Annotated in this window: 91 protein-coding genes, 1 tRNA gene and 1 pseudogene (1 of these 93 running past the window's edge); 46 read left to right on the top strand and 47 right to left on the bottom strand. The window is 58.5% G+C overall.

Annotated elements, in window-relative coordinates:
• Positions 1-111: 111 nt before the first annotated feature.
• Positions 112-1,116: a tyrosine-protein phosphatase gene (locus HMPREF2787_RS10860; protein ID WP_083326661.1), complete on the bottom strand. Its 1,005-nt coding sequence runs from the start codon at positions 1,114-1,116 to the stop codon at positions 112-114.
• Between the two features lie 347 nt (positions 1,117-1,463).
• Here HMPREF2787_RS10860 and HMPREF2787_RS04760 point away from each other — a divergent pair, with 347 nt between their 5' ends.
• The 14 genes from HMPREF2787_RS04760 (at position 1,464) to HMPREF2787_RS04825 (ending at position 15,484) form a co-directional block, all read left to right on the top strand.
• Complete coding sequence (locus HMPREF2787_RS04760) at positions 1,464-2,471, top strand: siderophore ABC transporter substrate-binding protein (RefSeq protein WP_069359483.1); 1,008 nt, start codon at positions 1,464-1,466, stop codon at positions 2,469-2,471.
• Between the two features lie 39 nt (positions 2,472-2,510).
• Positions 2,511-3,458 (top strand): ABC transporter permease, encoded by a 948-nt coding sequence (locus tag HMPREF2787_RS04765; protein ID WP_069359484.1) that lies wholly within the window; start codon positions 2,511-2,513, stop codon positions 3,456-3,458.
• On the top strand, positions 3,451-4,494 hold the full coding sequence (locus HMPREF2787_RS04770; protein ID WP_069359485.1) for an iron chelate uptake ABC transporter family permease subunit: 1,044 nt from the start codon (positions 3,451-3,453) through the stop codon (positions 4,492-4,494). The genes HMPREF2787_RS04765 and HMPREF2787_RS04770 overlap by 8 nt, the downstream gene beginning before the upstream one ends.
• Positions 4,491-5,249 carry an iron ABC transporter ATP-binding protein gene (locus tag HMPREF2787_RS04775; RefSeq protein WP_049171651.1) on the top strand — a complete coding sequence of 253 codons (759 nt, stop codon included), beginning with the start codon at positions 4,491-4,493 and terminating at the stop codon, positions 5,247-5,249. Before HMPREF2787_RS04770 ends, HMPREF2787_RS04775 begins: the two co-directional genes overlap by 4 nt.
• 44 nt (positions 5,250-5,293) lie before the next feature.
• A complete protein-coding gene (locus HMPREF2787_RS04780) occupies positions 5,294-6,190 on the top strand; it encodes an RNase H family protein (RefSeq protein ID WP_069359486.1) in 897 nt (298 codons plus the stop codon).
• A gap of 112 nt (positions 6,191-6,302) precedes the next feature.
• On the top strand, positions 6,303-7,508 hold the full coding sequence (locus HMPREF2787_RS04785) for a hypothetical protein (protein ID WP_070858532.1): 1,206 nt from the start codon (positions 6,303-6,305) through the stop codon (positions 7,506-7,508).
• Between the two features lie 120 nt (positions 7,509-7,628).
• Positions 7,629-8,669: an HAD-IIA family hydrolase gene (locus HMPREF2787_RS04790; RefSeq protein WP_049193446.1), complete on the top strand. Its 1,041-nt coding sequence runs from the start codon at positions 7,629-7,631 to the stop codon at positions 8,667-8,669.
• 6 nt (positions 8,670-8,675) lie between these two features.
• Entirely contained in the window at positions 8,676-8,951 is a 276-nt protein-coding gene (locus tag HMPREF2787_RS04795) for a hypothetical protein (RefSeq protein ID WP_049189958.1), read from the top strand.
• Between the two features lie 5 nt (positions 8,952-8,956).
• Positions 8,957-9,796, top strand: a complete 840-nt coding sequence (locus HMPREF2787_RS04800; RefSeq protein ID WP_049171668.1) for a TlyA family RNA methyltransferase — start codon at positions 8,957-8,959, stop codon at positions 9,794-9,796.
• Entirely contained in the window at positions 9,789-10,751 is a 963-nt protein-coding gene (locus HMPREF2787_RS04805; RefSeq protein ID WP_070858533.1) for an NAD kinase, read from the top strand. The genes HMPREF2787_RS04800 and HMPREF2787_RS04805 overlap by 8 nt, the downstream gene beginning before the upstream one ends.
• Before the next feature lie 58 nt (positions 10,752-10,809).
• Positions 10,810-12,549, top strand: coding sequence for a DNA repair protein RecN (gene recN, locus HMPREF2787_RS04810; protein ID WP_070858534.1), 1,740 nt, complete (start codon positions 10,810-10,812; stop codon positions 12,547-12,549).
• A gap of 25 nt (positions 12,550-12,574) precedes the next feature.
• Complete coding sequence (gene steA, locus HMPREF2787_RS04815) at positions 12,575-13,759, top strand: putative cytokinetic ring protein SteA (RefSeq protein ID WP_070858535.1); 1,185 nt, start codon at positions 12,575-12,577, stop codon at positions 13,757-13,759.
• Between the two features lie 89 nt (positions 13,760-13,848).
• Positions 13,849-14,757: a copper transporter gene (locus HMPREF2787_RS04820; RefSeq protein WP_070858536.1), complete on the top strand. Its 909-nt coding sequence runs from the start codon at positions 13,849-13,851 to the stop codon at positions 14,755-14,757.
• A 370-nt stretch (positions 14,758-15,127) separates the two neighbouring features.
• Positions 15,128-15,484, top strand: coding sequence for a hypothetical protein (locus HMPREF2787_RS04825; protein ID WP_070858537.1), 357 nt, complete (start codon positions 15,128-15,130; stop codon positions 15,482-15,484).
• A gap of 1,225 nt (positions 15,485-16,709) precedes the next feature.
• Here HMPREF2787_RS04825 and HMPREF2787_RS11245 read toward each other — a convergent pair.
• From HMPREF2787_RS11245 to HMPREF2787_RS04855, 7 genes and pseudogenes are all read right to left on the bottom strand, one after another.
• Complete coding sequence (locus tag HMPREF2787_RS11245) at positions 16,710-16,862, bottom strand: IS110 family transposase (RefSeq protein ID WP_246824203.1); 153 nt, start codon at positions 16,860-16,862, stop codon at positions 16,710-16,712.
• Positions 16,859-17,164, bottom strand: coding sequence for an IS110 family transposase (locus HMPREF2787_RS11250; RefSeq protein ID WP_070858538.1), 306 nt, complete (start codon positions 17,162-17,164; stop codon positions 16,859-16,861). Before HMPREF2787_RS11250 ends, HMPREF2787_RS11245 begins: the two co-directional genes overlap by 4 nt.
• 662 nt (positions 17,165-17,826) lie before the next feature.
• Complete coding sequence (locus HMPREF2787_RS04835) at positions 17,827-18,363, bottom strand: hypothetical protein (RefSeq protein ID WP_070858539.1); 537 nt, start codon at positions 18,361-18,363, stop codon at positions 17,827-17,829.
• A gap of 25 nt (positions 18,364-18,388) precedes the next feature.
• Positions 18,389-20,734: a 3'-5' exonuclease gene (locus tag HMPREF2787_RS04840; protein ID WP_070858540.1), complete on the bottom strand. Its 2,346-nt coding sequence runs from the start codon at positions 20,732-20,734 to the stop codon at positions 18,389-18,391.
• 23 nt (positions 20,735-20,757) lie between these two features.
• Positions 20,758-27,111 (bottom strand): DEAD/DEAH box helicase, encoded by a 6,354-nt coding sequence (locus HMPREF2787_RS04845; RefSeq protein ID WP_070858541.1) that lies wholly within the window; start codon positions 27,109-27,111, stop codon positions 20,758-20,760.
• 6 nt (positions 27,112-27,117) lie between these two features.
• A pseudogene (locus HMPREF2787_RS04850) lies at positions 27,118-31,679 on the bottom strand (DNA methyltransferase).
• Between the two features lie 9 nt (positions 31,680-31,688).
• Positions 31,689-34,703 (bottom strand): DEAD/DEAH box helicase, encoded by a 3,015-nt coding sequence (locus HMPREF2787_RS04855; protein WP_070858542.1) that lies wholly within the window; start codon positions 34,701-34,703, stop codon positions 31,689-31,691.
• A 51-nt stretch (positions 34,704-34,754) separates the two neighbouring features.
• Here HMPREF2787_RS04855 and HMPREF2787_RS04860 point away from each other — a divergent pair, with 51 nt between their 5' ends.
• The 3 genes from HMPREF2787_RS04860 (at position 34,755) to HMPREF2787_RS10870 (ending at position 37,238) form a co-directional block, all read left to right on the top strand.
• Entirely contained in the window at positions 34,755-35,774 is a 1,020-nt protein-coding gene (locus HMPREF2787_RS04860; protein ID WP_210401193.1) for a restriction endonuclease, read from the top strand.
• Between the two features lie 100 nt (positions 35,775-35,874).
• On the top strand, positions 35,875-36,930 hold the full coding sequence (locus tag HMPREF2787_RS04865) for a ParA family protein (RefSeq protein WP_070858543.1): 1,056 nt from the start codon (positions 35,875-35,877) through the stop codon (positions 36,928-36,930).
• A 20-nt stretch (positions 36,931-36,950) separates the two neighbouring features.
• Complete coding sequence (locus HMPREF2787_RS10870; RefSeq protein ID WP_256380829.1) at positions 36,951-37,238, top strand: UTRA domain-containing protein; 288 nt, start codon at positions 36,951-36,953, stop codon at positions 37,236-37,238.
• On the opposite strand, the gene HMPREF2787_RS04875 is transcribed toward HMPREF2787_RS10870, so the two are convergent.
• Positions 37,231-38,394: a hypothetical protein gene (locus tag HMPREF2787_RS04875; protein ID WP_070858545.1), complete on the bottom strand. Its 1,164-nt coding sequence runs from the start codon at positions 38,392-38,394 to the stop codon at positions 37,231-37,233. The two genes, HMPREF2787_RS10870 and HMPREF2787_RS04875, sit on opposite strands and share 8 nt — an antisense overlap.
• 619 nt (positions 38,395-39,013) lie before the next feature.
• Here HMPREF2787_RS04875 and HMPREF2787_RS04880 point away from each other — a divergent pair.
• Entirely contained in the window at positions 39,014-40,129 is a 1,116-nt protein-coding gene (locus tag HMPREF2787_RS04880; protein WP_070858546.1) for an esterase/lipase family protein, read from the top strand.
• A gap of 73 nt (positions 40,130-40,202) precedes the next feature.
• Here HMPREF2787_RS04880 and HMPREF2787_RS04885 read toward each other — a convergent pair whose 3' ends face one another.
• Entirely contained in the window at positions 40,203-40,946 is a 744-nt protein-coding gene (locus HMPREF2787_RS04885; protein WP_070602689.1) for an LURP-one-related/scramblase family protein, read from the bottom strand.
• Positions 40,947-40,989: 43 nt separating this feature from the next.
• Positions 40,990-41,508 carry a type 1 glutamine amidotransferase domain-containing protein gene (locus HMPREF2787_RS04890; protein WP_070858657.1) on the bottom strand — a complete coding sequence of 173 codons (519 nt, stop codon included), beginning with the start codon at positions 41,506-41,508 and terminating at the stop codon, positions 40,990-40,992.
• An 18-nt stretch (positions 41,509-41,526) separates the two neighbouring features.
• On the opposite strand from HMPREF2787_RS04890, the gene HMPREF2787_RS04895 reads away from it, so the two are divergent.
• The 14 genes from HMPREF2787_RS04895 to HMPREF2787_RS04960 all read left to right on the top strand — a co-directional run bounded on the left by HMPREF2787_RS04895 (position 41,527) and on the right by HMPREF2787_RS04960 (position 56,484).
• Positions 41,527-41,811 (top strand): DUF4177 domain-containing protein, encoded by a 285-nt coding sequence (locus HMPREF2787_RS04895; protein WP_239392972.1) that lies wholly within the window; start codon positions 41,527-41,529, stop codon positions 41,809-41,811.
• 73 nt (positions 41,812-41,884) lie between these two features.
• Positions 41,885-43,516, top strand: coding sequence for a CTP synthase (locus tag HMPREF2787_RS04900; protein WP_070858547.1), 1,632 nt, complete (start codon positions 41,885-41,887; stop codon positions 43,514-43,516).
• 48 nt (positions 43,517-43,564) lie between these two features.
• Entirely contained in the window at positions 43,565-44,218 is a 654-nt protein-coding gene (locus tag HMPREF2787_RS04905) for an NUDIX domain-containing protein (RefSeq protein ID WP_070858548.1), read from the top strand.
• Positions 44,215-45,153 carry a site-specific tyrosine recombinase XerD gene (locus HMPREF2787_RS04910; RefSeq protein WP_070858549.1) on the top strand — a complete coding sequence of 313 codons (939 nt, stop codon included), beginning with the start codon at positions 44,215-44,217 and terminating at the stop codon, positions 45,151-45,153. Before HMPREF2787_RS04905 ends, HMPREF2787_RS04910 begins: the two co-directional genes overlap by 4 nt.
• Positions 45,154-45,246: 93 nt before the next feature.
• The gene (locus HMPREF2787_RS04915) at positions 45,247-46,122 is read left to right on the top strand and encodes a ParA family protein (protein WP_070858550.1); all 876 of its coding nucleotides are present in this window, start codon (positions 45,247-45,249) and stop codon (positions 46,120-46,122) included.
• A gap of 3 nt (positions 46,123-46,125) precedes the next feature.
• Entirely contained in the window at positions 46,126-46,968 is an 843-nt protein-coding gene (locus tag HMPREF2787_RS04920) for a segregation and condensation protein A (RefSeq protein ID WP_172954612.1), read from the top strand.
• A gap of 185 nt (positions 46,969-47,153) precedes the next feature.
• A complete protein-coding gene (gene scpB, locus HMPREF2787_RS04925) occupies positions 47,154-47,768 on the top strand; it encodes an SMC-Scp complex subunit ScpB (protein ID WP_049189939.1) in 615 nt (204 codons plus the stop codon).
• Between the two features lie 434 nt (positions 47,769-48,202).
• Entirely contained in the window at positions 48,203-49,363 is a 1,161-nt protein-coding gene (locus HMPREF2787_RS04930) for a PDDEXK family nuclease (RefSeq protein ID WP_141763270.1), read from the top strand.
• Positions 49,364-49,576: 213 nt separating this feature from the next.
• Positions 49,577-50,935 carry an adenosylmethionine--8-amino-7-oxononanoate transaminase gene (locus HMPREF2787_RS04935; protein ID WP_246824205.1) on the top strand — a complete coding sequence of 453 codons (1,359 nt, stop codon included), beginning with the start codon at positions 49,577-49,579 and terminating at the stop codon, positions 50,933-50,935.
• 26 nt (positions 50,936-50,961) lie between these two features.
• Entirely contained in the window at positions 50,962-51,651 is a 690-nt protein-coding gene (bioD, locus tag HMPREF2787_RS04940; RefSeq protein WP_070858552.1) for a dethiobiotin synthase, read from the top strand.
• Positions 51,652-51,992: 341 nt separating this feature from the next.
• Complete coding sequence (locus HMPREF2787_RS04945) at positions 51,993-52,844, top strand: pseudouridine synthase (RefSeq protein WP_042389329.1); 852 nt, start codon at positions 51,993-51,995, stop codon at positions 52,842-52,844.
• 51 nt (positions 52,845-52,895) lie between these two features.
• The gene (gene der, locus HMPREF2787_RS04950; protein ID WP_070858663.1) at positions 52,896-55,208 is read left to right on the top strand and encodes a bifunctional cytidylate kinase/GTPase Der; all 2,313 of its coding nucleotides are present in this window, start codon (positions 52,896-52,898) and stop codon (positions 55,206-55,208) included.
• Between the two features lie 123 nt (positions 55,209-55,331).
• Complete coding sequence (locus HMPREF2787_RS04955; RefSeq protein WP_070858554.1) at positions 55,332-56,324, top strand: PASTA domain-containing protein; 993 nt, start codon at positions 55,332-55,334, stop codon at positions 56,322-56,324.
• 86 nt (positions 56,325-56,410) lie between these two features.
• Positions 56,411-56,484: transfer RNA gene (locus tag HMPREF2787_RS04960), tRNA-Pro, on the top strand.
• Between the two features lie 99 nt (positions 56,485-56,583).
• Here HMPREF2787_RS04960 and rraA read toward each other — a convergent pair.
• The gene (gene rraA / locus HMPREF2787_RS04965; RefSeq protein ID WP_016422839.1) at positions 56,584-57,057 is read right to left on the bottom strand and encodes a ribonuclease E activity regulator RraA; all 474 of its coding nucleotides are present in this window, start codon (positions 57,055-57,057) and stop codon (positions 56,584-56,586) included.
• Positions 57,058-57,247: 190 nt separating this feature from the next.
• Here rraA and secA2 point away from each other — a divergent pair, with 190 nt between their 5' ends.
• The 5 genes from secA2 to HMPREF2787_RS04990 all read left to right on the top strand — a co-directional run bounded on the left by secA2 (position 57,248) and on the right by HMPREF2787_RS04990 (position 62,557).
• The gene (gene secA2 / locus HMPREF2787_RS04970) at positions 57,248-59,527 is read left to right on the top strand and encodes an accessory Sec system translocase SecA2 (RefSeq protein ID WP_070858555.1); all 2,280 of its coding nucleotides are present in this window, start codon (positions 57,248-57,250) and stop codon (positions 59,525-59,527) included.
• 238 nt (positions 59,528-59,765) lie between these two features.
• The gene (gene odhI / locus HMPREF2787_RS04975) at positions 59,766-60,191 is read left to right on the top strand and encodes an oxoglutarate dehydrogenase inhibitor Odhl (protein ID WP_016422837.1); all 426 of its coding nucleotides are present in this window, start codon (positions 59,766-59,768) and stop codon (positions 60,189-60,191) included.
• Positions 60,192-60,261: 70 nt separating this feature from the next.
• Positions 60,262-61,020, top strand: coding sequence for a transcriptional regulator FtsR (locus tag HMPREF2787_RS04980; protein WP_016422836.1), 759 nt, complete (start codon positions 60,262-60,264; stop codon positions 61,018-61,020).
• Positions 61,021-61,065: 45 nt separating this feature from the next.
• Positions 61,066-61,665 (top strand): bifunctional nuclease family protein, encoded by a 600-nt coding sequence (locus HMPREF2787_RS04985; RefSeq protein WP_070858556.1) that lies wholly within the window; start codon positions 61,066-61,068, stop codon positions 61,663-61,665.
• Positions 61,666-62,053: 388 nt separating this feature from the next.
• On the top strand, positions 62,054-62,557 hold the full coding sequence (locus tag HMPREF2787_RS04990) for a MerR family transcriptional regulator (RefSeq protein ID WP_172620271.1): 504 nt from the start codon (positions 62,054-62,056) through the stop codon (positions 62,555-62,557).
• Between the two features lie 164 nt (positions 62,558-62,721).
• Here HMPREF2787_RS04990 and HMPREF2787_RS04995 read toward each other — a convergent pair whose 3' ends face one another.
• The 7 genes from HMPREF2787_RS04995 to gndA form a co-directional block, all read right to left on the bottom strand.
• Positions 62,722-64,320 (bottom strand): vWA domain-containing protein, encoded by a 1,599-nt coding sequence (locus HMPREF2787_RS04995; RefSeq protein WP_070858557.1) that lies wholly within the window; start codon positions 64,318-64,320, stop codon positions 62,722-62,724.
• A gap of 97 nt (positions 64,321-64,417) precedes the next feature.
• Positions 64,418-65,335 (bottom strand): 3-methyladenine DNA glycosylase, encoded by a 918-nt coding sequence (locus HMPREF2787_RS05000; protein ID WP_070858558.1) that lies wholly within the window; start codon positions 65,333-65,335, stop codon positions 64,418-64,420.
• The gene (locus tag HMPREF2787_RS05005) at positions 65,332-66,546 is read right to left on the bottom strand and encodes a hemolysin family protein (RefSeq protein ID WP_070858559.1); all 1,215 of its coding nucleotides are present in this window, start codon (positions 66,544-66,546) and stop codon (positions 65,332-65,334) included. Before HMPREF2787_RS05005 ends, HMPREF2787_RS05000 begins: the two co-directional genes overlap by 4 nt.
• A complete protein-coding gene (locus HMPREF2787_RS05010; protein ID WP_016422831.1) occupies positions 66,543-67,928 on the bottom strand; it encodes a hemolysin family protein in 1,386 nt (461 codons plus the stop codon). Before HMPREF2787_RS05010 ends, HMPREF2787_RS05005 begins: the two co-directional genes overlap by 4 nt.
• Positions 67,929-67,931: 3 nt before the next feature.
• Positions 67,932-69,266: a DEAD/DEAH box helicase gene (locus HMPREF2787_RS05015; RefSeq protein WP_246824207.1), complete on the bottom strand. Its 1,335-nt coding sequence runs from the start codon at positions 69,264-69,266 to the stop codon at positions 67,932-67,934.
• 80 nt (positions 69,267-69,346) lie between these two features.
• Positions 69,347-70,960, bottom strand: a complete 1,614-nt coding sequence (locus HMPREF2787_RS05020; RefSeq protein WP_070858561.1) for a bifunctional hydroxymethylpyrimidine kinase/phosphomethylpyrimidine kinase — start codon at positions 70,958-70,960, stop codon at positions 69,347-69,349.
• Between the two features lie 47 nt (positions 70,961-71,007).
• On the bottom strand, positions 71,008-72,459 hold the full coding sequence (gene gndA, locus HMPREF2787_RS05025) for an NADP-dependent phosphogluconate dehydrogenase (protein WP_016422828.1): 1,452 nt from the start codon (positions 72,457-72,459) through the stop codon (positions 71,008-71,010).
• 105 nt (positions 72,460-72,564) lie between these two features.
• Between gndA and HMPREF2787_RS05030 the strand changes: the two genes are divergently transcribed.
• Positions 72,565-73,128, top strand: a complete 564-nt coding sequence (locus HMPREF2787_RS05030; RefSeq protein WP_246824209.1) for a PaaI family thioesterase — start codon at positions 72,565-72,567, stop codon at positions 73,126-73,128.
• Positions 73,129-73,220: 92 nt separating this feature from the next.
• Here HMPREF2787_RS05030 and HMPREF2787_RS05035 read toward each other — a convergent pair whose 3' ends face one another.
• Positions 73,221-74,642, bottom strand: a complete 1,422-nt coding sequence (locus tag HMPREF2787_RS05035) for an NAD(P)/FAD-dependent oxidoreductase (RefSeq protein WP_048734034.1) — start codon at positions 74,640-74,642, stop codon at positions 73,221-73,223.
• Positions 74,643-74,829: 187 nt separating this feature from the next.
• On the opposite strand from HMPREF2787_RS05035, the gene HMPREF2787_RS05040 reads away from it, so the two are divergent.
• Entirely contained in the window at positions 74,830-76,284 is a 1,455-nt protein-coding gene (locus tag HMPREF2787_RS05040) for a class I SAM-dependent methyltransferase (RefSeq protein ID WP_070858562.1), read from the top strand.
• Between the two features lie 117 nt (positions 76,285-76,401).
• A complete protein-coding gene (locus HMPREF2787_RS05045) occupies positions 76,402-78,111 on the top strand; it encodes an FAD-binding dehydrogenase (protein WP_070858563.1) in 1,710 nt (569 codons plus the stop codon).
• Between the two features lie 38 nt (positions 78,112-78,149).
• Here the strand turns inward: HMPREF2787_RS05045 and HMPREF2787_RS05050 are convergent, their stop codons facing one another.
• Entirely contained in the window at positions 78,150-78,434 is a 285-nt protein-coding gene (locus tag HMPREF2787_RS05050) for an Lrp/AsnC family transcriptional regulator (RefSeq protein WP_016422823.1), read from the bottom strand.
• Between the two features lie 174 nt (positions 78,435-78,608).
• On the opposite strand from HMPREF2787_RS05050, the gene tpx reads away from it, so the two are divergent.
• Positions 78,609-79,106, top strand: a complete 498-nt coding sequence (gene tpx / locus HMPREF2787_RS05055) for a thiol peroxidase (RefSeq protein ID WP_016422822.1) — start codon at positions 78,609-78,611, stop codon at positions 79,104-79,106.
• 64 nt (positions 79,107-79,170) lie between these two features.
• Here tpx and HMPREF2787_RS05060 read toward each other — a convergent pair whose 3' ends face one another.
• The 5 genes from HMPREF2787_RS05060 to HMPREF2787_RS05080 form a co-directional block, all read right to left on the bottom strand.
• A complete protein-coding gene (locus tag HMPREF2787_RS05060; protein ID WP_070858564.1) occupies positions 79,171-80,208 on the bottom strand; it encodes a hemolysin family protein in 1,038 nt (345 codons plus the stop codon).
• A 3-nt stretch (positions 80,209-80,211) separates the two neighbouring features.
• The gene (locus tag HMPREF2787_RS05065; protein ID WP_070858565.1) at positions 80,212-81,648 is read right to left on the bottom strand and encodes a hemolysin family protein; all 1,437 of its coding nucleotides are present in this window, start codon (positions 81,646-81,648) and stop codon (positions 80,212-80,214) included.
• Positions 81,649-82,069: 421 nt separating this feature from the next.
• Positions 82,070-82,288 carry a hypothetical protein gene (locus HMPREF2787_RS05070; protein ID WP_070858566.1) on the bottom strand — a complete coding sequence of 73 codons (219 nt, stop codon included), beginning with the start codon at positions 82,286-82,288 and terminating at the stop codon, positions 82,070-82,072.
• Positions 82,289-82,478: 190 nt separating this feature from the next.
• A complete protein-coding gene (locus tag HMPREF2787_RS05075; protein WP_070653051.1) occupies positions 82,479-83,189 on the bottom strand; it encodes a YceI family protein in 711 nt (236 codons plus the stop codon).
• A gap of 17 nt (positions 83,190-83,206) precedes the next feature.
• Positions 83,207-83,599: a hypothetical protein gene (locus tag HMPREF2787_RS05080; protein WP_224783748.1), complete on the bottom strand. Its 393-nt coding sequence runs from the start codon at positions 83,597-83,599 to the stop codon at positions 83,207-83,209.
• 81 nt (positions 83,600-83,680) lie between these two features.
• On the opposite strand from HMPREF2787_RS05080, the gene HMPREF2787_RS05085 reads away from it, so the two are divergent.
• On the top strand, positions 83,681-84,070 hold the full coding sequence (locus HMPREF2787_RS05085) for an RNA polymerase-binding protein RbpA (RefSeq protein ID WP_005511311.1): 390 nt from the start codon (positions 83,681-83,683) through the stop codon (positions 84,068-84,070).
• Positions 84,071-84,373: 303 nt separating this feature from the next.
• Here HMPREF2787_RS05085 and HMPREF2787_RS05090 read toward each other — a convergent pair whose 3' ends face one another.
• The 5 genes from HMPREF2787_RS05090 to HMPREF2787_RS05110 form a co-directional block, all read right to left on the bottom strand.
• Positions 84,374-85,189, bottom strand: coding sequence for a polyprenol monophosphomannose synthase (locus HMPREF2787_RS05090; RefSeq protein ID WP_069359522.1), 816 nt, complete (start codon positions 85,187-85,189; stop codon positions 84,374-84,376).
• 12 nt (positions 85,190-85,201) lie between these two features.
• Positions 85,202-86,890, bottom strand: a complete 1,689-nt coding sequence (gene lnt, locus HMPREF2787_RS05095) for an apolipoprotein N-acyltransferase (RefSeq protein ID WP_070858567.1) — start codon at positions 86,888-86,890, stop codon at positions 85,202-85,204.
• A 38-nt stretch (positions 86,891-86,928) separates the two neighbouring features.
• Positions 86,929-87,549, bottom strand: coding sequence for an FxsA family protein (locus tag HMPREF2787_RS05100; RefSeq protein ID WP_069359524.1), 621 nt, complete (start codon positions 87,547-87,549; stop codon positions 86,929-86,931).
• Between the two features lie 87 nt (positions 87,550-87,636).
• Positions 87,637-91,287 (bottom strand): cobaltochelatase subunit CobN, encoded by a 3,651-nt coding sequence (cobN, locus tag HMPREF2787_RS05105; RefSeq protein ID WP_070858568.1) that lies wholly within the window; start codon positions 91,285-91,287, stop codon positions 87,637-87,639.
• Between the two features lie 173 nt (positions 91,288-91,460).
• Positions 91,461-93,023: a lipase family protein gene (locus tag HMPREF2787_RS05110; protein WP_070858569.1), complete on the bottom strand. Its 1,563-nt coding sequence runs from the start codon at positions 93,021-93,023 to the stop codon at positions 91,461-91,463.
• Between the two features lie 251 nt (positions 93,024-93,274).
• Between HMPREF2787_RS05110 and cobG the strand changes: the two genes are divergently transcribed.
• Genes cobG through cobJ form a run of 3 tightly spaced genes read left to right on the top strand, consistent with a single transcriptional unit; the run spans position 93,275 to position 96,726 of the window.
• A complete protein-coding gene (gene cobG, locus HMPREF2787_RS05115) occupies positions 93,275-94,450 on the top strand; it encodes a precorrin-3B synthase (RefSeq protein ID WP_070858570.1) in 1,176 nt (391 codons plus the stop codon).
• Positions 94,451-94,461: 11 nt separating this feature from the next.
• A complete protein-coding gene (locus tag HMPREF2787_RS05120) occupies positions 94,462-95,112 on the top strand; it encodes a precorrin-8X methylmutase (RefSeq protein WP_070858571.1) in 651 nt (216 codons plus the stop codon).
• Between the two features lie 3 nt (positions 95,113-95,115).
• The gene (cobJ, locus tag HMPREF2787_RS05125) at positions 95,116-96,726 is read left to right on the top strand and encodes a precorrin-3B C(17)-methyltransferase (RefSeq protein ID WP_070858572.1); all 1,611 of its coding nucleotides are present in this window, start codon (positions 95,116-95,118) and stop codon (positions 96,724-96,726) included.
• A 3-nt stretch (positions 96,727-96,729) separates the two neighbouring features.
• Here the strand turns inward: cobJ and HMPREF2787_RS05130 are convergent, their stop codons facing one another.
• The 15 genes from HMPREF2787_RS05130 to HMPREF2787_RS05200 form a co-directional block, all read right to left on the bottom strand.
• A complete protein-coding gene (locus HMPREF2787_RS05130; RefSeq protein ID WP_016422808.1) occupies positions 96,730-97,470 on the bottom strand; it encodes a cobalt-precorrin-6A reductase in 741 nt (246 codons plus the stop codon).
• Positions 97,458-98,231 carry a precorrin-4 C(11)-methyltransferase gene (gene cobM / locus HMPREF2787_RS05135; RefSeq protein ID WP_070858573.1) on the bottom strand — a complete coding sequence of 258 codons (774 nt, stop codon included), beginning with the start codon at positions 98,229-98,231 and terminating at the stop codon, positions 97,458-97,460. The genes HMPREF2787_RS05130 and cobM overlap by 13 nt, the downstream gene beginning before the upstream one ends.
• A gap of 46 nt (positions 98,232-98,277) precedes the next feature.
• Positions 98,278-99,504, bottom strand: a complete 1,227-nt coding sequence (locus tag HMPREF2787_RS05140) for a bifunctional cobalt-precorrin-7 (C(5))-methyltransferase/cobalt-precorrin-6B (C(15))-methyltransferase (RefSeq protein WP_070858574.1) — start codon at positions 99,502-99,504, stop codon at positions 98,278-98,280.
• On the bottom strand, positions 99,501-100,265 hold the full coding sequence (locus HMPREF2787_RS05145) for an SDR family NAD(P)-dependent oxidoreductase (protein WP_016422805.1): 765 nt from the start codon (positions 100,263-100,265) through the stop codon (positions 99,501-99,503). Before HMPREF2787_RS05145 ends, HMPREF2787_RS05140 begins: the two co-directional genes overlap by 4 nt.
• 32 nt (positions 100,266-100,297) lie before the next feature.
• A complete protein-coding gene (locus HMPREF2787_RS05150; protein WP_070858575.1) occupies positions 100,298-101,413 on the bottom strand; it encodes a M24 family metallopeptidase in 1,116 nt (371 codons plus the stop codon).
• 89 nt (positions 101,414-101,502) lie between these two features.
• On the bottom strand, positions 101,503-104,289 hold the full coding sequence (locus HMPREF2787_RS05155) for a DEAD/DEAH box helicase (protein ID WP_070858576.1): 2,787 nt from the start codon (positions 104,287-104,289) through the stop codon (positions 101,503-101,505).
• Between the two features lie 24 nt (positions 104,290-104,313).
• Positions 104,314-105,540, bottom strand: coding sequence for a twin-arginine translocase subunit TatC (tatC, locus tag HMPREF2787_RS05160; RefSeq protein WP_070858577.1), 1,227 nt, complete (start codon positions 105,538-105,540; stop codon positions 104,314-104,316).
• Between the two features lie 18 nt (positions 105,541-105,558).
• Complete coding sequence (gene tatA, locus HMPREF2787_RS05165; protein ID WP_070858578.1) at positions 105,559-105,870, bottom strand: Sec-independent protein translocase subunit TatA; 312 nt, start codon at positions 105,868-105,870, stop codon at positions 105,559-105,561.
• 74 nt (positions 105,871-105,944) lie between these two features.
• Complete coding sequence (locus tag HMPREF2787_RS05170) at positions 105,945-106,976, bottom strand: helix-turn-helix transcriptional regulator (protein ID WP_070858579.1); 1,032 nt, start codon at positions 106,974-106,976, stop codon at positions 105,945-105,947.
• On the bottom strand, positions 106,976-108,004 hold the full coding sequence (locus tag HMPREF2787_RS05175; RefSeq protein WP_070858580.1) for a helix-turn-helix transcriptional regulator: 1,029 nt from the start codon (positions 108,002-108,004) through the stop codon (positions 106,976-106,978). The genes HMPREF2787_RS05170 and HMPREF2787_RS05175 overlap by 1 nt, the downstream gene beginning before the upstream one ends.
• A gap of 46 nt (positions 108,005-108,050) precedes the next feature.
• Positions 108,051-109,511 carry a Pup--protein ligase gene (pafA, locus tag HMPREF2787_RS05180; RefSeq protein ID WP_070858669.1) on the bottom strand — a complete coding sequence of 487 codons (1,461 nt, stop codon included), beginning with the start codon at positions 109,509-109,511 and terminating at the stop codon, positions 108,051-108,053.
• 69 nt (positions 109,512-109,580) lie between these two features.
• Entirely contained in the window at positions 109,581-109,775 is a 195-nt protein-coding gene (locus HMPREF2787_RS05185) for a ubiquitin-like protein Pup (protein ID WP_005510795.1), read from the bottom strand.
• Positions 109,776-109,835: 60 nt separating this feature from the next.
• Entirely contained in the window at positions 109,836-111,413 is a 1,578-nt protein-coding gene (gene dop / locus HMPREF2787_RS05190) for a depupylase/deamidase Dop (RefSeq protein ID WP_070858581.1), read from the bottom strand.
• Positions 111,406-112,983 (bottom strand): proteasome ATPase, encoded by a 1,578-nt coding sequence (arc, locus tag HMPREF2787_RS05195; protein WP_246824211.1) that lies wholly within the window; start codon positions 112,981-112,983, stop codon positions 111,406-111,408. The genes dop and arc overlap by 8 nt, the downstream gene beginning before the upstream one ends.
• 107 nt (positions 112,984-113,090) lie before the next feature.
• Positions 113,091-113,933 carry a tRNA (adenine-N1)-methyltransferase gene (locus HMPREF2787_RS05200; RefSeq protein WP_049170556.1) on the bottom strand — a complete coding sequence of 281 codons (843 nt, stop codon included), beginning with the start codon at positions 113,931-113,933 and terminating at the stop codon, positions 113,091-113,093.
• Between the two features lie 125 nt (positions 113,934-114,058).
• Here HMPREF2787_RS05200 and HMPREF2787_RS05205 point away from each other — a divergent pair, with 125 nt between their 5' ends.
• Entirely contained in the window at positions 114,059-114,946 is an 888-nt protein-coding gene (locus HMPREF2787_RS05205) for a RecB family exonuclease (RefSeq protein WP_049170646.1), read from the top strand.
• Between the two features lie 181 nt (positions 114,947-115,127).
• Here the strand turns inward: HMPREF2787_RS05205 and HMPREF2787_RS05210 are convergent, their stop codons facing one another.
• A protein-coding gene (locus HMPREF2787_RS05210) for an anaerobic C4-dicarboxylate transporter (protein ID WP_070858583.1) crosses the window boundary here: on the bottom strand, positions 115,128-115,343 show its end. Its footprint extends 1,098 nt past the window's final position; the window shows 216 of its 1,314 coding nt (coding positions 1,099-1,314); its start codon lies beyond the right edge, outside the window — the gene reads right to left on this strand; it ends in the stop codon at positions 115,128-115,130.

The raw sequence follows: 115,343 nt of genomic DNA on the forward strand, positions 1-115,343 counted from the left end.
TTTGTGGGTCGTGGTAGCCAGTTCCCGTGTGGGGTTGGGTGCTGCGGCCCACTTTTTTTATACCCAACAGTAAACAACATTCAACGAAGGTTGTTGTGGTAAGGCGTGGCGCTATACCAGATACTTCTGGCGCAATTGGTTGATGTCAGCGTCGGAAAGCCCGATGCCTTGTCGGACGAAGTTGTCGAAAGTACCGTAGTTCTCTTCGATAGCGTCCCACGACATCTTGAGCCACTTTTTGTCTACCGCGTCTTCACGATTGAGGTAAGCGTTGCTGGCAAGGAAGTCCTGCTCGATTGCTTCGTAACTAACTCCCAAGATGGCCAAGAGGAACGCGACACCGAGGCCGGTTCGGTCTTTGCCAGCACTGCAGTGGAAAACGACGGCGCCGTCTTCATATGCGAGTGCTTGGAGAAGATCCTTCCAAGCGGTTCGCGGTGCTTCTCCGGTAATCATCAATTCATAGCCGAGCAGTTGGCCGAAGTATTTCACTTCATCGTCGAAAATCTCTGCATCACGCGCTTTGATGCTGTCTCCCGCCGCTTCGTAGAACTCGGGCGCGTGGCCGTAGAGCTGCTCGCCAGTAGTTACGACAGGATTCTTCACAAAGCCCAAGCCATTGCGAACACCGATGATGTCCGCTACTTGGTAAGTCACGCCGTCGGGCAAGACGTCTGGGGATTCGTTGCGCTCTTTAATGTTTCGCAAATCCACGACGTGTGTCACACCTGCCTCAATCATGCGGGCAAGATCTTCGTCGCTTGGCTCTCGTAAAGCATTTGACCTGTATGCGAGGCCTTGGCGGATACGGCGACCGTCCTCGGTCATGATTGGGTTGGCGCTACTTCCCGCTACATCGCGGAAGTTGCTGAGTGAGGAGAGTGAGCCGGACTCGATAGGGGTTTGAGATCTGGTAGGCGCCGTGGTGGTAGCAGACTGTCCGGCGGCCTGTGTCTCGGTCGCACTAATCCCTGTTGTGACTGCATTAAACAGCGAGGTGTCAGGGCTGGCCGATGCGGGCGCTGGGGTCATAGTGCCGAGTGGTAGAAGTAGGACCGCGGTTAGGCCAGCGGCTTGAGCGCGATGGTTCGCGCGGCCCAGGTTAGTTGTATTCACGGGTAATGAGGTTAGTGTGCTTCAGGTTTTCGGCAACTTATAAGAAAAGCTCTTTCTCGCATAGCCCCGCCGGCGCAATAAGGTCCTTTGGAACGCGGTAAGAACGTAACGGGGTGCCTGGCTACACTGCTCAGAAAAGCGGCTTCTACCAGCACAAATTAGCCAACGCTAAGCCAAGTTCGAAATATGCCCTAAATATTGCGCAATTTCATAACGTATTTACTTGTTAAATAGGGCACCCTAAGCTAAGGTTGCGCAGGTAATGATTACCTAAGTAGGTGATTGGGTAACGGCGTCTAAGTGACGTTTGCCTAACAATCCTACTGTGACCGAAGGGATGCCTTTAAGTGGCGCGTTCTAACTCCGGCCGTATTCGCAATATTGTAGTTGCATCTGTTGCGAGCCTTGGACTTGTTCTTGGTGCATGTTCTACTGATGCCGGTAACGAGGATAAGTCTGCAGCTGCAGGCAACGAGTCTACTATTACCGTTACTGATAATCATGGTGAGCAGACCGTTCCTGCCGAGATTGACTCTGTTGTGGCCACGGATAACCGTTCCTTCGAGATGCTCGATCAGTGGGGTATTAAGCTGGCTGCCGCTCCTAAGCCGATTATCCCGTTCACGGTTTCCGACTACAAGGACAATCCTGACGTTCAGGACATCGGCAATCACCGCGAGCCGAATCTCGAAATTGTTGCTGCTGCTGACCCGGACCTGATTGTGAACGGTCAGCGTTTCGGCAAGTACTACGATGACCTGAAGAAGCTCGCTCCGAACTCTGCGATTGTGGACTTCGAGCCGCGCGAGGGCAAGCCGCTGGACGAGGAGCTCAAGCGCCACGCTAAGGGCCTGGGCACCATCTTCGGTAAGGAGAAGGAAGCCGATCAGCTCATCGCAGACTTTGACAAGGCTCTGGAGCGCGCTCGCAAGGCTTACAACCCGGACGTGAAGGTCATGGCGCTGAACTCGTCGGGCGGCACCCTCGGTTACATTGCTCCGACTGTTGGTCGTACCTTCGGCCCGCTGTTCGACCTGATTGGCATGAAGCCGGCGCTGGAGGTCGACAAGGCCAGCGATGACCACCAGGGTGATGAGATTTCCGCCGAGTCCATCGCTGAGGCAAACCCGGACTTCATCATGGTGCTTGACCGCGATGCTGGCACCTCTGTCCGCGGTACCGATGAGTACCGTTCGGCACAGTCTGTGGTCGAGGAAGCCGCTCCGCTGAAGAACGTGAAGGCAGTCAAGGAGGGCAAGATCTACTACGCCCCAGAGGACACTTACACCAACGAGTCCATCATCACGTACACGGAGATTCTGAACGGGCTTGCCGACGCCTTCGAGCAGGCCTAATAGTTCTCTGACCAGTCACAGGAGTACCTCACCAACTCTATGCAGAAGTTACTGGATTCCCGACTAGCCATCGGGATTGCCTTTGTGGCAGTCCTGGTGGCTATGTCGCTGTTTGTAGGCCAATACGACATCCTGGGCGCCGACGACGGCTGGGAGATGTTCGCCACTACGCGTATACCGCGCACCATTGCACTAGTGCTCTCGGGTGCCGCGATGGCGATGTGTGGCTTGGTCATGCAGCTACTTACGCGCAACAAGTTTGTCGAACCCACCACCACGGGAACCACGGAGTGGGCTGGTCTCGGCCTGATTTTCGTGATGTATTTCTTTCCTTCGGCCTCGATGCTTGGCCGGATGGGCGGGGCAATCATCTTCGCTTTCATCGGCACGGCAGTGTTCTTCCTGTTCTTGCGCCGTGTCGCTTTGAAGTCAAGTCTGGTTGTGCCCATCGTGGGCATCATGTTGGGTGCGGTAGTCAGTTCGATTTCGACTTTCTTTGCGTTGCAGACGGACATGCTGCAGTCGCTAGGCGTGTGGTTCGCAGGCTCTTTTACTGCCATTTATAAAGGGCAGTACGAATTCCTGTGGCTGGTCGTCTTCGTGGTTGCAATCGTCTTCGTATTCAGCGATCGGTTAACGGTTGCGGGGCTTGGTGAGGACATTGCCACCAACGTCGGTCTGAACTACAAGCGAATCGTGTTCCTGGGAACGGGGCTGATTGCAATCGCAACAGGTTTGGTCACCGTCGTGGTGGGCAACCTCCCATTCCTGGGGCTCATCGTCCCGAATATCGTCTCCATGTTCCGTGGCGATGATCTGCGCTCCAATCTGCCCTGGGTATGCCTGGTGGGCATTGCCATTGTGACGGTCGCGGACCTGATTGGCCGCGTCATTATCGCCCCGTTCGAGATTCCAGTATCGGTGATTCTCGGCATCCTGGGTGCTGCCATTTTCGTCTATCTGATTGTGGAGCGGCGTCGTGCTTAATCTCAGTTCAACTCATACGGTGGCCGACCCGGCTGGGGCGCAAACGACGTCGTTTAGCACGGGTGCAGCGGCGCGCAGGTACTGGATTATCATTGCTGTGCTGGCGGGCTTGGCGACGTTGTTTACCGCGGGTCTGCTTGCATGGGACAATCCGTTGCCGTTTGGTACGGACGGCTTTTGGCTGATCGCGCGTCGGCGCCTTGATGCGGTCATTGCGATGATCGTGGTTGCCTGCTGCCATGCCGTCGCGACGGTGGCGTTCCAGTCGATTGCGAATAACCGAATTATTACGCCGTCGATTATGGGTTTTGAGGCGCTGTACGTGGCTATCAGTACCGCTGCAGTGTACTTCTTCGGTGCGACCGGCCTGATGAAAGCTGGCTCGGTTGGCGCGTTTGTGCTGCAGCTCGCGCTGATGGTGGGGCTGTCGCTGGTGCTGTATGCGTGGCTGCTGACCGGGCAGGGCGCGGATATGCACAGCATGCTGCTGGTGGGCATTGTCATCGGTGGCGGACTGGCTTCGCTGTCGACGTTCATGCAGCGCATGCTCACGCCTTCGGATTTTGACCTGCTGACGGCGCGGCTGTTCGGCTCTGTCAACAACGCTGACCCGGAGTTTTTCCCGGTGGCGATTCCGCTCGTGATAGGGGCGATCGTGGTGATCGCGTTGCATTCGCGGGCCCTCAACGTCATGTCGCTCGGCCGCGAAGTCGCGACGAATCTGGGTGTGAACTACCAGGTTCGGTCCATCACTGTGCTGGTCGCGGTGTCGGTGCTGATGGCAGTATCGACGGCTATGGTCGGCCCGATGACATTCCTCGGTTTCCTGGTCGCGACCATTGCGTACCAGGCTGCGGATACCTATGACCACCGCTTTGTGCTGCCGATGGCGGCGCTGATTGGCTACGTCACGCTGGCCAGTGCGTATTTCATCCTCAATCACGTTTTCTATGCCCAGGGCGTGGTGTCCATCATTATCGAGCTGGTTGGCGGTTCGATCTTCCTCTACGTCGTTTTGAAGAAGGGACGGCTATGATTCTCCTCGACAGTGTAAGCAAGAGCTATACCAGCGAGGTGTCAATTGGCCCCGTTGACCTGGAAATTCCAACCAACGCAATCACGGCTCTAATCGGTCCGAACGGCGCGGGCAAGTCCACGCTTTTGACTATGATTGGCCGCCTCCTTGCCGTCGATTCCGGTGACATCAACGTCGGTCCATACAACGTGGGCAAGACCAAGTCGAAGGACCTGGCGAAGGTGCTGTCGATTCTGCGCCAGGATAACCACTTCGTCACCCGCCTCACTGTGCGCCAGCTAGTCAGCTTCGGCCGCTTCCCGTACAGCCAGGGGCGCCTGACCGCCGAGGATGAGCGCATCATTTCCCAGTACATCGAGTTCCTCAATCTCGAGGCGCTCCAGGGCCGCTACCTCGACGAGCTCTCCGGCGGTCAGCGCCAGCGCGCGTATGTCGCAATGGTGCTCTGCCAGGAGACGGATTACGTGCTTCTCGACGAGCCGTTGAACAACCTGGATATTTCTCATTCGGTCGACATCATGTCGTACCTGCGCACTGCAGTGCGCGATTTGGGTCGCACCATGGTGGTGGTGTTGCATGACATCAATTTCGCGGCTCGCTACGCCGATTACATCTGTGCGGTCAAGGATGGCCAGATTGTAGAGCACGGCCCAACCGCAGAGCTGATGCGTTCGGAGGTTCTGAGCCCAATCTTCAATACCCAGATTGACATCGTCGAGGGTCCGCACGGCCCGGTCGCCTGCTACGGCTCTTAAGGCAATTCCTGGCCGGCCCCACGCAGCCGATACAATCTAGCCTCATGACTATTACTGCTGCCGTTGACGGTTCCGCCCTGCACAACCCCGGACCTGCCGGGTGGTGCTGGTATATCGACGACAGCTGCTGGGCCGCCGGCGGATGGAAAGAGGGAACCAATAACCGCGGCGAGCTCACCGCGCTTGCCGAGTTGCTCCGCGCCACCGCGCACATCCCCGACGAGCCGCTTTTCGTACTGTGTGATTCGCAGTATGTGATTAACTCCGTCACTAAGTGGATGCCGGGATGGAAGCGCAAGGGCTGGAAGAAGCGCGACGGTAAACCTGTCCTCAACGTCGACATTTTGCAGGACATCGACCGGCTGCTCGTTGGCCGCAATATTCACCTCGAGTGGGTTAAGGGACACTCGGGCCACGACATGAACGAGGCCGCTGATCAGCGCGCCCGCGCCGCCGCCACTGCGTATCAGAAGGGCACCGCCGTACCCGAGGGGCCAGGGTTCGCTGGCGCGGGTAGTCGCGCGCAGACGAAGACTGCGCCGACAAAAACCGCGCCCGCCGCGCCTAGTTCCGAGCCCAAGACGCCCAAGGCCGCAACCTTCGAGCAAGAAGGCCTCTTTGACCTCGCCGTCGACACCACCGTGACACCCGAGGATGCCGCCAAGGAAGCGCTCACCATTTTCCGCCGCGCCGCACATCGCGCTGAACAGGGCAATGCCCGCGCACTCAAGGCATTGCTTAACGACGCGCTGGGCGCCAACCTCGACGTGCCAGACGGACTTTCGGATGCCGAGCATGAGCTCCGCGTCGAGGGAACCACCGCCACCGCGCAGTTCACCACCGACGACTGGGTGGGCCTGGCTGTCTGGGATTTGTCCCAGGCAGTGGGGAAGGCCACAGGTTCCGCACGTTTGCTGGGCTGGAATGTGGGCAGGTCTTAGCGGTAGTATGAAAGTTTGGTCTTTTAGGTAGACCACCAGGCAATCCGGGGTTACTGGTAGCCTGAAAACACATAAATTCTTTTACTCATTACTTATAAGGAGCTCCGACTTCATGGCTGAGCACGAAGGTCCTCGTTCCGGCGAAGGCCGAGGAAATCGCGGAAACCGCGGGTCTAACCGTTCCCATGGTCGTGGCGAGGGCGGCTTTAACGGGCGCAACCGCAACGATCGTCGTGGACAGGGTGGTGGCCCAGGTGGTCGTGGCCGTGGTGGTCACGGTGGTCATGGCGGTAACCGCGATTCCCGTGGTTCGCGGGGCTTCCGTCGTGATGATCGCGATGATCGTGACTTTAACCGTGGCGACCGCAATGAACGCGGTGGCCGTGGCGGTCGTGGTTACAACCGCAACAATCGAGATGATCGTAATGAGCGCAACGATCGTGGCGAGCGCAGCTTTGACCGGAACGACCGCGGCGACCGCAATGATCGTCGCGGCCCGGGCGGGCGCGGTGGCCAGGGAGGTCGCAACTTCGACCGTCGTGGTGGCAAGCCACGTCGCTCCAATCGTGGTGGCCGCTTCCAGGATGAGAAGCGTACGCACCGCACCGGCCCGCAGCGCCCAGGCTTCCGCGAGGAGCGCATTGAGGCCCGCAAGAACGAGCCGAAGCTCCCAGATGACATTCGTGCAGATGAGCTCGACCCGAGCGTGCGCCAGGATTTGAAGAGCCTGGCTAAGGACAACGCCGACAAGGTTGCTCGTCACATGATTATGTCCGCAATCCTGATGGCTGAAGACCCGAAGCGTGCTCTGGAGCACGCCCGCGCAGCGAAGGACCGCGCAGGTCGCGTCGGTGTCGTTCGTGAGACCGCTGGTGTTGCCGCTTACCACGCAGGTGAGTGGAAGGAAGCCCTGGCGGAGCTGCGTGCTGCTCGCCGCATCTCCGGTGGCCCGGGCATGCTTGCGGTCATGGCGGACTGTGAGCGCGGCCTCGGCCGCCCAGAGAAGGCCATCGAGCTGGCTCGCTCCGAGGAAGCCAAGCAGCTGGACAACGAGTCCAAGACTGAGCTGGCTATCGTCGCCGCAGGTGCCCGCCGCGATATGGGCCAGATCGATGAGGCTCTGGTCGAGCTGGAGACCCAGGATCTGAACCCGGACCGCGAGGATTTCGAAGCAGCTCGTCTGTTCTACGCCTACGCTGATGCGCTGGTGGAGGCCGGTCGTAAAGATGATGCCAAGGTGTGGTTTACCCGCTGCGCCAAGATCGATGTGGACCAGATGCTCGATGCTCGCGAGCGCATCGAAGAGCTGAGCAAGTAATCAGCCCAGCTGCCGGCTCGCGACATCAGCCACCGCTAACGCACCGCTGGCGCGATCCGGCTGCGCATCTACAATTCGTCGTAAAGCGTTCCTATTTCGTAAAAGGAGAAATGAACCCACATGGCTTCTGTCGCTTCTTCCTATGATGCCGCTCTGCTGGATCTGGATGGCACGATTTACGAGGGCGGCGCGGCGATTCCGAACGCGCTGGAGGGGCTGACTGAGGCGGCGCTGCCGATGGTGTTTATTACCAACAATGCCTCGCGCGCGCCGCAGACGGTGGCGGATCAGCTCAATGGGCTGGGCTATGACGTTCATGCGGACGATGTGATGACGTCGGCGCAGGCGGCCATTGAGATGGCGGCGGAGGTCATTGAGCCGGGCTCGAACGTTTTTGTGTTGGGTGCGGAGTCGTTTAAGCAGTTGGCTCGTGAGGCGGGGTACAACCTCGTGGATTCCGCTGATGACAACCCTGCGGCGGTGTTCCAGGGGCTCAACCGTGAGATGACGTGGAAGCAGATGTCGGAGGCGGCGCTGGCGGTGTCGCGAGGTGCGCGCTTCCTGGTGTCGAATTTGGATACGACGCTGCCGTCGGAGCGCGGTTTCCTGGTTGGTAATGGTTCGGTCGCTGCGGCGATTTCTACGACCACGGGCGTGGCGCCGCTGTCGGCGGGTAAGCCGAAGCCGCCGATGTTTATTAAGGCGGCGGAGCGTGTGGGCGCGAAGAATCCGCTGGCGATTGGGGATCGCCTCGACACCGACATCGCGGGCGGAAATGCGGCAAAGATGGACACGTTTATGGTGGTCACAGGCGTTTCCACGCATATGGATGTCGTTGCGGCGCCGCCTGAGCACCGCCCGACGCTCATCGGTGCTGACATGACTGCGCTGAATCGTGAGCTGGATCAGGCACGTCCGGCTCCGCAGGCTGGTTTCACCGCGCGTTACGACGACGCGGAGGCCGGTGTCATCGTTCTTTCTGGCGGTGACATGGAAGATCTTCGGTTGGTGAACCCGGCGGAGGCCGCGGTGGCGGCTCTGCTGACGGTCGTAGATGTGGTGTGGAACTCTGAGGCTGGTCGTGCTGGCGCAGTCGAGGTCGCGCAGGTCCGCGCGGAGGGCCCGGCTGCTGAGGCGGCGCTGGCTGCCTGGCGGAAGTGATAGCCGATGAGTGAGGTTGCACCGAAGCCGGGGCAGGGGCTGGGGCAGGGCGCTGGTCCTGTGCCGGGGCCGAAACCCGGCCCTGCATCTGTACCGAGCCCTGCGCCTAGCCCGGCGGCGATGCCCGGCGCGCGTGAGGTAACTCCGGAGGACGTCCGCGAGCAGGTGGCGGCCGCACTGTCAGCACCTGCCCCGACGCCGCAGGAGAGAGTCGCGCAGTTTGAGCGGGCGCATGAGATTTTGTATGAGGCCCTGGGCTCGTCACGCAGGGAAGGAAAGTGAACGCGGTGGCAAAGAAAGCTCCTAAGCGCAGGCTCGATGCGGAGCTGGTGCGAAGGAAGATTGCTCGCTCCCGTGAGGCGGCAGTGGACATGATTAAAGCCGGCCGAGTTGAGGTCGGTGGTTTTGTCGCCTCTAAGCCCGCGACTGCGGTGACGGGGGACGTGTCCATTCGCGTCAGTGGTCTGGAAGAAGACGAGAACTGGGCGTCGCGCGGGGCTCACAAGCTGCTCGGCGCACTGGAGGCTTTCGAGCCGCAGGGCCTGGACTTGAAGGGCCGGAAGGTGTTGGATGCCGGTGCCTCCACGGGCGGCTTCACCGATGTGTGCCTGCGCCGCGATGTCGAGACCGTCTACGCCGTCGATGTCGGTTACGGTCAGTTGATTTGGCGCTTGCAGGATGACCCGCGGGTGGTTGTGCTCGACCGTACTAACGTCCGCACGTTGACGCCGGAGATTCTCGGTGGCACGGCCGATGTCATGGTTGGCGACCTGTCGTTTATTTCTTTGAAGCTGGTCCTGCCAGCGATTGTTTCCTGCCTCGACGAGGGCGCTGACCTGCTGCCAATGGTCAAGCCGCAGTTCGAGGTGGGCAAGGAGCGCCTTGGCTCCGGTGGTGTCGTGCGCAGCGATGCACTGCGTCAGGAAGTTGTCCAGGAAGTCGCCGAATACGCCCGCACTCTGGGGCTGTCCTTCCGCGCAGCCGTGGCCAGCCCGCTGCCGGGTCCGAGCGGCAACGTGGAGTTCTTCCTGTGGCTGGTGAAAGACGGCGGCGCCAGCGATATTGGTGATGAGGCTATGGCTGCGGCCATCGCCAAGGCTGTTGAGGAGGGGCCGCACAATGACTAGCGCGAAGACTCACTCACGGGAAAGCAAGCCCAAGACCAGCGCCGGCAAGCGCGAGATTCTGCTGGTTCCGCACACCGGCCGTAGCGCCAACCTGGAAATGGCCGCCGAGGCGGCCGAGCTGCTTGAGGCCGCGGGTATCGACATCCGCGTGCTGGCCGGTAAGAACCCAGAGGCGCTGGCCGCGCACCCAACGCTCGGCAAGTACCCACGTTACTGGCATTCTCCGCAGGCGGCGTCGGGATGCGAACTCGTCCTCGTCCTCGGCGGCGACGGCACCTTTCTGCGTGCCGCAGACATTGCGCACTCGGCTGACCTGCCGGTGCTCGGCATCAACATGGGGCACGTGGGCTTCCTCGCTGAGTGGGAGCAGGAGTCCATGACCGAGGCGATTAGCCGCGTCATCAAGCGTTCCTGGCGCATCGAAGACCGCATGACCATCCGCGCCACCGTCCGTGACACCACCGGCCGCGTCATTGGCTCTGGCTGGGCGCTGAACGAAGTCAGTATCGAAAATGTCAACCGCCGTGGCGTCCTGGACGTCATCTTGGAGGTCGATGGTCGCCCGGTGAGTTCCTACGGCTGCGATGGTGTGCTAATTTCCACGCCGACCGGCTCTACCGCGTACGCCTTCTCCGCAGGTGGTCCCGTACTCTGGCCGGAGCTCGACGCTATGCTCGTCGTGCCCAACAACGCCCACGCGCTGTTCTCCCGCCCGCTGGTGATCTCACCGCATTCGACTATCGCGATTGAGACCAACCACGACACCGCCGAGGCGGTCGCGGTGCTCGACGGCTTCCGCAACATCACCATGCCGCCGGGCAGCCGTATCGAAATCGAGCGCGGCGCACAGCCGGTGCGCTGGGTGCGTCTGGACGATCAGCCGTTCGCCGACCGTCTGGTGCACAAGTTCCGCTTGCCGACGTCCGGGTGGCGCGGCCCCGCCGAGGCGCAATAGCCCCTAAACACAGCAGACAAGACCCCACACTTCAAGGGAAGGACTGATTGCAGGCGCCATGCTGACTGAGATTTCCATCCGCGACCTCGGCGTTATCCCGGACGCGACGCTTGAATTCAGCCCAGGTCTGACCGTACTCACAGGCGAAACTGGCGCGGGTAAGACCATGGTGGTCACAAGCCTCAAGTTGCTCTGTGGCGCGCGTGCCGACGCCGGCCGCGTGCGCACCGGCGCAGACAAGGCCCTGGTGGAAGGCCGCGTGTCCACCGAACACCTCTCGGAGGAAGAGTCAGCCACTATCGATGCTGTGGTTTCTGAGCTCGGTGGCGAGCGCGATGAAAATGATGAGTATCTGCTTGCCCGTCAGGTCTCCGCGAAGGGGCGCTCCCGGGCGTGGGTTGGTGGCCGCAGTGCGTCGGCTGCGGCATTGGCGGATGTCTCCACCCGTCTGATTGCCATTCATGGCCAGAACGATCAGCTGCGCCTGCAAAGCGCCGATGAGCAGCGTGCGGCCATCGACCGCATGGATGCCGACACCATCGCACCTACCTTGGAAACTTACCGGCAGCAACGCGCACACTGGCGCACCCTGGTCAAAGAACTGGAAGAGAAGACCTCTAAGCGCCGCGAGTTGGCCATGCGTGCCGACCAACTCAGCTTCGCCATCGAAGAAATCGACGCAGTCTCGCCCGAACCAGATGAGGACCAGGACCTGGCCTCCCAGATTCGCCGTATGCAAGATCTGGATGGTCTCCGCGACGCCGCCGCTGTGGCGCTAGCCGCCATCGATGGTGCCGCCGCCGTGAGCGTGACCGGCATGGATACCGCCACCGAAGACTCCGGGGCCGCCGAACTCCTCGGCGCCGCCGCAAACGAGCTCGCCGGCGCCAATGATGACGAGCTCACCGAGTTTTCCAACCAGCTCAATGAGCTGACCAGCCAGCTCTCCGAGATCTCTGCTGGTCTCGGTGCGTTTCTCTCCGGCCTGCCGGAGGAAACCGAATCCCTGGACAAGCTCATGCAGCGCCAGGTGGAGATCAAGAATCTCACCCGTAAGTACGCCCCGGACATCGCAGGTGTGCTGGCTTGGCGGGACAAGGCGGAGCGCAAGCTCGCCACGCTAGATGTCTCCGGCGAAGCGCTGGACAAGCTCACCGCGGAGATCAACACCGCGGAGAAGAAACTCGGCACCACCGCACGGAAGCTCTCCAAGGCCCGCGCAAAGGCCGCGAAACACCTGGAAGAGGCCGTGACCAAGGAACTCAAGGGCTTGGCCATGCCGCACACTTCGCTGGTGGTGGAGATCACCAAGGCCGACACCTTTGGCCCCGCCGGCGTGGACAACATCGAGTTCAAGCTCCGCGCCCATGAGGGTGCCGAGCCGCGCCCACTGGCCTCATCCGCATCCGGCGGTGAGCTTTCCCGCATCATGCTGGCATTGGAAGTTGTCCTCGCCGAAGGACAGGCCGGACACACGATGGTTTTCGATGAGGTCGATGCCGGTGTTGGTGGGCGCGCGGCTGTGGAAATTGGCAAACGGCTGAAGCAGTTGGCGGTGAATAACCAGGTGATCGTCGTCACGCACTTGCCTCAGGTGGCGGCGTTTGCGGATACCCACTTGGTGGTCAGCAAGGATGCGCGTTCGGGCGCGGTGTCGTCGAAGGTGACGAGCTTGGGCGATGAGGAGCGGATTGACGAGCTCGCGCGGATGATGGCGGGCTTGGACGATTCGGACTCCGGACGCGCGCATGCGCAAGATCTTCTGGATCAAGCTCGGCGCGCCTTCGCGGCCAAGTAGCTGCTCTTATGTTTCACTAAGTGCCATGAGTCTGTTCTCTCGGAACGAAAAAGATCTTCCTGGCATTTCGGGGACCGTGCGGGACGGTTCCCGCCTGGAGCGTGCGCTGAAGCGCATGGGCGAAGGCGACATCGTGGTGATCGATGCGCCGGATATCTCGCGTCCACTGGCACAGCAGTTGATTGATGCCAAGGTCGCCGCAGTGGTGAACACCGGCGCGTTTACCACGGGTTTTGTGCCGAATTACGGCCCGCAGATGATGCGCGACGCCGACATCGAAATGGTGCAGAACGTCGGCGACGAGGTCTTTGAGAAGCTCAAGGACGGCAAAAACGGCAGGCTTGACGACGGCAAGCTCTACCACGGTGACCGCCTAATTGGACAGGGCGACGAGGTCGACCAGGACGAGCTGGAGCGCGCCTTCGACGAGGGCCGTACCAGCATGGTCGACCGCCTGGAGGCTCTCTCAGGCAACTTGGTGGAGTTCGCCAAGACCGAATCCCCGCTCTACATCGATGGCCTGGGCATTCCGGACGAGACGGAGCCGCTGCGTGGCCGCAAGGTCGTTGTGGTCAGCCCTGGTGAGGGACACCGCAAGACGCTGGAAGACTTGAAGAACTTCATCCGCGAGTACGAGCCGCTGCTCATCGGCGTCGACACCGGTGCCGACACGCTCTTTGATCTCAAGTACCAGCCGGACTACATCATCGGTGATCCGGAGAACATCAACTCCGAGGCGCTGCGGTCTGCCGGTTGCGTGATCCTGCCCGCTGATCCGGACGGTCACGCGGTGGGCCTTGAGCGCATTCAGGACCTCGGCATTGGCGCCATGACGTTCCCGGCGCTGTCCGATTCCGCCACTGACCTGGCGCTGGTGTTCGCCGCACATCACGACGCCGACATGGTCGTCTCCGTCGGTGCTCCACAGAACATCGACAGCATCTACCACGCTGAGGATCAAAGCGGCGTGCCGTCGGCCTTGCTGTCGCGTTTGAAGGTCGGGGAGAAGCTTGTCGACGGTCGCATGGTCGCTGACCTCTACCAGGTCAATAGCCGTGGTTTCGGTGTGGCCTGGGCAATCCTGGCTATCTTCGTGGCCGTTGCGGTGATCTTCGCTATCGCTGGTACTTCCGGTGATGGTTCTGTCAGCGAGAATCTGATTGATACCTGGAACTCCATTGCACTGTGGTTCCAGGGGCTGTTTAAGTAGTTATAGCGGTATCTTGAGCATTGTGAGCGCCTAGAGTTTTCAGCTGTCAGTGCTGATTGAGGCGTCGGCGAAAGGAAAAGGGACAGGCGATGGCGAAGAAGCGCAGGAGCGGGAAGTTTACAGCCGGTGTGACAGGTGCTGCCCTCGGTGTGGCGGCAGGCGCTGCGCTGGGTGCTTATGTGCTGAACCCCGCTGGCGCTGGCATTGATTTCGGCACTGGTGCCGCCTCTGAGCGCGATGCCGCCGTCGCGCGTGCCGATGCGCAGCAAGCGCGTGCCGATGAAGCCAACCGCATCATCGAGCCCATCGTCGGGGAGATTGTCAAGGACACTTTGAAGGACGTGCCGGTCCTTGTTGTCGCCACGCCGGATGCCACAGATGAGCAGCTTGCAGGGGTTTCCGAGACCCTGCGCGCCGCTGGTGCTCCGGATGCGGGCGTGCTGAAGCTGACCGATAAGTTCCTCTCTGCCGCTGGTGCGGATGAGCTGAAGGACACGGTTTCTACCTCGCTGCCGGCCGATGTGCAGCTGGACCCGGAGCGCCGTGAGCCGGGCCGCCAGGCTGGCCAGGCATTGGCTCCGGTGTTGGAGCTGGATAAGGATGGGGGAGAGCGGGCTTCCGCTGCGGACCGAAAGCTACTGCTGGAGGCCCTGAAGGGCGGCGGCTTTGTGGAGTACGAGGAGGGGACACTCCGACCTGCTGCTGGCATTGTGATTGTTGGTAATCACGGCACTGTCTCGCGCGCTGCGATTGATACGGGCGAGGACCCGGAGTTCGGCGCGGGCCTGGTTGCGGATCTGGCGGTGGCGCTGGCTGAGGGTTTTGGTGCTGGTGACGATGCTGCTGTTCACGTTGTGGTGGGGACTGACGGTTTCGGTAAGAAGGGCATCAGTGCTCTGCCTGACGAGCGCTGGGGCACCGACCCTGCTGTGAAGCGTGTGGACGCTGTGTCTGACGCTGCGGGGCAGGTTGGGGTTGTTGGGGAGCTAAAAAGGTAAAAAGTTTAGTATTAGTCTGCTGGTCTTTAATTAATATTTTTTCCAGATTCACGTACCAGTATTTGAGAAGAACTGTTTGCGGCGGGGCTATCTTTAATTTTTTAGGCATTAAGGTGAGTAAAGATTGGGTAATATATTCTATCGGGTCGGTCCGACGCCTGATTATATTTACGATAAATATACTCGAATTATCGCCGAATCGTCATATTTGAGAAATATATTCTCACCACGATTCGGGCTATGCGGGCTGCTTCTTGTTAGGTTATCGGTATTTCTAATTACAGTGCTTTTGGGTATTCGCTTTAGTGTGCAAGAGCTAATAAGTAATAACGATAACCTTGCAGAATTTGAAAATGGGTACTGTTCCAGTATGGCTTTATCTTATCTTATTTTTACGGTTGGTTTGATTGTAGTTTTCATTGGATATGGAACAGTCGATATAGGAGCAAAGAGGATATTTTATTTTATCAGTTTTATTTTTATGGCATTTACTCTTGCTGTTGTAAATAACATTGTTATCTCAGCGGTTGTGGAAGATGGCTTTTTAGTCGGATATTTGCTGGCTGGAGTGGCGGCAATCTGGTTGATAACAGAATTCGTCGCGATGAGAATGCAAGAGGATTTCGTTAATGCAGAAGTTGTTCATATGATTGAAATTAAAGAAGATTTTTATATTGAAATATTACTAGCGAATCAAAGAAACGAGCAGCGGTTGAATGGTAAATAGCGTACTTGATGTGTGTGGTTGTACTTTTAATAGAGTAGGTTGACGTGAACTATACTTGTCTCTTGTAGTTCTTGCATCCTATTAACTTTGATGTCCAAGAATGTGTTTGGATGCTTTTAGGGATATAATTCTTATTTCTGCTATACTCGCAGACACTAGTGGAGATTGTTGAAGCTCCGAATACTTGGTGGTATCCGGTCTTGATTCTATTGCGCGTGTAGCATCCAGTGTGTTGAAGACATGAAATATAAAGAATACAATTCGAGAGATGTTATTGCAAGATGTGTGAATGCTGCAATTGTGAAATCTGTATTGATTCCCCTTTTCTCTTTTGGGTCTATCCCTATGTTTTTGGCAATCCGTTGTCGTGATTTCTGAGTGAAATTCTCGGGGATAGATTCCAAGCACGGTGATATGGCCCCTTAACAACTGTTGATGGGCCTGGTTTTCGCGGGGGTTAGGTTGCGACTGGTCGACCAGTCGGTTTCTCTCTGTAGTACTCCTTGTTCTTGAGTAGCGCGTAGATGACGTTGTACCGGCTTCTAGTTAATCGCATGAGTTGGGTACATTATGGCGCTCGCCTTCTGCTCGTTTGCGCACGTAATAAGTTCGGGATGTTTCATTACTTCGGACGGCAAGAAAAGCTTCAGTAGAACAGGGGATTGTTCAGTCATTCATTTCCTGCCCTAGCTGGATCCTCTCCGCGAATTGATGAACATAATCGTTGTGTCACAGGGGCAATTCGTGTGTAGGAGGCCAAATGGACCGAATGAGGAAAAGTCGGATTCGACACCGATAGAAAACCGGATCTGTGCTGCGGTCTTGATCCAGATTCCTGGGCTGCTTGATTCAGGACCCGGGAAAGAGGGCAATCCACCATTCTGTTCTCGACTTGGTTGGCAATAGTATCTCGTTGGGCTCTCACTGTTTTAATATTGGCTGCCAATTTTTTCTGGGGGAAACTCGGTGGCCTCAGCGCCTGGAACAGTAACGGTTTGCGCTGCTAACGCCGCGAAGATGTTATCGACCAGTGTTGCTGTGGTTTTGGTGGGGGGGGGGCGACATCCCGTTGAGCCCCCTTGCCCGCCCCCTCTTTTAGCCCTGTTGGGCCCTTGTAGTGGATTAGTAAGTCCAGTACTGGGGTTCGGGTAAGTGTGTTGCCAGCGAAAGCATGCTCCAGGCCTAGGTAGATTTGGGTAAGGATACTGTGCAATCGGTAAACGATTTAGGTGCAGTCGCGGGCAATGTCGTCATCGAAGACGGACAATATCTTCAGCTCGGAAAGTACTTCATCGTTGAGACTTACCGCACGTGGCGTATGGGGCATTGTGCGGGTGGTATCGGCGATGAGCGAGGTGCCTCGCGTTTGTCTGTTCACGCACACCCCGGGTGGAGGTCGGCAGCTTTGCGCAACGCCAGGCCGAGTAGGTATGCGATTTCGCAGTTACAGTCACGAGCTACAGCGATGGGAAGCGCATTAATAGTTTTGGGTTGGTGGGCGGTAGTTAAGGCTGCGCCTCGATCCTGAAAGTCATTGAACAGTGCTGCTAGTTCGGATTTGAGTTGTGGTAGCGGTTTGTCGAAAACCTTGTTGCCTTCACGGTCGAGGGTACAGGTCTGATAATTAGACTTTCTGATGTCTAGGCCGAGGAATATGTCAATGGAATGCTTCGGTGACATGTTGAGCTTCTAGAAAAGGAGTTGGGTATGTCGTTGTTCGAGTTGCTGGCGTCATGACATTCGGGAAGCACACCCACGTCTACACTGAGGCCTGGATATAGGTTCCGGTCGTGTTCCTATTAGCTGTCATCGAATTTCTTGGTGTCGGGCGGTACCACCTCGGATTATTGAAACTACGCGACGATTGAGCCATACCGGGACCAGCGGCTATCCCCATTATCGGGGATGTTCTCAAAGTAACGGAGCAGCGAAAATTGTGCTTTGGCATTGCAGATTGTCTCGCGTTGCTCCGTGTTTGAATTCGAGTGGGGGTATGCGATTTGGTCAGAAACGCAAATCCCGTTGGTTGAAGATGTTGATTCTAATGGAGGTAGGACGGTATGTATCGCAAAGAGCTTAACCGCTGTTTAGGCGAACCGTTGTGGACCGATACCGCAATCATTTTGTAAATGACTGCTTAACTCGTTTTAATTACTCCTGCGAGCAATGAGTATTTGGTTAAACTTCAAATTATATTTGCTTTTAGTATGTGTGATTAAGTTTCGATATAATTCTATCTGAAAGAAAATAGCTTTACCAATTAATGAACCGTGGTTTTATGGTCTCTCGAATACCTGAAAAAGGTCAAAGATAATAAGTGGTTTGTAAATCTTTGATCAAATTCAAATCCTGGATCCTTTGTTAGGCTGTGTAGTAGCAACGGTTGTACGAAGGTTTTCGAGAAGCTGATCAAACTTAACCTTCTCATTTGATTGTCTTCCAAGTATTGGGTCATACATGAAGTTAGTAACTGGAAACTGTTGGGAGAGGAATTCTCCAAGCTCGTAACTGGCTTTGCGTACGTCGTGGTCGACAAGATCAAGATCCATTATTTCCCAAATTCCAAAAAGTTTTCGCTGGAATTCGTTTCGTGCTCGCATTCCTTCTTCACATAGGGTTTTGTGGTTAGGAGATACTTCGACCATTTGATTAAGTTCGGGGCTCGTCATTTCTGACTGTAGGTTTCTTAGGGATTGAAAGAAGGTTTTAACTGCATTCTTTTGAATTTGTGATAGTTTTCTTTGGTGTGCCTTCACTTCGTCGTCGTTTCGTTGTTTATCGTCGTGAAGGATCTTCAAATAGTTCATCCCGAATGTCATCCCTGATCCAATAAAAGCAGTAATTGTAGGAATCAGGGTGTGCCAGATTTCTATTTCCATTTCTCTCCCGGCTTTGCAAGGCGCCTTAAGGCAACAGCTCCGAAGGAGCACCAACCATCGTGATGACCAGCTGGTCACGAGCACGCGAGGCTGCAACGTAGAGTAGCGCCCGCTCACGCTGCATTACATCGTTTTGCTCCGACTCCGCAAGGCTATTGAATCCGAAGACCTTCGGCATATTCTCCGAGGAAACATCCGCGAGAATGACGTTGGTAAACTCCATACCCTTAGCGTTGTGCATGGTCATCACCGATACCTCGTTGCTCAACGTGATAGCTCCGGAGCGATCTCCGGAGACCGAGATGTCCCTCTCGCCGAGGAATGCCTTCAGCTCGTCAGACTGGCGGTTGGTTCGGGTAAGAATACCGACATGCATCGATGGGGAATCAGAGTCGAGCCACTGTTTGACCGTGGTTGCGATAATGTTGAACTCTTCCTGCTTATCAGCTGCATGTGCGATGATTGGTGCCGGGCCGTTGGCAAGCGACCGGTAGCCGACGAGAGTGTCGTTTTCAGCTTCCGAGTCGATCCACTCTGCGCCTTCCAGAATCGAGGTTGCGTAGGAGAGGTTCTGCGCGGTGGTTCGGTAGTTTACGCGGAGTCGTTTGGTTGCACCACCGCGGGTTTCAATGCCGTAGTTTCGCAGGATGATCCGGCGACCATAGATTCGCTGGTGAGAGTCCTCTGCGATGAAGATGTCATCTGCCCCCTTGGCTACCGCTGCCCGAAGGAAACGCCAATGTCCCGCATGGAAGTCCTGGGCTTCGTCGATAAGCGCATGTTCGAACATAGGGACGCCGCGGTGCTCGAGCACTTCGGCACCGACGACGGCGAGGGCGGGGAAGGGGAGCTGCTCTTCAAGCTCGCAGGAACGCAGGAACGAGCGGCAGATAGCCCACACCTTCTTGCGTTCGGCGCGGTTGAGCGGAGTACCACGTCCCTGACGGGAAACGCGCAGGTACTCCTTTTCGGTGCTGATTGAGGAGGTGAGGATGACATCGACGAGCTCGCCGCGGAGGAACTCCGGCTGAAGCTTTGAGGGATGCATGTCTTCGCCGTGAAGCTCAGCGGCTTCCTGCCACATCTGGTCCTCTTGGTAATCGCCCAAGGGCCGGGGGACGAAAGAACCGTGGATTCCCAAAGCAGATTCCATAGCTGCTTCAAGTTCTGTGGTCTGGGCGTTGTCCAATACCCGGCGGACAAGTGCGTCGATGCCAGAGATCCACAGGCCCGGAGCTCCGTGGGAGGAAGCTTCCGGGAAGGACGGATCGAGCGTGCTCATCAGGGTCTTCAACTGGTTTGCGAGACCTCGCGTAAACGTAGTCAGCAGGATGCTCGAGTCGGGGTACTTCTCCAGCAGGTACTTCGCGCGGTGAACAAGCACAACCGTCTTGCCAGTACCCGCGCCACCCACGACGCGAGCGGAACCCTTGTGATCGCCAAAGGCTGCCTTGCGCTGGGAGTGGTGCAGGAATACTCGCCACTCTTGGAAGGAGCCCTTCTCCCAAATCTCCTGAAGCTCCTCTTCGGAAGCCTCAAACACAAGTCCCTTTTCCTTCAGCTGAGTAACAATCTCGTCACCGCCGAGCTCGGCTTCGTCGGTGGGTGAGGCGGGGGCCAGACCGAGGTCTTCCTTGACCTCATCAATGGTCATTCCCGCAATTAGGCCGACGATGGCATCCTTCTCCCAATCAGGGCTCTTAGCCAGCAGAGATTCGAGGTCATCCTCAGATTCGGCCCGCCACGTCGCACCGATGGAAACCTTGGAGATTCCAAGCTGAGTTTCCAACGCTTCTTGGTCAATCCCCGCGTCCATCAGTGTCTTACGTGGGGGAACGGCTGGCGTAACGACGGTCGTTGTCTCACCCTGTTGCGTCTCCGTTCGCGACGCAGGTGCCTCCGCCTCACTGTCCTCCGAGCTTTCGGATTCATCGTGGGCGGCTGCAGCCTCCTGTTCTGTCTGGAGCTTCGCCAGCTTTTCTGCTGCTAGCTGCTGAGCACGTGATTCGATTTCGGCCGCGACATCGGCTTCATTGTCTTCGGTTTCTTCGACGACAAAATCAAGAACACCATTGACCGGATTACTGCGAATACGAAGTCTGGCCGCATAATCGTTGGCCTCATCGTGGTTGTCAATCTTCATCAGAAGAAAATGACGCTGTTTGGATCCTTCGAGCTCAATCAGCACAGCTCTGTACTGGTCTGTGACTCTCGCCGTCCGCACGCGAGAATCCACGGCATTCTTCAGTGGCTTCACTTTTAGAGAAGGGTTTGACGGATTCTCCCGTAGCTTCTCAATGAACTGCATCGTTTGCTTTTCGAAGCCCTTAATGGACTTGAAATCGCTTGCAAAGAAAACGTTGGCGGACATTTATTTGGACCTTTCTGTACTAGCTACGAGAGAAGAGAATCAGGAATAGCAGATGTTGTGAATCCGTCGGAGTCGATGATTGTCCAACCATCCGCCACAGCGGCGGCAAAGGACTGTGCATCGCCAGGGAAAACTAGGGCTACATGCTTATCTGGCCAACTTACCGCAGTGGGAATGCCGTTAATCTCTCCCCCGATGTCTGAAGGCTCGATGACATGTGAGGCCACCATAAGTTGCAGTGCTGCGACGACCTCGGACTCATCGCCTCGATACTCATCGATAGCCTCTGCCCACATGCCGGTCGCTGTTAATGTTTCCACCACAGATTCGTTGTGGTCTGTCTCTTCGGCAGCCCCGAACGTCTCGGACACTGTGTCAGTCATGCCAGGCGCAGTCGGTGTTGCGGGCGTGGCACTTGGAGAGACATTTTCCACGCTAATGACATTGCGGCCAGCCGCATAAGCATTGAGGTAGAGCAAATTAGCCAAGTTCAGGAACCAATTCCAAGTTCCTGTATTCGGAGTGCCATCTTCAACACGGAAATCGAGGAAGAACTGTGACCCCTTAACGCCGCACTCAACCAGCGGCCCAAATGCGCCTGGGTCCATCGATGCCTTCGCCAACGTGTGCAAACCAGCAGCTTTAGAAAGGATGTCCCAGGGCTTTCTCGGGTTCTCGAGTATAGCCAGAAGCTGCGTCATTGGGTCTGCCAATAGCAAGGCGTGCAAGCTGTCCTCGAGATTTAGCTTCCCGTTGAGCGGTTGACGGAAAGTATTAACGAACCATGAAGGGGCGTTAGGGGTATTCCCTTTCACTGTGTTTTGGCGAGCTTCCAGGTCCTTCATGGTCAAAGACCACGGCACGATACCGTCAGCGTAGAGCGCGTTACGACGAGCAATATCGTCTGCCACACGATTGTGAGTGGTACTCGCATGGAATTGCACACCGTCGACGTAAACAGCAATGCGGTCGAGATCTGCACCGTCTACATCAAAGTAAAAATCCGGTGTTGTGATGGAACCCAAGTTACCGGGGAGCTTCTTCTGCTCTTCCATCTTCCATGTCATCTTGGAGTTGGGGAATCTAATGGTCCACAGAGCATTAAGTCCGCGAGTCGACTCGTTGACCACTGCACCTGCAGATTTCAAGTCGGCACGCAGTTGCTCGAGAAACATCGCTTCCAGCTCAGACCTTTCAGACTGGGCTGGCTTCTCATTGGTGATACGGCCGTGCCAGGAGTCCTCTGGAATGTGTGCATCAGGATCTTCTGGGTGCGCGTCATCGAGAAGGATTTTGATTAGGGTCGCCAGGGCAGATTCCCGTGAGACGACATCCACATCACGAGCCGGTGTGAAAGGTAACAAGCAATGAGGGCAGGCCTTTAGCGGGGTCTTGCCGCACTCACAGTTGCGGAGCTTGTTATAAGCCTTAATCAGTAGGCGATGAATACCAGCGGAATCGGTGAATTGCGAAAGATAACCTGTTCCGCCAGGAATAGAGTCGTGGAGCAGCAGCATCTGGCGGACGCTGCCGTTTGATGCAGTGAATACTGAAGTGACATCGAGATGATCGGGATTGCCACCCAGATATTCCTTGAACCCCATCTTCAGCGCGGAAATTAGCGACGGGATAGCGCTAGTGTCTGTCGTCGATACAGAGGTGGGAAGGTGCATGAGAACACCCTGCGTCTGTAAACGGCGGCCTAGAGCGAACTCGATGGTGTCTTCGTCACGAGCGTGTCGCAGAGAACACCAGGGTTTGTGATCCTGCCAGCGGTTAGCGCCTGCTTCAGAATCGAGGTGTCCGCACTCGCGACATACCCGGAACATTGGTGCTTCAACTTCAGTGCCGGCAAGGTATTGACGGGCGCCGCCAGCAGGTCTACCTAGATTCAACCAGCGCAATTCCACTGTGGGAAGGTATTGAATACCGAATCCCGTGTCAGCCAGGTACCAGCCTTCGCCAAACCCTCCATCTGGAATCACCATCGATAGGGCTCGCTCAAATCGTGTTGGGCGGCGATCATCGAAACGGTCGGTAATAGCCGAACGCGAGTAGTCCACTGATGCGGAAACCTTGCGCATCTCGACGACACTCTTAACTTGCGAAATATCGCCGAATTTAGCTTCACCGCACTGTGGGCATGGCCCCTTATTCGGTACCTCTCCTGCACCTGGATAAATCTCTGAATAGGAGCAAGACGGGCAGATTCGCCACTTTTCTAAGGCTGAATTCTGTGGCCCAAGATCTACTGAATCCACAGTGGCTGCAATGCCTTGGGCATAGAACGTCGCGCCGGGCGCAAGCTCGAACAGGGCAGAGGAAATACCACGCGAGTATTCGCGTGCCTCTGTTTGAAACTCACCCGTCGTTGCGTCCGTCCTAGAAATTGAGACTGAGAATTCCACAGAGTCATCAAGCAAGGTGAAGTTTGGCAAGATACCAAATCGCTCTAGCGCGGAGACCCAATGCTCGGAGTCAAAAGAGTCCTTCAGTTGAGCGCGAGTGAACCTGTAAGCGGCGCGTGTTTTTCGCAGCTTCGACCTGATTTCATCATCAGCAATAGCTGTTTCAGCTTCTCTCTCAAGCTGGTCAAGCAACTCTTCGAGGACTTTACGGCGGCCGATAAGTACCTGGCGTGCCGCGCGCCAGTCTTTTTCAGCCTTGCGCAGCTGCTCGGCGAAGCCTTCCCGTACCCATTCGCGAAGTTCATCGAGAACGCTCGGGCGGGTTAGTCCCTCAATCGTGGACGCAAATTCGTCAACTAGGTTCTCAACTCCTGCCTCTAGCCGTTCGACCAGCTCAGAAACCAGGTTTTTGCCGCCGATACCGAATACTGAATTCGCATAGTGAGGTGTCACTTCGGTTTGAGTGAAGTCAATCGAATCAATCAAATAGCCTGCAAATTGGCGATGAAGAATTTCGCGTGCGGAAAGAAACGCTGCAGGCGGTTGGACTTCGCCGCCGATAGTTTCGGTCGGGTTCGTCAGCCGAGCAAGTGCTTTCTGGCGGCCGACTACCATGGCCAACACCAGGGAATTACCGGTGAGACGCCCGGCGCGGCCAACTCGCTGTACGTACGACGCGACCGTGTCTGGCAATGAGGCCAGCATCACCGTAGATAGGTCACCGATGTCGATACCCATTTCTAGCGTTGGGGTAGCGACGAGGATATTCGGTGCATCTGCGTTTTGCTTATCGACCGGTTTTTTGAATTCTTTTTCCAGCGCGACTCGTTCATCAGAGTCGAGAAGACCAGTGTGTTCCTTGGTCACCACGGTTCGTGAGTTTCGGGAGTGGTAGAGCCGACGGTAGTAATTATCGTGATTTTCGGTGATACCGAAAGTCCCTTCACATCCCAGGGAAATACACGGTGAGCCGTCGAGCAGTTCACGTCCGTGAGAATCGACCGCAAGACGACGCTGGCACACTGAGCACTCGAGAATCTCGCTCCTTTCTTCGGGGCAGATTACGATACGGGATGGCGATAGCGAATAAACTGTTCCACCGCTATCGGTAGTCACAGCATTGACAATTCCCCGGTCAGCCAAAGTTTTGAACAGCGAAGTTACTACGTGGGCTGCATCGCTGGTTGAAATCTTCAGCATCGAGGCGGTCCACCGCGCATACGTGCCGCGTGCACTGGCAAGTGGGTTGAACGAATAGTCTGTTTTCTCAGTTGGAAGGGGTTTACCGACGCGCGGGAAAGAAGGAGCGCCACCACGGGGGAACTTAGGGATTCCTCGAGCCGATGCTTCACGACGGTTCAGAAGATATGCATTGCCGTCATGCTTCAAGTAACTCTGAAGCAGGTTAGTCTCGATGCCACCTGCTTGACGCATGTATTCCAATATGCCTCGAGCCCAAGCAACGTCCCGTGCTCCGAGAGATTCCGCTTGCGATGCAGGACTATCTTCGCGGAGCATTCCCAGTTCGCCGATGACCTCATCGAGCTCTGCATCCGATACGTCGACGCCGACACTCAGAGCGCCGGTTGATACAAGAGATCGAGACAGATCAGAGCGATCACCAAATTCCAATGCCAAGTCGAGTTCGAGAACATCGCGCAATAGCTCGGTAGCGCGCTCTCGATCCTTTTTACCGGCATGGGGGTCCCAGAATCCGCGGAAGCGTTGATTCTCGGCGACCCAAGGTGGCAACAGCTCAAATTTGGCGCGGCTCGGGGAGGAATCCTGATCCGTCGAGTCAATCAACTTACTCGGCAGTTCGCTGAGCCGAATTGGGGTACTGCCAACCATTTGTCGCGTGCGGGTTCGAATAGCAAAGGTGCGAGCTCTGGATTGCACAAAACCAGCTCGGTGTGCGGCATCCTGGACAGAGTCGACAAAGACAAGAGACTTCTTCTCGCTATCATCCAGGTCGCCCATGCCGAACAGGTTCGAAATTGCTACCGACAGTAAGGTTGCGACTGAGGAGCCAAGGTAGCGAATGGAATTGGTTTCTCCGCAAGACGGGCATGACTGTTTCTTGGCTAAATCCTCTGTATTTTCGCCTGAATAAGTGAGTACAGGTACGATACCGCCCTGTTCTTTTTCCTCTTCACTTGGTTCCGAAGTTGAGAGTTGCTCTTCGCGGACATTGAGCCAAAAAATCCCCGCCGATTCATCTTCTGCCCGGTAGTGTCCGGACGTGATTTCGCTCGTGGCATCCAGCAGGGGGCGCATGAGGGGGCCGTTGTATATCGACTGTTGACGAATCTTTTTGCCGCTGGTTTCAATTGATTCTTCGCCAGCGGCCAGGGCAGTCATCCAGCCCGAGCGACCGCAGTTGCGGCAGTAGCAAGCGGGGAGCCAGTAGCTCTCGTTGTAGGAATTTTCGATGCCGTTATCCGACCAGCGGAACATCGCGTCATCATCGTTCAGACCGTCGGTTGCTCCCAGACCCACACGCCGATCCACGCGAGAGACTTCTCGTACCCAGAGATGAGTTTCTACGCCGGGGAATTTCTTGCCGTCCCATCCGTGAAGCCCACCAAACTTCGCACGTAAGTACGCGATCTCAGTTAAAGCATGGGAAAGAAACTCGGCAGCACCATTGTCGGGTAGACGCTGTACTTCGGCATCGAGAACAGCATCTACCAAGGTTTCACCGCAAGAATCAGCGCTTCCTAGCTGAATTGGAGTGGAGGTGTTTTCCAGAATTTTGACTACGAGCTCGCTTGTCGACGCTGCCGCGACCGACACATCGACATCTTCATTGCATCCAAATACCCGCTCGCAGAACACGCGATGCACAATCGCATCATGCTCAGCGGCGCCTTCGGCGGATTGATGAGAAATTTCATCATTGATGGCCACCACAACATCGCGAGAAGGCATCGATGTAGGTGTGGAGGCCACACCAGTAAAGTCTGCGATTGTATTTTGCCAGCTTGGAATATCCAGTGTGGTTTCACGAACAATGGCATCTGAGGAAAGCTCTTCACCAAAAATGGTGTGGGCAAAGTGGAGGATTTCCTCGGTGGCTTTCTCTCCACTACCTAGCGTGGCAGAGGTTGCCACGGGCGTAATCTTGCCTAGCGGCCGTGCAGCCTCAGCCTCATTGAGAAAACCTTCGGGCTGATGTTTCTTTAGACGCAATCCCATCCGGCGCAGCAAGAGTGCAACGTCTGTGCCCTGAGCGCCGTCGTAGGTGTGGAACTCGTCGAGCGCCACGTACTGAAGTGTGGTCGCTGATTTTTGCCAAATTTGTGCATCTGCATCACGAAGCAACAACTGATCCAACATTTTATAGTTGGTCAGCAGGATATCTGGTGGCGATTGTCGCATTGTCTTGCGGTCAGCAATTAGCCCGGAATTGCTTACCGACATCTGGCCATCCTGTCTTTCACCGGTGTAAATACCTGCCCGAATCCCAGCTAACTCAGGCTCGGTAGAAATCAGCGAGGCCAATCGTGCTGCCTGGTCATTTGCCAGCGCGTTCATAGGGTAGAGGATGAGCGCCTTTACTCCGCCTGAACGACCACGAAGTCGTTCCCGTCGGCAATGGTCCAGAATCGGGTACAGGAAGGACTCGGTCTTACCTGAGCCAGTACCTGTAACCACCAGAGTTGGTTCGGGACGACGCTCTTTACCATCGCTAAACGACGACAACCTTCTAAATGCTTCAGCCTGGTGGCGGTAGGGAACAAACCACTCTGGTAGCCACTCCAACAAGCCTTCCCATTGCGTTGCCGGTGCATAGGGCAGACGCGTGCGGATGTAGGGCCCGTGGAACATGCCATTGACTGGGTCTTTGAGGAAGCGCTCTAGATTTTCAGCAGTATTTCGTTCGGCGAGCGAAAAACTCGTGGTCAAATATTCGCTCAACCCATCGAGTACATGCTCGGCAGCGTAGGCAGGCAGAAGGCTGGACACGGCTTTTTAGAGCTCCTTCTCAAATCGTGCGTAGGCTGCGCGAAGATCAGCTTCGCGGTCTAGTGGCGCGAATGGATACTCAAAAGTGTATGTCACGTCTGACTGAGGGTGCGTCCATTTCCGCTGTTCTTCGCTTAATTCCTCTCCGGGCTTCAGTTTTCCTTCGAGCTTTGCGATGTCCTTCGGAACCTTGCGCCCATTCGCGTCGTACAAATCCTCCTGGTCATATCGACGCATCACAGGGAACTGAGTGCGGTAAATCATGCACAGTTCATCAGCTGTCACGCCAAGGGAAAGCGCGACAATTGCATCAATTTCATTTTGTGCATGCCATCGTTCTTTGGCATTCCGCAGCGGAGTATTAACAGTCCATTTTTCACCAGTGATTTCTTCCCACAGTGGCGCGTATGCAGACGTTAGGCAGTTAAGGCGTAGATAACACTGATTTAGCTTCTCCTGGAGGAAATCTGTCCTAAGTGGTGTGAGTTCGATGATTGACGGCCATAAGTGTGAGCCAATCGCGCGAAGTTCGAAATCGGATAGGAAAGATGAGAGGAACGCTCCGACCGTTGCGAGATTGTTCCAATGTACATTCGCGTCGAGCAAACCCGTAGAGATGACTCCATTAACATGTTGCGCGCCGGGAGGAATAAGGGATGGGTACATCGTTCGGAACCCTGTAAGTGCAGCCATCTGACGCCAGGCAACTCGGAACTGCTTGGAAACCAGCACCGGTCGATTTTCTGATTTCCAAGAGCCATAGTCGGCATCGTAGGTCGGTTTTTCGTCGCGGTTCGGAGCATAGGCCGTTGCCGGAATGAAGTCCTCTGGAATAGCCTCGAGATCGATTTCTGACCAGTCCTGGTTATGCTTCATTGTCGGATTTGGCTGCTTGATCATCGGGGTCGATACACCGAGGTGAGGACCTTGAAGAATGACATCATCCCATGACTCTGGATGCTGCCAGGACGTGTCGAAATAACCACGCTTCTTGTCAGCGGATTCATGCCAGCCGTTAGAGAATTGCAGCCCAAGTTCTTTTACTCGTGGTGCCGCAGCAAGCTTTGCTAAGACAGCAGCTGCTTCAGTGTTGACTGTATAGACAGTTCTCGAGCTGATAACTGGAGTCCCAGGCTCCTCGAGAATAGAGTGCCAAAGCTGCAACATGTCCATGTCTACCGTGATGATGCGATCGCGGTGTGGGCGAAGGTCCCAGTTGTCGTTGTCGTCCTTAAAACCAGGAAGCGGACCAGTGCCATCGTGACGAAGGGAATCGAGAACTGTCTTTGGATGATATAGCGAAGCAGCACTAATAAAATATGGTTCTTCCGCTCTAGTGCCATAGATATGGATCCCGTACTTAACCAGGTCATGGACGTCAAAAAGGACGAGTTCATTGATAAATTGCCAATGCCTGCGGAGACGTCGATAAGCACCTGCACGCAGCGGTGCAGCCTTCTTCTCAGTGAAATGAGACTCCGGGTGAATAAGCGAAACAATACCGTCATGGGCTGCGTTTGCCCAGGTTCGTTCCATGAAGCCTCGGTAGAGATCTGGTTGCTGACCAACTAAATGCGGGAAGCGAGTAGCGTCACCAAGTACAGCAGAAGTCACTACAGAGTCTGACAATCCTCGTGCGAGGGTCGCCAGAACGCGTTCATCGTTTGCTAGTTGCTTTCGGCGGGCCTTTTTATCTGACTGAGTCGGTTTGTGAGTGAGGCTAAACCATGGATCGTGTTCTGAATATAGAGCATCGACATCGGTGCGCGGACGAACCCATGGTGGGTTGCCGACCTGGAAATCAAAGCCTCCGTCAACCATCACCGCAGCGAAATCAAGATCCCAATGGAAAAACGCCTGGTCAGCTGAAACTTGTTGAGCAGTTTTCAGCCAAGGATGCGCCTCAATCAACTTGGAATAGGGGAGTGCACTGAACTCCAGCTGCTCCACAGAATTGAGCTCATCCCACTTCAGGTCATAACCAATTGAGTACTGGCCAGTTTTGGCCGTCGATTCCGTAGAAATACCAAGAGCATCGACGAGTGTTGACAGCCATTCTTCCTTTGATGGAAGAAGACTGACCTCAGTCAGCGGCCAGAACCACAGTGCATTCCACGCATCCATCACTAAGCGCAGACGCTGATAGGCACCGTCCATGTTGCCGAAAAGCTCGTGTTCAATCTGCTCTCGAGTGACGGCTTGACCGGAATTAGCAACTTCTTGGCCCCATACCGAAACAGTTCGGCTTACCTGGGATTCTGCGATACGTAGACGTACCAGTGCCAGTTGCCACAGTCTTTCCACCCGTTCACTTAGTTTCTTCAACTGCTTGATCTCAGGTGCTGCGAAAGCTCTTTGAATGGACTTGCGCCAATTTTTCATGGAAGCAACTTCTTCGGGTGCGACCTCTTTGAGATCCTTCGAATCTGCCGCTGCACCCCAACCAGTTGATGGCACAAGGAAGTGGTGCACCCGACCAGCGACAGACGGATCTGGCTGGCCACTTTCAATTGCTTCGGAAATAGATTCCACCGAATGGTGTTTTGGAGTTTCTTTTAAGTAGTCTCGATTTTTTAGCGAAGTTTTCGGAAAAGTCGAACGCTGGGCTCCAATTAGGGAGTTACCGTGACGCAGGTGAAGTCCGAACCACGGTGCCTTCAACTCGGCGGACATTGTGTCTAGCCACAACGAAATTTCAGCGAGCTCGACAGCAGTTTTATTCAGGTCCACCCCGTAAACCTGGTGGAGTGCGATAGAAGCCTTAACTTTCTGCAACTCTTCTGTAAGGCGGTCTGGTTCAATCTTTTGCCCGAGCTCTTCCTGCTTTTTGTTCAGGTAGAGCTCCGCTAACTGATTAACTGCTTCCACTGCGAAGGCGCCGGATCCCATCGCCGGTTCACAGATACTGAGTGTGAGGATATCGTCAGCGGTATCGATGCGGTGAGCGGCTTTGAGTTCTTCGATAGCTTGGCCAACCACAAATTCGGTGATGACCGGCGGAGAATAGAAAGACGCGGAGCGCTCACGATCTCGGGACGACTGCCGGAAAACGAAGTCACCCGGCGCATAGCGTCGATTTCGAGTTGTGCCATCCTCGAGCTTTTCCTGAACGAATGAATTTGCTGGAAGGTTTTGTCCGAGCTCAGGTGTTACTAGCCACGTACCTTTGGAAGAATCTCCCTTTGGGGCGACCTCAAACATTTCTTCTTGAGCAATTGAGCCAGTAAAGGACATTAGTCCCTCGTAGACTTGTCCCAGCTGGGTAACCCCTAGGGTTGCGTAGGAGACATAGCCGCGTTCTTTCCCCGCAGCTTCACGAGTTAACAGAAGGTTTTGCAGTACGCGGTGAAGTGCAGCATTAGACAGCTTTGAACGAGAGATGTACGCGATAGCGCTAGGCACAAATAAATCAGCTGACAGATTGCGGAAGGTCAGGCCTTCTTCTGCGTGAGCATCATGCAATGGGTTTCTTGGTCATTCGGGTCGTGACCGGTATTGACCAAGTTAAATAGCAGATTCAGACTGTCATAAAGGTATGTTCCATTTGCCGCACGGTCGGTGGGTGGCTCGACCAATATCTGGTCGCGTAGGTTAGCGAGCCCATAGCCCTCGTCATAGTCAGGAACTCCTGTAGGCAGGATATTGACTTCAGGGGACGCCTCGGCGAAGAGCAAAAAGAGAATGCGGTAAAGGTAGCGTAAAGCCTGCTTGGACAGCTCATTTCCGTCGACATCATCGATGTCGAAGCCTTGATGGCGGTAGCGCTTGAGGACATCGTTGCCGATAATCTCAATCGACTCTTTAATCGCTTCGCGCAAGTCTTCGGAGACTTTCACCGCATGTTCGCGGGATTCTTCGATTGTTTGCAACCACCACGTTGTTCCGTCAGCAGCGCGCTCAATGTGTTCGCGGGCCAAGGAAGCGACCACCAGACTTAACTCGCCGCGAGCCTTTGTATCATTGCGCTCTGCTGCCAGGGCCACATCGATTGCTAGGAACCGGCCGAGAGGCCACGATTCCCGTTCGGCTAAGACAACCATGTTGCCTGCGATTAGAACGACAAAGGTCGGAGGTCGTTCAGATAGAAATACCTCAGTGATAATTCTTGAGACCGGTACGTCCCAAGGTTTTTCATTCTTAGTAGCTGCCTCGAGCGGTTTAGTGGTGGGAAGATCTTCTACGTCGGCAAGCCGTTCGGTACGTAAATAAAGCGTCGTTCCTGCTGCATCGCGTGCGGCAGACAGTTTGATGACGTCCCCAGAGTAGTCGATGGAAACTTCTGTCGGCGAGGGATATCCGAACGTCTTCTCAATTTTCTCGGCAGCATTGATAACACTGATTTTCACATCGGCATCGATGGTCGACAGCGCGGTCTGCAGCTGATTGCGATTTGAAGTCATTCGCCCCCACGGTGAGACCGCGGCGCCGCTAGCCTTATCGTCTGCTTTCCACTGTTTAATTGCGGCATCGGCTCGCTTACTAAACGACTCACCCTTTTTCTCGTCAGTAGTGAGGTAGTAGTCGCTAATCCACTCGTCGACGTTGATGATGGAATCAAAAATTGCCATGGGAAGCTCCTACTTTTCTGTAGAGGGGAAAATGACGGCGAGCGGACGAATCAGTGTTCGCTCAGGAACAGACGCGGTCAGTAGCTCTCGCTCTTGGTTAACGAACCGCTGAGACCTGATAAGACTCATAGTGCTGGGACGGTCCTCAGCATCAACTTCCCAATTGGTGGCCAATTCGGACCAAGCATTCGTACGATTATTAGCGTCTTCGGTCGCAGCTTGCTTTGAGATATCAGTGAGAGACCGTGCCTCACGGAGACCCTCCCGAATTAGCACTTCAGCGTCCGCAGGCACGGCCAACGTACCGGTAGAAATTGCATCACCCGCAAGCCCCGTGGACCTCAACCAACCAATCGGATCCGAGATAGTGCGACAAACAGCACGGGGCATTCCCTCAGGTGCATCCAGACCGAATGGGCCAGGCTGCGCGACAATGAAAGCACGCGTGATTACTTGGCCACGTGAGTTGGTGAGAGTCGACATGAAAAGAATCGACAGCTCATCGATTGAGCCGGAAAATGCGGGTATTTGAGAACGCTCCATGGAACTCAACGCACGGTCGACAGCCCAATCCGTTACTGGGTGCAGAGGGCCGAGGAAGTGCGCTTTTGGCCAGGACTTCTCAGACTTCCCCTCACGAGCCATTCGCAGCTGAGAGTTACCCCGGTGCAGCGAAGTAGCGAGCATGAGGCGATCCTTGACCCTCCGATACGAGACATAGTCTTGAGGGAGGTAATCGAAACGGCGCTGTAAATCTCTCGGTGGTGTGAGCTCGAGGATATCGCCTTCTTGAATTGTTAAGTCCACGCCTCCGGCAGCGGAACGTTGCTCCGGAACTTCGTTGAAGGCCTCAGTGAGAGCATCGACGAGATAGTCCTTCTCCGATTGGTACAAGCTGAATGAACCAGGTTGCGATTTTGGCTGTTGAGCTTGGGGCGAAGTATCTGGGGAAGAAGCGGATGAGCTTGCCAACAAACTTGCTAGGAGGGCTTCAATATCCTCTTCGTCGTCAACCATAGTTTCAGACGATGAGGTGGGCGCTGAAGCAGCGTGCTTACCAGAACCAGGGGTGGGGGTGTCGCTCGTGGCCGCAGCAGCGGAACCGAGTATTTGCTGTGCAGTTTTGACAGTGGAGTCAAAGTCGCGAGCGCCGCGAAGGACATCGCGAATTTCGTCTTCTTCACGTTTGGCGGAATGCTGTCCCATCAAAGAAGAAGCGTCACCCAGTAACTGGTTCGCCTCATATTCGCGTTCAATCAGTTTGGTGAGAACGTGGATTTCACCGACGGCATCGGCATCAGAGGGGTCCAGAAGCAGAGCTGCAATACGAGGGTTATTCTCCTGCCCGTATCGATCAATGCGGCCATTGCGCTGCTGAATTCTGATAAGAGACCACGGAATATCGTAATGAACGAGATCGTGGCACTGGGCATGTAAATTAACGCCTTCAGATGCCACATCGCCGGTAATGAGGACTCTTAGCTTTGTATCCGTACGTTTGAATTCGTCGATAAGCTCCATCTGCTCGATGTCAGACATTTGGCCGTGCATTGTCTTGACCGCGGCAGGGGAGAGCTTTAGATCCCGAATCAGGTTTTCCTGCAACCAGCCCAGCGTCGAAACACGCTCGGAAAAGATGACTACCCGGTTTTTGGATCGCTTGCTGATCCCCACCGTTTCAATCAAATAATTGACTAATGAGGCATATTTGTTCGAAGCCTCTGAGGTGACCTTGGAGTTGAGCTCAAGGAGTCGCTGTAAAGCCAGCTGCTCTTGATTGTTGGTCGTGCCATGTTGAGTTTCAATCGTGCGCAGACGATTCCTAATAGACGCTTCGAGTGCAGCTGGTGACGACAAGAATGCCTTCACCAAAGTCCATGCAAAAAGATGAGAACGCGAATTATCAACCGAATCAGTGGCTGAAATCCATGTATCCCGAAGCTCGTTGGCTACCGCGTTTTCCTCATCTGAAGCTTCGACCGGAATGTTAAGAGGCTCCTCGCGGGGAGCCCACTTAGCACCGACGACGGACTTTACCTCAGGTGAGTTTCGGTGACGGCGGATAATGAGTTTCTTCGCCAACCCCATATCGATGGAACCATCAGGCCGTACTGCGAGTGGGTCTAGCAGTTTGAGGATTTCCTTGAAAGACTCCGGATTGCCATTGTGCGGAGTTGCCGATGCCAGGATGAGCGCCTCGGTGCGCGGTGCGAGCGTCCGCGCGAGGTCATTGTTCTGGGTGCCCGAGTTAGTGGCATTGTGAATCTCGTCGATGACGACGATGTCCCAATTCACCTTTTCCAACTGCGCCTTATACTTCGCAGACTTCAGAGTGTCCATAGAGACAATGACACGAGGAAAGTAAGAGAAAGGGTTCTTGGAAGCGGGTAGTTTCTGGCGAACTCTTTGAATGCCCTGGGAATCGAGGCGAACGAGCGGAATCGCAAAACGAGTCCACATTTCCTGCTGGAATTGTTCAAGCACATGCTTTGGGGTGACAACCAGGATGCGTTCACCGCGGCCACGGCGAATGAGCTCGGCAACAATCATGCCGATTTCAAGAGTCTTGCCCAGACCGACGGCGTCGGCAAGCAAAATGCGCGGACGAATGTGCTCAGGGCTGAGCGCCTTGCGGACTGCATTGAGCTGATAGTCAAGAGGATCGGCCAACATGCGTGTGGAGACCTCAAGGTTGTTCTGATACAGCGGCACAGGCGTCTGACGGATCGTGGATTCGAGCCAAAGGCGGGACTTACGAAAGCTAGGGGAATTATCTGGCTCGATGGTGACCTTTGCTGGGTCGAAAACTTCGAGATCTCGATCGAGGGCTGTGTAAAAGGTTGCCGTGGTATCGCGTACATAGTCCGAGATGCCGCGAGCCTTAACTTTGAAGCCGTCACTTGACCTGGTGACGTGGGTGATTAGCCAATATTCGTCACGAACTTTAATGGTGACGCCAGGAGAGAGCTGATCGAAAGCATCAGGAGTGGTCCCGTGTGACGGGGCTTCGGAAGTTGCGGCCATGGAGCCCAATCTACCGTTACAAAGCTTTAGGAATCGAAAGGGGACACCTGTATGGGAGGACCGCAAGATAGCTATAGTTTTCTTATGGTGCCAGACAACACTCCAACCATCGATCAGTTCCGTCCTGCGGTACTACGGGTATTAGCTGACGGGCAAGAACGTCGGCTAACGGAGCTTGGGGATGATGTAGCCAAGTACATGGGGCTTTCTCCTGAGGTTATAGCGGAGACAGTCCCGTCCGGGCAGCCGCGATATAGAAATCGAATTGCGTGGGCTTGTTCCTCATTTGCTCAGGCGGGTTTGGTGCTTCGGCCTAAGCGTGGACGATACGTAATCTCGGATGACGGGCGCCAGGTAGATGCAAGAAGCCTTGCGGAATACACCGAAAAGGACATGCTGGAGTGGCCCAAGTGGCGGCAGTACCAAAATGAGATTAGGGAGCGTAAGAGCTCTGGTAGTGCAGCAGTTGACTTGCCGACGTCCTCGGACGTGCGCAACGAAGGGACCCTAGCTGAATGGGAAGGGGCTTCGGCTAATCCGACGAAATCTCCATTAGAGATGGTGGAGGATGCGCGAGCTGATTGGAACGCGAAGGTTTCCACCGATCTGCGGCAGCGCCTCCAGGACTCGACCCCAGTGTTCTTTGAACGCGCAGTTATTGAACTGCTGTGGACGATGGGATACGGCGGTGTCCACGGGCAGAAGCAGCACCTTGGTAGGTCGAATGATGGTGGCGTCGATGGGGTCATTCGTGAAGATGCCCTGGGGCTAGGGAAAGTCTATGTGCAGGCCAAACGCTATGCTGACTCCAATTCCGTTGGGAATGGAGAAATAAGAAATTTCATTGGTGCGCTAGATTCTCGGGGTGCTAATAAGGGCGTATTCATCACGACTTCTCGTTTTACCAACGGGGCAGTAGAAGCTGCCGCAAACTATCGGCACGGAACAATCGTCCTGATTGATGGCGTGAAACTATCCGCACTCATGCTTGACTATGGTGTCGCGGTCCAAAAAGCACATGAGATTACTCTTTACGAACTGGATGAAGACTTTTTCGAAGAGGACCAGTAGGGCGTCTCACGGCGGGTGTGATCTGTCACTGTGAGGTTACTTGAGTGGGCTTCAGGTCTTATACAATCGGGAGACTGTTTTTACGTAAATAGGAAGCCCGATGCGGACACTCAGTTTCTTCAACAACAAGGGTGGAGTGGGGAAGACCACTCTTTCCACCAATGTCGCCCACTATTTTGCTCGTCAGGGTAAACGAGTACTCTATGTGGATTGCGATCCGCAGTGTAACGCCACACAGCTCATGCTGACTGAAGAGCAGCATGAGGAGATCTACCTGAGCAGCAAGAATGACGAACAGGCCGAGCGCGATTCGTTGGCTAATACCGTCTACTCGCTGTTCATCCCGCTACGAGAAGGCGAGACCGATATCGAGTCCGATATCCGGCCAGTGCGCTCGGAGCGGTTTGGAGTCGATGTCCTGCCAGGACACCCTGCACTTTCCAACATTGAAGATGTCATGAGTGACGCATGGCAGTCATCGCTAGCCAAGAAGACCGGTGACTTTCGTCGAATCCACTGGGCCGGGCAGTTGGCGGTGGCTATGGAGGACGAAGATCGATATGACTACATCTTCTACGACGTGGGACCGTCGTTAGGCCCTTTCAATCGAACCGTGCTTTTGGGCTGCGACGCCTTCGTCACTCCTACGTCAACCGACTTGTTCAGCTTCCACGCCTTTGGAAACCTCGCCAAGTGGTTCAACGACTGGGTCACTGAGTACAGCGAGATTTCTGAGGGGAACCTTGCCCAGTGGAGGAACTACTCGCCAGACATTTCGAAGAAAACTCGCAAGCTTCGGTTGCTCGGGCACGATGGGCGTGGGCTTCAGTACCTTGGCTACACAACGCTGGAATACGTGAAGAGGCGCTCGAACGGTAAAGAGCAGCTGGTCGGAGCGTTTGAACGATTCCGCGGCAAGTTTGACGACGAAGCAAAGCGGATTGGCGATAGTCTCGGGCATTCGTGTGACCAGCACCTGATTGGGCATGTGCCTCATATGTACTCCATGCCGGCGACCGCTCAGGACAGTCATTCACCAATTGCAGACCTGCAAGCAACTGATGGCGTGCGGGGAACTCAGCTGAACCAGCGTACTGGCTATGCAGAGAAAATTGATGAAGTCGCTGCGCTGGTTCTGGAGCGGTTGGAGAGCTAGAGGCTTTTGCAAAGCACACGATTGACGCGGTTCCAGCCAATGAAGAAGATGCCGCACTGCTGAAGATCCAGGTCGGCGCGCCTTTGCTGCGTGTGCGGCGTCGTGCATTCACGCTGGACGGAGTGCCGATTGAGGCCTCCGATGACCGCTACCTGGCAAGTCAGGCGAACTTCTCGGTGACGACGGCGCGGGGCAATGCGTCACCGATCTCGCTGCAGGCTGGGGAGGGCGTGCGGGAGAGGGCTGACCTGGACGAGCGTATTAGCCCCTTCCCGTTCAGATCGGCAGAGACGTCAAAATCTAGCTAGTGCGCAGTTTGCTTTCAAATGCGTTTCGCAAGTTTACTGGCAATGACTGTCTTATTGAAAAAGGGGTTATCTCGATAAGCTGGTCGTAAGCAGGCGGGTTCGTAAACTCATTCTGAACAATATTTTGGAGAGCCTTAATTTCGGCATTAGTTGAGTCACTTGCCCAGTAGGTGGCTAAGCGCTCATCTAGTGGAACGCCCATCATCTTGCTGAAAAGCTCAGACGCTTCCATTGCTGCGCGTGAATTATCTGCAATATATTTTCGGTTTATACCTTCTACGGTATTTTCCCACTCTGCTTGGACTGTCATAGCGGAGCTCAGATTTAGGGAATGGTATTCGTTGTTTTTAACAGCCTCCTTAATCTCAGCATTTCTCTTTGATCGAAGATAGAGCGGGGCGGCAATCGGCGCCATAAAAATTAGCAGTACGAGGAGTAGGCTAAAAAGCCCGCCTAGGAGGTTGGGAAAAATATCTGCTAGCACTGCAAGGAAGCCAACGCCAAAGAGGGCCGCTAGGGCCACGCTAATCAATTTTGTAATGCTATATTTCTCTGGAACTTCCTTATATGAGGAGTTCAACGTAATTTCAGGATTTGGTGGGTACTGAGGTGCCGGTAGGAAAATTCCGCTAATAAGGGCGTCATTATTCCATTCGGGTTTTTTCCAGCTTGGGAATTGTCGAATAATCTCATCAGCGCGATTTGCAACTACAGTTTGCCAAATTGTGCTTACGTCTTGGTGCTTTTGAATGTGTTCAAGAGCCTTCGGGCGGTATTCATAATAATATTTACTACCTACACCATCGCGCCATTGCGCATATGTAATATTTTTCATATGCGTCATGTCTTCATGGTTCTGTACTCGAAATTGAGTTAGCTCGCTGTGTATATCCTGAATTGCAGATAACGTTTCGGAATGATGGCGCTCGGACTGGCGCATTTGTTGGTCGAGCTTGTTGATATTTTCTTGCTGAAGTCTTTGGGTTTTTTGAGCATCTCGGTGGGCTGAGGCAAATCCCGCAGCCATAATGATGTTTCCCGCATAGGTTGCGTGTAACTGCTGTTTCGCCGTTCGTGCTGCTTCTTCTTGGACAGCTGTGTTGTGTCGAACGGCAGACGTCATGTCTGTGTACTTTGAATTCATGTTTTGTGCCATGGCTGATATTCTCCGGTATGTCTTGTGCTGGAAAACACTTTGTGGTGCTGGGAACAAGGGAAATTGTATTCCCCCTTTAGTTACTAGTCGATTGCAGTGTTGAGAGTTGCTAGCTTGGGCGACGTTTCTACAGCTGCTTCAACAAGTGTCAGCTAATTCAACATTGCGCGGCACTCTTCCTCGGAATGGCCGGAGTTCAGGCAATCGGCCCAGTCGATCTGGCCTTGAACCCACGGGGATGGCTCGTTGTTCTGAGGTGCCGGGGCGATGTTCGTGGATGGGTCGTCATAGAAATTGTTGGCACAGTACTGTGTCCAGCCGGAGGTGCCGTCGGTAAAACCAGGTAGTGCCCTGCTCGTAGAGTCTCTGCGAGGATTTCGCGCAATGCGAAATCGTTTTGTTTTGGCCTGTGGTAGCTATCACTTTAAAAGCCTGCAGAGCTGGAGGTGGATAGTATTATAGTTATATTTAGTTCACATTTTATTAACCCTATTTAGGGGCTTTGATTGGTCGCCTTTCGGGGTACGATAACGATTCATAGCCTGTTTTTTGCACTTGCCCATGCCGTAGTTCTTATTGGAACCGTTTTACTATTCACTTCTCTATGCAAGGAGTAATCATGGGCACTCATCAAGCATTTTCGAATCTGGCACGGTCAGCTACGGCACTGGTAGCTGCAGTGGGTGTCGCTATGGCAGCGGCTCCTATCGCGGCTGCCGCACCGGCTTCGGCAACTGGTAATGATCAGGTCCTGTCCTGGACCGAAATGGGCGAGTGGGGCCCAAAGGCAAATGATTTCCCCACCGTCATGGTCAATCAGGGGATGACGGAAAACATCAGTCCCGAGGGCACAAATGTGCAGTGTGTTCCTGCTCCTGGTGAGAATCCTGTGGTCTTGATTCATGGAATGAACTCGAACTCGTACCAGACCTATGCGCGCATGGCGCCGGAGCTAAAGGCAATGGGTAAGTGTCTGTACGCATTTAACGTCGGCAAGCTGGGTCCTGACGAGTTTTCGGTGCTTGGCTCTATTCCAACCATGCGCAACATGACCCCGCTGGATACGGCTTTGGCTGAGTTGACTGCGAAGATTGACACTCTCAAGGCGGAAACTGGTGCTACCGCCGTCGATATTATTGGTCACTCTGCTGGTGGCACCTTGGCTGCCGCTTACGCCAAGCAGGAGCAGGGCCGGGGTATAGGCACGGTAGTGTCCCTGGCGGGCGTCCTGCACGGCACATCGCTGCTCGGTATCTCTTATGGTTTGGAGCAGCTCGACCAGTTCGACAATGCTGGCAATAAGGCTGCTGGGTACATTGTCAGCCCAAGCCTGGTGGATCTGCTGCAGCATAGCGAGTTCATGGCCAAGATGAATGAGGGCGGCTTGGAGCAGCCGGGTGTCAACTATGTTGCAATTTCTACCCAGGTTGATGAAGCCGTCACTCCAATGGCTGCAAGCCAGTGGCAGGTACCAACGTCCAACAACATTCTGCTGCAGGATGGGTGCTCTGCGGACCTGTCGGGCCACATCGGACTAACTTTCTCGCCACGGGCAATTGCGCTGGTAGCTAATGCGCTGGGGCGCAACGTTGAGGTTCCATGTGTACCGGTAACCGCCGTTGTGGAAGGCGGCATCAATGACAATGCCAATGTTCGCCCAGAACATGTCAATGCCGTTTCTGACGGCATCACGGAAATCGACGGACGCATCGCTGGGGCTGCGGGATCCCGGTAGCGATAGTCTCGAGTGCGACAGTAGCCGGTAGTCAGAGCCGGAAAGAGTCAGGGCGCGTTGTCGGCAGCAGTCACTAGCTGTCGGAACGCGCCTTTTTCGCCATCAAATCGAGGGCAATGGCGGCACCAATAATGGCCGCGCGTAGCTGTGGCGGCAAATCATCCTTGAGCTGCAGTACATAGCGCTCATTGCCGGTTAGCATATTTGTAAAACCCGACCACTTGCGTGACATCTGTGCAACTTCGATGTCATTGATGTTGAAGGTCGCGTCGTAATGCCAAACGTCGCCGTCGACCTCGCAATTGGCAAAACCGGGGATAGAAATCTCCAGTCGCCGCTTAAAGAACGCAAACTTCTGCTGAATAGTTGCCAATAGGCGCGATGAGTCTGCTCCGACCTGCTGCTTGCCCTCAGGGCTTGTTGCCTGCGGGTCGGGGTAGTAGACCTCGTAGCTGTCAAGGGCGAAATCGGTCGGATCGGTAATAACGAATACCGGAGTGCCGTCTGGTTCGGACACTGTCAGACGACGAGAGCCCATAAACATGCGGCTCAGCGTGCCGCCAGTAGTTTCAATCTTGCCGATGCAATTGCCCTCGGTATCCAGGATGTCGAAATCATCCGCCATGAAGTTTCGGATCTGCTGGATAACGATGTTGGTGTGCGAGAGCAATCCCTGGTAGCGCCCCTGCTGTGGCGGAAGCTGTTTAGGTGCGGGAGGTTGCTCAGGAGCGGAGGGCTGCTGCGCGGAAACATCTTCCTGATCATTTTGTGGAATCTGATCCCACAGTGACTTTGGATTATCCCAATACGAAGTCATGGCAACAGCCCTCCTTTGATGAGTCTTGAGGCAGGCGAGTGGGTTAGAAGTTCTCTACTAGCGCCTTGTTGAAAGCCTCAAGGTCAGCCGGGGTGCGGGAGGAAATCAGGTTGCCATCAACGACAACTTCCTCATCGACCCAGTTGGCGCCAGCGTTCACCAGGTCGGTCTTGACGCTGATGTAGGAAGTAATCGTGCGGCCCTTCAGTGCATCCGCGTCGGTGAGAATCCAACCGCCGTGGCAAATCACGCCAATCGGCTTATTGGCTGCGGCGAATCCCTTCACCAGGGCTACGGCATCCTTATCGATGCGAATCTGGTCTGCATTTACGGTGCCGCCAGGCAGAATCAGGGCATCATAATCATCGGCAGAAACGCTGCTGGTCAGCTTGTCGACATCCACCTTCGAGCCATTCTTGCCCTCGATGGATCCATCCTCGGTGGAGATAACGTGCACGGTCGCACCGGCATCCTTCACGGCCTCAGCCGGGCTAGTCAGCTCGGAGTCCTCGAATCCGTTAGTGGCCAAAACTGCAATGTTCTTATTCGTTAGGTCAGTCATAGCCCCGAGGGTAACGACGTGGTCGCGTTTATGCATCCGCCCGAGTATTGTTTTGCTTGCAATATTGAAAATTACTTTAACGGAGGGCGGAAAATGCCTCATTATGAAGTTCTTCAGGTGGTTCTGAAGGAAAAGTTCATCGGTACCGGCTCGGCTAATCTGACAGAGCTTGAGAGGGTAATCAACGACAAGGCTTCGCAGGGGTTCCGGTTGCACACGATTACTACTGCCTCTTCGGGCAGTAAGGGACTGATGGGCGGGGACCGCATCCAGGCGACCATGATTTTTGAAAGCCTTACCTAGTTGCGTAAGTAATCTCCGCCATTGTGAAAAATAGCTTGCGCTCATACCCGCGCAAGCGATATTCTGAAGTCCCGTGGTTACGAAATACATCATCGTTACAGGAGGCGTAGCCTCCTCCCTCGGAAAAGGCTTAACCGCGGCTTCGCTCGGCCGCCTGCTCACCTCGCGTGGTCTCAAAGTGACTATGCAGAAGCTCGATCCCTACCTCAACGTGGATCCGGGCACTATGAACCCCTTCCAGCACGGCGAGGTCTTCGTCACCGAAGACGGTGCAGAAACCGACCTCGACCTGGGGCATTATGAGCGCTTCCTCGACCGCAATCTCTCCGCCGGCGGCAACGTCACCACCGGCAAGGTCTATTCCTCGGTCATCGCCAAGGAGCGCCGCGGCGAATTCCTCGGCCAGACCGTGCAGGTCATCCCGCACATCACCGACGAGATCAAATCCCGCATCGTCGCTATGGGCAATGCCGACGCAAACGGCGAAAAGCCCGACGTGGTCATCACCGAGATCGGCGGCACCGTCGGCGATATTGAATCGCAGCCCTTCCTGGAAGCCGCACGGCAAGTGCGTCACGACGTCGGCCGCGAGAACGTCTTCTACCTGCACGTGTCACTGGTTCCGTACCTCGGCCCCTCCAAGGAACTGAAGACCAAGCCTACCCAGCACTCGGTGGCTGAACTTCGCTCGATTGGTCTGGTTCCCGATGCCGTCGTTTTGCGATGCGACCGCGATGTCCCCGACTCCCTCAAGAACAAGATTGCGCTGATGTGTGACATCGACCGCGAGGGCGTGGTGTCCTGCCCGGATGCGCCGAGCATCTACGACATCCCGAAGGTCCTCTATGAAGAGCACCTGGACACCTTCATCATCCGCCGCCTGAACCTGCCGTTCCGCGACATGGATTGGGCAGTGTGGGGAGACCTGCTCGAACGCGTCCACAACCCGAAGGGCGAGGTCACGGTGGCGCTCGTCGGCAAGTACATTGACCTGCCGGACGCCTACCTGTCCGTCGCGGAAGCTGTGCGGGCCGCCGGTTTCGCCCACCGCGTGAAGGCGAATATCCGCTGGGTCGCGTCCGATGACTGCGAAACCCCGGAGGGGCTGAAGAAGAACATGGCCGGCGTTGACGCGATTGTCATCCCCGGTGGCTTCGGCGGGCGCGGCATTGAAGGCAAGATCGCGACCATCCGCTACGCCAAGGAAACCGGCACGCCGCTGCTGGGAATCTGTCTGGGCATGCAGTGCGTCGTCATTGAGGCGGCGCGCACGGCAGGCGTTGAAGGCGCTTCTTCCACCGAGTTTGACGAGAATGCGGCCGAGCCGGTCATCGCCACGATGGAGGAACAGCTGCAGGCGGTCTCCGGTGAGGCTGACCTGGGCGGATCCATGCGCCTGGGGTCCTACCCGGCGAAGCTTGCCGAAGATTCCGTCGTCGCCGGCCTCTACGGCACCACCGATGTCACTGAGCGCCATCGCCACCGCTACGAGGTCAACAACGCCTACCGCGCGCAGCTCGAAGAGGCCGGCCTGGTCATCTCGGGCACCTCGCCGGACGGCAAACTCGTCGAATTCGTCGAATACCCCACGGACGTGCACCCATACCTCGTGGCCACGCAGGCGCACCCGGAGCTGAAGTCACGCCCCACCAGCGCCCATCCGCTTTTCGACGGCCTCATCGCCGCAGCCCTCAAGCGCAACTAGCCTCGGCGCCGCGCAGCCGAATCCGGCCCAGCTATTAGAGTGAAACTCATGGCGCATCAATTTGACGTTGTTGATTCCGAAATTGTTCTCGAGGCACCTATCATCGCGGTCCGCCGCGACCAGGTGCGAATGCCGGGTGGGAAAGTATCCGCCCGCGAGATCGTGGAGCATTTCGGCGCTGTTGCAGTCGTTGCCGCAGATGAGGATAACCGCCTCTACCTGCTCAATCAGTGGCGGCAGGCGGCAGGGAAGCGCCTGGTGGAGTTACCGGCCGGGCTTCTCGATGTCGCGGACGAGGACCCACTGGAGGCCGCCAAGCGCGAGCTGGTCGAGGAAGCCGGACTGGAGGCCGAGTCCTGGTCCCTGCTTACCGATATGTTCAGCTCGCCCGGCTTCGCAGAGGAAGCGGTCCGGATCTATCTGGCCAGGGGTCTCCGTGCCGTCGATAAGCCGGAAGCCCATGATGAGGAAGCGGACATGACTGCGTCGTGGATTGACGTCGAGGAGGCAGTAGCGATGGCGTTGCGCGGAGAGATTCTCAACGGCATCGCGCTGTCCGGCATTCTGCTGGCGGCGGAGGTGCTGCTGCGGGGTGCGACGCCGCGCTCGGTCGCGGAGCCGTTCGACATTCGACCGACGACTCTGGCTCAGCGTCGGACGGAGCAGCTCGGCGCCGGCGCGGATCTGAAACGCATCCGATGAGTTCGATCGATCCGCTTGTAGACGCCTTCGTGACCTACCTCGCGGTGGAAAAGGGGCTGTCGGCGAATACGCTCGCCAGTTATAAGCGTGACTTGGAGAAGTACCGCACCTATCTGCGGGAGATTGGGCGTACGCGATTGGCACAGGTCACCGAGCAGGATGTGTCAGAGTTCCTGGCGTATCTCGCGCGGGGAGATAAGTCGGCGGGCAGGCCAGCGCTGGCCCCGACCTCGGTGACGCGGTCGCTGTCGGCCGTGCGGAGCTTCCACAAGTTCGCGGTGGGTGAGGGCGCGTTGGAGGTGGATGTCGCCAAGCGGGTGGCGCCGCCGAAGCAGCCCTCGCGGTATCCGAAGGCACTCAGCATTGATGAGGTCACCCGGCTTATCGAGTCCATCCCCAACGACGACACCGCTGACGTGACGGATTTGCGCAACCGTGCACTGGTGGAGTTTCTGTACTCGACCGGCGCCCGTGTTTCAGAGGTTACCGGTCTGGATATCGATGACGTGGACCGCGAAACCAACCTGGTGCTGCTGCGCGGCAAAGGCGGCAAGGAGCGCATCGTGCCAGTGGGCTCGCCGGCCATGGCGGCGCTCGATGCGTGGCTGACACGCGGGCGGCCGAGCTGGGTGCGGGCGAACTCCGGGCCGGCGCTGTTTATCAACTCGCTGGGACGCAGGCTGTCTCGGCAGTCGGCCGGAAATACACTGGCGGAGTTGGGTGAGCGCGCCGGGCTGAGCGTGAAAATTTCCCCGCACACCTTGCGCCACAGTTTCGGCACGCACCTCATTGAAGGTGGTGCTGATGTGCGCGTTGTTCAGGAGCTGCTGGGACACGCCTCGGTGACGACGACCCAGATTTACACCATGATCACCGCGGAGAATATGCGACGAGTCTGGGCGGGGGCTCACCCACGGGCTGAATACTCGCGGTAATATGTGCCGTAATATACGGCACTGGTATATGGCGCATTAGAGTGTATGACGCATCAGGTTTAATGAGAAATCTTCAAGGAAGAGGGATTGACTGTGGCTGAAGAAGGGTTGTTTGAGGCCGATCGAGTTGAACTCGGTCTCACCGGTCGTCCGGCACGTGAGCTGCCGGAACCCACACCCCTGACCAGTCACGGCCCCGCGGTCATCCTGGCAATGTGTAACCAGAAGGGCGGCGTGGGTAAGACCACCTCGACCATTAACCTGGGCGCAGCGCTGGCAGAGTTCGGCCGTAAAGTCCTGCTCGTTGACTTGGACCCGCAAGGCGCACTATCCGCAGGTCTTGGCGTCCCACATGAGGAACTCGACCTAACTGTCTACAACCTCATCGTCGACGACACCACCGATGTCCGCGACGCCATCCACCACACCAAGGTCTCCGGTCTGGATCTGGTCCCGGCCAACATCGACCTGTCGGCTGCGGAAATCCAGCTTGTCAACGAAGTCGGCCGCGAACAGGCTCTCGGACGCGCACTGCGCCCAGTGATGAATGACTACGACTTCATCATCATTGACTGCCAGCCATCGCTTGGCCTGCTGACCGTCAACGCACTGACCATCGCAGAGGGCGTCATTATCCCGATGGTGGCGGAGTACTTCTCGCTGCGCGGCCTGGCACTGCTCACCGACACGGTGGCCAAGGTTCGCGACCGCCTGAACTTCAACCTGGAAGTCTCCGGCATTTTGGTGACCATGTTTGACCGCCGCACTCGCCACGCCAAGGAAGTCATGGAACGCCTCATCGAGGTCTTCGGTGACAAGGTTTTCGATACGGTCATCACCCGTACCGTCCGCTTCCCGGAAACCTCTGTCGCTGGCGAGCCCATCACCACCTGGGCGCCGAACACCCCAGCTGCGGCGCAGTACCGCAACCTGGCCCGCGAGGTCATCGAACGCAAAGGCCGCAAATAATAGGTGACTTCCCCGGATAGTTACACTCCCGAACCGTCGTCAAGCGAGGGCGTGCAGGAAGAGATCACCGGCTTCCGCGTCGCGCTCGCGAACTTCAACGGGCCCTTCGACCTGCTGCTCCAGCTGATCAGCAGCAAAAAGATGGACGTCACCGAAGTCGCGCTGGCGGCGGTCACCGACGAGTTCATCTCGTACACGCGCAGCCTCGACGCAGTCAGCGACCTCGACGAAATCACCGAATTCCTCGTCGTGGCAGCGACGCTGCTCGACCTCAAGACCGCACGACTTCTGCCGCGTGGCGACGTCGACAGCGAAGAAGACCTCGAACTGCTAGAAGCACGCGACCTGCTGTTCGCCCGACTGCTGCAGTACCAGGCGTATGGCAAGGTAGCCGACCAATTCGAGGAGTGGCAGAAGACCGCGCCGCGGCGCTATCCGCGAGCTGTGGGGCCGGACAAGCAGTTCGAGGAGCTGCTGCCGCCCGTGCGCCTGGGCATGACTCTCGGGGAGTTTGCCGAGTTTGCGGCCGTCGTGATGCGGCCGAAGCCGCCGGAGGAAGTTGGCGTCGGACACATCCACGGTGTGCCCGTGTCCGTGCCTGAGCAGGCGGGCAAGATTCTGGACTCGCTGCGGCTGGCAGGCGAGGGGACCTGGCTGACGTTTACGCAGCTGACCTCGGAGTGCCGCGTGTCCATGGAAGTTGTCGGACGGTTCCTGGCGCTGCTGGAGCTCTACCGAGCCAAGGCGATCGGTGTGGAGCAGGAGGAGGCGCTGGAGGAAATCCACGTGGCCTGGACCGGGCTGGACGTGGACCCGGCCGTCGTGGCGGCGGCGAACTGGGAGTAGGTGGCTGGGCTGGCTGTTGGGCGTGGGCTGGCTGTTGGGGCTGGGCTGTTGGGACTTGGCTGTTGGGCGTGGGCTTGGTCGGGCGTGGGCTTGGTCGGGCGTGGGCTTGGTTGGGCTGGCGCTAACAGCTGATTAGCGCCCGGCCAATTAGCGCCCGGCGCGGGAGGTTGCGTAATCTGACGCGCATGAGCGAAACCAGTTCCGCACCATCCGAGCAGGCCGTGGAGCCCGTGTCTGCTTCTTCGGCGCAATTGCCGCCCATTGACCCGTTGCGAGCAGGCGTGGAGTCGATTCTGCTGGTAGTCGATACGCCGGTGGCGGCGGAGGATATGGCGCGGGCGCTGGATGTTTCCGCAAGTGATGTCCGTGACGTGCTTCGCGAGATCGAGTACGAATACCGTGCACGTCGCAGCGGCATTGAGCTGCGTGAAACGGATGAGGGCTGGCGCTTCTACACGGCTCCCGCGCACGCCAGCGCGGTGGAGCGATTCTTGCTGGATGGCTCGCAGTCGAAGCTCTCACGTGCAGCTATGGAGACGCTGGCAGTGGTGGCTTACCGACAGCCGGCCACGCGTGCGCAGGTCTCCGGTGTACGCGGTGTCAATGTCGATGGGGTGATGCGCACGCTGGTCGCGCGCGGTCTGATTGCGGAGTCCGGAGAGGACCCGGCAACCGGCGCGCATTTGTACGTTACGACGACGCTGTTCCTGGAGCTTTTGGGGATTGATTCGCTGGACCAGCTGCCTGATTTGGCTCCGCTGCTGCCTGAAGTCGACTTGATCGACGAGCCGTTGGACTAGGTGGGGTTCTGGGGCGGTTGGACAGGGGGCCTAGCTGGGCCGCGGGGCTGCGGGGCTCGCTCCATCGGCTAACCCACTTCACGACACGCGTGTCACCTCATGCCACCTCCACAGCTGCCACGAGGTGACATGGGTGTCGTGAAGTCGCATTTTGGGGCTGGGTTTGCTGCTCACGACAGCTCACTGCGAGCCTTTGCACCCCCACCGCACCCACCACACCCACCACACCCACCACACCACACCCACCACACCCACCACACACACTGTGGATAACTCCCGAAAACTGCAAACTATCCACAGTCGACGCCAAATCGACGCCTCCTGAGCCTCCGTGTGAGCCCAAAAATGAGAACGTAGCACTCACAAGCACTCGCAAACACTCGCAAACACGCAAACACTCACCAACACTCACACCACCACCCGCCAGCCAGCAAATGCATGGACCTCAGGAGCGCAATCCGATGCCGCAGTGGATCTACGACGCCGACGACATCATCCGTACCGGCCAGCAGCGCGAATGCGCCCGCCCCAGCACATTCGCAATTTCCCGAATCGGCCAGCACTCCGACCGAGATCTCCTCCGGCGGGCCAAAAGCGGCAGCCTCCTGTGGCTCGCACACGGCGCGTACGTGCCTGTCGACAGGTGGCTCACCCTAAACAGCACCGAACGTTATATCCTGGAAATCAAAGCGCTCATCCATCGCGGTACCGCCACCGTAATCACCCGCGATGCCGCCGCTGCTCTCCACGGTTTACCTCTACTCACGCATAACACGCCGATCGCGGTAGCCAACTCTGGCCGCAAGCGCGGGCAATCGCGAAGCACACCCGACGGCCCCTACCGGCCACACAGCCGCCTCATCCGCGTTTCCGGCCGGATTCTCCCCGAGGACATCGTAGAAGTCGATGGCCGCCTCGTCACCGATGTCCCAAAGTCCGTCATCGACGTCTGCCGTTCCCGCACCCCGCACAATGCACTAGTGCTTGCCGACGCCGCCCTCCAGCGCCACACCGACACCGAGGAACTGTCGGCTACGCTGGCTGCATATCCTCGCGCTCCGGGAAATGCGCAGGCCAGGAGATTGTTGGGGCAAGCGACAGCGTCGTCGGAAAGCATTGGGGAATCGCTCACTAAAGAAGCAATCGTCCAGGCGGGGCTAGCTGCTGTCGACGATTCTCGGGCTCCGTTGCTTCAGCAGGTTTCCTTTCGGGATGATCGTGGCTTCATCGCGCGTGTGGACTTCTACCTGCCCGAACTTGGGCTGGTCGTCGAGTTCGATGGCCGTATGAAATACACCGACGGCGGAGTCGCGGACACGCAGGTGGCAATCGCAAAGGAGCTGGAGCGCGAGAAGCGCCTGAAGAACCTCGGACTGAATGTCATCCGAATTGTCTGGTCTCAGCTTTTCGACGGCTCCGCCGTAGCCACCTTGCGGCAAGCGGCCGCAGAAATCCGACGTCACCTGGCAAATGGTGGCAGTTGCTATCGCGGCAACTACGCCTTCGCGCGGCAGCCCATCACAATCACAGGTAAGGCGGCCGAGTTGGCCATGCGTCGCCGACAGGTGTGGAGCCAGGCGGGGCGGCTGTACTAGGCGGCGCTTTCGCTATCGCTGCCTTGCCCAAACTCCACCCCAAAACTCCACTTCACGACACAGGTGTCACCTCATGCCACCTCCACAGCTGCCACGCGGTGACATGGGTGTCGTAAAGTCGCTGCGACTGTCTGTAATCCTTGCGAGAAGTTCCACCACCGACCCCGAACGGCGTTCAAGTCTGGTGCTGTACAGGTATTATGCTTGAGTATCATGACAACCTCGGAAACCGCGCAGCCGCCCGCCCCGCAGCACACCCAGCCACCCACCCAACCACACACCCAGCCAGCCATCGCCAACCTCGCCCAATTCGATGCCGACCACATCTGGCACCCATACGGCCCCATCCCGTCGCCGGTTGCGCCCAAGCTGGTCGAGTCCGCCGAGGGCGTCAACCTCCACCTCGCCGACGGCCGCACCCTCATCGACGGCATGAGCAGCTGGTGGGCCGCTTGCCACGGCCACTCGCACCCGAAGCTGGTCGCAGCCGCGAAGAAGCAGGCCACCACGATGTCGCATGTCATGTTCGGCGGACTCACACACCGTCCGGCCATCGAACTGGCGGAGAAGCTCCTAAAGCTCGCAGGCCCCGGCTTCGATGCCATTTTCTACTCCGACTCGGGTTCGGTCTCCGTCGAAGTGGCGATTAAAATGGCGCTGCAGTACCAGCAGGCCAAAGGCCATCCCGAGCGCACCCGCCTGGCCACGTGGCGCGGCGGCTATCACGGCGACACTCGCGCGCCCATGACCGTCTGCGACCCCGAGGGCGGCATGCATTCGCTGTGGACGGGACAGTGGACTCCGCAGGTCTTCGCCGACAAACCACCCGCCCGCGGCGCAACCGAGGAGGAACGCGCACGCTATCTCGCGCACTTCGATTCGCTTATCGACGACTCCGTCGCCGGCATCATTATTGAACCGGTGGTCCAAGGCGCTGGTGGCATGCGGTTCCATGACCACGAGCTGCTTGTGGGGCTCCGGAAGCTGTGTGACAAGCACGGGATTCTGCTCATCGCGGATGAGATTGCCACCGGCTTCGGCCGGGCCGGTGACCTGTTCACGACGCAGGCGGCCGGGGTAGTACCGGACATCATGTGCCTGGGCAAGGCGCTGACCGGCGGCTTTATGAGCTTCGCAGCCACCCTCACCACCGCCGACGTGGCTCGCACCATTTCCAGTGGCGCAGGCGGAGGCATCATGCACGGCCCCACCTTCATGGGAAACCCCTTGGCCTGTGCGGTGGCCTGCGCGCAGCTCGACCTGATTGCAGAGGGGCAGTGGCGTGAGGATGTCCCGCGCATCGAGTCCCGACTTCGCAACCAGCTCCAGCCCTTAGCCAGCAGCGATGCTGTGGCCGACGTGCGTGTCCTTGGCGCAATCGGTGTCGTGGAGATGCAGCGCCCCGTGGACATGGGCCTGGCCACTGCAGCCGCTGTCGATGCCGGGGTGTGGCTGCGACCATTCGGCAAGTTGGTCTACACCATGCCGCCGTACATCAGCACCAATGACGAGGTCGATCGCATCTGTGAAGCCATCGGCGCCATCGTCGCCGCCGAGGAAAAACGCAAGTAGCGCAACCAAAAGGAGCATCAACCACCATGAGCATCGTCCTTGTCACAGGCACCGGTACCGATATTGGAAAGACCATCGGCACGGCAGCCCTGGCGGCGGCACTTCGCGAGGAGGGCAAGGAGGTGCACGTCGTCAAGCCAATTCAGACCGGTTTTCCGGGCCCTGACGGCGGTGATTTGGACACTGTCGCGGAGCTGACGGGGATCGACAACCTGCATGGTTTCGAGCGTTACCCCGAGCCGATGGCGCCGTTGGCGGCGGCGCAGCGCGCGGGAATGCGCCTGCCGAACGCCACGGAGATCGCTGAAAAAATCAAGCTTATCGACGGGCCGAACCGCGTTGTCCTCGTGGAGGGCGCGGGCGGCTTGCTGGTGCGACTCGGCGAGGACTGGGCGCTGCCGGAGCTGGCGGGGTTGTTGCCGGGTAGTCAGATGGTGGTCGTGACGCGGTTGGATTTGGGTTGCCTGAACGAGGCGGAGCTCACCGTCGAGGTGGCGCGGGGCCGTGGAGTCAATGTCACGGCGCTGGTGGGCGGTTCGTTGCCGGCAGATGTCGACCCGATCATTGAGACCAACCTGGAAGAACTGCCGCGCATCACCGGGGTGCCGCTGCTGGGGGCGGTGCAGGCGGGAGCGGGCGCGCTGGACCGGCAGGAGTTTGTGGCGAAAGCTACGCAGTGGCTGCCGGGCGTGCGAGAGTGGGCCGCAGCGCTGTAAAAGGCGTTGTAGGTGGAGGCCGCGCGGGACGTCGTTAAGCTGGCGTTTTGCGAAAAACGTGCTATGGTGGCTAGACGACAAGGCGCGAGGCTTTCTCTGTAATTCTCTTTATTAACCTGCTTCCACCGGCCATTTTGGGCCCACGGGGGAGAGAACAGCGTCGCCTGGCGCTGACGTTCTAACAAACAGAACATTCTCCAACGCTTGAAAAGGATGTAGGTCAAGTGGCTAAACCCGCTCGCCGAGAAGGCACACCGGCACACAAGAACCGTAAGAATCAATCCAACCGCGGCTCCACTAACGCCCAGCGCAACCGCAGCCGTCGCGACAGCGGCGCGAAGATGGAGACCTCCAACGTCCACGCGAAGGACATCTACGTATCCAACGCTCGCCCGGCGCGCCACCAGCACGTGGACTCCGACCGCCGCGGCTCGGGCAAGCGCGTGCACAGCGAAGCAGGTGAAGGCGTACGTCTGCAGAAGGTCCTGGCACAGGCAGGCGTGGCGTCGCGTCGTATGGCGGAAAAGCTTATCGACGAAGGCCGCGTCGAGGTCGATGGCAAGATTGTGACGCGGCAGGGCGTGCGGGTGGACCCGAACACGTCTGTGATTCGCGTCGATGGTTCCCGCGTCATCGTCAATGAGGACATGCAGTACTTCGTCCTGAACAAGCCGCGTGGTGTGCAGTCGACCATGCACGATGACATGGGCCGCCCGTGTGTGGGCGACATCATCGGTGAGAAGATCAGCGCTGGTCAGCGACTCTTCCACGTGGGTCGCCTGGATGCGCCCACCGAGGGGCTGCTGCTGCTCACCAACGATGGTGAGCTGGCCAACCGTCTGATGCACCCGAGCTACGAGGTCACCAAGACCTACATGGCCACCGTTGTCGGCGAGGTCGATGCCAAGGTCATGCGTGAGCTGGAAAAGGGCATTGAGCTCGATGACGGCATCGCTAAGGCGGACATGGCGCAGATCATCGACGTCTGGCAGGGCCGCTCTATCGTCCGCATCGAGCTGCACGAGGGTCGCAAGCACATCGTCCGCCGGATGCTCAAGACTGCGGGCTTCCCGGTCGAGCGCCTGGTGCGCACTAAGATTCACACTGTCCAGCTGGGCGAGCAGACCCCGGGCGCTCTCCGCGCACTCAACCGCGCTGAGCTGACCTCCCTCTACAACGCGGTGGGGCTGTAAATGGCACTAGTGAAAAAGAACGAAGAGAACCAAGGAGCTGAAGGAGCCCACATGAGCGAGCAGAACACTGACGACATGCTGTTGGTTGCCATTGACGGCCCTTCCGGCACTGGCAAGTCGACTGTCTCTCGGATGGTCGCAACCGAGCTGGGTGCAAAGTACCTGGACACCGGCGCTATGTACCGCGTTGCCACCCTGTGGGTGCTGCGCCAGGGCATCGACCCGACCGACGAGGAAGCCGTGGCCAAGGCGACGGCCGCCCTGCCACTGGAAGTCTCCGATGACCCGAACTCCACCGCCGTCCTCCTCGACGGCGAGGATGTCTCCGGCGAGATTCGCGGCCCGGAGGTCACCCGCAACGTGTCGGCGGTCTCCGCGATTCCGGCCGTGCGCACCAACCTGGTCGCACTCCAGCGTTCGCTGGCCGCATCGGCTGTGCGCTGTGTGGTGGAAGGCCGTGACATCGGCACGGTCGTGCTCCCGGACGTCCCGGCGAAGATCTTCATGACCGCCTCCGCCGAGGTCCGCGCTCGCCGCCGCTACGACCAGGACATCGCTGCTGGTCGTGAGGCCGACTTCGACACCGTGCTTGCCGACGTCATCCGCCGCGATGAACTCGACAGCAACCGTGCGACCTCTCCGCTGAAGCCAGCCGAGGATGCGTTCATTCTGGACACCTCTGAGATGGACATTGAAGAGGTCGTGGAAAACGTCCTCGATGTCGTTGAGGCCGGCTACCCGGGGTCCACCATGGACTGGGACGATGTCGACAACGAGGAGTTCGAGGAATCTTACGAGGGCTCTTACGACGATTCCGAGGACGACACCGCCGGACACCTGGTCGCAAACGTGGAGAGCGAAAACGCGCCGGGCACCGCAGGCAGCCACACCAGCGCAGACGAGTTCATCGACCGCACGATCGCTGACCACGAGACGATCATCTCCGAAGCCATCGAGCGCGCCGAAACCGGCCAGATCGACGACGATGCCGACTGGGAAGAACTGGAAAACGCCTTCGCAGCGCTTGGCGTGAGCGACGAGGAGGAAGAAGCTCTTCCGACCGTGGCCATTGTGGGACGACCGAATGTTGGTAAGTCCACCATGGTTAACAGGTTCATTGGCCGTCGTGAAGCAGTTGTCGAAGACTTCCCGGGCGTGACCCGCGACCGCATCTCCTACCTGGGTGAATGGGGCGGACGTCGCTTCTGGGTGCAGGACACCGGCGGCTGGGACCCGGATGCGAAGGGTATGCACGCGGCGATTGCTCGTCAGGCGGAGACCGCGATGGAGACCGCCGATGTGATTGTCATGGTCGTCGACACCACCGTTGGTATCACCGCCACGGAAGAGGTCATGGCCCGCCGCCTGCAGCGCGCGGAGCAGCCGGTTATTCTCGCCGCCAACAAGTTTGAGTCGGATTCGCAGCTTGGCGACGTCGCGGAGTTCTGGGCTCTCGGGCTCGGCGAGCCGCACCCAACCTCGGCCCTCCACGGCCGTGGCAATGCCGACGTGATGGACGAGGTGGTGGCCGCCTTCCCGGAGGTGCCGCGTGCGAAGTCGCTGCCGACCGGGCCGCGTCGTGTGGCGCTGGTGGGCAAGCCGAATGTGGGCAAGTCTTCGCTGCTGAACAAGCTCTCCGGTGAAGATCGCGCAGTGGTCAGCGACGTGGCCGGTACCACGGTTGACCCGGTGGACTCCCTGGTGCAGATGGACGAGGCGCTCTGGCGTTTTGTGGATACCGCTGGTATCCGCAAGAAGACCAAGACCGCCAAGGGCCACGAGTTCTACGCCTCGCTGCGTACTCGTTCGACGATTGACAACGCTGAGGTCGTGATCTTCCTGGTCGATGCCTCCGAGCAGATCACCGAGCAAGATCAGCGCGTGCTGCGGATGATCCTCGACTCCGGTCGGGCACTTGTGGTCGCCTACAACAAGTGGGACCTCATGGATGAGGACCGTCGCGACCTGCTCGAGCGTGAAATTGCAGAGCAGCTCGCACACGTGCCGTGGGCTCGTCGGGTGAACATCTCCGCCAAGACTGGTCGCGCTGTGCAGAAGCTGGAGCCGGCAATGCTGGAGGCCGTGGAATCGTGGGATAAGCGCATCTCCACTGGTCGCCTGAACACTTGGTTGCGTGCGATCATGCAGCAGAACCCGCCACCGCTGCGTGGTGGCCGCCAGCCGCGCGTGCTGTTTGCCACCCAGGCATCCTCGCGCCCGCCGGTGATTGTGCTGTTTACAACTGGCTTCCTGGAGCACGGCTACCGTCGCTTCCTGGAGCGCAAGCTGCGTGAAGAGTTCGGTTTCGAGGGCTCACCGGTGCGCATCGCGGTGCGTGTCCGCGAGAAGAAGAAGCGCCGTTAGGAAGCTCCGCCAGTTGCGCGTGGTGAGCTGAGAAAAGCCCAAAATGTGATTTAGGCAATTGCATTTTGGGCTTTTCGTTGGCATTTTAGAGTTTCAGTAAATTAGCGATAAGGAGAACTGACAATGGTCAGGCGCGGCAACAATCGTGACGGCTCTCAGCACGATGGCCGAGACAACAGCTACGGACGCGATTCCTCAAGCGCATACGGCGATGACTCCGCGACTCGCTACATTCCGCGGGACGAGGGATACCGCGGATACAACCCGGATGCCGACTTCGCGGGCGAGCAGCCGACCGAATACTTCGGCGGCGACTCCTCTGAGACGCAGTTCTTACAGCGCGGCGATGAAACACGTTTTGAGAACTCGCGAGGTACCGGCGCTGGTGCCGGAGCACAAGACGGTGGCGCAGGCGCTGGCGCACAAGGGAGCGGCCAGTACTGGGCACCGCTTTCTGAAGAAGAACGCGGCTATGGTCAGGCGAGCCAGCAGGCAGGCGCAACCCAGCAGTACGCCGCAGGTGGCGCAGGCGGTTACGGTGACATGAACAACGGTAATAACCGTGGCAACAGTGGCAATGATGACTCCAAGAAGGGCTGGGGCAAGCCTGTCGCCATTGTGGCCATCGCCGCCATGGTGGCCGTAGTCGCGCTGGTAGCCCTGGTCTTGTCCTTTACTTCCGGAACCGAGGACAAAAACGACAATGCGGCGGAGACGACGCAGGAGACGTCGTCAAGCCCGACGCCGACGACAACCTCGCCGGAAGAAACCACGACAAGCCCAGCCGATCGCTTGGACCCATCGGGCACGATTAACGACACCCGTGAGCGCCTTGAGCAGGAGCTCGACCAACTTCGCGAGTCGCCGCCAGCTATCCCTGGCCCCGGTGAGCGCAGCAGCGGTTGGGGCACCATCCCGCAGGGCGTGGTGGGCAAGAGCCCGGCATCGGTCGAGGTGGAGCTGCGTACCAACGGCTACCAGAACGTGACTGTCGTCGACGCCGAGGGCAATCCGACCAACTCGGTGGCCGCGATTATGGGCAAGGTCGCCTCGATTGATCCGCCGGAGGGACAGATGGCGGAGACATCCACGCCTGTGACCATCTACCTGCAGTAATGCGGTAGGCAGGGCAGGGGGCTGGGGCGATTTCCGCCAGCAAACACCAATGATGTAACCTATAGCTCGTTGCACTTTGGTGCACGCGGGCTGTAGCGCAGTTTGGTAGCGCACCTCACTGGGGGTGAGGGGGTCGTCGGTTCAAATCCGGTCAGCCCGACAAAAATAGCCGCCGTCTTCTGGAAGATTCCGGGAGGCGGCGGCTTTTGTTTACGGCTATTGCTTTACGGTTTTGTCTGCTGTCTAGCGCACAAGCGCACTAGCGCACGACAATACCGTCGGAGTCAGCGTAGAGCGTCTCGCCCGGAACGAAGTCAATGCCGCCGAAGGAGACAACGACGTCGCGCTCGCCCTCGCCAGTCTTGGTGGACTTGCGCGGGTTGGTGCCAAGCGCCTTGCAGCCGAAGTCCATCTCGCCAATCAGCTTGGAGTCACGGATCGCGCCATTGACGACCACACCAGCCCAGCCGTTGTCCTTGCCGAGCCCCGCAATAACGTCACCGACCAGCGCCGTGTGCACAGAAGCGTCACCGTCGATGACAAGCACACCGCCTTCAGACGGTTCGGAGAGAACCTTCTTCAGCAGCGCGTTGTCCTGGAAGCACTTGACCGTGGAGATCTTGCCGCAGAACTCCACGCGACCGCCGAGGTTACGCATCTGAGTATCGCAGGAACGCACGTCCGGGCCGATCTCGTCAACCAGGTCAGCGGTGGGGATGAATTCGATTGCCATAGGGGATTCAAGTCCTTCCGAAAATTGCTCGCATCAAGTGTTAAACCCATTGTTTCAAACTCAAGATGTGACTAAAGACATATGGTGCAAATTCGCTGGCAGCGATTGACACTCCGAAGGTCGGCCCAGATTGATTACTCTGGTGAGTCAGAACGCGCCGACAACCACACGTGCGCAGGAAGGGTAGAAGATGGCTGGGTTTAATTGGTTTTGGAAGGCTCTTAGCGGCAAGCAGGGGCGCAACCAAAAACGCAGCGTAGGGCTGGTGGCACGTGCCGCTGAGCTCGAGCCGCAGGTACAGGCGCTTTCCGACGCCGGCCTCGCCGACTTCACCCGCCAACACGCCACCGACGCACCGGAGCTTTTAGCTGCGCTCCGCGAAGTCTCCCAGCGCACCCTGTCCATGCGCCCCTTCGATGTGCAGCTGCAAGGTGCACTGGCGCTCATGGAGGGAGACGTTATCCAGATGGCCACCGGTGAGGGCAAGACTCTCTCCGGCGCCCTGGCTGCAGCCGGGTTCGCCCTGCGTGGTCACCGCGTGCATTCCGTGACTGTCAACGACTACCTCGCAGGCCGCGACGCGCAGTGGATGCAACCGCTGTTCGGGTTCCTTGGGCTCTCGGTGGCGGCTATTTCGCCGCAGGATGGTCCGGGGGAGCGTCGTAAAGCGTATGCGGCAGATATCGTCTACGCCGCCGTCAACGAACTCGGCTTCGACGTTCTGCGCGACCGCTGCGCGCCGGCCATCGAAGACCGCGTGCAGTCGCCCGCTGATGTCGCGATCATCGACGAGGCCGACTCCGTGTTGGTGGATGAAGCGCTGGTTCCGCTTGTGCTTGCCGGCAATGAGCCGGGCACCGCACCGACCGGTCAGATCACCGACGTGGTGCGTCGCCTGCAGCTCGGCGACGACTACACCGTCGACGAAGGCCGCCGCAACGTCTTCCTCACCGATACCGGCGCCGCACGCGTCGAACGCCTGCTTGGCATCGGCTCGCTGTACGACGCCGAACATGTCGGTACCACTCTGGTTCAGGTCAACGTTGCACTGCACGCCCACGAGCTGCTGCAGCGCGATGTCGACTACATCGTGCGCGACGGCAAGGTACAGCTCATTGACGCCTCGAAGGGACGCGTGGCGGAACTGCAGCGCTGGCCGGACGGTCTGCAAGCAGCGGTAGAGGCCAAGGAGGGACTGCAGGTCTCTGAGGGCGGCCGAATCCTCGACTCCATGACCATCCAGCAACTCGTCGGCCGCTACGACATCACCTGCGGCATGACCGGCACCGCCACCTCCGCGGGCGACCAGTTCCGCGAGTTCTATGGACTCCACGTCTCCGTCATCGAACCCAACGTCCCATGCATTCGTGACGACGAGCCCGACCGCATCTACGCCACCACCGACGACGCGTTCGCCGCGCTTGTCGACGAGGTCGTGGAACTCAACGGCACTGGTCGACCAATACTCGTAGGCACCCGTGACGTGGCGGAATCGGAACGCCTGGCCGATGCGCTGGTCCTGCGCGGCATCGAATCCTCGGTGCTGAACGCGAAAAATGACGAGCTGGAGGCCCAGGTCATCGCCAATGCTGGCGATATTGGCCGCGTGACGGTGTCCACCCAGATGGCCGGACGAGGAACCGACATCCGCCTCGGTGGGGCAGATGAATCCAACCGAGATGCGGTGGTCGAACGCGGTGGACTATGCGTTATTGGCCTGGGCAAGCACCGCACTGACCGACTGGACAACCAGCTGCGTGGCCGCGCCGGGCGCCAGGGCGATCCGGGCTCGTCGGTGTTCTTTGTCTCCCTGGATGACCCGGTGATTTCCGAGGGCGCTGCTGGCGAGACGTTGAACGTGCTTCCCGAGGACGATGGCCGCGTTCGCGATAAGAGGGCCTACCAGTTCATCGACCGCGCACAGCGAGTGACAGAGGCGACCATGCTGTCGATTCATGCGACGACGTGGAAGTACAACAAGCTCATCGGTGACCAGCGCGAGATTCTGGATGAGCGCCGAGAGAAACTGCTGACTACGAATGCTGCCTGGGAAGAACTGTCCAAATTGGCATCGGCGCGGGCGAAGGAAGTCGAAGCCGCAGTCGGGCGCGATGTCGCCGAGGATGCTGCCCGGGGAATCATGCTGAGCCACCTGGATCGCGGATGGTCAGACCACCTGGCGGATCTGGATGACCTGCGGGAGTCGATTCACCTGCGCGCGCTGGCTAAGGAAAGCCCCATTGATGAGTTCCACCGCGCCGCCATCGGCGCCTTTAAGAACCTGGTGAACAATGCCGTTACCGAGTCGGTGCAGACCTTCCAGGAGGTCGAAATCGACGGCGAAGGCGCACATCTGGAGGACACGGGTCTTGCTCGCCCGAGCTCGACGTGGACGTACATGGTCAACGACAACCCATTGAGCAATGGTGGTGGCTCGGTCGTCGGCTCGATTGCCGCGATGTTTAGGTAAGCCGTAACCACAAGTTTGGTAACAATTTGAAAATATTTCTCAGGTGACCGGCCTAGGTACACCCACAGAGAAAGCTCTCAGATGTCGGTATTTACGCATATCAATCATGTTGTACATACCCTGTCGGTGAGCTGCGTCACAACATGGTTGGGATTAGATAACAACATGAAAGCGGTTGGGGCGCTATTATCTAAAAAGTAACGAGTAAATCGCCCAAGGTTATCCCGGAGGGAAAGATATGACTAGCAATAGCGGCCAGCCAGAGGCATCGGTCGAGACCACCTCGGTCTTCCGTGCAGATTTGCTGAAGGAAATGGAGTCCGGCTCTAACACGGACTCCACGGTCTCCGGTGTTGAAGGACTTCCGGCGGGCTCGGCACTCTTGGTTGTCAAGCGGGGGCCAAATGCGGGTTCGCGTTTCCTGCTCGATCAGGCAGTCACCACCGCTGGTCGTCACCCGGACAGCGACATCTTCCTCGATGATGTGACTGTTTCCCGTCGTCACGCAGAGTTCCGCAAGAACGGTGACTCCTACGAGGTCGTCGACGTGGGATCGCTGAACGGTACCTACGTTAACCGCGAGCCGAAGAACTCCGCGGTTCTGGCTAATGGTGACGAGGTTCAGGTCGGTAAGTTCCGCCTCGTCTTCCTGATCGGTAACTAATTCGACATCGGTTAATGTCGGCGCCAGTCGGCATTAACCCCTTATTTTTGTAAAGGCTCGGAAAAGACCAGTGGCAGCAGTACGCAAATCAGCAGTTTCGCAGCCGACTTCGTCGGAAAGCACTGCGAAGCAAGCACGCTCGGTGGGCAAGAAGAAGACCATCGGTGCTGTGCTGAAGGAAGTCAAGGTTGAGTTCCCTGATGTAACGCTGTCCAAAATTCGTTTTCTCGAGTCGGAGGGGCTGCTGTGCCCGTCGCGTAGCTCCTCGGGATATCGTCGCTACAGCCAGGCGGACATTGACCGCCTGCGCTACATTCTCACCGTTCAGCGCGATAACTACTTGCCGCTGAAGGTTATTAAAGAGCAGCTCGACGAAATTGATGCGGGCAACGCTGGCGGCGACGGGCTGGCATCGGTCACTCCGCTGGTGACGGCGGATCAGTTCCGCGAAGCCGCAGTGGTCTCGCTGACGCAGGCGGAGCTGGCAGAGCGCACCGGCGCTAGCGAGAAGTTCATCACTGAACTGGTTCGAGTCGGTCTGATTACTCCGGACACGCTGAACATGTTCGATGGCGATGACCTGCTCATCACTGAGACGGCGGTCAAGCTGGCTGAGTTTGGCCTGGATGCCCGCCACCTCAAAACTGTGCGTACCGCTGCGGCCCGTGAGGCAGATTTGGTGTCGCTCGCTGCTAGTCCGCTGAGTAAGTCGCGTGCGGCTAGCGGCAAGCAGAAGGCTGTGGAGATGGGCCGTGAGATGACTGCGCTGATGGTCACGCTGCACGGCACTTTGGTCAAGCGCCAGGTCAACAAGGACCTGGGGAAGTAGTCGGTAGTCCCGCGTAAATAGTGGCTCGCTACAATTATCGCTGTTATGGACGAAAAACTCGTAGAAGTCAAGTTTCTAGACTGGATGGCGCATCCTCCTGAGGACGATCCAGTGCTGCTCCTGCATGCCGAAGAGACCAATCGGATTATCCCGATTTGGATTGATTTGGCGACGGCGACGGAGTACTCCGCCCGTGAGACCGGCGCTACGCAGCGTCGCCCGGGCATGCATGAGGTCTTCGTCGATACGCTGGACATGGTGGGGCAGAGCGCCCTGCGCGGCCAGATTACGGGCGTGCATGAGGGCGTTTTCATCGCCAACCTGGTGCTCGAAGGTGGCGCAGAGATTGATATGCGCCCGTCCGACCTCATCCTTATCGCTAGGGAACTTGAGGTCCCGCTGTATGTTGCGCGCGAGGTGCTCGACGCCACGTCGGTAGCGGCGCGTCTCGTCGCAACCAATGGCGGTTCGCTTGCCGACGAGTCGGAGACCGACTCTGTCGAGGCATCGGTGTCGGAGTTTGCGGAATTCCTCGACAGTATCGATGCTGACTACTTCGCCGAGCCGCATGGTGATGCGGAGGATAAGAAGTCTGACGGAGAAGCCGACAGTGGCACCGATTCGGCCTCCGATACCGACCGTTAACAGTGTGGCTGGAGTGAATAGCTGGCTACTTTTGAGATAGTTGTGGCGCTTATTTCCTCCGGCGTGTCGCTGAATGACCCCATAAAAGGGGTAAATTTTCGTAAGTTATGGTTTCATCCCGTCCTGCGGTTTTTCTCCCGGGTTGTGCTTGAGCTGGGGAAACTATGACTCCAAACTCTAAACCTTAACTTTAGGTTTAGAGATTCGGCGTGTCGTCCTGTGATGTATTGACAGCCGATTAACCTTGGCGAAAGATAAATAGCGGCAGTGAAACTACCTCGGGAGAATTTATATGGTCGACGACAACAGCGGTTCGCTCTTTGGCGACAATGAGCTCCGTGCGTCGGACTCGCAAGAGCCACGCGCGGTTCAGGAATCCCTGTTCGACATGGGACCGGACGAGCAGGTTGGCTACCGCGTTCCCATCGCATGTCAGGTAGCGGGCATTTCTTACCGCCAGCTGGACTACTGGGCACGCACCAAGCTGGTGGAGCCTTCTATCCGTACCGCCAAGGGCTCGGGTACCCAGCGTCTGTACTCCTTCCGCGACATCCTCGTTTTGAAGATTGTCCGCGGACTGCTGGACACCGGTATTTCCCTGCAGAACATCCGTCTGGCTGTCGACCGCCTGCGCGACCTCGGCGTCGATGACCTGGCTACCATCACTCTGGTTTCCGACGGTCGCACCGTCTACCAGTGCCGCTCCAATGAAGAGGTCATCGACCTGCTCAACGGTGGCCAGGGAGTGTTCGGCATTGCTGTCCCGGGCATTATGAAGGAACTGACTGGCACCATCGCCTCCTTCCCGTCCGAGCGTATCGACGGTACTCAGGAGAACCCAGGCACTGGCATCGACGAGCTGGCTGAGCGTCGTCGCCGTCGCATCTCCTAACAGCCAACAGATACGGTAACCGCCAACGATACGGCTGAATAGCGGCGTCGCTGCTACGGCTGCCGCTCAAAGAAGCGAAACAAACTAAACGAAAACCGCCTTCCACAACTGGTTCCGTTCCTCCTCTCCCGAGGTTGGACCAGATGGAGGCGGTTTTTTGCTACTTACTCCGTACCGATAGCCGCAGCCAACTGAGAGGCCAGGCCATCGCCGTAGTCGGCCGCAATGCGCAGAGAGCCAGTGGTCATATTTGCCACCTCCTGCAGCTCGGGGCTGGAGCTGTCGCCGTCGGGAAGCACGATGACCTCAATCGTTACCGGGCGGTCTGGGCTAATGAGTTCCTTGATCCTCTCGACGGACTCGGCGGCATCGGCGCCCGAGGCATCGCGCCCCGAGGTGAGCACGACGAGACGGTTGGGCTTGTCCGGGGAGTAGGTGTCGCGGGCGGACTGGTAGGCATCGATAAGCGCTGGCCAGAACTGTGCCTCACCACCAGCCGGAAGTTCGGCCAGCGAACCCTTTACGGCGTCCGCGCCATTGTTGGCCTCGTCATCGGGCGCGGGAAGTTCCGCGAGGCGGTTCACCTCGGGTGCGAATGTCCACAGGCCGTATCGGCCGCCAGGTGCCGCATCGATAGCGCCGGAAAGTGCCGCAGATAGCGCCCCAACATCGACGCCCTCGGAGGTGTCAGCGAGCAGGAGCGCCGAACCCACCGCAGTTGCGGGCTGTTGCGCGTCCGGCTGCTCCAGTGCTGGCGGCAGCGCAAAAGAATCCGTCTGAATCTGCGAGAGCACCCCAAAGTTCTCCGCTACTTCAGGGCTGAAAGTGCTCTCAGCAGCTTCGCCGTCGGCCCCATGATCTGCTGCGAAGTTCCGGAAGTCCTCAGCTGCGCGAGCCGTGTTCTCGTCGATCTTGCCGCCGGAGCCAAAGGTGACAACTGGCGCGTGCAACTGGGGTGCATCCGCAGGGGAGACCAGCTTCAGCCCCTCGCCGGCCATCTGCAACATGGGCTGGGTCGCGGCCACGCCGTCGAAATCAGCGACGTTCTGGCTGAGCATGGTCAGCAGAGTATTGGAGGTGTAGACCTCACCCAAGCCCGCGCGTTCGCGAGCGACATCCGGGCCACCGCCAAGTCGAGCACTAATCACGGCCGACAGTGCCGCGTCGGAGCCACCGGGGGCGGCCACGCGCAATCCCGCAAGCTCTTCCCAAGTGGCGTTGTTCAGCTGGTCAGCACGATTGGTTGTGAAGGCCACGCCGCTGGCAATCGGCGGCAACCACGTCTTGGGGTTGTTGACCTTGACCTTGTCCGAGTTCTTCGCCTGGTCCACGAAAGAGATATCGGCGGGAATCCAGACGCCCGGAGTCATAATTCCTGTACCAGCTTCATCCGCAGCGGGGTCCTCCGGAGCTCCCTCACCAGCTTCAGCACCGCCAGCCTCAGACAGGGCGTTCACAACCTCCTGCGAGCCCGCCACCGTAATCTGTGGCCGCACACAGAAGTCCCTCACCACGGGATTCGACTCGCCATAGTCCTGCACAAGTTTCTGTGCCGAGCCCACCGCAGCAGGATCAGCGGTCACCACCAGCGTCAGGTCACCCTTCGTACACCGTGCACGGTCAGCATCAATCGACGAATCGTTGCTCTTGCGCAGATTAACCCAGGCAAAAATCGCAGCCACCAGAACAATTACGACCAAGACGGCAATAAAAGGCCCCTTAGCCACTCGATAGTTGTTCTCACCCGAGGCGTGTCGTCCCATGTCGTTCTAGCCCTTTCTTTGCTGAGTGTGCTCGGCACTGTCGACTCGCAGCAGACCTCGTCGTAAAGCACAAACGCGCACGTAACTCCTGCCAACTTTACTGCGTGGACAATGCGACATCTACCACTTCGAGAAGACGGCCGCGCAGAACATCGGCACGCGCGCTGAGCTCACGCTGGCGGCGGACGTACTCGGCCTTGCCCTCGGGCGTTTCGATGCGAATAGGCGCAAAACCCCAATCCCGCAGATCGTAGGGAGCGGCGCGCATATCCAACTCACGGGCACTGCACGCGAGCTCGAAAGTATCCAGCCACAGGTCGCCGGGGACCGCCTCGCCGAGCTTGGTCGCCCATTTAGACAAGTCCATGTTGGCGTGCAGACAACCCATCTGCTCACAGTGCGGCTGCGTCTCGCGCGTCGGGGCAAACTCGTTGAGCGGCACGGCGTCGGGCGTGAAGAAACGGAAGGCATCGAAGTGCGTACACCGAACCGTGTGAGCCTCGACGACCTCGTCCGTGCCTGCCTGACCCAGCCGCAGTGGCTCCGGATGACGATGCTCGGGCTGGCGATATACCATCGCCCATTCATGCAGACCAAAGCAGTCAAAGTGCGCCGGATTCGCGCGCGTCGAACGCAACAGATTGCCGATGTACGCCACCGTCGTACCTCGCTTATCGACGTACGCCGAAACATCCATGCGCGCCGTCCCAGAGGCGGTATCGGTGGGGTCCTTGCTGGCAGGACTGTCGGTAGCGCTGCCCGTGTCGAGGGTAAAGAACTTCAGGTGACTGATGTCCTTGGCTGTCGCACCGGGAAGATCTACGCCGATGCCCGGTGACCAGCGGCGGAGTTGGCCGGGTTTAACGGGGTAGTACTCGAAGATGAAGTCCCAGACCGGGTGGCGCTGGCCGCGACTGCGACGGGACAGGTGGTCGCGGGTCAGGATATCGACGCGGGCGATATGCCTTGCTTTGGCTTCACGCCAATCGAAAGACGAATCGGGTGTAGGTGTCACTGCTGTCGTCCCTGCGTGGTGCCCGGTCGGGTCCGGGGCTGGTTCACGGTCGAGTGCTGCTTTGGTGCACCGCTGCGACGTGGGGAGACCTCGTGGGTCCAGTCGCGCACGACACCGACCTGCTCCTCGATGAGGTCCTCCAGAGCCACGATGCCGATCTGCTCCGCGCCGGAGAAAGCACCGGTCTTCGGCGCGATACTTGCCGGGGCGTTTGCGCGCAGGTGCGGCTTTGGCATGCGAGCGCGTACAGCCACTGCCATGTGGGCGCTGTAGCGGCGCATGATGCGCAATCCCTCATCCAGCGTGGCATCGATCGGAATCTCGATCATCGGGCGAATCTCGTCATCGGGGATGGCTGTCTCTGGGCCGGAGGCAGGGTCCATGACGCGGTCGAGGACATCTTTCACGTGAACATAGCCGCGGTACTCGTTGGGCTCATTGTTGGCCGCAGCGACGGGGAACCGGGAGAAACCAGTTTCGGTGACCGCCGTCTCTAGGTCGCCCACAGTCGGTGCGGTGGGGAGGCGCCGAATTTGCTCGTGCGGAATCAGTACCTCCTCAATGGTGCGCGTGGCCGAAGCCAGTGTGCGACGAAGGCGGACGTGCTCCTCGCTGTCAAGGAGCCCCTCTTGACGAGACTCCGCAATCATCGATGCCAACTCAGTGGAATCGACAGTGGTGTCGAGCTCATCGCGCTGCTCAATGCCGAACAGCTTAAGCGTATGGCGAGCCATCCAGTTAAACAGCAGCAACAGCGGCTTGGTCAAGCGGTAGAAGACCATGTGAACAGGAATAAGCAGCATGGCCATCGTTTCCGGTCCTGCCAGCGCGATATTCTTCGGCACCATCTCACCGAGCATGATGTGCAGCACTGACACCAGCATCAATGCGATGGCAAAGCTCAGCGGGTGCAGCAGCGACTCCGGAATACCCATCGCCTGGAAGGGAGCTTCCAGCAGATGTGCCAGCGCCGGCTCAGAGACCTTACCCAGCAGTAGCGAGGCAATGGTGATGCCCAGCTGTGCGGCGGCGAGCATCATCGACAGGTGCTCAGAAGCATTGATAACTGTGCGTGCGCGCTTCTTTCCCTGAGCCAGCAGCGCTTCCAAACGGTCACGGCGCGCAGCAATAAGTGAGAACTCCGCGCCCACGAAAAACGCGTTGACCAACAACAAGAAGAAAGTCAGGAGGATTCCAAACCAGTCACTCATAGGTTGAACATCTCCTTAGCGCGTTCGTTGGTCACAGGAATCAAAATTGCACGGTCCACGCGGCGGTCATCCATCGCCAGAATGCGGGCGTACCAGCGTCCGGCGATACCCGATTCGAACTCGTCCATGAAATCGCGTTCGGTCTCTGGCAGCAGGACGACGTCACCGACCTCCGGGATGCGACCGAGCGCAAACATAATCAATCCACCGAGCGTTTCGAAGCTACCTTCTGGGGCGAAGTATCCGACCTTGGTCGGCAGCTCGTCGGTACGCACAAGGCCAGAGCAGTTCCAGCCTTCGATCGCGCGTTTGACTTCCTGCTCGGACTCCTTGTCGTCGTACTCATCCCAGACCTCGCCAAGAATTTCCTCGACGACATCCTCGATGGTGACAATGCCGGCGATGCCGCCGTACTCGTCCGCGACCAGCGCAATCTGCGAACCGGCCGAACGCACGGCCTCCAGTACGGCATCGCCGTCCAGCGACTGCGGCAGCGTCGGCACAGGCCGTGCAATCTCCCGCATGGTGGTGGTTGAGCGCTTCGCCGCAGGCACCGCAAATGCGTCCTTGACGTGGACAACACCGACAGTGGCATCGAGGTCCCCGTCAGTAATGGGGAAGCGGGAATGCCCCGATTCGATAGCGACAGCCAGCAGATCCAGCGCCGTGTCATCGACATCGAGGGAGGTAATCGTCGACCGCGGCGTCATGAGGTCCTCCGCCGTCGTTTCGCCAAAGCGTAACGACGACTCGAGTACAGCGGCCTTCGACTCATCCAATGCACCCTGCTCCGCAGAATTACGTACCAGTGCTTCCAGCTCCTGCGGGGAACGCGCCGAAGCCAACTCATCCGCCGGTTCAATACCGAGCTTGCGCACCAGCCAGTTCGCCGTGGCATTCAGCGAATGGATGAAGTAATGGAACACCCAGTTAAACGCCATCACCGGACGAGCCGTAACTCGCGCTACTGCCAACGGCTCTGTAATCGCGACATTCTTTGGCACCAACTCGCCGTAGACCATCGACAACATCGTGGCCACAATGAGCGCAAGAATCAGTGCGGTCGGTCCCGCTGCAGACTCGCTGAGCCCCATCCAATGCAACATCGGCGTGAAGTACTGCGCCAGCACCGGTTCCGCGAGGAAACCAGTTGCCAGCGTGGTCAACGTAATGCCCAGCTGTGCACCGGAGAGATGGAAGGACAGTCGATTATGTGCCTTGTGAACGGCCTCAGCAGGCGCATCCGCTGAACGGGCGCGGTCGGCGTCAATCGTAGACCGCTCCAGTCCCGTCAGCGCGAATTCAAACGCCACAAAGAGGCCGGTGCCAGCGGTTAGCGCGATAAAGCCGACAACCGCGACAATATTGAGAACAATATCCACTGATTATCTCTTCTTCTTTTTCCCTCGCTTGGGGCGGTGTACGCGACCGCCAGCACGATTCTTTCCGTTTGCCGACGGACCGCCGCGCCCGCGGTAACCGGCACCACTAGCACCGCCTGTCGATTGGCTCTGATCTTGACGAGCCCGGCGCGGACGTCGTGCGCCCAGTTCCTTGACAAATCGCGGCAGTCCCGGAGCGGCACGCAGCTCTTCAGCTTCAACGCCGGCCCCTGACAGCAGTTCGCGGGCCTGATCAACCTGGCGGTCACGCACAATCATCGCTACCGTGCCGGAAGCACCTGCACGAGCCGTCCGACCCGAGCGGTGAATATACGTCGCGGAATCCCTTGGCGGATCCGCGTGCACAACCAAGTCAAGAGCATCGATATCAATGCCACGAGCGGCCACATCCGTGGTGACGAGGACATTGATTTCACCCTCGGCAAAGGCCTTGAGGACCGCGCGACGAGTTGCCTGGCCACGATCGCCGTGGAGGAAACCTAACTTGATGTCGTAGAACTGTAGAAACTTAGCCAGCTGCACGACACGCGCCTTAGAGTTGGCGAAGATGACGCACTGATCCTTGCGGGAGGCAATCCAGGCGACCACTTCGTCGGCTTCGTTGTTGTCCTCCACCCGAAGTAACAGATGCCGCATATTGCGCATGGTCAACCGGGAGGCAGTGACCTTGTGCTTCGCAACTTCAGTGCTACTTGCGCGACGATCGCGAATAAGCCCCGCGGCGTCGTCGTTAATCGTGGCGGAAAAGACCATGCGCTGTGCCGACTTCGGGCACGCACGGACCAGGCCCAGAACATCGGGCAGAAAGCCCATGTCAGCGAGCATGTCCGCTTCGTCGACGACGACAGCGAGGACGTGCTCAAGGCTGAGTAGACCGCGGCGGCGCAAATCGTGTGCGCGACCCGGTGTGACCACAGCGATATCGACTGGTGCCGCGAGCAGAGTCTGCTGCTTGGCCACGGAATCACCGCCGACCAAGCTCAAGACACGCAGACCTGCAGCGGCACCGATGTCAGCCAGGACATCAGCAATCTGATCTGCGAGTTCGCGCGTTGGCGAAATAATTAGCGCGCGCGGGTAACCGGGAAGCGCTGGAGAGGCGTTATTGAGTAACGCGACCAGCGGAATGCCGAATGCGAGCGTTTTGCCCGAGCCTGTAGGGGCCTGCGCAAGAACGTCCTTGCCAGCGAAAGCATCTGGCAAAGTCGCCACCTGCACGGCGGTGGGCGAAGTTATGTGCTGGGCACGCAGAATACTCACAATTGCTTCCGGCGTGCCCAACTGTCTGAAATCACTGGACTCAGCAGGAGGGGGCATGCTTGTTAGAATACCGCTATCCCCGGACTGCCATGCAATAGGCACGTCCGGTGAACTGGAAAACTACCGGCCCATGAGATTTACCAACCGCGACCGGGTTGCGCATAGGCCTCGCGCTCAAGCACAGCGGCTCGACGGAAGATGTTGCGGATGGATTTAAGCTCCGCATCGCTGGCCGTGGACATATTCTCTTCAAGAACCTCGAGAGCCTGCTGAACACTGTCAACATACTCGGGGTCGGAATACACCTCCACCCAGTTCGCGATCGCGGAATCCTCATCAACCAGCGATTTTCCTTGCAGAGTCAATTCGGTTGCAATCCACATTTCGGCGACGATACTGGTTACGGCGACCCGATATGGATTGAAAGCGCTACAGGAAGAATGCACATCCAGCAAAAGCTGTGTGATGGTTGTCGGCTCGATGTCCTCGAGCGCCGAAGAAGTCTCTTCCAGCGCGTTATTGCTCAATTCCAACGCACGCACCAGGGCTTCCTGTGCGAGTGACGACCACAGAACCTGTTCCTTCGGGCAGGGTGCTTTGGTTGCCAGATGCGACAGGACTGGGAAAACCTGGTGCAAGTACCAGGCCTCTTGCGCTACGAAGAAGTTGGTTTCTTCCGAGGAAAGGTCGCCGCGGAGCATCGTGGGGACGCTGAACATTCCGCCAATCTCGGCAACGATGTCCTCGATGTCCTGCCACAGCTGGGAAGTAAAAGGACCAGCCGGAGCAATCTGGAGTGAGTGGCCGAAGAAAGATTCCAGCTCCTTCGGCGGCTGCTCAGTGTCAGTGCCTTCGATGGCCTCCGGGTAAAAACTGGAGTTCAGATGCACTGGTTGCATTCGGCGAAGCGCGACCTTTTCCAGGCGACGAGCCCTGTGGCCGTGGTCAATGGGGCCGTGCCCCTGGCCGACGTTGAGGTTATCCGCGAAACGAATGGACTCGCTGAGCCAGCGTGTAGTCCAGCGCAGGGCATCATTAATCGCAGAGCCCCCACCAATCCGTGTGGCAAGAGCTGCGGACAGCGAACAACCCGTGCCATGGGTGTTCTCAGTGTGAATGCGGGGAGAAGAGCTGAAGAAAACCTGGCCATCGGGGAAGGCCACGGCATTGCCGGCTTCCTCATCACTTAAGTGACCAGTCTTTGCAATCACGATGACATCGTTTTTGCTCGCGAACTCCAGTGCCTGTTCAATCAGCTCAGTGAAGTCGCTGGCTTCCGGGGCGTCGGCAAGCAATGCCAGTTCGGGAACATTCGGCGTGATGACGGTAGCTTCCGCGACCAAGTCGCGCATTGCGTCCATGGCATCTTCGTCAAGCAGACGGTCGCCAGAGGTGGCGACCATAACCGGATCGAGAACAACCACGGCTGGCTTGGTCTCCCGAACCCAGTTGGTGACGGCCTGCGTGAGTTCGCGTGAACCCAACATGCCAATCTTCACCGCGTCGATGGTGACATCCTCGGTCACAGCAGCCAGCTGCTCGACGAGGAAGTCAACAGGTGGGGTGTGGACGGCGCGAACGCCCACGGTGTTCTGAGATACCAAAGCTGTGACCACGCCCATGCCATAACCACCGGCGGCGGCGATTGATTTCAAATCGGCATGGAGCCCAGCGCCACCTGTTGGGTCTGTGCCGGCGATGGAAAGAACTCGTGGCACAAAATCAGGCTTTGCCTTCTTGGGAAATGGCATCTCAGACCCCTTTTAACTTCAAGAGTGTGAAGCGACAGACTTCACGACTACGCTTCAACCTCGGAGCGGTCGCCAGACCAGAGGGTGTGGAAAGCACCCTCGCGGTCAACACGCTGGTAAGTGTGTGCACCGAAGTAGTCACGCTGCCCCTGAACCAGTGCTGCCGGCAGACGCTCCGCACGCAGGCCGTCGTAGTACGCCAGCGAGGAGGAGAACACCGGAGCCGGGATACCCATCTGTGCTGCAGTGACGACAACGTCGCGCCACGCGTCGAGGCACTCGGTGACCTGGTCACGGAAGTACTCGTCGAGTACCAGCGCCGGCAGCTCCGGATTGCGGTCGTACGCTTCCTTGATGCGGTTCAGGAACTGTGCGCGGATGATGCAGCCACCACGCCAGATGGTCGCCAGCGCACCGCGGTCGATTTCCCAGCCGTACTCCTTGGCGCCAGCGTTAATCTCATCAAAGCCCTGCGAGTAGGCAATGATTTTGGAAGCGTAGAGCGCCTTACGGACGCGCTCCACAAAAGCATCGCGATCTTCCGGAGCCTTAGCCAGGCTTCCCGACGGCAGGTTGCGGGCAGCCTCACGCTGAGCAAGGGAAGACGACAGGGCGCGAGCGAACACGGCCTCGCCAATACCAGTTACTGGAATGCCCAAGTCCAAAGCGGCCTTGACCGTCCAACGGCCGGTGCCCTTCTGACCAGCAGCATCAACGATGACATCCACCAGCGGCTTGCCTGTCTTCTCATCGACCTGAGAGAGAACCTCAGCGGTGATCTCGACCAGGTAGGAATCCAGGTCGCCCTTATTCCACTCGCGGAAGATATCTGCAATCTCGGCAGGGGTGAGGCCAGCAGCTTCGCGCAGCAGGTGGTAGGCCTCGCCAATGACCTGCATATCCGCGTACTCGATGCCGTTGTGGACCATCTTTACAAAGTGGCCAGCGCCATCGGAGGAAATGTGAGTACAGCACGGAACGCCATCAACGTGAGCGGAGATGGACTCCAGCAGCGGGCCGAGGGACTCGTAGGACTCCTTCGTTCCACCCGGCATAATGGATGGGCCAGTCAGAGCACCTTCTTCACCACCGGAAATACCAGTGCCAACGTAGTGTAGGCCACGGGCGCGGATAGCCTTCTCGCGACGGATGGTGTCCGTGTAAAGCGAGTTACCGCCATCAATGATGATGTCGCCGGGCTCCATCACGTCGGCAAGCTGATCGATGACCGCATCAGTAGCGGCACCTGCCTGAACCATGATCAGAGCGCGACGCGGGCGCTCCAGCGAAGCGACGAACTCTTCAATGGTCTCGGACGGGATGAATGAGCCTTCATCACCGTGTTCAGCGATGAGGGTGCGAGTTTTCTCCGGGCTGCGGTTGTACACGGCAACGGTGTGTCCCTTGTGGGCGAAGTTGCGTGCGATATTCGAGCCCATGACGGCGAGCCCGACGACACCAATTTGTGCGAGTTCATTGTTATCGGTCATGCCCACCATCTTAAAGCCTGGCCGGGGTTCGTTGTATCTGGGACTCAGAAATTGTTACTGCTTTTAACGTTGAAACTGCCACGAGTGATGGCGTGCGCTGGCACAATGTTTGGCATGACTGACGAGACTATTGCGAATAATGGCAGTTCACAGGACTCTAACTCTGCAGCTTCCGCCGCCGAGCAGGCGAAGAGGAAGGCGCTGCGCGATTATATGACGCTGGCGATGAAGGCTAGCCAGGAAGCGCTGAGCGATGAGGAGCTGGCTGTTTTTAACAGCACCTTGGGCGATAACGGAATCGGCGGTCTAGATACCTTGCTGGGCACGAAGTTTGTCCATGTCGGGCCGGAGCGAATTCAGATGGAGCTCGAGGTCGGGCCCGACCACCTGCAACCGTGGGGCCTAGCCAATGGCGGTGTTTATTGCTCGCTAGGTGAGACTGCTGGCTCTATTGCTGGTTTCGTTGCCTGCGGTGCGAAGAAGCCGGTCGTCGGTGTGAACAACAACACCGATTTTTACCGCTCCGCCCGAGCTGGCGAGGTAATCGTTACCACGGCGGAGCCAGAGTACCTGGGGCGCACCATGCAACTGTGGCGTATTGAGCACACCCGCAAGGCAGATGAAAAACTGCTGGCCCGCACCAACCTACGAATTGCGGTACTCGACAAGCCGTTGTAGCAAATCGTTATAGGTGGTAACGGGCCTGGTAGGAAGCTCGCAGGTGGCTTGTCGTGATTAGCTGTTTTCTAATCTGGCCACCTGCAAGTTAACTACTTGTTCCTTTTTGCGCGGTGCTCGCGGCGAGTGTCGCGAACCTCCAGCGGCAGATCCTGCTCAGCCTTGTCCTTGTTGAACTCGGCCAGGCGGTCGATGGCGTTGCGTGCGTACATCTGCTGGCGGGTGGAAACCATCTGCCAACGGTTGCGGTCCAGGACGTTCAGGCCCCAGCTGACGCAGGAGACGAGGCGGTTGCGGAAGCCCACCAGGAACATCAGGTGGACGGCCAGCCACAGAATCCAGCCGATGAAGCCGGTGACCTCAACCTTGCCCATCTTCACCACTGCGGAGAAGCGGGAGACGGTTGCCATGGAGCCCTTATCGAAGTACTCGAACGGCTGACGCTCAGCGACATCGCGGCCGTCGGCCTCAGCTGCAATGTTGGCGGCGACGTACTCGCCACCCTGAATAGCAACCTGAGCAACACCCGGCAGGTTCTCGCGGTTGGACATGTCGCCCACGACGTAGACGTTCTTGTAGTCACCAGCTGTCATGTCCTCGTTGACAACGACACGGCCAGCGCGGTCGGTCTCGGCGCCAGTCTGCTCGGCAATCATCTTGCCCAGCGGGGAAGCGGACACGCCGGCGGACCAAATCTTGCAGAACGACGGGATGAACTCCTCGGTTCCATCCTTCATGTTCTTGTAGGTGACGCCCTCTTCATTGACGTCAGTCACCATCGCGCCCAACTTGACGATGACGCCCATCTTCTCCAGGGACTTCTGAGCCTTGCGGCCCAGACGCTTGCCAAACGGCGGCAGAACCTGCGGTGCACCGTCGAGCAGGACGACGCGTGCAGCGTGCGGGTTGTAGCTGCGGTAGGACGATGCGAGGGTGCGGTTAGCCAGCTCGGCCAGCTGGCCAGCAAGCTCAACACCGGTCGGACCAGCGCCGACAACGACGAAGGTCAGCAGGCGCTCGCGCTCAGCCGGATCGTCGGTCAGCTCGGCGCGCTCAAACGCGCCGATGATGCGGGCACGGATTTCGAGTGCGTCGTCGATGTTCTTCATGCCCGGAGCAAACTCGGCAAAGTGATCATTGCCGAAGTAGGACTGGCCAGCGCCAGCGGCAACCAGGAGGTGATCGTATTCCCACTTGGAAGTCTGGTGACCCAGTTCCGAAGTCACAACCTGCTTTTCGACGTCGATGTCGGTGACATCGCCCTTGACAACACGAACGTTCTGAACACCGTCGAAGATCGTACGAGTGGACGGAGCGATTTCGCCCGAGGACAGGATGCCCGTTGCTACCTGGTAGAGCAGTGGCTGGAACAGGTGGTGGTTAGTGCGGTCGATGAGAGTGACGTCGACCTCGGCGCCCTGCAACTTCTTCGCCGCGAACAAGCCACCGAAACCCGAACCGATGACGACCACGTGCGGGCGTCCGGAGTGCGGGCGGTACGGAGTCTCGGTCATGTATTTTCTCCTCACAGACTTGAAAGTTCTCGAAGTTTTAGATTCGGCTTTTAGCCGGCAAGCCACAATAGTAATCCTCTCGGTGCGCCACCGCCTATTCTGGGTCCCTGCGCGGTAGGCTTCGAGAGCAAACTCAGTTCGTTATTCGTACCTTTATGCGGCGCGATTGTTAGGAGGTTCGGGCAGGGTGAATTCGGCAAGCCGACAGGCAATTGACGCAGAGCGATGGCCTCGGGTTGCGCGTATTCCAGAGGGGCGTTTCCTAGCGAAACGTGCCGAAATGGTGGAACGCTCTTTTGAGCGGCTCTGCCAGGACAACGGCATTGAACTGGTCGAATCCGGTGAGTTTGTCGGAGAGTCCTTCATTACTCGGTCGACGGGTGACGCCGATTTGGCTATCGACGGAGTCGGTGGTGCCAGCTCTAGCGGCGGCAGTGAATCTCCCACTAGTTCTGAATCGTTTCGTCCAGTCATTTTCAGCGTCATTGATCCTGTTTTCTATTCTCGACTAGCTGATTCAGAATGGCTCGGATTGGGGGAGGCCTATCTCGCGGGCGAATGGTCCAGTGATGATTTGCCAGAGCTTCTCAGCCGACTGCTCAGCGCCGAGCTTGATATTGCTTCGTTGGGGCCGCTGGCACGTGGTCTGATGAAAGTCGCGCGTTCACGTCCGCGTCTCGATGGGCCAGATATGGCGGGAGAGTTGCCGACCTCATTGCTGGAGCTCTATTCCGGCGAATTGCTGATGGGCGGTTCCGGCCTGTTCGCCTCCGGAGTGCGAACCTCGTCGCGGGAACAGATTCAAAACTATGCCCGTGGTGCTGGCAAGGGTGGGGTTCCCTCGCACTGGTCAGTTGACGTGACTTATGTCGATGCCCCGAAATCCGTCGCGCGTGCCGATTTTCTGCATGCTCAAGTGCGCAATATTGAGCACATCCTCGATCTGGCTCGAGTCCGGGCCGGCGACCGTGTCGCCGAATGGCCGTCGGCAGGCGGAGAAATTGCCCTTCGAGCTGCAGAAAGGGGAGCGGGCGCGGAGGTTATTACCGTCTCTGATGACCACACCGAAACGGTGCTGGAACGGGTGGAAAAAGCCGGATTGCGCGGCGCGGTCGATGTGATCCAGATGGATCGCAACATTCCGTCGCCACGCGAATTCGAGTCCGACTTCGAGGCGGTTATCAACGTCGGGCGTCTGGAGACCTTCGGTCGTGCAGGTGCGCTGCGCTGGCTGAAGAGCGCCGAGCGTCTGCTTGTCGACCGCGGCACCATCGTCGTCCAAATGGTGGTAGCGACGGACAAATTCGATGCGCTCGCCGAGCGCAGCTTGGACCTCGTACGCGCTTACGTGTGGCCGCAGCTGCAGCTTTTCACCATGGAAGAGCTGCGCAAGATGGTGGACCGGGAAACCGGCCTGCGCATCGCGGCGGAAGAGTACATTCCGGCGCACTTCGCGACGACCTTGCAGCTCCAGCGAGATTTCTTTGCGGCGCATGCGCGCGAAGCCGCTGGTATCGGCTACGACAGAGTGTTCCGGAGGATGTGGAATTACTATCTGTCGCTGTTTGAAGCGCTCGTGCGCGCAGAGAAAGTCACGCTCGTACAGGTCGAGCTCGTGCATGCGCCACGCAGGCCTCACTAGCAGTGGGCAGCTCCGGGCGCGTTGGAAATTCGCCAGATAAATAAAGCCTGTAAAAATAAATCACGTTTTTAGGCAAAACCACCTCAAAGGCGATGTTTAGGGTCTAAAAACGAAACTATGAACGCACAGAGCACCACACGTACTGCAGACATTGTTGTCGTCGGCGCCGGACTTGCCGGATTGGTCGCGACGTATGAGGCCACGCAGGCCGGCAAGAAGGTCATCCTTGTCGATCAGGAGAATGCCAACAACCTCGGCGGACAGGCTTTCTGGTCGCTCGGAGGAATCTTTCTCGTCGACTCGCCAGAGCAGCGCCGCCTGGGAGTCAAGGACAACCGCGAGCTCGCTGAAGCTGACTGGTTCAACTCCGCGCAGTTCGACCGCGAGGAAGACAACTGGGGACGCAAGTGGGCCAAGGCCTACCTGAACTTCGCGGCAGGGGAGAAGCGTGACTACCTCCGCAATCTCGGCGTGAAGTTCCTGCCTGTCGTCGGGTGGGCTGAGCGCGGTGAAGGGCGTGCCGACGGTCACGGTAACTCGGTACCCCGATTCCACCTCACCTGGGGCACAGGCCCCGAAATCGTCCGCGTATTCGCAGAGCCGGTCGCTGAAGCTGCGAAGAAGGGGCTGGTGGAATACTGCCATCGCCACCGCGTTGACGAGGTGATTGTCGAAGATGGCCGCGCCGTCGGCGTGCGTGGCAAGATTCTGGTTCCCTGTGAATCTTTAGAGCGAGGAGTGGCGTCGTCACGCGAGGAAACAGGGGAGGACTTTGAGATCCGCGGGTCGGCCGTGTGCATTGCGACGGGCGGTGTTGGCGGCAACCTGGAAGCCGTGCGTAAGTGCTGGCCGACCGAGCGTCTGGGCGAGATGCCGAAGGACATGGTCTGCGGTGTGCCAGAGCATGTTGACGGCCGTGGCATTGAGATTGCAGAGCAGGTCGGCGCAAACCTCGTCAACCGTGACCGCATGTGGCATTACACCGAGGGCATGAAGAACTGGAATCCTGTGTGGCCGAATCACGGTATCCGTATCATCCCGGGGCCGTCGGCCATGTGGTTCGACGCAGAAGGAAACCGCCTGCCAGCGCCATATATTCCGGGCGCAGATACTGTCGGCACGATGAAGCACATTCTGGCTACCGGACACTCTTACTCCTGGTTTGTGCTGAATAAGAACATCGTGGCCAAGGAGTTCATTTTCTCTGGCTCAGAACAGAATCCGGATCTGACCGACAAGGAGATCAAGAAGCTGATTGGCAAGGTGACCTCTGGTGTTGCCGCACCTATTCAGGCGTTTATGGATAACGGCGAAGACTGGGTGGTTGCCGACGATCTGCCAAAGCTGGTCGAGGGGATGAACGAGATTGTGGAGGCGAGCTCGGGCGGGGAGTCCGGAGCCGCAGCGCCGAAGATTGACATGGAGAAGCTCGAGGAGCAGATTCGTCAGCGCGATATGCAGACCGGTAACCCCTTCTCCAAGGACTACCAGGTCAATTACGTCAACGTGGCCCGGAACTTCCTCGGGGACAAGATCATCCGCTCCGTGCCGCCATCACCGATTTTGGATCCGAAGAACGGCCCACTGATTGCTATTCGTCTGCGCATGCTGACCCGCAAGACGCTCGGTGGCATCGAGACCACCCTCGACGGCCAGTGCTTGCACCCGGACGGAACTCCCTTCGAGGGGCTCTACGCCGCAGGCGAGGCCTCTGGCTTCGGTGGCGGCGGCGTCCACGGCAACAACGCGCTGGAAGGTACATTCCTGGGCGGCTGTATTTTCAGTGGCCGCCAGGCAGGCCGCGCGATGGCGGAAGTGGTTAAGTAGCTCCCGCATACCGCACAGTTCGGTAGAAGAAACCGCGCCTACTCCAGCCCGATGGAGAATGCACTTTCCAGGTCGTGCTGAGAGTAGGTGCGGAAAGCCAGCTGAGTCTGAGTGCGAATAACACCGTCGACCTTGCTGATGAGATTTGGAATGATTTCCGCCAAATCATCGTGATTAGTTGCGCGCACCACGACGACCAAGTCCCAGTCACCAGTAACGGAGTAGACCTCAGTCACGCCGTCGATCTCGACGATGGTCTCGGCGGCCTCCGGAATCCTGTCAGCTTCGACATCGATGGACACAATTGCGGTAATCAAACTCATGGCTGCCTTTCCTCGGAGTTTAAACGTGGGGCCCGCTGAATAGCGTGGCCCGGACCGCAAGGTACGCAAGATTGCTCAAGATACTGCGGCCCGGAATTTCATTTCTGTCACGATTCTACTGATTTCCAGAAAACAGCCTGGAGGATCCGGACGAAAGGCGGTAAAAAGGGCGCTATGACACAAACCGCATTTCAGTCCAACCCAGTCCAGCTTTCCGGAGACCTGCCCCAGGTGGGCAACAAGGCTCCGGAGTTTACCCTCACCGGTGGCGACCTCGGGGAGGTCACCAATGAGACCTTCGCTGGTAAGAAGGTCGTCTACAACATCTTCCCGTCGGTAGACACCGGTGTTTGTGCAGCTTCGGTGCGTCACTTCAACGAGGACGCTGCTGGGCTGGACAACACCGTCGTGGTTAATGTTTCGCGTGACCTGCCGTTCGCTCTCGGCCGCTTCTGCGCTGCAGAAGGCCTGGACAACGTTGAGGTTGCCTCGGACTTCCGCCACGGCTTCGGCGAAGCCTTCGGTGTTGTCCAGCAGGATGGCCCGCTCGCTGGCCTGCTTGCTCGTGCCGTAGTCGTCACTGACGAAGAGGGCAAGGTCATTTACAACCAGCTGGTCGATGAGATCACCACGGAGCCGGACTACGACTCCGCACTGGCTGCACTGAAGTAATTAGCTAACAAGCTTTCAGCAGCAAGTAACCAGCTGGAATCGACGGGGCTCGTCGGCGCACGCGCTAGGCTGTTGCCTGGCGGACTTCGCCGACGAGCTCTTCTAGTACGTCCTCCAGCGCAACGATTCCGCTGACAGAGTTCTCCGAAGTACTATTTTCCTCCGTCACCAAGGCGAAGTGAGCCTGCTCGCGCTGCATCAGCCGCATGACCGTCTGGAGCTTGGCATCCGGGCTGACGCTTGCGAAGGTGCGAATCAGATTCCGCGGGAAGGGTCGGTCGCGGTGACCGTCGTCAAGCGAGAGCAAATCCTTGACATGAAGGTAGCCGATGAAGCTGCCATCGGCATCGGTGATGGGGAAGCGGGAAAAGCGCGTGCGTGCGCTGAGCTCTTCGATGTCGGCGACAATGGCGTCGGGGCCAATGGTGACGAGGGTGTCGAGCTGCATAGTGACATCCGCGGCGGTGAGATGCTCGAAGCCGAGAGCTTTGTGGAGGAGCGCGAGCTCGTCATTGTCGAGAAGGCCCTGCCGCCCGGACTCGGCGACGAAATCCTGCACCTGACTAGCGGTGAAGGAGGAATCGACCTCGTCCTTCGGAGTGGCGCGAAGAACCTTGCGAACCACGATGTTCGCCGTCGTATTCATCGCCCAGATAACCGGATTGAGCACCCGCACAATCACATACAGCGGAATAGCCACGAACTTCGCCGTCGGACTGGGAGCCGCAATAGCGATGTTCTTCGGCACCATTTCGCCGACAACCATGTGTAAGAAAGTGACAATCAGCAGCGCCAACGCCAGCGCAACCACGTGGGCGGTGCCCGCGGGGAGTCCCAGCGCTGTCATGTAGGGCTCGAAGAAGTGCGCAATCGCAGGCTCGCCGACGGCACCGATGAGCAGGGAACAGGCGGTAATGCCCAGCTGTGTTGCCGCCAGGGAGACCGACACGTTTTCGATACCGCGCAGCGCGTACTTTGCGCTGGTAGATCCGCTGACGGCATCCGGTTCAATTTGATCGCGGCGAGCCGAGACCATCGCAAATTCAGCGGCGACAAACCAGGCATTGAGGGCTAACAGCAAAATAAGAGTAAGTAGTGGCATGTTCTAGCCCTCCTTTTCGCTGTTGTGCTCGACGTGGTTGTGACTGGTGTCGTCCTGACGAGCACCTTCGTCCGTGTGCGCGACCTTGTTGCCGGCGCGGTCCACCTGGACGCGAATACGGCCAACGCGGTGACGCGCCATGCGCTCGACTCGAAAAGCAACTTCAGCGGTGGTAGGCAAGTTCTCCTCATCGAGGTTTTCGTGGTCGGTGGCTTCGACCGTAATCGTGTCGCCGAAGCGAGGCATGCGATCCAAGCGTTCGGTGATAAATCCACCAATAGTGTCGGATTCTTCGCCCTCCGGCAGGACCAGGTTTAGGATCTCTCCCAACTCATCAGGGCGCATGAGACCGGAAACAATCACCGTATTGGGGCTAATCCGGCTGTAGAGCAACGAACGATCGTCCTGTTCATCGTCAATTTCACCGACGATTTCCTCGACGAGATCCTCCAACGTCACAATGCCGTCCGTGCCGCCGTACTCATCGACAACCACTGCGAACTGGTATGCATCCTCACGCAGTTGACGCATCAGCGGATCAAGTGTGGTCGAGTCGTTCACCACGAGTACATCTTTGGCCAGGCTCGCAGCCGACGTCGTCAAGCGTTGTGCGTGTGGCACGCTGAGCAGGTCGGTGTAATGCACCACGCCGCGAATGTCGTCGACGCTATTGCCAACGACGGGGAAGCGTGCATGTCCAGAATCTGCGACGACCGTCAGCATCTCTGCGACGCTCTGATTTTCGATAAAGATAATCTGCGTGCGTGGCGTCATCACATCAGCCGCCGTGCGCTCGCCGAACTCAATCGATCGCGCCACCAACTCGGCGGTCTGCGGGTTAATCTTTCCTTCATCGCTAGAGCGCGTGACGACGGCACGGAGTTCCTCCGCGGTCCTGGCACTGGCGACCTCTTCCTCAGGGGAGAAGCCGAGCCGTTTTAGCACCCAATTAGCCGCGCTGTTGAGTAGCCAGACCAGCCAGCCGAATGCGAACATGAAGGCATTCTGTGGCCTGACCACGAGGTTTGCGACTTTAGTGGGCTCGGCGATGGCCCAGTTTTTGGGGACGAGTTCGCCAAAGACCATTTGAGTGAAGGTCGCGATAATGAAAGCGCCCGTAGTGCTGATTGCAGTGACGGTGGCGGGAGAGATGCTAGTGCCACCAAATGCGGCTTCGAGGAGGACACCGAGGGAAGGCCCGGTCAGGAAACCAGCGACGAGGCTGGTGACGGTAATTCCCAGCTGTGCGCCGGAGAGGTTAGTAGAGGTGCGTGATAGAGCACGGTCTACTAAGTATGCGGACTTTGAGCCGGCGTTTGCGGCCTTCTTGACATCGTTCCTGTTAACCGTGAGGTAGGAAAACTCGACAGCAACGAAAATTGCGTTGGCGAAAACGAGGAATAGAAAGACCGCTAAGACGATGAGTGCGGATACAATCACGCGGCATCACCTGAAGTGTTCGCTGCGTTCGCTGGGGATGCTGCGGCGGTTGCTGCGGTGATTGCGCTTACTGCGGCTACAGAGAGCCCGCCAACGTTGGCGCGAGGCTCTGGGTCGTCGGACGAGCCAGATCTATCTGATGTGTCGGACGCATTGGGTCTGTCTGAGCTGCTGGATGTGTCTGAGAGTTCAGGCATGCGAGAAATCTTACTAAAAATTCCTTAGACCTGACGGCAATGGCGCATCGGCGGTAATGGGGAGGACGGGATCCTAAGGACAAAATGTCATAATGTATATTATCGGACAAATATTGAAAGTGGTTGGCCCTGCGGTTTTCTGAATTTCCAGGCCTGTCGCCTTTTTCGCCGCCGCCTTTTCTGCTGCCGTGTTCTATCTTGGCGCTTGATCCATGCCGTCGGGCTTATTGCTTATTGGCCTTGGCGTCCGATGCAAGCTCATCCGCGTTGCGAACGGCAATCTCTTCCCGCAGTCGCTTGTTCTGCCACAGAGTCATGCCAATCAGGAATACGCCGACAGCCACGAGCCACCACGCGCCCTTGTAGGCCACGAATGCAATGAAGATAATCAGTAGTACCATTCGCACCTTTCGTGCGAGCAGCATTGCTTCGTAGGTGTTCATATCGTTGTGACTCCCAACTGGCCTGCCAAAATTGTTTTTGGCAGGACTTCTGTGGTGTGTGACTAAATGGCTTTATTACGTCACAGTGACGAATCGAGGTGTATTTTCGCTGGCTATAAGCCGATTTGGATTAGCGCTACTGCGATTCTCTTTAGATGGCTGTGTCTGCCAGCCGCGAAACCTACCCGTCCTACGCGTCCTGCTTCTCTGCGACAATGCGTAGATTGAGTTCGCCGTTTTCCTCGATGGATGCAGCTACAAACTGTGGCAGGCGCACGTTGTAATCCAGTCGGTTGATTGGCAGAGTGCCCGACAGCAAAACCAGGTTTTCGGTACGAGCGGCCTTCATCGGCACGGTGACATCATTGGTGACACCGCGGATGGTCAGGCGTCCCGGAATCTCGATATTCGCCCACTGGCCGTTATCTGGAATGTTTGAAATATCGAGCGGCTCTGCAAGCTCAAACTTGGCTTCTGGGTACTGCTCAACACTGAAAATATTGTTGCGGACATTGATGTCACGACGTTCAATATCGCTAGTCAGAGTTGCCATATCAACAACAACGGATGCGTCCTCAAGATTGTTGTTAGCAACCTTCAGCTCGCCGGTGACATCGTGGGTGGAACCAGACGTCGTCCGCCTGCTGCCCGGCAGTACCTCATTAAAAGTAAAGCCAACGGAGGTGTTCTGTGAGTTATCGCCACCGACAATCTTCCAGGTGCCATTCGCATCAGTCGTTGCTGCAGGCAGCTCCGTGGCCTCGAAATCCCCAGTACGCACCCCTTCATGCGTGAAAACGCGATACAAAACTGGGCCCACAATAACAATTGCGAGCGCAACAACTGCAACGGCTATCAAAGTAATAATTGACTTACGGACACCAGAATTCATAGTGCTCATCCTATCCTTTTAATCCGCTATGGGATAAACCGTTCCACTTCACGCGTTTTCATAATCAATTCCTGCGTAATCTCCTGCAGGACGGCGGTCTCCATGCCGTCGTCAAGCGCGGTGCGCAAGTCTTCGGCGAGACAACGTACTTCGAAGAGCCCGTCCCCTATTCGCTTTACGACGTCATCGCCCGCCGGCCTGCTCGTGGCATCGGTGGCGGTCTTCAGTGTGAGATCCGAGTTGATCCGCTCGGCAATCGGCCTGGAGGCGCCTTTTGCTACGCCGGTGCGTTTTTCATACGCGCGCTGCCGGCAGGCTTGGCTGCAGAATTTGCGACGGCGACCGCGGATAGCGACCTCCATTTCGCGGCCACACCACTGGCAATTGGCGGTAGTTGTGCTCGGCTTTTGATCTGACACAGAAGTCAATTATGGCATGAATACAGATTAAGGCGTTATAATGTGTGGTCTAGTATTTCTACCAAAGGGGGCACGTTCCACATGGCAGATCGAGTTCTTCGTGGCAGTCGCATGGGCGCCGTTTCGTATGAGACCGATCGCGATCATGACCTCGCGCCGCGAATGATGGTCCGCTACCGCACTGAATCCGGTGAGATCTTCGAGGTCCCATTCGCGGATGACGCGGAAATTCCAGGTGAATGGCTGTGCAAGAATGGCCAGATTGGTGAGCTGGTTGAAGGCGAAGGCACTGAAGCCAAGCCGGTGAAGCCTCCGAGGACTCACTGGGACATGCTCCGTGAGCGCCGCTCCATCGAGGAGCTCGACGTGCTGCTGGATGAGCGTGTTGACTTGCTGCGCAAGCGTCGTCGTAACGCCGCTCGCCTGCTGAAGGCTCAGAAGGAAGCCGAAGAAGCAGAGAAGAACGCTTAAGGTTTGAGCTGGCTTGCGCTAGTGAGCTTTAGGGCGCTGCAGCTGTGAATTACATGCTGCAAAATGGGTCCGGATAAGGTTTTGCTCCTTATTCGGGCCCGTTTTTTGTTGGTGCCTGGCTGCGGCGGGCCGATCCGAGTTACTGACTGCGTTTATGACAAAAATGGCCTGAAAAATGGCTTGAAACTGTCATAAACTAAGTCAGTTTCACATTTGCAGCCCCCATTCATACAGGCAGGCCGTCTCCACACAGGCAGCCCGTCTCCACACAGGCAGGCCGCAATCTTTGGGGCTGCCCTAGCCCTACTTGCGGAATCGCTGCTTAAACTCGTGACCAGCCAGGCGACCAATCTCCGACCCCAGGTTTTTTACCTGCTGCGAGCGGTGCTTAAATCCCCACTTGGTGACCTGCAGCAGAGACTGCTTCACAAAGCTGCCATCCATCTTGGACTCACCGTACTCGCGCTCAGTAAAGGTGATCGGAACCTCCTCCACCAAGAAGCCCGCCTGTACAGCCTCAAAAGCGAGCTCGGTCTGGAACAGGTACGCAGCCTTGCCAATGTTCTCGAGGTCAAGGGTTTCGAGAACTTCCCGTCGATAAGCACGGTAGCCAGCGGTGATATCCGAGATGCCCGCGCCGAGCGCCAGCGAGATGTAGAGGTTGCCGCCGCGGGAGAGAACCTGACGGCTCATTGGCCAGTTGACGGTCTTGCCGCCCGGAATGTAGCGGGAACCGATGACGACATCGGCACCGTCCTCGAGCTTCTCCAGCAGCAGATGGAACTGCTCTGGTGCGTGGGAGCCGTCGGCATCCATCTCGCAGAGAACCTCGTAGTCTCGCTCGAGACCCCAAGCGAAGCCCGCGCGGTACGCACCCCAGAGACCGCCCTTGCCCTCGCGGTGCAGGACGTAGATGTGCTCTTCGCCGTTGTTGTCCGACTTGTCAGCGGCAGCGATTTCATCGGCGAGCTCACCGGTGCCGTCTGGTGAAGAGTCATCGACAACCAAAATGTCGACGCGAGGCTCCGCTGCGCGCAGGCGTGCAATCACGCCCGGCAGGTTTTCCCGCTCGTTGAAAGTGGGAATGACAACCAGCGTCGACTCATTTAGGGCAGTCACTCGTGATTCTCCTTAGTGCATGTTCTGCTCAGTATCCCGGCCATCAACTTCATCTGCGCCTACCCTGGCATCTCCGCCACGGCGACGCAGGACGGCACCAACCACACAAAGAATACCGAATGCAGTCAGTAGACCTTCAATCCACGTCCCGAAGCGGGCTGCAAAAGTCAGGTGGGAGTACTGAGGCAGAGTTTCAGTGAGTACCTTCTGCTCGAAGATTTTGCTCTGCTTTACGACGTCTCCGTGCGCATCCACAATCGCGCTCACACCGCTGGTTGCGGCGACGGCTGTGGAGCGTTGGAACTCCATGGCTCGCATGCGGCTCATGGCCAGCTGTTGGTAGGTCATGTCGGTGAAACCGAAGGTGGCGTTATTTGTGGGCGTGGCCAGCATGGTTGCGCCGTGGTTGACCGCGTTGCGGAAGGCACCATCGAAGACCACTTCGTAACAGGTGGCCACGCCTAGATTGACCTTCTTTAAACCATCTGTGCCTGGCGTTGTGACCACGGCATCGCCGTTGCCCGGAGTCATGTCTCCGGCGTGAGCGACCATGTCGGAAAAGTGACGTAGCAGTTCGCGGAATGGCATGGTCTCGCCGAAGGGCTGGAGATAGATTTTCTCGTGCTGGTCGCCGGGGCCGGTCTGCGGATCCCAGACCACCATGGTGTTTTGCACACCATCGGTGTAGGTAAAGGTGCCGACCACGATGGGAGCGCCAATATTCATCGCGGCATTTTCGATAATGCGTGCCGCTTCCCCATCCGTAAACGGGCTGACATCAGAGGAGTTTTCAGGCCAGATGACGATGTCCGGCTGCTCTTCCTTACCTTGGTGGACACGTCGTGCCAGCTCATTGGTGGCATCGGCGTGGTTTTGCAGGACTGCGCGGCGCTGGGCATTGAACTCTAAACCGAGGCGCGGAACATTGCCCTGGATAACCGCGACACGGGTGTTGTCAGCGGCCGTAGGCTCAGGCAGTGGTTGGGTCCACGCAGGAAGAGCCCAGCCGACGAATAACGCTCCCACCAAAAGCGCAGCGGAGGTTGCGTAGGAACGTAGCGTGAGCGCGACCAGTCCCGCACCCACGCAAGCAGCGAGGAAAGTGACCAGTGCAGTGCTGCCGATTGCCACTGCTGGGGCCAGCGGGCCGTCGACCTGTCCCCAGGCAACGCGGAGCCAGGGGAAGCCTCCGAAAGGCCAGCGGGCTAGTAGCGCCTCCCCCGCCACGAGGGCAGCGGCCATGCCGGGGAGCCTCAGCGCGAGGGGGAAACTGGATTGGGCAATTAGCCACATCGAAATCGCCGCCGGAATTGTGAGCAGGCCCAGCACAATTGAGAGCGCCACGTAGGGGCCAATGCCGACGAAGGAGCCGATCCACGGCAGTGAGAAAAGTGCCGTCGCTGTTGCCCAGCTGAAGCCCACCACTACGCTGGACTTCCAATCGGCTGCGCAGAAGAGGGCAAAAATGAGCAGGGCGAGGCCGATCCAGGCCGTCCACCACCAGTTCATGGGCGCATAGCTTAAGAATTGCAATCCACCAGCGAGGATTGCAATGAAGGCGAGAACGAGGCGCTGCTTTAGTGGGGTAAGCGCGCGAAAGCGCGCCTGCCAGCGATTCGGATTCTCCGGAGTGTCTTTCGAAGCGTCTTTCTGAGCGACGTTCCCGTGCTCGCTGGAGCGCGCTTGGCGGTTAGTGTGCACTTGTATAAGAGAACTCTCTACGTTTGCGAGTTTTTGAGTTAGCGCTTGTCGCTGTCGTCCTGGTCATCATCCCAGGCGTTGTCTGGTGCCGGTGGGACGATTTTATCCTGTGGGAAAGCCTTGCCATCCGCACCCGGGAAACCACCAGAGAATCCAGGGAAACCCGAAAAACCGCCAGCACCAGCGTCAGTTCCTGGAGCACCTGGGTTCATGCCGTACTGAGAGACCACCATCATGCTGCGGTCACTGAAGTTGCGGAGTCCGTTGAGCAGCGCCACCGATCCGCTCTTACGAATCAGCCAGCGAGTCGGCGGTAGCACCATGAGGAAACCAACAACTGTGGAGACGACGCCCGGCAGGGCAATCAGCCAGGAGCCAACCAACAGAATTGCCGAGTCAGCCACAAAGTGTCCCGCGCCCTTTGCCGAGCGCTTGATTGCCTCCTCCGGATGCTTCTGTCCGTACTCGGTAAGAGTACGAGAAGTATCCAGCAACAACTTCTGGTAGATGCGCTTGAACTCGATGGCGGCGAAAACCAATCCCAGAATGAATAGCCCCAGAACCAGCAGGACGGTCCAGCCATAGCCAATCCACTCACCAAGTGCGATAAAGGCCGCAATCTCGGCGATGAGGTAAATAATTGTGAACCACTTGCTCATAGTTCCCCAGTGTAACCGCCACTAGATGAGCAAGTGGTTACGGCTATCGGCCGGTTAGACGACGACTAGCGGTCGCCTACCCGTCGCCTACCGGTCAGCGCGCTCCTCCAAGTCGCCCTCTGTATCCAGGTAGGTCTGGCGCAGCAGATCCATGCGTTCCTGGTCGGGGTTTTCCCACATACCGCGCTCGGCGGCCTCCATCAGGCGCTCGGAAATATCGTGCAAAGCCCACGGATTCGACTGTTCAAAGAACTCGCGGTTTTCCGGGTTCGCAACGTACTCGTCGGTAAGCGTTTCGTACATCCAGTCATCCATGACCTGCGCCGTCGCGTCGTAACCGAAGAGGTAATCGACGGTTGCGGCCATTTCGAAGGCGCCCTTGTAGCCGTGGTTACGCATGGCCTGCATCCAGCGTGGGTTGACCACGCGGGCACGGAAGACGCGTCGCGTCTCCTCGTGCAGGGTGCGGGTGCGCACGGCGTCCGGGCGGGTGGAATCTCCCACATACGCCTCTGGAGCGGAACCCGTCAGTGCACGGACCGTGGCGATCATGCCGCCGTGGAACTGGAAGTAGTCATCGGAGTCGGCGATATCGTGCTCGCGGGTATCGGCATTCTTCGCGGCAACCTGAATTCGGCGGTAGGCCGTCTTCATGTCGTCAGCAGCCTCTTCCCCATCGACACCGCGGCCATAGGCGTAGCCACCCCAGGTCGTGTAGACCTTCGCCAGGTCCGCGTCATCACGCCAGGAACCGGAATCGATCAGTTGCAGCAGACCCGCACCATAGGTGCCTGGCTTGGAACCGAAGATGCGACGCGGGCGCTCCTGCTGGTCGGCCTTCGCATGGGCGCGCACGTAGTTGTCCTCATCGGATTCATCAAGCTTGACGACGAGCTGAAACGCGTCATCCAAAAGGTCGATAACATGCGGAAACGCATCACGGAAGAAGCCGGAAATACGGACGGTCACGTCAATGCGCGGTCGGCCCAGCTCCTCCAGCGGAATCGGCTCGAGGCCGACAATACGGCGAGATGCGTCATCCCACACCGGATGCACACCAATCAACGCGAGCACCTCGGCGATGTCATCGCCAGAAGTACGCATGGCGGAAGTGCCCCATACCGACAAGCCAACTGACTTCGGGTACTCGTCGTGGTCGGCGCGGTAGCGTTCAATCAGGCCATCGGCGAGGTTGACGCCGGTTTCCCAAGCCAGGCGCGACGGCACCGCCTTGGGGTCGACCGAGTAGAAGTTGCGGGCAGTTGGCAGCACGTTGACCAGGCCACGCAGTGGTGAACCGGAGGGGCCAGCCGGAACGAATTCGCCATCGAGAGCGGAAAGAATGCGCGGGATCTCCTCGCTGGTAGCAGCCAGGCGCGGGAGAATTTCGTCGCGGGTGAACTGCAGCAGCTCGACAACCTGATCAAGGCCGTTTGGTGCCGCGATATCGGCGAATTCCTCGGAGCCGAGCACATCAGCCGCGATCTGTGTCACCGGTTGATCGGGATTCTTCACCACGGCGGTTACCAGCGCCGTAGCCAGTGCATCGATGGAGTCCACAGTGTGGCGCTCGTCGGAGCCGTCCTCGGCCAGGCCGAGAGCTTCGCGCAGGCCCGGCAGGGTCTGCTTGCCGCCCCACAGCTGGCGGGCGCGCAACATGGTGGTCACAGTGCCGATCAGAGATTCGTCTTCCGGTGCCTGGCTGAGCACGTGGAGGCCACCGCGGATGGCGACGTCCTTAATCTCGCAGAGCCAGCCGTCGACATGCATGAGCATGTCATCGAAGACCTCCTCGTCCGGGCGCTCGTCCCAGCCGAGGTCGCGGTCCATCTTCGCGGCGGTCAGCAGCGTCCAAATCTCCTGGCGGATGGCCGGCAGCTTGGCCGGGTCCATGGCGGAGATGTTCTGGTGCTCGTCGAGAAGCTGTTCCAGACGGGTGATGTCGCCGTAGGATTCGGCGCGGGCCATTGGCGGAATGAGGTGGTCGACAAGCGTGGCGTGAGCACGGCGCTTGGCCTGTGTGCCTTCGCCCGGGTCGTTGACCAAGAAGGGGTAAATCATTGGCAGCTCGCCGATGGCAGCATCCGGGCCGCAGGAAGCGGAAAGGCCGACGGTCTTGCCCGGTAGCCACTCCAGGTTGCCGTGCTTGCCCATGTGAACCACGGCATCGGCGCCGAAACCGCCCTGCGCCTGCGACAGCGACAGGAAGCGGTAGCACGCCAGATAATGGTGCGTCGGCGGCAAATCCGGGTCGTGGTAGATACCCACCGGGTTGTCACCGAAACCGCGTGGTGGCTGAACCATGACCACGACATTTCCGAAGGTCAGGCCCGCAATGTAGATGTCCTGGGTATCCGGGTGGACGTAGAGGGTGCCCGGCGCGGCACCCCACTTGTCCTGCATGTCGGAGCGAAGTTCTTCCGGCAAGGTAGCGAAGAACTTCTCGTAGGTGGCAGCGGGCAGGCGAAGCTCGGCTGCCTCCATGACCTCTTCGGTCAGCCAGTCCGGGTCCTGGCCGCCGGCCTCGATGATGGCGTGCATGAACGCATCTGGTTCATCGGCACCATCCTCGGCGGTGGCATATCCGGGGATTGTGGTGATGTCGCCGAGGTTGTATCCGGCGTCGGCAAGCGCGTGCAGCACCTTCAACGTGGATGCTGGTGTGTCCAGACCGACGGCGTTGCCGATGCGGGCGTGCTTCGTCGGGTATGCCGAGAGCATGACGGCGACGCGCTTGTCAGCGTTGTCGATGTGGCGGAGCGCGGCGTAACGGGTGGCGATGCCGGCGAGGCGGTCGCAGCGCTCGAGATCTGGGACGTAGGAAATGAGCTCGTCGGAGTCGATTTCCTTAAACGAGAACGCGACCGAGATGATGCGGCCGTCGAATTCGGGGACGGCGACCTGCGTTGCGACGTCCAGCGGTGACAGGCCCTCGTCGTTGTCCTCCCATGCCGCCTTGGAAGAGGTCAGGGCCAAACCCTGGATGATGGGGATGTTCAGGTCTGCGAGTGCGGCGACATCCCAGCCGTCATCGTCCTGACCGGCCTGTGCGAGTGCCGGGCGGTTGCCGCCAGCGGCGAGCACCGTGGTGATGAGCGCGTCGCAGGAAGCTAGCTCTGCCAGCAGTTCATCGCTGGCGGTGCGCAGGGATGCGGCGAAGATGGGCTTGGCGACGTAGCCGCGAGCCTCGACAGCGTCAGCGAGAGCCTCAATGTAGCGCGTATTTCCCGCCAGGTGCTGGGCGCGGTAGTAAATAATGCCGACGGTGCCGCGGGAATCTTCCGTTGCCACCTTGGAGTCGCGCTCCAGGAAACCCCAGGCCGGCATGCGAGCTGGTTCTTCAAAGCCAAGACCGGTCAGAAGCAGTGTGTCCGACAGGAAATTGTGCAGCTGTGCGAGGTTCTTTGCGCCGCCTTCCGCCAGGTAGATGTGCGTTTGCGTGGCGACGTTTGCGGGAACTGTCGAGTACTCGGTGAGTTCGGCATCGGGTGCCTGCTCGCCCGAGACGAGGACGGTGGGAATACCGGAGTTCACAAAGTAGTCGATGCCGGATTCCCAGGCGCGGCGGCCACCGAGAAGTCGGATGATGACGACATCGGCGCCGTCGGCAAGCGTGGGCAAATCATCGTCGAGCAGACGCGCCGGGTTTGCCCAACGGTAGGACACCTCCGGGTTGGCCTGAGCGGCCGCGCGGGCGGACAGAAGGTCGGTATCCGAGGTCGACAGCAGCAGAATCACGGTGTAGTCATTCACTTCCTGGGGAGCAACGCGTCCCCGGTCGGCGGGAGTCTGCCTTTTAGCCGATGACGAGGTCTGACTGTGACAGTGGCGCGACCGTGCGGATTTTCACCGAGCTTCTCGTCAGTGGCATGGCAGTGGATTTCTCCATCACTCTACTGCAGGGGCTATTGCTAGAGTTCCAGCGACTGCTCCGCCGGCTGATCTGGGAAGTGGGACCAGAGGAAGTCCGTGGCATTAGTCAGTTCCGCGAGCATCGGAACGATATGGTTAATGCCCGTCTTCGGTAGCACCGGTGAAGTCGTGTTTTCGACGTACTCCAGGTCGGTGAAGCCGAGATTCAGCCAGGCATCGCGCAGCTTGCGAACCTGGTTGATGGGGATGATGTCATCATGCTCACCCGAGTAGAGGTACACCGGCGCATTGGGGACGAAGTTGCCGACGCGCTGGCGTGCGAGTTCCTTCTGCACCGGCTCGTAGCGCTTAATCATCTCGCTGAGCGACTCACCGCTAGTCGTGTACTGGTCAGTGGTTTCAAACGAGTGATGGAAACCCAAGCCACCCGCGCAGTAGTTGCCTACGTTGTCCAGCAGTTCTTTGCCTTCGGGGCTGATTTCTTCCTTGAGGACTCGGCGCAGCTCCGGATCCTTATCCAGGACAGAATTGATTGCCAGTGCAATCGCGGCGGTCAGCGTAGTGCCATCAATCTGGTCGAGGACGTTTGCAAGATCGGACGGCGGGCCACCGGCGGCAGATGCGGCAACGTTGAGCTCAGGAGCGTAGACACTTGCACGCTCAGCGGCTGCAGCGGCTGCGGAGCCACCCTGGGAGTAGCCATAAATTCCCACGGGCGCATTTTTGTCCACGCCGAGCTCGTGGGAGGCAGACACGGCATCAAACAGTGACTGTGCCGAGGCAATGTTGTCGACATAGTCCTGATTACCCTGGGCATTGCGGTGGTGGTCGATCATCACCACAGTCGCGCCTCGCTTCAAGTTCGCGACCATCGGAATCGTCTCGTATGGAGCAATAATGTCCAACGGGCCGAACTCAATCTTCAGGCCGGTCTGCGAGGATACCGAGGGGTCGCACTTTTCCGCGCCACCCTGCGTGCCCGGCGCGATTGCCACGACCGGACGCGGACCGCTGCCCTTCCACTCCGTCTTCGGCGTCACCACAAGGGCTGTGTCCACACTGGGATTGCCGAGGGAATCCGTGGAGTTGTAGTGAATACGTTTGGCATCCACATTCCACAGCTTGTCGTTCACCATCATCTCGGCATCCTCGCTGCTGACCAGCGTGCCGGCATTTGCCGTGCGCGACGGGGTCAGCGGCAGAGAATTCAGCGGCGAGGCTGCGGCCACGCGTGCCTGTTCCGGGGTCAGCTGCCTACCTGCGTCCTCGCTGTCAGACTCCTCATCGTCCTTCTCGATGCCGAGTAGCCTCTCCATATTCGGGTTCGGTACATGGCCGAAACCAGGCAGTTCGCGGTTTACGCTTGACGACGACACCTTATCCGCCAGCCCACTATCCGATAGGCCTGGGATATTTAGTGGCTGTGCGCTGGCAGGTGTAGCCAGGCCGATGGTCATAAGACCCGCTAGCGCTACCCCGATTCCCGTTCGGATTGTGTGACGGTTTCGTCGTGAAGCAGCGCGTGTCTGTGACAAGGCACGGCCAGCGTCGACGGTGTCGTGTGCCTCGTGTGTGAGTGCTTCAGCGTCGTGATGTGGCATGAAATCTCCTGAATAACCCCAGATTGAAAACCCAATGAAGACTTCCCTTAATTCAGGGGAAGTTAGGTTATGAAAACAATAAGGTTTTAGAAAGGTAAATCGGTGGATTTTAGTGAAGAATTTGTATGTTTTTCGCGGAGGGGTATCAAAACTCCACTTCAGAAGGGTTTCGTTGGGCTGGAAAGGAACCGGATAATGTGCCCCTGTTTTCGGGGGCTCAGCTCTGTGTGTGTTTGCGTATTCTTGAGAGTATGACTGCATCTGATCAAGGAACCCGCACTCGTCAGGACGGTTGCCCCGGCAGCCGCAAGGTTCATATCGCAGCTGATGGCGCAATTGGTCGTCTGCGCTTCCCCGGAGGCTTTCTCCCCGCGCCGGGCTTCGCCGTACTCGCCGATTTGGCCGAGAATTTCGGCGACGGTGATATTCACTTCACCTCCCGCGGCAATGTTCAGATCCGTGGCATCACCAACACCGGCGCATTCGCCGATGCCGCGGAAGAAGAGAAGCTGGTTCCCTCCACCAGCCACGACCGCGTACGCAACGTTCTTCAGTCGCCGCTGTCCGGTCGCGTCGGCGGTAAAGCTGATGTGCGTGACCTGGTTCAAGAGTTCGACAAGGCTCTCATCGCGGAGCCGTCGCTGGCAACATTGCCAGGTCGCACGCTCATGGCTTTCGACGACGGCCGCGGTGACGTGCTCGGTGAGCGCCCCGACTTCGGCGTTGTCGCCCATGATGAGAACACGTTTGAACTCATCATTGGCGGCGCGACCTCGGGGCTTGTCGTCTCGCGTGACGACGTCGTGGAGGCTCTCATCACCACAGCGAAGGTGTGGAATGACAGCCGTGGTTCAGCCTGGCGCATCGCGGAAGCCAATGCGGCCGAGCGCATTGCCGATGCCGTAATCGAGGAATTGGGCGCCCGAGTCCGTCGCCAGGAGCCGACCCCGGCTGAGAGCTTTGATGCCACCGCCGGGCTGTCCCGCCAGATCGGTTGGATTGACCAGCCGGATGGCCTGGTTAGCCTGGCCGCTGGCCTGCGCTTTGGCGTCCTCCCGGCGCGTCTGGCCCGTGCGATTTCGCATACGCAAGTTCCTGTGCACGTCACTCCGTGGTACTCGCTGATTCTGCACGATTTGGAAGAGGAAGTTGCCGAACAGGTCGTCAAGGTATTGGCGCCCAATGGCCTGATCTTCGACCGGAAGTCCACCTGGCTGCGCGTCAGCGCCTGCACCGGACGCCCCGGCTGCAAAAAGTCTCTGGCTGACACCCGCGGCGATGCTTCTCACGCAATTGCCGATGGCCGACTGCCCGAGGGGCGCGTGCACTTCTCCGGTTGTGAGCGTCGCTGCGGCAAGCCCAAGGGCGGTTACTTCGACTATCTCGCCACCGGGGACGGAGAATACGAAGTCACTGCTGTGGACTAGGCTTTAAGCCTATGAAGCGCTTTGAGTACAACACCGACGGTGCGGATATTTACCGTAACTCGTTTGCCATCATTCGCGAAGAAAGCGATCTTTCCCGCTTCGATGCCGATGAGGAAACCGTCGCTGTCAGAATGATTCACGCAGCAGGTCAGACCGACCTGACCAAGGACATCGTCTTTTCCACGGGAGCTGTGCGCGCAGCTCGCCAGGCTCTCGAGGAAGGCGCTCCTATCTTCACCGATGTCAACATGATCGCCTCGGGTATTACCCGCAAGCGCTTACCTGCTGACAACGAGGTCATCTGCCTGCTGCGTGATGAGCGCGTCCCCAAGCTGGCTCAAGAACTCGGCACCACGCGCACTGCTGCCGCCGTGGAGCTGTGGAAGCCACGCCTAGAGGGCGCGGTTGTCGCCATCGGCAACGCTCCCACCGCCCTCTTCCACCTGCTCAACCGCATTAATGAGGGCTCCTTCCCCATGCCCGCTGCCATTTTGGCCATGCCAGTGGGCTTCGTCGGTGCCGCGGAATCAAAGCAGGCCACTATCGACTCCGGTGCCGAAAACCCAGAGCTGAAGTACATCACCGTCACCGGCCGTCGCGGTGGCTCGGCTATCACCTGTGCTGCCCTCAATGCCATTGCCACCGCAAAGGAGATCATCTAAACCATGTCCGGCTCCTACAGTGCTCAGCCTGGTCATCTCTACGGCGTCGGACTCGGTCCCGGCGACGCAGGTCTCATTACACTCCGCGGTGCCGACATCATCCGCACAGCCGATGTCATCGCCTACCATGCCGGCACTCACGGACGTTCCACGGCGCGCTCAATCGCCGCCGAACTGATTGACGCGCGTGACGACGCTGCCGTGGAAGAACAATTGCAATACCCGGTGACCACCGGGCGCCCAGCCGACTACCGCGAGCAGCTCGCCGGTTTCTATGCAGAGGCCACTGCTCGCCTGCACAAGCACTTGGCCGAGGGACGAAGTGTTGCAGTGCTTTCGCTCGGTGACCCGATGCTCTATAGCTCGTACCAGCATCTGCACCACGCCCTCAGCGAGGACTTCCCCACTGAGATTGTCCCCGGAGTGGCCAGCATTACTGCGGCGGCAGCAGAGATTGGTCAGCCGCTCGGCGAGGCTACCGAAATCGTCAGCGTTGTCCCAGCCACCGCCGATTCCGAGCGCATCGCTGCGGTTCTTGACGCCTCAGACTGTGTAGTCATTATGAAGCTGGGGAAAAACGTTGAGAAGGTGCGCACAGCGTTGCAGTCCGCAGGCATGCTCGAGCGCGCCTACGTTGTCGAGCGAGCAACCATGAATGAGCACACCAGCTACCCGCTGGCCGATGCAGACCCGGAGAAAGTTCCGTACTTCGCAGTAGCCGTCGTGCCTTCCGCTGTCTACGGCACTGAACGGAGCGTATCTGGAGCATCAGAGCTAGCTGATGATACGGCGACCGGTGTAGCCACCGATACGGCGACTGAGTCGGCTACCCCAGCAGTTGGTGAAGTCGTCGTTGTCGGCCTAGGCCCGGGTGCGGAGCGCTGGACCACCCCAGAAGTCACCGATGAACTGGCCCGAGCCACGGATCTGGTTGGCTACTCCACCTACATCAACCGGGTTCCTGAGCGCGCCGGGCAACACCGCCACCTCTCCGACAACCGCGTAGAGGCAGAGCGAGCCACTATGGCGCTGGATATCGCCAAGCGTGGAGGTCGAGTTGCGGTGGTCAGTTCCGGTGACCCGGGGGTCTTCGCCATGGCGGCCGCAGTGCTGGAAGTCGCTGACGACGATATGTGGCGAAACATTCCAGTTCGAGTCGTGCCAGGCATGACTGCGGCTCAGGCTGTCGCAAGTCGAGTGGGCGCTCCCCTTGGCCATGACTTTGCGATGCTCAGTCTCTCCGACAGGTTGAAGCCCTGGGAGGTCGTCGTTAAGCGAGTGCGTGCCGTAGCCGGAGCAGACATGGCATTTGCTGTCTACAACCCGGCATCCAAGTCGCGGAGATGGCAAATCCGAGAGCTGCGAGCCTTGGCTTTGGAATACCGCGAGCCGACAACGCCTGTGATTGTGGCGCGGGCAGTTGGCTCGGAGCAGGAAAACGTTACCGTGACCACGTTGGCGGAGTTCGATCCGGATGTCGTCGATATGCGAACCATGGTGATTATCGGTTCGTCGTCGACGAAGGCGTATCGTGCCGGCAAGACCACTCGGGTCTACACCGCACGCCACTACGGTGAGGGCGGCACCAGCGGAACTGGCGAGTTGCTGCGTTAGCCGCTATGCCCGGCGGATGACGGCGTTGTACGCCTCATCCACCGTTGTGGCGACGGTGGCGATATCCGCGCCGGGCAGCTGCGGGCGCTGCACGATAACGACCGGCTTCTTCAGGTCGCGGGCTGCCTCAATCTTGGCGTAAGTAGCAGCACCACCGGAGTTTTTGGTTACCACGCAGTCCACGGCGTAATCCCGCATGAGCTTGCGCTCCGCTGCGACATCGTAAGGCCCACGGCTGAGAATAATCTTCCGATTCTTCGGCAGCGGCGGCGCGGGCTGTTCCACACAGCGAATGAGGTAACGGCCGTTGGAATCACCGGCAAATGGAGCAAGCTGCTGACGGCCAATAGTGAGAAACGGGCTGTAGAAACGGTCGGCAACAACGTCCGCGGCCTCCTGCATGGAGGACACCTCAATCCAGTTGTCGCCAGGCTGCTTCTCCCACGCAGGGCGATGCAGCGCAACAAGCGGAATACCGGTGGCTCGGGCAGCTTCAGCAGCAGATTCGCTGATCTGTTCTGCATACGGATGCGTGGCATCGATGATGACTTCCGTGGCATCGGAGATTAGCCACCGAGTCAGTCCTGCGGGACCGCCAAAACCGCCGATACGGACATTGCCGACGGGCAGCTTGGGGTTTGAAACGCGACCGGCCAGTGAAGAGGTGACAAACCAGCCCTCGCCCACTAAGCGCTTGGCCAGGGCGCGGGCTTCAGCAGTTCCACCCAGAATTAGTGCACGCATGGAATGGTCCGTCCGTGTTCATCGCGTGGACGATCATCGCTGTAGAGGTAGCTATCCGGGAACGCCTCGGCGGTGAGCACCTTGCCGACAATGATGACAGCCGTACGAGTCACACCTGCATCCTTGACCTGCTGCGCGATATCAGACAGCGTGCCGCGGAGAATAACCTGTTCCGGACGGGATGCGAAAGCCACGACTGCCACCGGACCGTGCTCACCATAATGCGGGGTGAGCTCCTCGACCACACGATCGATGTCGTGGGCGGCCAAGTGAATGCACAGAGTTGCGCCCGTGCGGCCGAAGTTCGCCAGGGTCTCGCCCTCCGGCATCTTGGAAGCGCGCCCGGAGATACGAGTCAGCACCACCGACTGGCCAACAGTTGGCACCGTGAGCTCGTGGCCGAGAGCGGCCGCAGCCGCGGAAAATGCCGGCACACCCGGAACGATTTCGTAGTCAATGCCGAGCTCGCTGAGACGACGAACCTGCTCTGCCAGCGCCGACCACACCGACGGGTCGCCGGACTGCAGGCGTGCGACATCCTTGCCCGCCGCATGCGCTGCCTGAATGGTCTCGATGATGGTATCCAGCGGCATACGCGCGGTATTGATAATCTCTGCGCCCTCGGGGCAGTTTTCCAGCACCTCAGGCGGGACAATCGATCCCGCGTAAAGACACACTGGGCAGGAACGAATAAGCCGGTCCGCGCGCAGCGTCAGCAAATCCGCTGCCCCCGGGCCTGCACCGATGAAATACACAGTCATTGTGAGTTACAGAGTCCTCAATATTTTCTAGACAGAGAAATTACGTCTATGGTAGCGCAGGCGCTACTGGCTTCTCCGCCACCCACTGCACCACCGGCAACGCCGGCCGCCACGCAGTGAAACTGCCGACTGCACCTGCGCGCTCCACGGAAAGCCGGGTGACATCCCCGCCATAGTCGCGACGCGCCTGCCACAGCAAAGCCTCCGACTCCAGCGTCACGGTGTTTGCGACGATGGTGCCTCCCGGGGCAAGGCGTTGCCAACAGGTTTCAATCATTCCGTCAGCAGTGAGACCTCCGCCGATGAAAATGGCATCTGGGCGAAGATTCGAGTCTGCCAACACCGCTGGTGCCGCTCCGTGGTGGACGGTCACATTGCCAGACAGAGCCGCCACATTCTTAGCAATTCGCTCTGCACGAACAGCATCGCGCTCAAAAATCTCCGCACGCCCACCGTGCCGAGCCCACTCAATGCCAATCGAGCCCGTGCCACCGCCGACATCCCACAGCAGAGCTCCCGGCCGCGGATCCAGCGCAGCGACCGTCATTTGGCGAATCGGCGCCTTCGTCAGCTGGCCATCCGAATCAAAGTCATCGTCGCGCAGCCAGCCGCGCGCGCTTCCCGACGGCTCCACCGCCAGCACCGTGAGGTTTCCAGCTGCAACCGGTGGGTTCGCCACCGTGCCTTTGGCAACGGACTCGGGCATCCCTGTAGCTTCCGTGCCGCCGAGATTGGTCAGCGCGGTGAGCTTGGTGTCTGGGCGGTCGGCTAAAACCGTAGCGACCTCTTTTACTGAGTCCGCGTTTCGGCACAGCACCAGGAAGGGCCGCATCGAATCCGCTACCGGTACCACACGCGCGGCTCCAGGTAGCCCCGGCTCCCCTGTCACCAGCGAAATCACCGGAGTGCCATGCAAGGGCCAGCCGAGGTAGGCGCAGGCCAATGAGGCTGACGATGGCGCTGGAATAACCTCCACGGCGCCACGGCCGAGCTCCCGAACTAGGGACGCCCCTACACCGTGGAACATGGGATCCCCACTGGCGAGGATGACATCGACTGCGGGGTCAATATCTGCCAGGGTGGCCTGCCAGTCCTTCCAGAAGCCACCTGGCCAAGGTGAGAGGTCGGCGTCCAGGTTGACGTCGGCAAGCAAATGGAGCTGACGGGGAGAGCCAATGATGCGGCGAGCCGACGACAACGCCTCGACAGCGCGGGCGGATAGACCAGGGTACCCGTCGCAGCCGATGCCGACGACGCGAAGCTTTGGGCTCATCGGGGCATCTTCCGCCAAATCCAGCGCGGAGTCAGATGTGTGGCGCGTGCGAGCAATGCCAATTTACGTGGCACCCAGACGTGGGGCTTCCGACCGTCGAAAGCAGTGACGGCGGCCTCCGCGACCTCGGCGGGGCGCGAGGACATCGGCGCTGGCTTCATGCCTTCGGTCATGCGGCCGATGACGAAGCCCGGCCGGACAATCGTCAGCTGAATATGGCTCCCGTGCAGGCGGTCCTGCATGCCCTGGAGGAAACCATCGAGACCGGCCTTCGCCGAACCGTAGACGTAGTTGGCGCGGCGCACGCGGGCACCTGCGATAGAGGAAAAGGCCATGATGCGGCCCGCGACCTTATCGCGCACAGGCAGCGTGCCGGAGGCGATGTCGGACTCCATGCGCGCGACAATCTCAGTGAGAATCGATGCCTGTGCTGTGAAGTCGGTATGAATGACTGCCGCAGCAGCCTCGCCGGACTCCTCACACTTCCGTTGATCACCGAGGATACCGAACGCGACAATCACCGTGTCGATGGGACCGTGCTGCCAGGCGTGCTCGACGAACTGGCGGTGTGCCGCGATGTCATCGGCATCAAAGTGGATGCGGTGCACCGCGACGGCACCGGAGTCGATGAGCCGACCGGCAATGCCGTCGAGCGCCTCAGTGCGGCGCGCAGCGAGCGTGAAGGTGTTGTGGTTGGCCAGTCGCGCGGCAACTTCCCCGCCGATCTCGCTGGTGGCACCAAGAACGAGTACGTGTCCCATGCGCTAGAAAATACCTTTCCTCTAAACCTCGATTAGACGGTAATTAAATCGTGCGGACCATTATTGACAGATTCTCCGCCGTCTTCGGTGACAACGATGATGTCTTCCAGCCGCATACCGAACTCACCCGGCAGGTACACACCCGGCTCCACCGAAAACGCCATGCCAGGCTCGAGCTTGAGCTCATTGCCAGCCATAATGAACGGCTCTTCATGCGTGGACAGGCCAATGCCATGACCAGTGCGGTGAATGAAGTACTCGCCGTAGCCCGCAGCGGTGAGGCTATTACGCGCAATCGCATCGATCTCTGCAGCCGTCACACCGGGGCGCACCGCCGCCACGGCAGCTTCCTGCGCCTTGCGCAGAGCCGCCCACGCTGCAGCTTCCTTCTCCCCCGGCTTGCCGACGACATAGGTGCGCGTGCAATCGGAGTGGTAGCCAAGCGGCAAGGCGCCTCCGATATCGACGACCACCACGTCGCCTTCCTCGATGACGCGGTCGGAGAAATCGTGGTGCGGATTCGCACCATTTTCAGCGGAGCCGACAATGACGAAGTCAATGGCGACGTGCCCCTCCTCCAGGATGGCAGCCGAAATCTCATCGGCGACCTCGCGCTCAGTGCGACCTGCGCGCAGCATACCCGGCACACGAGCGTGAACGCGGTCAATAGCGGCGCCGGCCTCGCGCAGCTGATCAATCTCAGCGGCGTCCTTGCGCATGAACAGTTCCTTCAGAAGGTCTCCGGCCAACACAGTCTTAGCTCCGGTGAGATCCTGGATAGGAATCAAGTGGTCAGCGGTCAACGACGCCCCAATTGCGAGAGTGCCCACGTGGCCGACTAGGTCGGCGACAATGCGGTGTGGATCCTGACCGTCCTCCCACAACACCACATCGGCGTTGAGGTCACCGATTGCACACAGCGGCAGGTCCCCCCGCTCCACAGCGGGCAATACCAGCGTGGTTGTGCCGGCTGCGGTGACTACCAGCGCGGTGAGACGCTCATGCGAAGTGACCGCAGAACCGATGAGATACTGCAGGTCAGCTCCGGTTCCAAAGACTGCAGCGTCTGCATCGCGGGTGCGGAGTAGTTCCGCGGTGCGATCCAGACGCTGCTGATAGATGTCAAAACTAAAGATACCGTTGCTCATAGTTGCCAACTGTACCCGTCGGCCTGTGCCCGTCGCCGGTTGAGTGGCCTCGGGGCGACGAGGCTTCGGCTGACCAACGTAACCGGCAACTAATTGTTCAGCGCCACTACGCCCCTGCGAATTGCCTGAATAGCCTCGGCGGACTTGTCGCGAATGTCCGTGGAGTAGCCCGTCTTCTTGATCTGCTGCAGCAGGTCAATGACCTGACGGCACCAGCGGACAAAGTCGCCCGGGGTCAGCTCCGCGCCACTCTCGGCGGCGGCTTGCAGGCAGTACCCCAGCGGTGCACCCGCAGTCCACTGATGAATTGCCGTAGCAAAAGCCATATCCGGCAAGTCCGTTACCGGCAGCCGGTAACGGCGCTCATCCTCCGACAGTTCCTCCCAGATGCGGTAGGTGTTCCCCAGCGCCTTGGCCAGCGGCTCGGTAGGCACCTCGTCACTGCCTTGACTGGCCTTGCGGTTTTCAAAGACCAAGCTCGACACCGCACCGGCCAGTTCCGCGGGGTCCAGGTCATCCCAAATACCGCGGCGCAGACACGTGGCCACCAGCAAATCCGAGCCGTTGTGAATCTGCGCCAGCCGAAGGCCTTCCTCGGTAATTGTCGGCTCCGCGCCCTCCGGCCATTCCACGTAGTCCATTTGTGTTAGCAACTGCAGCATGCGGTCGAATGTGCGCGCCAATGTATCCGAGGCGGAATCGACGCGCTTTTGCAGCTTGGCCACATGCGCCTCGGCCTGCCGCAGCGTATCGGCGTGACGAGCCATCGTCTCCACCGCAGGATCGCCATGTAGCGGATGCTCGCGCAGCTCCTGGCGCAACTTCCTCACCGCCGGCGAGTTGCCACCAGTGCGACGCTTCAGCCTCTTTGGTCCCTTTAGCCCCTTGCGGCCAATCTCTGCGCGCACAATTCCGAGCGCACGTCGCGGATGCCGGTCCGCATCCCGAGGCAGCTTAATCGCGCCGACCGTCTGCGGCGCCGCTGGGAAGATATGCGGCTCCACACGCCCCACGAACCCGCCGACACTGATGACACCGGGACGTGGATTCGACTTCGAATGGTCCTCTCGGTACACCACCGCCAACTGCACCTTCTTACCCTTCGGCAGCGGAATAACCTCGCCTCGACGGAGTCTGCGCAGCGCGGTCACTGTTTCCGTATGGCGGTCTTCAATATTGCGGCGCTTGGCGTTCTTCTCCTCCTGGGTCAGCTTCGCGCGCAGATCCAGGTATTCAAGCATCTGGGTTAGGCGCTCGTCGTCACGCGAACTGCCTTCCTCGCTTGACGACGACGCTTCAGCCTCCGACCCTTCAGCGTGTGCGTCGGCTCCCCTGCCGAGCAATTCCGCACGCAGGGCCGCGGCTTCCTGCTTGGCCTTGGACAGTTCGGCGGCGACTCCGACAATGTCGCCATCCGCCTGGAACTGGGCGAATGAGCGCTCCATGACGCGCTTCGAGCCTTCGTAACCGAGCGTCTGCAGGAGGTTGACGCTCATGTTGTAGCTCGGCGCGAAGGTGGAAATCAGCGGGTATGTGCGCGTAGATGCCAGCCCTGCGACAGCCTTCGGATCCATTGCCGGGGCCCACTGCACCACTGCATTGCCGACAGTGTCGATACCGCGGCGGCCAGCGCGACCGGTCATCTGCGTGTACTGACCCGGCGTGAGATCCACATGTGCTTCGCCGTTGAACTTGACCAGCTTCTCCAGCACGACCGTGCGGGCAGGCATGTTGATGCCCAGCGCAAGCGTCTCGGTGGCGAAGACAACCTTGACCAGGCCTTCGTTAAAGAGCTCTTCCACAATGTGCCGGAACGCAGGCAGCATGCCCGCATGGTGCGCCGCAAAACCACGGATGAGAATGCGGCGCCAGCGCAGGAAGCCGAGAACCTGCAGGTCTTCCTTCGGAATGTGCGCAACACCGTCATCGATGATCTTGGCGATGCGCTCCTGCTCATCCCGGTCAGTGAGCTCTGCGCGAGTAGCGCCGACCTGCGCCAGCGCGCCTTCGCAGCCCGCGCGGGAGAAGATGAAAACAATTGCGGGCAGCATGTTCATGGAACCGAGCATGCGGATAACATCGCCGCGCTTCGGCGGGCGGAACTTGCGCTGCCCCTTATCGCCCCAGCTATACGAGCGTCCACCGCCCTTGTGCTTTTTGTACTGGTAGCGCTCCCTGGCCCCAGCGTCGCCGTAGCCGAACTCGGCACGACGGCACGCCTCCAACAGGTCCTGATTGACCTTGTCCGACTTCGCCTCGAAAAGCGGATAGAGCCGGTTTCCCACCAGCATGTGCTGATGCAGCGGAACCGGGCGCAGATCCGTGACAATGACGTCCGTGTGCCCGCGCACCGTGGACAGCCAGCGGCCGAACTCCTCGGAGTTGGACACCGTCGCGGACAAACCGATGACGGCCACGGACTGGTCGAGGTTCAAAATAACCTCTTCCCAGACAGCGCCGCGCTCGCGGTCTGCGAGGTAGTGAATCTCGTCCATCACCACATGCGTGAGTTTCTTCAGCGTCGGTGAGTTCGCGTAAATCATATTGCGCAGCACCTCGGTGGTCATCACCACGATGTCTGCGTCGCCGTTAATCGAAGTGTCGCCAGTGAGCAGGCCCACGCGGTCTTCGCCGTAGTCCTCGACTAGGTCGTGGTACTTCTGGTTGCTCAACGCCTTGATAGGTGTGGTGTAAAAGCACTTGCCGCCACGCTCAAGAGCTGCATAAATAGCGAATTCGCCAACAATAGTCTTGCCCGCGCCGGTGGGTGCACAGACGACAACGCCCCGCCCTGCCTCAATTGATTGGCAGGCGCGGAGCTGAAAGTCGTCAAGGTCGAAATCCTGTTGGCTGACGAAATCGCCGAGAAGAGTCATGCCTCTAGAGTGTCATAAACCGCGCTAGAGAACATCATCAAAGTCGCTCGTCGGACGATTTCGCAAGTCCTGCGTCGGCATCGGAGTCTCCGGAATCATGCCGTGTGGCCGTGGTGGACGCGAATTGCGAGTAGGACGCATCTGGGATGCCCGCGTCGGCGTCGGCGCGTTCACTGGCGTGGGGCCAGAGACCGGAGAGGTCGTCGGGGCCGCTGATGCCGTCGGCATGCCGCCCGGCTGAATCGACGTCGGCGCACTTACTGAAGTCGGGGCGTCAATGCCGCCCACGTCACCGATACCGCCGGCGGAGCCAATCGGGCCGGACGCTGTAATGGGTCCGGAGCCTTGCTCGTCATCGACGTCCAACCACTCCGGTCGCTCATTTGCTTTACGACGGTCATGGAGACGACAAATCTGGATTGCGATTTCCACCAGCAACGTCAGTGCCGTTGCCATTGCGACCATGGATATTGGTTCCTGCCCCGGAGTCATGAAGGCCGCAAAGATGAACAGCGACATAATGATGATGCTGCGCTTGTCCTTGATGCTCTCGTAGGTAACGACACCGGCCATGTTCAACATGACCAGGAAAAGCGGAACCTCAAAGCTCACGCCAAAGCAGACGATGAGCGCCAAGAGGAAACCGAAGTATTGCGAACCGGTGAGTGCAGAAATTTGCGTCTCTTCACCAATCTGGAGCAAGAACTCCAGACCGATGGCGACAACGTAGTAGGCCAGGACGGAACCCATGACAAACAGCAGCGCGGCGGCAGTCACAACTCTGCGCGTGGTGCGGCGTTCCTTCCGAACCAAGCCGGGAGTGATGTAGGCCCAAATCTGGTAGAGCCACCATGGCGACGACATCACCAGACCGGCCAGCGCACCGACCTTCAGACGCAGCATGAACATTTCAAACGGACTGGTCGCCAGCAGACGACACTCCGCGCCCTCACCGCCGCCGAGACGCATCTCGGGTGGAAGCTGACAGTACGGATCCTTGAGCAACTCACCCAGGGACTTAAAGTGCACAGGGCCAACATTGACCGAGGTAAACGGTATGCGGAACTGACCAATGGTAAAGGCGGTCTGATACCAGATAAAGCCCACAACAGTGCCAACGGCAATACCAGCGAGGGCGAGAACGAGGCGACGCCGGAGCTCTTGAATGTGCTCGACAATAGTCATCACGCCCTCGGGATTGCGCCTACGCTGGCGCTTCCGAGGACGTGATGTGGATGTAGCTGAAGTCACGCTTCAACCGGCCTTCTACTACTGCTGCGGCTGGCCAGGGTTGTTCTGGCCATGCTGCGGCTGGTACGGCTGCTGCGGCTGAGCCTGCGGTGCCGGCTGCTGGTACTGCTGCTGCGGCTGGTACGGCTGCTGTGGCTGGGCTTGCGGAGCCTGCTGAATTGCAGCCTGCTCCTGGTGCTCGTCATCGTTGCGCATTTCCTTGACTTCGGACTTGAAGATACGCATGGAGCGGCCGAGCGAACGTGCGGCATCCGGCAACTTCTTTGCACCAAAGAGCAAGACAAGAACGACCAGGATAATGATGATTTCCCAGGGACCTAGGTTCGGCATCCGCTTAGAGACCTTTCGAATGAATACAAATACAAGTGGCAAGTTGCCACATCGTGCGCGATTAAAGCTTTGATTTAAGCCTTGTCGTTTCGACCATACTCTGCCAAAGCTTCGCGGGCTCGCGCAACAACGGCGTTTTTCAATTTTAAGGGCTCAGCGACCGTTACGCTCGGTGAACGGCGGAGCACAAAGGAGCCTGTTGCGGCCAAGTCGGACATCGGCACGTCAGCGCCATATTCCGACTGCCCTAAGCCTTGGTCAGAGACCAGTTCGGTATCCTCTTCTTCTCCCTCATCTTCGGTAAAGAAGACCGGTTCATAGTCTGCGATCCAGGTGGCGTCGGCGTCGATACGCACACTTGCCCATTCGGACGTTCCCGTTTCCGCACCAAAGGCGTGGGGATCACGGATATCGACAGGCTCTGGGCGGTGGAAACCGGCGGGAGTGTCGAGGACCTCGGCGGCCTCCAGGCGGTCGACGCGGAAGCTCTTCTGGCGACGGTCTTCCTGCGCACGGTCCACAGCGCGGAGGTACGTCGTGGACTCAACTGTATAAACGTTGACACAGTCAAGCTCACGGACTGTAACCTGCCCTGAGGCATTCCGGTAGCGCACCTTCAACACCTTGCGCTGATGCAGTGCGGCGTAGATCTGCTCAGAATAGGAAAAGGATTTGCCATCGTCCGCGGCGGTCGAGTCAATAATGGGGACGTTTGTTCCCAGAGCACTGCGTAGTTTCGTCGCAGCCGTCTGCGCGGCCTCGGAGGAAATGGCGGCCGCGGAGTCCTCGATGGTTTCCAGGATGAGCAGCAAGGTCGCGGTTTCTTCGGCGGTCAGAGCACGCGGTTGGCTAAGTACGGTCGCCTGAGGGCGAATACGGACATCAAAGCTGTTGCGGTAATCAACTTCAAAAGCCCGCACTCCGAGGAGTCCCGGCTGGTCGATGTCGGCAATCTGCTCCACGATTGCCCGAATTCGGGCAAAAGGTATGGCCAGCTCGGTAGCGGCCTCTGTCATTGAACGGTGCTGCGAAAAGTACGGTACGACCGCCAACAACTCGTCGACACTGACATTCGCGTCAAGTTCCCGGGCTGCATGCACTGTCATTAGTTGCCCTCCAAAGCGTTCTTCGCACCATTCGATCCGCCATGGCGAGCGAGTACCTGCTCCAACCGAGCAATAATCTCCGACCGTGCCTCTTCAGGTGATTCCACAATCAAATCCGGTGCGTAACTCAAACCTGTGGACACAATCTCACTCACAGGTGCCGCTGGCAGCTTGTAGCGCCCATCCCCCAACGCGGTCGCTTTCATCACCACATCAGCGCAGGTATTCGGAGCGATACGAACAACCGCCTGATAGGTCTTGCCACCGCGGTGCAACATGTTTTCCGCAATCTGTTGCAAGTCACCATCGGGCATTGGCTGGGTCGCCGACGTCCCTGTATCCGACACATCGCGGATACGGCTGAGCCGGAACATACGCGCCGCCTCACGCTGCGGATCAAAGCCCAACACATAAAAGCGCCCGCGCAGGTTAATCAGACCCCACGGCTCCAGCATGCGCAGTTCATCATCCACGCCGTACTGGCGGGAGTACCACATCTCCACTGTCCGGCGCGGCGAGGTCATTGCAGTCAGCAGTGTGCTGAAATCCACTCGACTCATATCCACCGCATCGGCCACCACCACCGACTCATCCGGCTTCGCAATGGCGCTGCGCTGCGCAAACGATGCGAGCTTCCGCCACGCCGCCACAGCCGTCGAGCTCAGCTCCTCCGAACCAAACGCCGCATTCGCCGCCTGGAAAACTACCGAAGCCTCCGCTTCAGTGAACTCGGGGTCGTGCTGGGGCCACCGTAGTCTGTTCAGGCGCAGACGCTTGACCTTATCGCCCGCGCTTGACGACGAAACCTCCACCGGGACCCCGGCTGCCAGGAGTGCTGCGGTGTCCGCACGTAAATAACGAGCCCGGGAATCCTCGGAAACACGGGAGTAACCCTCGACATGTTTGGAGATCCACGACTCGCTTACCCACCCGGTGTCGTCGGCAAGCGCCAACAGCAGTTGAACCTGGCGTTGGTTCTCACTGATTGCAGCGGATCCGGGGCTTTCCGATACCGGTGGGACAGACACGACTGTGGGGCTCCTTTTCCTGGGGCAGTTTCCGGGGGGGGCGGAACTAGTTTTCCGGATCCGTATCCGAGGTCTTCTTCGCGGCCGTCAGAATCTCGATCATCTCATTGACCTCATCGTTTTCCGTGGCAAAGGGGTCGCCGAGCATGGTGGAGATGGGATCGTCGCCGGAAATCTTCAGGTGTGTCCAGTCCACGACGGTCTTCAAACTGGAGTCTTCAGCTGCAACGAGGAAATCACCGCGCAGCTTCGCACGAGTAGTTGGCGGTGCGATGCGGACTGCCTCAGCGACCTGCTCATCGGTAATCCACCGCGAGGCAATACCACGGGCTTCCAGCGCGCGGAAGATGCCGCGGCCGGGACGGATGTCGTGGTAGGCCAAGTCGATCTGATGAAGCTTGGGGTCCTCCAGCGTTAGACCGCGGTCCAGGTAGCGCTTCATGAGCGAGTACTTAATGGCCCAGTCAATGTCGTGCTCAATGAGAGACCAGTCACCGGTTTCCACGGCATCGAGCGCGCGACCCCACAGCTCGACAATGCGGCTCATTTCTTCGTTCGACGTGCCGGCACCGGCAATGCCCTTGTCCTCGTTGACCATGTTTTCTTCGCGGACCTTCAGCCACTCCGTCGCAGCGTCCAGGAACTCGCGCTGAATCTGCAGCGCGGTGGCAGTTTTGCCACTGCGCAGTGGAATCTCGGCCTTGCCAGTCATATCGCGGCTCACCGCACGGATGGACTTGATCTCGTTGGCGACCTCGAAGTCCGGCAACTTCACGCCGGCTTCAATCATTTCCAGGACCAGCTGAGTGGAGCCAATTTTGAGTGCAGTCGTCGTCTCACTCATGTTGGAGTCGCCCACGATGACGTGCAGGCGGCGGAATCGGTTGGAGTCCGCGTGTGGCTCGTCGCGAGTGTTAATAATCGGCCGGGAGCGTGTCGTTGCACTGGAGACCCCCTCCCACACATGATCCGCGCGCTGTGAGAAGCAGTACTGAATCGGATCGTTGTGATACGGCGAGGTTGGGTACGGCAGGAAAATCTTCCCCGCACCACAAATGAGCTGTCGCGTAACCAAGAAAGGTAACAGTAGCTTGGACAGGGACTTCAGTCCCAGTTCACGACCAACCAGGTAGTTTTCGTGACAACCGTAGGAGTTACCGACGGTATCAACGTTGTTCTTCAGCAGGTAGACCTTGCCACCGATGCCCTCGTCGGCAAGCTCTGCCTCGGCTTTCTCGGCGAGCTCGTTCAAGATGACCTCGCCCGAGCGGTCGTACGCGACCAGCTGCGAGACCGAATCGCACTCAGCAGTGGCGTACTCCGGGTGGCTTCCGACATCGAGGTACATACGACCAGCATTGGGGGTGAAAATGTTGGTTGCCCCGTACTTAGCGATCACTGGGCGGAACATGTAGCGGGCAATCTCATCCGGCCCCAGGCGGCGCGAGCCATCCAGCGTCAGAGTGATGCCGAACTCGGTCTCAATGCCGGTGATGCGTCGGGTCAACGCCTGCGCCGGTACCGGTGTCGGCGTTGTTTCCGGCTCCTGCTGCCCTACCTGCTGGTCAGTCACTTTTTACTGGCCACCCTTCTGTACATACGAGCGCACGAACTCCTCGGCGTTGTTCTCCAGCAGACCATCAATTTCATCCAGCAGGTCGTCAGCAGCTGCAACGTGCTCCTGAGCCTGACCGCCGCCAGCGACCTCGCCGAACTCTTCCTCGTCGCCTCCGCCGGAACCGCCGCCGAAAACCTGAGTGTTACCAGCCATGATATTGCTCCTTCAAGAAAAACTATTGAGTATTACTGCCTATTGCTGCACTATGCGTGCCTATTGTTCGCGGATAGCCCCGAGCGTACGCAGATGCTCGACCACCTCGGCCACTGTCTCCGCAGACTCCAACACGTCACCGCATTCTGCGGCAGTGAAACGGTCAACTTCATCCAGCGTAATGTAGGCCAGCGTAATTCCAGGCGACTCCACGTCACGAGTGCGCCGATACACCCCCGCGGTGTCCACCACCAAGCTGGTCCAACTGCCCGCGACGACATCTTTGCCAAAGCGGCGCAGAATGCCACCGCGCACATACGCACGTGTGGATTCCGGCGCGTATTCAACCGCGCGGTCGACTTCTTCCTCTGTCACGAGCGTGCGCATCGAACCACGGCGCACCAGCGCATGGTACAGCCCACGAGCCGGATCGATATCCGAGTACTGAATATCAATCAACGCCAACTTCGGGTGGTCCCAGCCCGCGCCCAGGCGGGTACGCAGGCCCTCCATGAGGTTGTACTTCGCCACCCAATCCAGCAGGTGGGCTGCCTTGCGGGGGTCGTCGGAAAGCACGTCGAGCACTTCACGCCAGAGCTTGACGACGTCGCCCTGCTGGTCGTAGCTCTCCACGCGACGCAGGTACTCGTACTGCATTTCCACTGCGGACATCCACGTGACATGGTCTGCCAGCTGCAGCTTCTCGGTGCAAGTCAGGTCTCGGGAGACCTTATGGACGGCCTCGACGGGGTTGCGGAGCTGCAGGTCGTCGAAACGCACGCCGTCCTCGATGGCGTCGATGACCAAACCTGTGGTGCCCAGCTTGAGGAAGGTGGCGACCTCACTCATGTTGGCATCCCCGATGATGACGTGCAGGCGGCGGAAGCGATTGGAGTCGGCGTGTGGTTCATCGCGGGTGTTGATGATGCCGCGGTTCAAAGTGGTCTCCAGCGAGACCTCAGTCTCGATGTAGTCCGCGCGCTGCGAAATCTGGAAACCCGACTCCTGCCCCGTTTGCCCCAGACCTACGCGACCAGCGCCCGTGAACACCTGGCGAGTGACGAAAAACGGCGTCAGACCGGCGACAATGTCATCGAACTCAGTTTCTCGGGAGAAAAGGTAGTTCTCGTGGGCGCCATACGAGGCGCCCTTGCCATCGACGTTGTTGCGGTAGAGCTTCAGCGTCGGACCTGGATTGCCCTCGGCATCGGTGGCTTCGGCGGCAAGCTGAGCTGCGCGCAGCATAATCTTGTCACCTGCGCGGTCAGCGATAACCACCTCGCGGGCGGTTGCCGTCTCCGGTGAGGAGTACTCCGGGTGCGCGTGATCGACGTAGAAGCGAGCACCATTTTGCACCAGCAGGTTTGCAGCGCCGACGGCATTCGGGTCAACAATCGGTGGCTGGTGGTAACGGCGCAGGTCGAAACCACGGCTGTCGCGCAGTGGCGACTCCGGTGCGTAGTCCCAGCGGATGCGCCCCGACAGGCCCTCCTCCTGCTCGTGCGCGAAAGCCAGCACGGCCTGCGTGGAGGTGAGAATCGGGCTGACATCCGGGTTGTCCGGGCTGGAAATGCCGTACTCAATCTCAGTGCCGAAGAAGCGGTTCGGCTGTGCAGAACTGGCGGCGGAATTAGCCATGACGAATCACCTCGACAGAGGCAACGCGCGCCGCCGGCCGACCGGAGATGCGAGCCCACTCATCCGGGTTCGAGGTGTTTGGCAGGTCCTCGTTCTGCGCGAACTCCTCCGCCACTGCGGACAGCAGGTGATCCAAGCTAATACCAGCCTCGCCGCCAGCGATAACCGACTTGATGGCGGACTTCTTCGCACGGTCGACGATGTTGGAAATCATCGCGCCGGAGTTGAAATCGCGGTAGTACATAACTTCGCTGGTGCCATCGGCATAGCGAATCCGCACGTACTCGTTTTCTTCCGTCTTGGCGTACATCCGCTCAACAACCTGGTCAATGAGGTGTGCGACATTCTGCTCCGCCCCACCGCGCGCTTCCACCTCGGCTGCGTTATACGGCAGCTCTGGAGTCAAGTACTTGCGGAAGATATCCTTCGCCGCAGCCCCATTCGGGCGCTCAATGCGGATTTTCACATCCAAGCGTCCTGGGCGCAGAATTGCCGGGTCAATCATCTCCTCGCGGTTGGTGGCACCAATCACGATGACGTTTTCCAGCCCCTCCACACCGTCAAGTTCACTGAGCAGCTGCGGGACCACTGTGTTTTCCATATCCGAGGAGATACCCGAACCACGAGTGCGGAAAATCGAGTCCATCTCATCGAAGAAGACAATAACCGGTTTGCCATCCTCGGCAATGTCACGAGCGCGGTCAAAAATCAGGCGAATCTGACGCTCGGTCTCACCCACGAACTTGTTCAGCAGCTCCGGACCCTTGACATTCAAGAAGTACGATTGCGCCCGCTGCGCCTCCGCCTCGCTCTTGCCTCGGGATAGCGCAATCTTGCGTGCCAACGAATTAGCCACAGCCTTGGCAATCAGCGTCTTACCATTGCCGGGAGGGCCGTAGAGCAGCACACCCTTCGGCGGACGCAGGTTGTACTGTTCAAACAGTTCTGGCTGCAGGAACGGCATCTCCACGGCATCGTGAATCTGCTCAATCTGGCTGTCCAAACCACCGATATCCGTGTAGGTGACATCCGGTACCTCTTCCAGCACCAGGTTTTCCACCTCGGACTTTGGAATGACCTCAAACGCATAGCCCGACTTGCGGTCAATCATCACCGAGTCCCCCGGCTTCGGCGACAAATCCCCCGCCAGAGACACCACGAATTCCTCACCGTGAGTATCCGAGGCCAAAATGCGCTCCCGATCCGGCAGCACCTCACGAACATTGGCGATGTCGCCACTTTCCGGATAACCGCAGTCCTCCACGATTATCGAGCCCTCATTCAGACGCACCTGCGCGCCCGGCCGAAGCGCCCGCTCATTAATCTCCGGCTGCACCCGCAGGCGCATCCGTCGATTTCCGGTAAAAACCTCTGCGGTGCCTTTCTCCGGCCCCGGCTTAAGGAAAATACCGTACGTGCTAGGCGGCTCCAGCATGTCCTCCATGTCTTGGCGCAGTAGCTCTAGCTTGTTACGGGAGTCCCGCAACAGCTCAACCAGGCGATTATTACGAATGCCGAGGTTGTAGTTCTTCTGCTCAAGATCACGGATTTTGTCAGACGGCGTTGTCATGTATCCCAGATTACCCATAGGGCCAGATGCCGTTGCTGCTTGGTCGATTTAGACCGTGTGTCGCATCACGTTACGACGGCTACACCTCCCAGCGCGAAGCGGCGGGTCTAGAGCTTCTTTTGATTTCGTCGCTGTGGACGCGGAGGCACCGTGCCGTCGGCAAGCCTGCGTGCCCACACCAGGAATGCGGTATGTGCCTGCATACGGTGCGCCGGGCGGACGGAGAGATCCTGAACATTCCAGTCGCGGACCAGGGATTCCCAGGCGCGTGGTTCGGTGAAGCACTTCTGCGCGCGGATGCCCTCCATGACTTTCATTAGCTGCGGAACAGTGGCGACATAGACCATGAGCACGCCGCCAGGCTGAAGCACCTTCGAAACGGTGTCCAGGCATTCCCATGGAGCGAGCATGTCCAGAATGACTCGGTCGACCGGGCCGCCGAGCGACTCGACGGAGGCCTCGTTGAGATCGCCCAGGCGCAAGTCCCAGTTGTCGGGCTTGTGACCCATGAAGTCGACAACGTTGCGTTCCGCGTGCTCGATGTGATCCTCGCGGACCTCGTAGGAAATAAGCTGCCCGTCAGCGCCGATGGCGCGGAGCAGGTTGAGGCTGAGCGCGCCGGAGCCAGCGCCGGCCTCCAACACGCGCGCACCTGGGAAGATGTCGCCCTCGACGATGATCTGTGCAGCATCCTTCGGGTAAATCACCGCAGCACCGCGCGGCATGGACAGGACGTAATCGACCAGCAAGTGACGCATGGCCAGGTAGACGGTGCCTTCGCTGGAGGTGACGGTGGTGCCTTCCTTGGCGCCGATGAGGTCGTCGTGGAGGATGGTGCCGCGGTGAGTGAAGAACTTGCCACCCTCCTCGAGGATGACGGTGAAGTGGCGATTCTTCGAGTCAGTCAGCTGGACTCGGTCGCCGACTTGGAATGGTCCGCTCAATGCCATAGGTGTGTGGGCTCCTTTTGGGGTTTGGTTGGGTCGGGTCATGTCGGGTTGGGTCTGGTTCGGTTTGGTTGGGTCGGGTCATGTCGGGTGCAGCCAAATCCGGGCGGTACTCTAACCTGGCTAGTATGCCCGACAATGCCCAAAGTTCTAAGTCAGCTGTTCAGCCTTCCCGCCGCTCTAAGTTGGCGCTGTCGCCGTCGAGAGCTAATGACTACCGCCAGTGCCCGCTGAAGTACCGGTTCCGTGCGATCGACAAGATTCCGGAGCCGTCGACTGTCGCGCAGGTCAAGGGCACGTTGGTGCATGCTGTGCTCGAACAGATGCATGCCTGGCCCCGTGAAGAACGCACTTACCCCGCAGCGGTGAAACGGCTGAAGCCGACCTGGGAGGACATGCGTGCAAAGGACGAGGAACTGATTGAGCTAGTTCCGGAGGATGATTACTACGACTTCCTGGTCGAATGCCGCGGCCTGCTCAAGGGGTATTTCATGATGGAAAACCCCATGGGCTTCGATGCGGCCGAGATGGAAAAGTTCGTTCAGCTGGTTATCGATCCGGATGCGGATCAGACTGTGCCATTGTCAGTGCCACTTCGTGGTTTTATCGACCGCGTCGATATTGCCCCGACCGGTGAGGTCCGGATTGTCGACTACAAGACGGGCAAGAAGCCCTCTCCTCGCTTCCAGGATGAGGCACTTTTCCAGATGCGGTTTTACGCGCTGGTGTGGTGGCGGCTCACCGGTCGTATCCCGGAACAGTTGCGGTTGATGTACCTGAAGGTTGCCGATGATCTGGTGCTGAGTCCCAACGCGACAGAATTAGAGGCCTTCCAAGCGGAGATTGCCGACTTGTGGTCGGCGATCGTGCGCGACGGTGAAAACGGTGACTTTGTACCGAAGAAGTCCAAGCTCTGCGGGTGGTGTTCTTTCCAGGAGATGTGCCCTGCCTATGGCGGGGTCACACCGGAGTACCCCGGTTGGCCGGGTGCTGTCGGTGATGGCGGCACTGAGTAAAAACTGCGGATGGCGGTGGCTCTCGCGGCGATGTTAGCTTTCGCGGGGTGCCGCCGTCGGCGGTAACGGTGCCAGTAAAGGTTACTGACTAGGTTTATGACAGGTGAATGGAATTCACAGCTTTGATTTTGGCATAAACCTAGTCAGTTTCTCTATGCGGTGTTCTAGGTAGCCCCCCCCACTACAGCAGTGCGCTGCCGAAGGCGAAACCGAACGCGACGGACAGGGCAATACATAAAGTGCCTGGGATGATGAACGAGTGGTTAAACACGTATTTGCCAATTCGGGTTGTGCCAGTGTCGTCCATCTCCACCGCGGCAAGGAGCGTCGGGTAAGTAGGCAGTACGAATAGCGCGGAAGTCGCTGCGAAGGAAGCAATCGCAGTGATGGGAGAAAC

The sequence above is a fragment of the Corynebacterium sp. HMSC061H03 genome (genome assembly GCF_001838215.1).
Lineage (GTDB): Bacteria > Actinomycetota > Actinomycetes > Mycobacteriales > Mycobacteriaceae > Corynebacterium > Corynebacterium jeikeium_D.

Bases quoted from the DNA above. Each gene is read 5' to 3' on its own strand.
- steA (WP_070858535.1), top strand. From the start codon at position 12,575: ATGAGTCTGTTCTCTCGGAACGAAAAAGATCTTCCTGGCATTTCGGGG.
- HMPREF2787_RS05130 (WP_016422808.1), bottom strand. From the start codon at position 97,470: ATGCGTGCACTAATTCTGGGTGGAACTGCTGAAGCCCGCGCCCTGGCC.
- HMPREF2787_RS04990 (WP_172620271.1), top strand. From the start codon at position 62,054: ATGGGACCGGACGAGCAGGTTGGCTACCGCGTTCCCATCGCATGTCAG.
- secA2 (WP_070858555.1), top strand. From the start codon at position 57,248: ATGGCTGGGTTTAATTGGTTTTGGAAGGCTCTTAGCGGCAAGCAGGGG.
- HMPREF2787_RS05050 (WP_016422823.1), bottom strand. From the start codon at position 78,434: ATGAGTTTGATTACCGCAATTGTGTCCATCGATGTCGAAGCTGACAGG.
- HMPREF2787_RS04795 (WP_049189958.1), top strand. From the start codon at position 8,676: ATGAGTGAGGTTGCACCGAAGCCGGGGCAGGGGCTGGGGCAGGGCGCT.
- tpx (WP_016422822.1), top strand. From the start codon at position 78,609: ATGACACAAACCGCATTTCAGTCCAACCCAGTCCAGCTTTCCGGAGAC.
- cobJ (WP_070858572.1), top strand. From the start codon at position 95,116: ATGTCCGGCTCCTACAGTGCTCAGCCTGGTCATCTCTACGGCGTCGGA.
- HMPREF2787_RS04790 (WP_049193446.1), top strand. From the start codon at position 7,629: ATGGCTTCTGTCGCTTCTTCCTATGATGCCGCTCTGCTGGATCTGGAT.
- HMPREF2787_RS04875 (WP_070858545.1), bottom strand. From the start codon at position 38,394: ATGGCACAAAACATGAATTCAAAGTACACAGACATGACGTCTGCCGTT.
- HMPREF2787_RS04805 (WP_070858533.1), top strand. From the start codon at position 9,789: ATGACTAGCGCGAAGACTCACTCACGGGAAAGCAAGCCCAAGACCAGC.
- HMPREF2787_RS05185 (WP_005510795.1), bottom strand. From the start codon at position 109,775: ATGGCTGGTAACACTCAGGTTTTCGGCGGCGGTTCCGGCGGAGGCGAC.
- HMPREF2787_RS04865 (WP_070858543.1), top strand. From the start codon at position 35,875: ATGCGGACACTCAGTTTCTTCAACAACAAGGGTGGAGTGGGGAAGACC.
- HMPREF2787_RS04905 (WP_070858548.1), top strand. From the start codon at position 43,565: ATGGCGCATCAATTTGACGTTGTTGATTCCGAAATTGTTCTCGAGGCA.
- HMPREF2787_RS05015 (WP_246824207.1), bottom strand. From the start codon at position 69,266: ATGCCCCCTCCTGCTGAGTCCAGTGATTTCAGACAGTTGGGCACGCCG.
- HMPREF2787_RS04855 (WP_070858542.1), bottom strand. From the start codon at position 34,703: ATGGCCGCAACTTCCGAAGCCCCGTCACACGGGACCACTCCTGATGCT.
- HMPREF2787_RS04825 (WP_070858537.1), top strand. From the start codon at position 15,128: ATGGCTTTATCTTATCTTATTTTTACGGTTGGTTTGATTGTAGTTTTC.
- cobG (WP_070858570.1), top strand. From the start codon at position 93,275: ATGACTGCATCTGATCAAGGAACCCGCACTCGTCAGGACGGTTGCCCC.
- HMPREF2787_RS04985 (WP_070858556.1), top strand. From the start codon at position 61,066: ATGGACGAAAAACTCGTAGAAGTCAAGTTTCTAGACTGGATGGCGCAT.
- HMPREF2787_RS04910 (WP_070858549.1), top strand. From the start codon at position 44,215: ATGAGTTCGATCGATCCGCTTGTAGACGCCTTCGTGACCTACCTCGCG.
- HMPREF2787_RS05045 (WP_070858563.1), top strand. From the start codon at position 76,402: ATGAACGCACAGAGCACCACACGTACTGCAGACATTGTTGTCGTCGGC.
- bioD (WP_070858552.1), top strand. From the start codon at position 50,962: ATGAGCATCGTCCTTGTCACAGGCACCGGTACCGATATTGGAAAGACC.
- HMPREF2787_RS04955 (WP_070858554.1), top strand. From the start codon at position 55,332: ATGGTCAGGCGCGGCAACAATCGTGACGGCTCTCAGCACGATGGCCGA.
- HMPREF2787_RS05140 (WP_070858574.1), bottom strand. From the start codon at position 99,504: ATGAGCCCAAAGCTTCGCGTCGTCGGCATCGGCTGCGACGGGTACCCT.
- HMPREF2787_RS05145 (WP_016422805.1), bottom strand. From the start codon at position 100,265: ATGGGACACGTACTCGTTCTTGGTGCCACCAGCGAGATCGGCGGGGAA.
- HMPREF2787_RS04785 (WP_070858532.1), top strand. From the start codon at position 6,303: ATGGCTGAGCACGAAGGTCCTCGTTCCGGCGAAGGCCGAGGAAATCGC.
- HMPREF2787_RS05120 (WP_070858571.1), top strand. From the start codon at position 94,462: ATGAAGCGCTTTGAGTACAACACCGACGGTGCGGATATTTACCGTAAC.
- HMPREF2787_RS04945 (WP_042389329.1), top strand. From the start codon at position 51,993: ATGGAGACCTCCAACGTCCACGCGAAGGACATCTACGTATCCAACGCT.
- HMPREF2787_RS04775 (WP_049171651.1), top strand. From the start codon at position 4,491: ATGATTCTCCTCGACAGTGTAAGCAAGAGCTATACCAGCGAGGTGTCA.
- HMPREF2787_RS05070 (WP_070858566.1), bottom strand. From the start codon at position 82,288: ATGAACACCTACGAAGCAATGCTGCTCGCACGAAAGGTGCGAATGGTA.
- HMPREF2787_RS04780 (WP_069359486.1), top strand. From the start codon at position 5,294: ATGACTATTACTGCTGCCGTTGACGGTTCCGCCCTGCACAACCCCGGA.
- HMPREF2787_RS05155 (WP_070858576.1), bottom strand. From the start codon at position 104,289: ATGACTCTTCTCGGCGATTTCGTCAGCCAACAGGATTTCGACCTTGAC.
- scpB (WP_049189939.1), top strand. From the start codon at position 47,154: ATGAGCGAAACCAGTTCCGCACCATCCGAGCAGGCCGTGGAGCCCGTG.
- arc (WP_246824211.1), bottom strand. From the start codon at position 112,983: ATGACAACGCCGTCTGACAAAATCCGTGATCTTGAGCAGAAGAACTAC.
- HMPREF2787_RS05030 (WP_246824209.1), top strand. From the start codon at position 72,565: ATGACTGACGAGACTATTGCGAATAATGGCAGTTCACAGGACTCTAAC.
- HMPREF2787_RS04885 (WP_070602689.1), bottom strand. From the start codon at position 40,946: ATGACTTCGTATTGGGATAATCCAAAGTCACTGTGGGATCAGATTCCA.
- HMPREF2787_RS05020 (WP_070858561.1), bottom strand. From the start codon at position 70,960: ATGCCATTTCCCAAGAAGGCAAAGCCTGATTTTGTGCCACGAGTTCTT.
- odhI (WP_016422837.1), top strand. From the start codon at position 59,766: ATGACTAGCAATAGCGGCCAGCCAGAGGCATCGGTCGAGACCACCTCG.
- recN (WP_070858534.1), top strand. From the start codon at position 10,810: ATGCTGACTGAGATTTCCATCCGCGACCTCGGCGTTATCCCGGACGCG.
- HMPREF2787_RS04930 (WP_141763270.1), top strand. From the start codon at position 48,203: ATGCATGGACCTCAGGAGCGCAATCCGATGCCGCAGTGGATCTACGAC.
- HMPREF2787_RS05060 (WP_070858564.1), bottom strand. From the start codon at position 80,208: ATGCCACTACTTACTCTTATTTTGCTGTTAGCCCTCAATGCCTGGTTT.
- HMPREF2787_RS04880 (WP_070858546.1), top strand. From the start codon at position 39,014: ATGGGCACTCATCAAGCATTTTCGAATCTGGCACGGTCAGCTACGGCA.
- HMPREF2787_RS05005 (WP_070858559.1), bottom strand. From the start codon at position 66,546: ATGAGTGACTGGTTTGGAATCCTCCTGACTTTCTTCTTGTTGTTGGTC.
- gndA (WP_016422828.1), bottom strand. From the start codon at position 72,459: ATGGTGGGCATGACCGATAACAATGAACTCGCACAAATTGGTGTCGTC.
- HMPREF2787_RS04840 (WP_070858540.1), bottom strand. From the start codon at position 20,734: ATGTCCGCCAACGTTTTCTTTGCAAGCGATTTCAAGTCCATTAAGGGC.
- HMPREF2787_RS04860 (WP_210401193.1), top strand. From the start codon at position 34,755: ATGGGAGGACCGCAAGATAGCTATAGTTTTCTTATGGTGCCAGACAAC.
- HMPREF2787_RS05100 (WP_069359524.1), bottom strand. From the start codon at position 87,549: ATGAGCAAGTGGTTCACAATTATTTACCTCATCGCCGAGATTGCGGCC.
- HMPREF2787_RS04995 (WP_070858557.1), bottom strand. From the start codon at position 64,320: ATGGGACGACACGCCTCGGGTGAGAACAACTATCGAGTGGCTAAGGGG.
- HMPREF2787_RS05200 (WP_049170556.1), bottom strand. From the start codon at position 113,933: ATGGCATTGAGCGGACCATTCCAAGTCGGCGACCGAGTCCAGCTGACT.
- cobM (WP_070858573.1), bottom strand. From the start codon at position 98,231: ATGACTGTGTATTTCATCGGTGCAGGCCCGGGGGCAGCGGATTTGCTG.
- HMPREF2787_RS05205 (WP_049170646.1), top strand. From the start codon at position 114,059: ATGCCCGACAATGCCCAAAGTTCTAAGTCAGCTGTTCAGCCTTCCCGC.
- HMPREF2787_RS04765 (WP_069359484.1), top strand. From the start codon at position 2,511: ATGCAGAAGTTACTGGATTCCCGACTAGCCATCGGGATTGCCTTTGTG.
- HMPREF2787_RS05170 (WP_070858579.1), bottom strand. From the start codon at position 106,976: ATGACAGTGCATGCAGCCCGGGAACTTGACGCGAATGTCAGTGTCGAC.
- HMPREF2787_RS05150 (WP_070858575.1), bottom strand. From the start codon at position 101,413: ATGAGCAACGGTATCTTTAGTTTTGACATCTATCAGCAGCGTCTGGAT.
- tatA (WP_070858578.1), bottom strand. From the start codon at position 105,870: ATGCCGAACCTAGGTCCCTGGGAAATCATCATTATCCTGGTCGTTCTT.
- HMPREF2787_RS04820 (WP_070858536.1), top strand. From the start codon at position 13,849: ATGGCGAAGAAGCGCAGGAGCGGGAAGTTTACAGCCGGTGTGACAGGT.
- HMPREF2787_RS04835 (WP_070858539.1), bottom strand. From the start codon at position 18,363: ATGGAAATAGAAATCTGGCACACCCTGATTCCTACAATTACTGCTTTT.
- der (WP_070858663.1), top strand. From the start codon at position 52,896: ATGAGCGAGCAGAACACTGACGACATGCTGTTGGTTGCCATTGACGGC.
- HMPREF2787_RS05035 (WP_048734034.1), bottom strand. From the start codon at position 74,642: ATGACCGAGACTCCGTACCGCCCGCACTCCGGACGCCCGCACGTGGTC.
- HMPREF2787_RS11250 (WP_070858538.1), bottom strand. From the start codon at position 17,164: ATGTCACCGAAGCATTCCATTGACATATTCCTCGGCCTAGACATCAGA.
- dop (WP_070858581.1), bottom strand. From the start codon at position 111,413: ATGGCTAATTCCGCCGCCAGTTCTGCACAGCCGAACCGCTTCTTCGGC.
- rraA (WP_016422839.1), bottom strand. From the start codon at position 57,057: ATGGCAATCGAATTCATCCCCACCGCTGACCTGGTTGACGAGATCGGC.
- HMPREF2787_RS04935 (WP_246824205.1), top strand. From the start codon at position 49,577: ATGACAACCTCGGAAACCGCGCAGCCGCCCGCCCCGCAGCACACCCAG.
- HMPREF2787_RS05110 (WP_070858569.1), bottom strand. From the start codon at position 93,023: ATGCCACATCACGACGCTGAAGCACTCACACACGAGGCACACGACACC.
- HMPREF2787_RS04890 (WP_070858657.1), bottom strand. From the start codon at position 41,508: ATGACTGACCTAACGAATAAGAACATTGCAGTTTTGGCCACTAACGGA.
- HMPREF2787_RS05075 (WP_070653051.1), bottom strand. From the start codon at position 83,189: ATGAGCACTATGAATTCTGGTGTCCGTAAGTCAATTATTACTTTGATA.
- HMPREF2787_RS05085 (WP_005511311.1), top strand. From the start codon at position 83,681: ATGGCAGATCGAGTTCTTCGTGGCAGTCGCATGGGCGCCGTTTCGTAT.